This is a genomic window from Leisingera methylohalidivorans DSM 14336 (genome assembly GCF_000511355.1).
GTDB lineage: Bacteria > Pseudomonadota > Alphaproteobacteria > Rhodobacterales > Rhodobacteraceae > Leisingera > Leisingera methylohalidivorans.
Genome location: NC_023135.1, coordinates 2,532,363 through 2,643,886, shown reverse-complemented (window position 1 = coordinate 2,643,886; position 111,524 = coordinate 2,532,363). Strand labels below are relative to the sequence as shown.

106 protein-coding genes, 4 tRNA genes and 1 pseudogene (2 of these 111 cut by a window edge) are annotated in these 111,524 nt (G+C 63.3%); 64 read left to right on the top strand and 47 right to left on the bottom strand.

What is annotated here, in order from left to right; genetic code table 11:
- The 3 genes from topA to tldD form a co-directional block, all read right to left on the bottom strand.
- Positions 1-884, bottom strand: partial view of a type I DNA topoisomerase gene (gene topA / locus METH_RS13120; RefSeq protein WP_024090959.1) — the start only. 1,744 nt of this gene lie to the left of the window's left edge; the window shows 884 of its 2,628 coding nt (coding positions 1-884); it begins with the start codon at positions 882-884; the stop codon falls past the left edge of the window.
- A gap of 195 nt (positions 885-1,079) precedes the next feature.
- Positions 1,080-2,261: a DNA-processing protein DprA gene (gene dprA / locus METH_RS13115; RefSeq protein WP_024090958.1), complete on the bottom strand. Its 1,182-nt coding sequence runs from the start codon at positions 2,259-2,261 to the stop codon at positions 1,080-1,082.
- 236 nt (positions 2,262-2,497) lie between these two features.
- Entirely contained in the window at positions 2,498-3,919 is a 1,422-nt protein-coding gene (gene tldD, locus METH_RS13110; RefSeq protein ID WP_024090957.1) for a metalloprotease TldD, read from the bottom strand.
- Positions 3,920-4,115: 196 nt separating this feature from the next.
- Here tldD and coxB point away from each other — a divergent pair, with 196 nt between their 5' ends.
- The 11 genes from coxB (at position 4,116) to METH_RS13055 (ending at position 14,100) form a co-directional block, all read left to right on the top strand.
- The gene (coxB, locus tag METH_RS13105) at positions 4,116-4,961 is read left to right on the top strand and encodes a cytochrome c oxidase subunit II (RefSeq protein ID WP_024090956.1); all 846 of its coding nucleotides are present in this window, start codon (positions 4,116-4,118) and stop codon (positions 4,959-4,961) included.
- A gap of 96 nt (positions 4,962-5,057) precedes the next feature.
- On the top strand, positions 5,058-5,999 hold the full coding sequence (cyoE, locus tag METH_RS13100; RefSeq protein ID WP_024090955.1) for a heme o synthase: 942 nt from the start codon (positions 5,058-5,060) through the stop codon (positions 5,997-5,999).
- 1 nt (position 6,000) lies between these two features.
- A complete protein-coding gene (locus tag METH_RS13095) occupies positions 6,001-6,165 on the top strand; it encodes a hypothetical protein (protein ID WP_024090954.1) in 165 nt (54 codons plus the stop codon).
- Complete coding sequence (locus METH_RS13090; protein WP_024090953.1) at positions 6,165-6,752, top strand: cytochrome c oxidase assembly protein; 588 nt, start codon at positions 6,165-6,167, stop codon at positions 6,750-6,752. The genes METH_RS13095 and METH_RS13090 overlap by 1 nt, the downstream gene beginning before the upstream one ends.
- Before the next feature lie 24 nt (positions 6,753-6,776).
- Positions 6,777-7,586 carry a cytochrome c oxidase subunit 3 gene (locus METH_RS13085; RefSeq protein WP_024090952.1) on the top strand — a complete coding sequence of 270 codons (810 nt, stop codon included), beginning with the start codon at positions 6,777-6,779 and terminating at the stop codon, positions 7,584-7,586.
- Positions 7,587-7,705: 119 nt separating this feature from the next.
- Positions 7,706-8,374 carry an SURF1 family protein gene (locus METH_RS13080; RefSeq protein ID WP_024090951.1) on the top strand — a complete coding sequence of 223 codons (669 nt, stop codon included), beginning with the start codon at positions 7,706-7,708 and terminating at the stop codon, positions 8,372-8,374.
- Between the two features lie 12 nt (positions 8,375-8,386).
- Positions 8,387-9,775: a threonine synthase gene (thrC, locus tag METH_RS13075; RefSeq protein ID WP_024090950.1), complete on the top strand. Its 1,389-nt coding sequence runs from the start codon at positions 8,387-8,389 to the stop codon at positions 9,773-9,775.
- Positions 9,772-11,034, top strand: coding sequence for a M16 family metallopeptidase (locus tag METH_RS13070; protein WP_024090949.1), 1,263 nt, complete (start codon positions 9,772-9,774; stop codon positions 11,032-11,034). Before thrC ends, METH_RS13070 begins: the two co-directional genes overlap by 4 nt.
- A complete protein-coding gene (locus METH_RS13065; RefSeq protein ID WP_024090948.1) occupies positions 11,034-11,624 on the top strand; it encodes a GNAT family N-acetyltransferase in 591 nt (196 codons plus the stop codon). The genes METH_RS13070 and METH_RS13065 overlap by 1 nt, the downstream gene beginning before the upstream one ends.
- Before the next feature lie 185 nt (positions 11,625-11,809).
- Positions 11,810-12,640, top strand: a complete 831-nt coding sequence (locus METH_RS13060) for an MBL fold metallo-hydrolase (RefSeq protein WP_044008665.1) — start codon at positions 11,810-11,812, stop codon at positions 12,638-12,640.
- 41 nt (positions 12,641-12,681) lie between these two features.
- Complete coding sequence (locus tag METH_RS13055; RefSeq protein WP_024090946.1) at positions 12,682-14,100, top strand: FAD-binding oxidoreductase; 1,419 nt, start codon at positions 12,682-12,684, stop codon at positions 14,098-14,100.
- Positions 14,101-14,310: 210 nt separating this feature from the next.
- Here METH_RS13055 and METH_RS13050 read toward each other — a convergent pair whose 3' ends face one another.
- Complete coding sequence (locus tag METH_RS13050; protein ID WP_024090945.1) at positions 14,311-14,850, bottom strand: adenine phosphoribosyltransferase; 540 nt, start codon at positions 14,848-14,850, stop codon at positions 14,311-14,313.
- Between the two features lie 707 nt (positions 14,851-15,557).
- Complete coding sequence (locus tag METH_RS13045) at positions 15,558-16,421, bottom strand: S-methyl-5'-thioadenosine phosphorylase (protein ID WP_044008425.1); 864 nt, start codon at positions 16,419-16,421, stop codon at positions 15,558-15,560.
- Positions 16,422-16,835: 414 nt separating this feature from the next.
- Between METH_RS13045 and METH_RS13040 the strand changes: the two genes are divergently transcribed.
- Entirely contained in the window at positions 16,836-18,476 is a 1,641-nt protein-coding gene (locus tag METH_RS13040; protein ID WP_024090944.1) for a SulP family inorganic anion transporter, read from the top strand.
- A 107-nt stretch (positions 18,477-18,583) separates the two neighbouring features.
- Here METH_RS13040 and METH_RS13035 read toward each other — a convergent pair whose 3' ends face one another.
- Positions 18,584-19,225, bottom strand: coding sequence for a CatB-related O-acetyltransferase (locus METH_RS13035; protein WP_024090943.1), 642 nt, complete (start codon positions 19,223-19,225; stop codon positions 18,584-18,586).
- Positions 19,226-19,233: 8 nt separating this feature from the next.
- Positions 19,234-19,839, bottom strand: coding sequence for a flavin reductase family protein (locus tag METH_RS13030; protein ID WP_024090942.1), 606 nt, complete (start codon positions 19,837-19,839; stop codon positions 19,234-19,236).
- Positions 19,840-19,930: 91 nt separating this feature from the next.
- Between METH_RS13030 and METH_RS13025 the strand changes: the two genes are divergently transcribed.
- The 4 genes from METH_RS13025 (at position 19,931) to METH_RS13010 (ending at position 22,480) form a co-directional block, all read left to right on the top strand.
- Complete coding sequence (locus METH_RS13025; RefSeq protein WP_416361572.1) at positions 19,931-20,437, top strand: GNAT family N-acetyltransferase; 507 nt, start codon at positions 19,931-19,933, stop codon at positions 20,435-20,437.
- 48 nt (positions 20,438-20,485) lie between these two features.
- Positions 20,486-21,259, top strand: a complete 774-nt coding sequence (locus METH_RS13020) for an EcsC family protein (RefSeq protein WP_024090940.1) — start codon at positions 20,486-20,488, stop codon at positions 21,257-21,259.
- A gap of 67 nt (positions 21,260-21,326) precedes the next feature.
- Positions 21,327-21,824 (top strand): DUF1178 family protein, encoded by a 498-nt coding sequence (locus METH_RS13015; RefSeq protein ID WP_024090939.1) that lies wholly within the window; start codon positions 21,327-21,329, stop codon positions 21,822-21,824.
- Positions 21,825-21,838: 14 nt separating this feature from the next.
- Positions 21,839-22,480 (top strand): SDR family oxidoreductase, encoded by a 642-nt coding sequence (locus tag METH_RS13010; RefSeq protein ID WP_024090938.1) that lies wholly within the window; start codon positions 21,839-21,841, stop codon positions 22,478-22,480.
- Positions 22,481-22,751: 271 nt separating this feature from the next.
- Here METH_RS13010 and METH_RS13005 read toward each other — a convergent pair whose 3' ends face one another.
- The gene (locus tag METH_RS13005; RefSeq protein ID WP_024090937.1) at positions 22,752-24,524 is read right to left on the bottom strand and encodes a trypsin-like peptidase domain-containing protein; all 1,773 of its coding nucleotides are present in this window, start codon (positions 24,522-24,524) and stop codon (positions 22,752-22,754) included.
- 248 nt (positions 24,525-24,772) lie between these two features.
- Here METH_RS13005 and METH_RS13000 point away from each other — a divergent pair, with 248 nt between their 5' ends.
- From METH_RS13000 to glmM, 8 genes are all read left to right on the top strand, one after another.
- Positions 24,773-25,714 (top strand): glycine--tRNA ligase subunit alpha, encoded by a 942-nt coding sequence (locus METH_RS13000; RefSeq protein ID WP_024090936.1) that lies wholly within the window; start codon positions 24,773-24,775, stop codon positions 25,712-25,714.
- 16 nt (positions 25,715-25,730) lie between these two features.
- Positions 25,731-26,285 carry a DUF6446 family protein gene (locus tag METH_RS12995; RefSeq protein WP_024090935.1) on the top strand — a complete coding sequence of 185 codons (555 nt, stop codon included), beginning with the start codon at positions 25,731-25,733 and terminating at the stop codon, positions 26,283-26,285.
- Positions 26,286-26,358: 73 nt separating this feature from the next.
- Complete coding sequence (gene glyS, locus METH_RS12990) at positions 26,359-28,602, top strand: glycine--tRNA ligase subunit beta (RefSeq protein ID WP_024090934.1); 2,244 nt, start codon at positions 26,359-26,361, stop codon at positions 28,600-28,602.
- A gap of 178 nt (positions 28,603-28,780) precedes the next feature.
- A complete protein-coding gene (locus tag METH_RS12985; protein WP_024090933.1) occupies positions 28,781-31,357 on the top strand; it encodes a putative PEP-binding protein in 2,577 nt (858 codons plus the stop codon).
- Positions 31,358-31,528: 171 nt separating this feature from the next.
- Positions 31,529-32,182 carry a cell wall hydrolase gene (locus METH_RS12980; protein WP_024090932.1) on the top strand — a complete coding sequence of 218 codons (654 nt, stop codon included), beginning with the start codon at positions 31,529-31,531 and terminating at the stop codon, positions 32,180-32,182.
- A 130-nt stretch (positions 32,183-32,312) separates the two neighbouring features.
- Complete coding sequence (locus tag METH_RS12975; protein ID WP_024090931.1) at positions 32,313-33,233, top strand: dihydroneopterin aldolase; 921 nt, start codon at positions 32,313-32,315, stop codon at positions 33,231-33,233.
- The gene (folP, locus tag METH_RS12970; protein ID WP_024090930.1) at positions 33,230-34,225 is read left to right on the top strand and encodes a dihydropteroate synthase; all 996 of its coding nucleotides are present in this window, start codon (positions 33,230-33,232) and stop codon (positions 34,223-34,225) included. Before METH_RS12975 ends, folP begins: the two co-directional genes overlap by 4 nt.
- A 22-nt stretch (positions 34,226-34,247) precedes the next feature.
- Positions 34,248-35,594, top strand: a complete 1,347-nt coding sequence (gene glmM, locus METH_RS12965) for a phosphoglucosamine mutase (RefSeq protein WP_024090929.1) — start codon at positions 34,248-34,250, stop codon at positions 35,592-35,594.
- A 15-nt stretch (positions 35,595-35,609) separates the two neighbouring features.
- Here glmM and METH_RS12960 read toward each other — a convergent pair whose 3' ends face one another.
- The 3 genes from METH_RS12960 to ilvC all read right to left on the bottom strand — a co-directional run bounded on the left by METH_RS12960 (position 35,610) and on the right by ilvC (position 38,631).
- Complete coding sequence (locus METH_RS12960) at positions 35,610-36,515, bottom strand: DMT family transporter (RefSeq protein ID WP_024090928.1); 906 nt, start codon at positions 36,513-36,515, stop codon at positions 35,610-35,612.
- Between the two features lie 92 nt (positions 36,516-36,607).
- The gene (locus METH_RS12955; protein ID WP_024090927.1) at positions 36,608-37,516 is read right to left on the bottom strand and encodes a DMT family transporter; all 909 of its coding nucleotides are present in this window, start codon (positions 37,514-37,516) and stop codon (positions 36,608-36,610) included.
- 92 nt (positions 37,517-37,608) lie between these two features.
- Positions 37,609-38,631, bottom strand: coding sequence for a ketol-acid reductoisomerase (ilvC, locus tag METH_RS12950; protein ID WP_024090926.1), 1,023 nt, complete (start codon positions 38,629-38,631; stop codon positions 37,609-37,611).
- A 132-nt stretch (positions 38,632-38,763) separates the two neighbouring features.
- Between ilvC and METH_RS12945 the strand changes: the two genes are divergently transcribed.
- The 4 genes from METH_RS12945 to METH_RS12930 all read left to right on the top strand — a co-directional run bounded on the left by METH_RS12945 (position 38,764) and on the right by METH_RS12930 (position 41,807).
- Positions 38,764-39,219 carry an Lrp/AsnC family transcriptional regulator gene (locus METH_RS12945; RefSeq protein ID WP_024090925.1) on the top strand — a complete coding sequence of 152 codons (456 nt, stop codon included), beginning with the start codon at positions 38,764-38,766 and terminating at the stop codon, positions 39,217-39,219.
- Positions 39,216-39,716 carry an Lrp/AsnC family transcriptional regulator gene (locus METH_RS12940; protein ID WP_024090924.1) on the top strand — a complete coding sequence of 167 codons (501 nt, stop codon included), beginning with the start codon at positions 39,216-39,218 and terminating at the stop codon, positions 39,714-39,716. The genes METH_RS12945 and METH_RS12940 overlap by 4 nt, the downstream gene beginning before the upstream one ends.
- Complete coding sequence (locus METH_RS12935; protein ID WP_156927487.1) at positions 39,713-40,465, top strand: hypothetical protein; 753 nt, start codon at positions 39,713-39,715, stop codon at positions 40,463-40,465. Before METH_RS12940 ends, METH_RS12935 begins: the two co-directional genes overlap by 4 nt.
- 217 nt (positions 40,466-40,682) lie before the next feature.
- Complete coding sequence (locus tag METH_RS12930; protein WP_024090922.1) at positions 40,683-41,807, top strand: aminotransferase class V-fold PLP-dependent enzyme; 1,125 nt, start codon at positions 40,683-40,685, stop codon at positions 41,805-41,807.
- Here METH_RS12930 and METH_RS12925 read toward each other — a convergent pair.
- From METH_RS12925 to METH_RS12910, 4 genes are all read right to left on the bottom strand, one after another.
- Positions 41,804-42,508: a M50 family metallopeptidase gene (locus METH_RS12925; RefSeq protein ID WP_044008424.1), complete on the bottom strand. Its 705-nt coding sequence runs from the start codon at positions 42,506-42,508 to the stop codon at positions 41,804-41,806. The two genes, METH_RS12930 and METH_RS12925, sit on opposite strands and share 4 nt — an antisense overlap.
- 1 nt (position 42,509) lies before the next feature.
- Entirely contained in the window at positions 42,510-43,706 is a 1,197-nt protein-coding gene (locus METH_RS12920; protein ID WP_024090920.1) for a UbiH/UbiF family hydroxylase, read from the bottom strand.
- Between the two features lie 78 nt (positions 43,707-43,784).
- Positions 43,785-44,033, bottom strand: coding sequence for a hypothetical protein (locus METH_RS12915; protein WP_024090919.1), 249 nt, complete (start codon positions 44,031-44,033; stop codon positions 43,785-43,787).
- 163 nt (positions 44,034-44,196) lie between these two features.
- Positions 44,197-44,841, bottom strand: a complete 645-nt coding sequence (locus METH_RS12910) for a pyrimidine 5'-nucleotidase (protein WP_024090918.1) — start codon at positions 44,839-44,841, stop codon at positions 44,197-44,199.
- 142 nt (positions 44,842-44,983) lie between these two features.
- Between METH_RS12910 and METH_RS12905 the strand changes: the two genes are divergently transcribed.
- Positions 44,984-45,628, top strand: a complete 645-nt coding sequence (locus METH_RS12905) for a GntR family transcriptional regulator (protein WP_024090917.1) — start codon at positions 44,984-44,986, stop codon at positions 45,626-45,628.
- Here the strand turns inward: METH_RS12905 and METH_RS12900 are convergent.
- Together METH_RS12900 and carA are read right to left on the bottom strand one after the other, a co-directional pair.
- Entirely contained in the window at positions 45,600-47,429 is a 1,830-nt protein-coding gene (locus METH_RS12900; protein ID WP_342667046.1) for a glycosyltransferase, read from the bottom strand. The genes METH_RS12905 and METH_RS12900 overlap by 29 nt on opposite strands.
- 205 nt (positions 47,430-47,634) lie before the next feature.
- Positions 47,635-48,795: a glutamine-hydrolyzing carbamoyl-phosphate synthase small subunit gene (carA, locus tag METH_RS12895; RefSeq protein ID WP_024090915.1), complete on the bottom strand. Its 1,161-nt coding sequence runs from the start codon at positions 48,793-48,795 to the stop codon at positions 47,635-47,637.
- A gap of 181 nt (positions 48,796-48,976) precedes the next feature.
- Between carA and METH_RS12890 the strand changes: the two genes are divergently transcribed.
- Positions 48,977-49,450, top strand: coding sequence for a GatB/YqeY domain-containing protein (locus tag METH_RS12890; RefSeq protein ID WP_024090914.1), 474 nt, complete (start codon positions 48,977-48,979; stop codon positions 49,448-49,450).
- 108 nt (positions 49,451-49,558) lie between these two features.
- Here METH_RS12890 and METH_RS12885 read toward each other — a convergent pair whose 3' ends face one another.
- Together METH_RS12885 and METH_RS12880 are read right to left on the bottom strand one after the other, a co-directional pair.
- Positions 49,559-50,041 carry a DUF2244 domain-containing protein gene (locus tag METH_RS12885; protein ID WP_024090913.1) on the bottom strand — a complete coding sequence of 161 codons (483 nt, stop codon included), beginning with the start codon at positions 50,039-50,041 and terminating at the stop codon, positions 49,559-49,561.
- 154 nt (positions 50,042-50,195) lie between these two features.
- Positions 50,196-51,869 carry a cytochrome c oxidase subunit I gene (locus METH_RS12880; RefSeq protein ID WP_024090912.1) on the bottom strand — a complete coding sequence of 558 codons (1,674 nt, stop codon included), beginning with the start codon at positions 51,867-51,869 and terminating at the stop codon, positions 50,196-50,198.
- Positions 51,870-52,105: 236 nt separating this feature from the next.
- On the opposite strand from METH_RS12880, the gene METH_RS12875 reads away from it, so the two are divergent.
- Together METH_RS12875 and METH_RS12870 are read left to right on the top strand one after the other, a co-directional pair.
- A complete protein-coding gene (locus METH_RS12875; protein WP_024090911.1) occupies positions 52,106-52,531 on the top strand; it encodes an HIT family protein in 426 nt (141 codons plus the stop codon).
- A gap of 904 nt (positions 52,532-53,435) precedes the next feature.
- Complete coding sequence (locus METH_RS12870; protein ID WP_245602886.1) at positions 53,436-54,581, top strand: alpha/beta hydrolase; 1,146 nt, start codon at positions 53,436-53,438, stop codon at positions 54,579-54,581.
- Here the strand turns inward: METH_RS12870 and lipB are convergent.
- Positions 54,578-55,228 (bottom strand): lipoyl(octanoyl) transferase LipB, encoded by a 651-nt coding sequence (gene lipB, locus METH_RS12865; RefSeq protein WP_024090909.1) that lies wholly within the window; start codon positions 55,226-55,228, stop codon positions 54,578-54,580. The two genes, METH_RS12870 and lipB, sit on opposite strands and share 4 nt — an antisense overlap.
- A gap of 127 nt (positions 55,229-55,355) precedes the next feature.
- Between lipB and METH_RS12860 the strand changes: the two genes are divergently transcribed.
- From METH_RS12860 to METH_RS12830, 7 genes are all read left to right on the top strand, one after another.
- The gene (locus METH_RS12860) at positions 55,356-56,960 is read left to right on the top strand and encodes a peptidoglycan-binding domain-containing protein (RefSeq protein ID WP_024090908.1); all 1,605 of its coding nucleotides are present in this window, start codon (positions 55,356-55,358) and stop codon (positions 56,958-56,960) included.
- Between the two features lie 207 nt (positions 56,961-57,167).
- Positions 57,168-58,772, top strand: a complete 1,605-nt coding sequence (locus METH_RS12855; protein ID WP_024090907.1) for a caspase family protein — start codon at positions 57,168-57,170, stop codon at positions 58,770-58,772.
- A 171-nt stretch (positions 58,773-58,943) separates the two neighbouring features.
- Positions 58,944-59,030 (top strand) — tRNA-Leu (locus tag METH_RS12850).
- Between the two features lie 210 nt (positions 59,031-59,240).
- Positions 59,241-61,517 carry a glycosyltransferase family 2 protein gene (locus METH_RS12845; protein WP_044008421.1) on the top strand — a complete coding sequence of 759 codons (2,277 nt, stop codon included), beginning with the start codon at positions 59,241-59,243 and terminating at the stop codon, positions 61,515-61,517.
- 110 nt (positions 61,518-61,627) lie between these two features.
- On the top strand, positions 61,628-63,196 hold the full coding sequence (locus METH_RS12840; protein ID WP_024090905.1) for a class I SAM-dependent methyltransferase: 1,569 nt from the start codon (positions 61,628-61,630) through the stop codon (positions 63,194-63,196).
- A 140-nt stretch (positions 63,197-63,336) separates the two neighbouring features.
- The gene (locus METH_RS12835; protein ID WP_024090904.1) at positions 63,337-64,710 is read left to right on the top strand and encodes a hypothetical protein; all 1,374 of its coding nucleotides are present in this window, start codon (positions 63,337-63,339) and stop codon (positions 64,708-64,710) included.
- A gap of 72 nt (positions 64,711-64,782) precedes the next feature.
- Positions 64,783-65,685 carry a hypothetical protein gene (locus METH_RS12830; RefSeq protein WP_024090903.1) on the top strand — a complete coding sequence of 301 codons (903 nt, stop codon included), beginning with the start codon at positions 64,783-64,785 and terminating at the stop codon, positions 65,683-65,685.
- Here the strand turns inward: METH_RS12830 and METH_RS12825 are convergent.
- From METH_RS12825 to METH_RS12800, 6 genes are all read right to left on the bottom strand, one after another.
- Entirely contained in the window at positions 65,669-66,607 is a 939-nt protein-coding gene (locus tag METH_RS12825) for a hypothetical protein (protein ID WP_024090902.1), read from the bottom strand. The two genes, METH_RS12830 and METH_RS12825, sit on opposite strands and share 17 nt — an antisense overlap.
- Positions 66,608-66,611: 4 nt before the next feature.
- The gene (locus tag METH_RS12820; protein WP_024090901.1) at positions 66,612-67,922 is read right to left on the bottom strand and encodes a TRAP transporter large permease; all 1,311 of its coding nucleotides are present in this window, start codon (positions 67,920-67,922) and stop codon (positions 66,612-66,614) included.
- A gap of 5 nt (positions 67,923-67,927) precedes the next feature.
- Positions 67,928-68,461: a TRAP transporter small permease gene (locus METH_RS12815; RefSeq protein ID WP_024090900.1), complete on the bottom strand. Its 534-nt coding sequence runs from the start codon at positions 68,459-68,461 to the stop codon at positions 67,928-67,930.
- 74 nt (positions 68,462-68,535) lie between these two features.
- Positions 68,536-69,510, bottom strand: coding sequence for a TRAP transporter substrate-binding protein (locus METH_RS12810; protein WP_024090899.1), 975 nt, complete (start codon positions 69,508-69,510; stop codon positions 68,536-68,538).
- 49 nt (positions 69,511-69,559) lie between these two features.
- The gene (locus METH_RS12805; RefSeq protein ID WP_024090898.1) at positions 69,560-70,813 is read right to left on the bottom strand and encodes an NAD(P)/FAD-dependent oxidoreductase; all 1,254 of its coding nucleotides are present in this window, start codon (positions 70,811-70,813) and stop codon (positions 69,560-69,562) included.
- On the bottom strand, positions 70,810-71,937 hold the full coding sequence (locus tag METH_RS12800; protein ID WP_245602885.1) for an enolase C-terminal domain-like protein: 1,128 nt from the start codon (positions 71,935-71,937) through the stop codon (positions 70,810-70,812). Before METH_RS12800 ends, METH_RS12805 begins: the two co-directional genes overlap by 4 nt.
- 100 nt (positions 71,938-72,037) lie before the next feature.
- Here METH_RS12800 and METH_RS12795 point away from each other — a divergent pair, with 100 nt between their 5' ends.
- The 3 genes from METH_RS12795 (at position 72,038) to METH_RS12785 (ending at position 74,631) form a co-directional block, all read left to right on the top strand.
- Entirely contained in the window at positions 72,038-72,952 is a 915-nt protein-coding gene (locus METH_RS12795) for a LysR family transcriptional regulator (RefSeq protein WP_024090896.1), read from the top strand.
- A gap of 239 nt (positions 72,953-73,191) precedes the next feature.
- A complete protein-coding gene (locus METH_RS12790; RefSeq protein WP_024090895.1) occupies positions 73,192-73,884 on the top strand; it encodes a GntR family transcriptional regulator in 693 nt (230 codons plus the stop codon).
- Positions 73,885-73,896: 12 nt separating this feature from the next.
- Positions 73,897-74,631, top strand: a complete 735-nt coding sequence (locus tag METH_RS12785) for an aspartate/glutamate racemase family protein (protein ID WP_024090894.1) — start codon at positions 73,897-73,899, stop codon at positions 74,629-74,631.
- A gap of 129 nt (positions 74,632-74,760) precedes the next feature.
- On the opposite strand, the gene METH_RS12780 is transcribed toward METH_RS12785, so the two are convergent.
- The 7 genes from METH_RS12780 to METH_RS12750 all read right to left on the bottom strand — a co-directional run bounded on the left by METH_RS12780 (position 74,761) and on the right by METH_RS12750 (position 81,381).
- Complete coding sequence (locus METH_RS12780; RefSeq protein ID WP_024090893.1) at positions 74,761-75,693, bottom strand: AEC family transporter; 933 nt, start codon at positions 75,691-75,693, stop codon at positions 74,761-74,763.
- Positions 75,694-75,846: 153 nt separating this feature from the next.
- The gene (locus METH_RS12775; protein ID WP_024090891.1) at positions 75,847-76,644 is read right to left on the bottom strand and encodes an MBL fold metallo-hydrolase; all 798 of its coding nucleotides are present in this window, start codon (positions 76,642-76,644) and stop codon (positions 75,847-75,849) included.
- Positions 76,644-77,453, bottom strand: coding sequence for a TatD family hydrolase (locus tag METH_RS12770; RefSeq protein ID WP_024090890.1), 810 nt, complete (start codon positions 77,451-77,453; stop codon positions 76,644-76,646). Before METH_RS12770 ends, METH_RS12775 begins: the two co-directional genes overlap by 1 nt.
- 41 nt (positions 77,454-77,494) lie before the next feature.
- Positions 77,495-78,613 carry a DNA polymerase III subunit delta' gene (locus METH_RS12765; RefSeq protein ID WP_024090889.1) on the bottom strand — a complete coding sequence of 373 codons (1,119 nt, stop codon included), beginning with the start codon at positions 78,611-78,613 and terminating at the stop codon, positions 77,495-77,497.
- Positions 78,610-79,257 (bottom strand): dTMP kinase, encoded by a 648-nt coding sequence (gene tmk, locus METH_RS12760; protein ID WP_024090888.1) that lies wholly within the window; start codon positions 79,255-79,257, stop codon positions 78,610-78,612. Before tmk ends, METH_RS12765 begins: the two co-directional genes overlap by 4 nt.
- Complete coding sequence (locus METH_RS12755; RefSeq protein WP_052348770.1) at positions 79,254-80,399, bottom strand: D-alanyl-D-alanine carboxypeptidase family protein; 1,146 nt, start codon at positions 80,397-80,399, stop codon at positions 79,254-79,256. Before METH_RS12755 ends, tmk begins: the two co-directional genes overlap by 4 nt.
- A 52-nt stretch (positions 80,400-80,451) precedes the next feature.
- Positions 80,452-81,381, bottom strand: coding sequence for an SPOR domain-containing protein (locus METH_RS12750; RefSeq protein WP_024090886.1), 930 nt, complete (start codon positions 81,379-81,381; stop codon positions 80,452-80,454).
- A 241-nt stretch (positions 81,382-81,622) separates the two neighbouring features.
- Here METH_RS12750 and METH_RS12745 point away from each other — a divergent pair.
- Together METH_RS12745 and METH_RS12740 are read left to right on the top strand one after the other, a co-directional pair.
- Positions 81,623-81,712, top strand: a tRNA-Ser gene (locus tag METH_RS12745).
- 64 nt (positions 81,713-81,776) lie between these two features.
- Positions 81,777-82,142, top strand: a pseudogene (locus METH_RS12740) (transposase); the annotation flags it as partial.
- Between the two features lie 104 nt (positions 82,143-82,246).
- Here the strand turns inward: METH_RS12740 and METH_RS12735 are convergent.
- A complete protein-coding gene (locus METH_RS12735; RefSeq protein WP_024090884.1) occupies positions 82,247-83,230 on the bottom strand; it encodes a GlxA family transcriptional regulator in 984 nt (327 codons plus the stop codon).
- A gap of 133 nt (positions 83,231-83,363) precedes the next feature.
- On the opposite strand from METH_RS12735, the gene bcoG reads away from it, so the two are divergent.
- From bcoG to METH_RS12720, 3 genes are all read left to right on the top strand, one after another.
- Positions 83,364-84,281 (top strand): 3-dehydrocarnitine:acetyl-CoA trimethylamine transferase BcoG, encoded by a 918-nt coding sequence (gene bcoG / locus METH_RS12730; protein WP_024090883.1) that lies wholly within the window; start codon positions 83,364-83,366, stop codon positions 84,279-84,281.
- A 173-nt stretch (positions 84,282-84,454) separates the two neighbouring features.
- On the top strand, positions 84,455-85,927 hold the full coding sequence (locus tag METH_RS12725) for a carnitine 3-dehydrogenase (RefSeq protein ID WP_024090882.1): 1,473 nt from the start codon (positions 84,455-84,457) through the stop codon (positions 85,925-85,927).
- Entirely contained in the window at positions 85,924-86,682 is a 759-nt protein-coding gene (locus METH_RS12720; RefSeq protein ID WP_024090881.1) for an SDR family oxidoreductase, read from the top strand. The genes METH_RS12725 and METH_RS12720 overlap by 4 nt, the downstream gene beginning before the upstream one ends.
- Positions 86,683-86,763: 81 nt before the next feature.
- Here the strand turns inward: METH_RS12720 and METH_RS12715 are convergent, their stop codons facing one another.
- A complete protein-coding gene (locus METH_RS12715; protein ID WP_024090880.1) occupies positions 86,764-87,627 on the bottom strand; it encodes a helix-turn-helix domain-containing protein in 864 nt (287 codons plus the stop codon).
- A gap of 114 nt (positions 87,628-87,741) precedes the next feature.
- Between METH_RS12715 and METH_RS12710 the strand changes: the two genes are divergently transcribed.
- The 3 genes from METH_RS12710 to METH_RS12700 are packed head-to-tail and all read left to right on the top strand — an operon-like array spanning position 87,742 to position 89,776.
- Complete coding sequence (locus METH_RS12710) at positions 87,742-87,948, top strand: DUF2061 domain-containing protein (RefSeq protein WP_024090879.1); 207 nt, start codon at positions 87,742-87,744, stop codon at positions 87,946-87,948.
- Positions 87,941-88,855, top strand: coding sequence for a fatty acid desaturase (locus tag METH_RS12705; RefSeq protein ID WP_024090878.1), 915 nt, complete (start codon positions 87,941-87,943; stop codon positions 88,853-88,855). The genes METH_RS12710 and METH_RS12705 overlap by 8 nt, the downstream gene beginning before the upstream one ends.
- Positions 88,856-88,873: 18 nt before the next feature.
- Positions 88,874-89,776, top strand: a complete 903-nt coding sequence (locus tag METH_RS12700; protein ID WP_024090877.1) for an EamA family transporter — start codon at positions 88,874-88,876, stop codon at positions 89,774-89,776.
- 93 nt (positions 89,777-89,869) lie between these two features.
- On the opposite strand, the gene METH_RS12695 is transcribed toward METH_RS12700, so the two are convergent.
- Both METH_RS12695 and METH_RS12690 read right to left on the bottom strand, forming a co-directional pair.
- On the bottom strand, positions 89,870-90,601 hold the full coding sequence (locus tag METH_RS12695) for an NUDIX hydrolase (RefSeq protein ID WP_024090876.1): 732 nt from the start codon (positions 90,599-90,601) through the stop codon (positions 89,870-89,872).
- A 4-nt stretch (positions 90,602-90,605) separates the two neighbouring features.
- Entirely contained in the window at positions 90,606-91,028 is a 423-nt protein-coding gene (locus tag METH_RS12690; RefSeq protein WP_024090875.1) for a DUF983 domain-containing protein, read from the bottom strand.
- 200 nt (positions 91,029-91,228) lie between these two features.
- On the opposite strand from METH_RS12690, the gene METH_RS12685 reads away from it, so the two are divergent.
- The 4 genes from METH_RS12685 to METH_RS12670 all read left to right on the top strand — a co-directional run bounded on the left by METH_RS12685 (position 91,229) and on the right by METH_RS12670 (position 93,224).
- Positions 91,229-91,711 (top strand): EF-hand domain-containing protein, encoded by a 483-nt coding sequence (locus tag METH_RS12685; RefSeq protein ID WP_024090874.1) that lies wholly within the window; start codon positions 91,229-91,231, stop codon positions 91,709-91,711.
- A gap of 67 nt (positions 91,712-91,778) precedes the next feature.
- Entirely contained in the window at positions 91,779-92,360 is a 582-nt protein-coding gene (locus METH_RS12680) for an RNA polymerase sigma factor (RefSeq protein WP_024090873.1), read from the top strand.
- Positions 92,353-92,727 carry a hypothetical protein gene (locus tag METH_RS12675; protein WP_024090872.1) on the top strand — a complete coding sequence of 125 codons (375 nt, stop codon included), beginning with the start codon at positions 92,353-92,355 and terminating at the stop codon, positions 92,725-92,727. The genes METH_RS12680 and METH_RS12675 overlap by 8 nt, the downstream gene beginning before the upstream one ends.
- Positions 92,724-93,224: a periplasmic heavy metal sensor gene (locus METH_RS12670; RefSeq protein WP_044008420.1), complete on the top strand. Its 501-nt coding sequence runs from the start codon at positions 92,724-92,726 to the stop codon at positions 93,222-93,224. The genes METH_RS12675 and METH_RS12670 overlap by 4 nt, the downstream gene beginning before the upstream one ends.
- Before the next feature lie 218 nt (positions 93,225-93,442).
- Here METH_RS12670 and METH_RS12665 read toward each other — a convergent pair whose 3' ends face one another.
- Entirely contained in the window at positions 93,443-94,837 is a 1,395-nt protein-coding gene (locus METH_RS12665; RefSeq protein ID WP_024090870.1) for a diguanylate cyclase domain-containing protein, read from the bottom strand.
- A 115-nt stretch (positions 94,838-94,952) separates the two neighbouring features.
- Here METH_RS12665 and METH_RS12660 point away from each other — a divergent pair, with 115 nt between their 5' ends.
- The 5 genes from METH_RS12660 to METH_RS12640 all read left to right on the top strand — a co-directional run bounded on the left by METH_RS12660 (position 94,953) and on the right by METH_RS12640 (position 99,846).
- Positions 94,953-95,237: a DUF3572 domain-containing protein gene (locus METH_RS12660; RefSeq protein ID WP_024090869.1), complete on the top strand. Its 285-nt coding sequence runs from the start codon at positions 94,953-94,955 to the stop codon at positions 95,235-95,237.
- Positions 95,238-95,294: 57 nt separating this feature from the next.
- The gene (locus tag METH_RS12655; protein ID WP_024090868.1) at positions 95,295-95,984 is read left to right on the top strand and encodes an HAD family hydrolase; all 690 of its coding nucleotides are present in this window, start codon (positions 95,295-95,297) and stop codon (positions 95,982-95,984) included.
- Positions 95,985-96,223: 239 nt separating this feature from the next.
- Positions 96,224-97,783, top strand: a complete 1,560-nt coding sequence (locus tag METH_RS12650) for a trimethylamine methyltransferase family protein (RefSeq protein WP_024090867.1) — start codon at positions 96,224-96,226, stop codon at positions 97,781-97,783.
- A 429-nt stretch (positions 97,784-98,212) separates the two neighbouring features.
- Positions 98,213-98,800: a heme NO-binding domain-containing protein gene (locus tag METH_RS12645; RefSeq protein WP_024090866.1), complete on the top strand. Its 588-nt coding sequence runs from the start codon at positions 98,213-98,215 to the stop codon at positions 98,798-98,800.
- Positions 98,797-99,846, top strand: a complete 1,050-nt coding sequence (locus METH_RS12640; protein WP_024090865.1) for a GGDEF domain-containing protein — start codon at positions 98,797-98,799, stop codon at positions 99,844-99,846. The genes METH_RS12645 and METH_RS12640 overlap by 4 nt, the downstream gene beginning before the upstream one ends.
- A 449-nt stretch (positions 99,847-100,295) precedes the next feature.
- On the opposite strand, the gene METH_RS12635 is transcribed toward METH_RS12640, so the two are convergent.
- From METH_RS12635 to METH_RS12610, 6 genes are all read right to left on the bottom strand, one after another.
- Positions 100,296-100,370: transfer RNA gene (locus METH_RS12635), tRNA-Glu, on the bottom strand.
- Positions 100,371-100,541: 171 nt separating this feature from the next.
- A tRNA-Glu gene (locus tag METH_RS12630) sits at positions 100,542-100,616 on the bottom strand.
- Positions 100,617-100,720: 104 nt separating this feature from the next.
- On the bottom strand, positions 100,721-102,460 hold the full coding sequence (gene recJ, locus METH_RS12625) for a single-stranded-DNA-specific exonuclease RecJ (protein ID WP_024090864.1): 1,740 nt from the start codon (positions 102,458-102,460) through the stop codon (positions 100,721-100,723).
- Positions 102,461-102,568: 108 nt separating this feature from the next.
- On the bottom strand, positions 102,569-103,555 hold the full coding sequence (gene glpX, locus METH_RS12620) for a class II fructose-bisphosphatase (protein WP_024090863.1): 987 nt from the start codon (positions 103,553-103,555) through the stop codon (positions 102,569-102,571).
- Positions 103,556-103,711: 156 nt separating this feature from the next.
- Positions 103,712-104,998: a homoserine dehydrogenase gene (locus METH_RS12615; RefSeq protein ID WP_024090862.1), complete on the bottom strand. Its 1,287-nt coding sequence runs from the start codon at positions 104,996-104,998 to the stop codon at positions 103,712-103,714.
- Between the two features lie 115 nt (positions 104,999-105,113).
- Complete coding sequence (locus METH_RS12610) at positions 105,114-105,368, bottom strand: hypothetical protein (protein ID WP_044008419.1); 255 nt, start codon at positions 105,366-105,368, stop codon at positions 105,114-105,116.
- 178 nt (positions 105,369-105,546) lie between these two features.
- Between METH_RS12610 and METH_RS12605 the strand changes: the two genes are divergently transcribed.
- Positions 105,547-106,134, top strand: coding sequence for a TetR/AcrR family transcriptional regulator (locus METH_RS12605; RefSeq protein WP_024090860.1), 588 nt, complete (start codon positions 105,547-105,549; stop codon positions 106,132-106,134).
- A 97-nt stretch (positions 106,135-106,231) separates the two neighbouring features.
- Positions 106,232-106,360 carry a hypothetical protein gene (locus METH_RS25165; protein WP_024090859.1) on the top strand — a complete coding sequence of 43 codons (129 nt, stop codon included), beginning with the start codon at positions 106,232-106,234 and terminating at the stop codon, positions 106,358-106,360.
- Between the two features lie 263 nt (positions 106,361-106,623).
- Here the strand turns inward: METH_RS25165 and METH_RS12600 are convergent, their stop codons facing one another.
- Complete coding sequence (locus METH_RS12600; RefSeq protein ID WP_024090858.1) at positions 106,624-106,926, bottom strand: antibiotic biosynthesis monooxygenase family protein; 303 nt, start codon at positions 106,924-106,926, stop codon at positions 106,624-106,626.
- Positions 106,927-106,998: 72 nt separating this feature from the next.
- Positions 106,999-107,910 carry a pirin family protein gene (locus tag METH_RS12595; RefSeq protein WP_024090857.1) on the bottom strand — a complete coding sequence of 304 codons (912 nt, stop codon included), beginning with the start codon at positions 107,908-107,910 and terminating at the stop codon, positions 106,999-107,001.
- A 214-nt stretch (positions 107,911-108,124) separates the two neighbouring features.
- Between METH_RS12595 and METH_RS12590 the strand changes: the two genes are divergently transcribed.
- Both METH_RS12590 and METH_RS23950 read left to right on the top strand, forming a co-directional pair.
- Positions 108,125-109,321 (top strand): adenylate/guanylate cyclase domain-containing protein, encoded by a 1,197-nt coding sequence (locus METH_RS12590; protein WP_044008418.1) that lies wholly within the window; start codon positions 108,125-108,127, stop codon positions 109,319-109,321.
- Between the two features lie 71 nt (positions 109,322-109,392).
- Positions 109,393-109,746, top strand: a complete 354-nt coding sequence (locus tag METH_RS23950) for a hypothetical protein (protein WP_156927485.1) — start codon at positions 109,393-109,395, stop codon at positions 109,744-109,746.
- Here METH_RS23950 and METH_RS12585 read toward each other — a convergent pair.
- A complete protein-coding gene (locus tag METH_RS12585) occupies positions 109,662-110,537 on the bottom strand; it encodes a LysR family transcriptional regulator (protein WP_024090855.1) in 876 nt (291 codons plus the stop codon). The genes METH_RS23950 and METH_RS12585 overlap by 85 nt on opposite strands.
- Positions 110,538-110,659: 122 nt before the next feature.
- On the opposite strand from METH_RS12585, the gene METH_RS12580 reads away from it, so the two are divergent.
- Positions 110,660-111,524 carry the 5' portion of an NAD(P)-dependent oxidoreductase gene (locus METH_RS12580; RefSeq protein WP_024090854.1) on the top strand. 92 nt of this gene lie beyond the right edge of the window, so 865 of the gene's 957 nt are visible here — the first part of the coding sequence; the start codon lies at positions 110,660-110,662; its stop codon lies beyond the right edge, outside the window.

Below are 111,524 nucleotides of genomic sequence, written 5' to 3'. Positions count from 1 at the left end.
GTGATGTGGCCGGCTTCATACAGGCGTTGGGCGGCGTTCATGGTCTGGCGCGCGCCCATGCCGAATTTGCGGCTGGCCTCCTGTTGCAGGGTAGAGGTCATGAACGGGGCAGAAGGGTTGCGGGAGGCAGGCTTGGCCTCGACCGACAGCACCGACAGCTGGCGCGATGCCACGGCCTGAACCGCCAGTTCCGCGGCGGTGGAGTTTTTCAGGCTGTATTTGTCCAGCTTGTCGCCGCCCAGCACCGTCAGGCGCGCCTCGAACTCCTGGCCGCGCGGGGTCGCCATCTGTGCCCGCACCGACCAGTATTCCTGCGCGTTGAACGCCTCGATTTCCATCTCGCGCTCGACGATCAGGCGCAGGCAGACGGATTGCACCCGGCCTGCGGAACGCGCGCCCGGCAGCTTGCGCCACAGAACCGGCGACAGGTTGAACCCCACCAGATAGTCCAGCGCGCGGCGGGCGAGATAGGCCTCGACCAGCGGCATGTCGACTTCGCGGGGGTTCTGCATCGCCTCGGTCACCGCTTCCTTGGTGATCGCGTTGAAGGTCACCCGGCTGACCGCGGTGTCCTTCTTGATCGAGCGCCGCTTGGTCAGCGCCTCCTGCAGATGCCAGCTGATCGCCTCGCCCTCGCGGTCGGGGTCGGTGGCGAGAATCAGCGCATTGTCCTCTTTCAGCGCGTCGGCAATCGCCTTGACGTGCTTGCGGGAATCATTGCCGACCTCCCAGGTCATGCCGAAATCGGCTTCGGTATCGACCGAGCCATCCTTGGCCGGCAGGTCGCGCACATGCCCGTAAGACGCCAGAACCGTATAGTTGGAGCCAAGATATTTGTTGATTGTCTTTGCTTTGGCCGGGGATTCGACAACGACTACTGGCATAAATTCTGTACCCTCTTCGGACCGCTTCTGCGGGTTCTATGGCGGGGCAGGATGTGGGGCGCAAGGGGAGATTGTCAATCCAGGCGCAATGAACGCGGCAGGAAACCGGCCGTTTCGGGTGGTATTCCGGTGGTTCACGGCAGCCTGAACCCGCGATCCGGGGAGGACGGCAGGGGCAAGGCGGGACGTGCTGGGTCAGTCTTCATTTTCAGGAAAGGCCTTGGACAGCAGCCCGCCCGGCTGGCGCCGGATCGCGCCTTCAAGCTCCAGATCCGTCAGCGCCGGGGCCAGCTGCTGCGGCGGCAGGGAGAGGTCGCGCAGCAGGTCGGTTTCGGAGGTCGGGGAGGGGCCGAGCCTGCCGAGGATCTGCTGATGCAGGGCATTGGTCTGCGCCCGGCTGCGCCGATCGGGCGGCTGCGGCGGCAGGCCGGCCAAGGCCGGCTGCGGGCTGCCGGCTGCCGGCGTCTTTTCCTGTGGCGGGTCATGCGGCGGCAGCGCCTCCAGCACGTCAGCGGCATTGCGGACCAGCAGGGCGCCGTCGCGGATCAGCCTGTTGCAGCCGGAACTGCGCGCATCAAAGGGATGACCGGGCACCGCCAGTACCTCGCGCCCGTAATCCAGCGCGTCCCGGGCGGTGATCAGGCTGCCGGATTTCGCGGCCGCCTCCACCACCACGACGGCGCGGGACATACCGGCAATGATCCGGTTGCGTTTTGGGAAGTCGCGGGCCTGCGGTGTCTTGCCCATAGGCTGCTCTGACAGGCGCAGCCCGGTTTCGATAATGTCTTCGGCAAGCCGGGTGTTGTCTGCCGGGTAGATCACATCGGCGCCGCCTGCCAGAATAGCAATTGTTCCCGTTTGCAGCGATGACTGATGTGCAGCGCTGTCGATGCCGCGGGCCATGCCGGACACAACGGTATAGCCGGCCTCGCCCAGGTTTTGCGCCAGCGATCTGGCCATGCGCAGCCCCAGCGAAGACGCGTTGCGTGCGCCGACCATGGAAATCATCGGGCGCTGCAACGCCGCAAGGTCGCCAATGGCCCACAGCAGCGGCGGCGCATCTTTCAGGCTGCGGAGAAGTTCAGGGTATTCCGGGTCGTAAAAGCACAAAAGCCGCGCTTTGGCGGCTCTTGCGGTCCTAATTTCAGCGTCTACCGCCTTGGCGGGGCATGTTTCATACCCTTTGATACCTGCGGAACGTGCCACTTCGGGCAACGCATCCAGCGCGTTCTGCGCTGAACCATATTCGGCGAGCAGCCGGTGAAAGGTCACCGGGCCGACCCGCTTAGAGCGCAAAAGGCGAAGCCAGGAAAACCGGGTATCTTCCGTGGTGGGTGGGAGTGGGGGGTGAGTGGAAGAATGTGCTTCTTCGGTCATCCGCAGCTCCGCCTGTTTGCAGGACCAGAATTAACCTTAAGGGGGTTAACAGGTGGTGAACGTCAGAACGTTTTTGGCCAATTTCGCGAAAATTTTCCCGAGACGCCGGGGCAATTGGATAATGGGGATTCATCCAGGGAGCTGGTGGTTGTCCAGACTAAAAACCGGCCCTGAAGTCCTGGCTTCCGGGCCGGTTTTCATTTGTAAAACAGCGTTTTACAGAGAGTTGCGTTACCTCAGGCTGCCGAACCGCCCACCGTCAGGCCACCCATCAGAACCGAGGGCTGGCCGACGCCGACCGGTACCCATTGGCCTGCCTTGCCGCAATTGCCCATGCCCGGGTCAAGCGCCATGTCATTGCCAAGCCCGCGAATCTGCTGCAGCGCGGTAGCGCCGTCGCCGATCAGCGTGGCCCCTTTGACCGGCGCGCCGACCTTGCCGTCCTTCACCCTGTAGGCCTCGGTGCAGGAGAACACGAATTTGCCATTGGTGATGTCCACCTGGCCGCCGCCAAACCCCACTGCCCAGATGCCGTCCTTGATACCTGACACCAGTTCGCCGGGGTCGGCGTCGCCGCCCAGCATATAGGTGTTGGTCATCCGCGGCATCGGCGCATGGGCATAGCTTTGGCGCCGCCCGTTGCCGGTGGGCGCCACTCCCATCAGCCGTGCGTTCTGCCGGTCCTGCATGAAGCCGACCAGCACGCCATTCTCGATCAGCGTGGTTTTCTGGCTGGGCGTGCCTTCGTCATCCACGGTGATAGAGCCTCGCCGGTCGGGGATGGTGCCATCATCCAGCACGGTGACGCCCTTGGCGGCGATCTGCTGCCCCATCAGACCCGCAAAGGCGGAAGACCCCTTGCGGTTGAAGTCTCCCTCCAGCCCGTGGCCGATTGCCTCGTGCAGCAGAATACCGGGCCATCCGGGGCCAAGCACGACATCCATTTCGCCCGCCGGGGCAGGGACCGCATCCAGGTTGACGAGGGCAATCCGCAGCGCCTCTTGCACCTGTGCCTGCCAGTTCTTGGGGTCGACCAGCCCGTCAAGCCCCAGCCGCCCGCCGCCGCCTGCCGAGCCGCTTTCGCGGCGGCCGTCCTTTTCGACGATCACCGACACGTTGAAACGTGCCATCGGGCGGATGTCGCGCACCCGCGCTCCGTCTGCGCGAAGGATCTCCACTTCTTGCAGCGAGGCGGCCAAAGACGCGGAAACCTGCACCACGCGCTGATCCAGATCGCGCGCATAGGCGTCAACCTCGCGCAGCGTCTCCACCTTCACCGGAAACGGCATGGCGCTGATCGGATCGGCATCGGTGTAGAGTTTGGCGTTGGTCGCCTGGGGGGCATCCGAATAGGTGCCGCCGCCGCTTCCCACCGCCAGCTTGGCGGTCTCTGCCGCCCGCTTCAGCGACCCGATGGAGACATCGGTGGAATGCGCATACCCTGCCACATCCCCGTTCACCGCCCGCAGGCCAAAGCCTTCGGAGGCATCATAGCTGGCGCTGCGCAGCCGCCCGTCATCAAAGGACAGCGCTTCGGACTTTCGGCGTTCTGCAAAAATCTCCCCGTCCTCCGCACCATTCAGCGCGTCGCGCAGGCAGGCGAGGGCCTCATCCTCGGGGAGCGCGGTTTCAAACGGGCGAAAGGCGGGGGTTTCCATAGCACGGTCCTCGGATTTTTTTGATCTAAATCAAGAAAGCGACGGTTTGACGCTTGCCTGCCTCTTTATCTGTACGCCTGAATATGATTTTAAGCGGCGTCAAAGACAACGGGGCAGGTGCGTTTTGTGGGAATCAATGATTCCCCCGCATTCGTGCTGCCGCAGGAACAATGCGATCAAACGATCAGGACAGAACATGAAAAACGCTTTGATGCTTTCGGGCCTTTTCGCCGGCCTTTCAAGCCTTCCAGCAATGGCGCAAGAAGGTCTGAAAACCATTGGCAAGCCGGTTAACGGCGGCCTGAACTTCCAGCCGGCGGCGACCTCGCTGGCGGATGGCCTGCAGAAACTGGATTACATGATCCTGGTGATCATCACCGTGATCTGTGTTTTTGTTGCTGGTCTGATGGTCTACGCCATTGTCCGCTTCAACAAGCGGGCCAATCCGACACCGGCCAAGTTCACCCACCACACCCCGGTTGAGATCGCCTGGACCATTGTCCCGATCCTGGTTCTGGTATTCATCGGTTCCTTCTCGCTGCCGCAGCTGTTTGCCCAGCAGGAAATCCCCAAGGCCGACCTCACCATCAAGGTGACCGGTTACCAGTGGTACTGGGGCTATGAATACACCGACCACGAATTCGGTTTCGAGAGCTTCCTGCTGCCCAAGGACCAGCTGGCTGCAAACGGTTATGCCGAAGACGAATGGCTGCTGGCCACCGATACTGCCGTTGTGGTGCCCTCGGGCAAGACCGTTGTGATGCAGGTGACGGCGGCTGATGTGATCCACTCTTGGACCATTCCGGCCTTCGGCGTGAAACAGGACGCGGTTCCCGGCCGTCTGGCAGAGCTGTGGTTCAACGTTGAGGAAGGCAAAGAGGGCGTCTACTTCGGCCAGTGCTCCGAGCTGTGCGGCAAGGATCACGCCTATATGCCGATCACTGTCAAGGTTGTGACCCAGGCTGAATACGACGCCTGGCTGGAAGGCGCCAAGGAAGAATATGCGGGCCTCCCGCAGGCCTACCAGGTCGCCTCCAACTGAGAACTGGCCATACGGAGCTTGAGGGGGTTTCGTATGGTATAGTCAAAAGATCAGGGTGCGCAGCGTTGCGCACCTGCTGCCGCCAAAGGACTGAAGATGAGCGACGCAAGCATCAACGCAAGCCGGGCATATGAGGACGAGGCCAGTTTTGGCGATTATTTCGCCCTGCTGAAGCCCCGTGTCATGTCGCTGGTGGTGTTCACGGCTCTGGTCGGGCTGCTGGCGGCCCCGGTTGGTGTGCACCCTGTCATCGGCTTCTGTGCCATCCTGTTTATCGCCATCGGCGGCGGTGCGTCCGGGGCGCTCAACATGTGGTGGGACGCTGACATCGACAAGGTGATGAAGCGCACCAAGGGCCGCCCGATCCCCGCTGGCAAGGTCGAGCCGGGCGAGGCACTGGCATTGGGACTGGCGCTGTCGGGCCTGTCGGTGATCATGCTGGCGCTGGCCGCCAACGTCTTTGCCGGGGCGTTCCTAGCCTTCACCATATTCTTTTATGTGGTGGTCTACACCATGTGGCTGAAGCGGGCGACGCCGCAGAATATCGTGATCGGCGGTGCAGCGGGGGCCTTCCCGCCGGTGATCGGATGGATTGCCGCCACCGGCACCATGTCGGTGGAACCCTGGCTGATGTTCCTGCTCACCTTCATGTGGACCCCGCCGCATTTCTGGGCACTGGCGCTGTTTATGCGGTCGGACTATGACGATGCCGGCGTGCCGATGCTGACCGTGACTCACGGCCGCCGCGCCACCCGTGTCCATATTCTGGTTTACACTGTCCTGCTGGCGCTTCTGGCCATTGGCACTGCCTTCTCCGGCATCGGCGGCCCGTTTTATCTGGCAGCAGCGCTGGTAATGAACGCGCTGTTCCTGCACGGCGCCTGGAAAATCACCCGCCGCAATGAAGACGACTCGGAAGGCGACAACTTCAAGGTGGAGCGCAGCTTCTTCAAACTGTCGCTGCTTTATCTGTTCCTGCATTTCGGTGCGATCCTGGCTGAAGCATTGCTGAAGCCCTACGGCCTGGGAGGCTGGTAAGATGGCTCTGCGCAAGGAACACGAGCTGCACAAGCGGCGCTCCGGCCTGAACAAGGGCGTGGGAATCCTTCTCGCTGCATTTGTGGTGCTGGTCATGGCGCTGACCATGGTCAAGGTAACCTCGGCCACTTTTAAATTCCCGGACGCCCAGGGAGAGCAGAACTGATGGCGTTGCAGGGACCGCAGAAAACCGTTGTCCAGCTGGTGGGCGTGGTTGTCCTGATGGGCGGCCTGTCCTGGGCGTCGGTGCCGTTTTACGACTGGTTCTGCCGGGTGACCGGCTTTGGCGGTGTCACACAAGTGGCCAATGCCGGCTCTGACACCATTCTGGACCAGACCATCACCGTCCGTTTCGATGGCTCCAAACAGCGCGGCATGCCGTGGGAATTCAAACCGTCGCAGCGCGAGATGGAAATCAAGCTGGGCGAAACCGGACTGGCCTTCTATGAGGCCTACAATCCGACCGACCGCCCCGTTGCCGGTCAGGCGTCCTACAACGTGACGCCCTATCAGGCCGGGTACTTCTTTGAGAAAATCGACTGTTTCTGCTTTACCGAGCAGGTGCTTCAGCCGGGGGAGCGGGTGCAGATGCCCGTGACCTTCTACGTCGACCCGGAAATCATCGACGACCGGGACGCAAAATACGTGCATACGATCACGCTTTCGTACACGTTTCATGAAATCGATCTGCCCGAGGGTTACGCAGCCCTCGACACCGGGGATAACACCGGGGCAGGCGCAACCACGAACTAGGCCGCTTTGGTGAGGGACACTTGAATGGCGCACGCTAAAAATCACGATTATCATATTCTGCCGCCGTCGATCTGGCCGCTGGCTTCTGCTTTGGGCACTTTCGTCATGCTGGTTGGCGCGGTCTTCTGGATGAAGGGCGTCACTGCCTGGGCGTTCTGGATCGGCCTGGTGGCCGTTCTCTACTCCGCCTTTGCTTGGTGGTCCGAAGTTGTCGCCGAAAGCAAGGTCGGCGATCACACCACTGTTGTGCGCATCGGTCTGCGCTACGGCTTCATCCTGTTTGTGATGTCCGAGGTGATGTTCTTCTTCGCCTGGTTCTGGTCGTTCTTCAAACACGCCATCTACCCGATGGAGACCTATTTCGGCACTGAATACGTGGCGCCGGATATCCTGCCGGTCGACCCGTTCCACCTGCCGCTGATCAACACTCTGATCCTGCTGCTGTCGGGCTGTGCGGTGACCTGGGCGCACCACGCGCTGGTCCACAACAACGACCGCAAGGCGCTGATCCAGGGCCTGTCCATCGGCATCCTCTTCGGCATCGCCTTCACCTTCCTGCAGGGCTACGAATACGTCCACCTGCTGCACGAAGGATGGCAGTTCGGCGGCGATGAGTTCTACTCCAACTTCTTCATGGCAACCGGTTTCCACGGTTTCCACGTAGTGATCGGCACCATCTTCCTGACGGTCTGCCTGATCCGGGCGATGAAGGGCGACTTCACACCAGAACAGCACGTCGGCTTCGAGGCTGCGGCCTGGTACTGGCACTTCGTGGACGTCGTTTGGCTGTTCCTGTTTGTCGCCGTCTACATCTGGGGCACTTCCGGCCTGTAACGGGCGGTTTGTAATGGTTACATGTTTGCGGTTCCAAAAACCGCAGACAGACCTTAATGAGCAAGGCGCGCGGAGCAGCAAGCTCTGCGCGCCTTTACTGTTGAAGCGGAGCGGCCCGGATGCGGCATGTCGGTTTTTTGGTGGTGGTCAGCGGGCTGGGCATCGCGATCCTGCTGGGCCTTGGAACCTGGCAGCTGCAGCGGTTGACGTGGAAAGAACAGGTCATCGAAGACATTCTTTCCCGTTTGGCCGGGTTGCCTGAGCCCCTGCCTGAGGCCCCCAACGCGGCAGAGCATAAATACCAAGCCGTGGATCTGTTCGGGGCCGTATCCGGCCCGGAACTGCACGTACTGGTCAGCTCCAAGGAAACCGGCGCTGGCTTCCGGGTCATTCAGGCCCTGACGGAAGAAAAGACAGGCCGCCGTATTCTGCTGGAACGCGGTTTCGTGACCGAGACCGAGAAGGACGTGCGGCGCAGCACCGGTCCGGTCCATGTCGCCGGAAACCTGCACTGGCCGGTTGAGCGCGACAGTTTCACTCCGCAGAATGATCCGGCCGAAAATTTCTGGTACGCACGCGATGTGGCCGAGATGGCCGCCGTTTTGGAGACAGAGCCGGTCCTGGTGATTTCCCGCGAGCCTGTCGGGAAAAATGTCCAGCCGATGGGGATCAGCACCGCCGCCATCCCCAACAACCACTTGCAATATGCGATCACCTGGTTTTCGCTGGCCTTCATCTGGGCTGCGATGACTGTCTATTTCCTGCGGCGCGACCGCGCCAATTCCTAGAGAGCCAAGGCGATGAAATATATCTCGACCCGGGGCCAAGCGCCCGAGCTGACCTTTGAAGACGCGATGCTGACCGGGCTTGCCCGTGACGGCGGTCTTTATGTGCCAGCCGAAATTCCGCAGATGTCCCAGGGTGACATCGCCGCACTGGCCGGTCTCTCCTATGAGGAAACTGCCTTTCGCGTGATGCGCCCCTTCCTTGGTGATTGCTTCACTGACGAAGAATTCCGCGGTATCATCGCCCGCGCCTATCAGGGCTTCGGCCATGCGGCCCGCGCACCGCTGAAACAGCTGGCGCCCAATCATTTCCTGCTGGAGCTGTTCCACGGCCCGACGCTGGCGTTTAAGGACTTCGCTATGCAGCTGATCGGCCAGCTGTTCCAGACCGCACTTGAGCGCCGCGGCGACCGGGTGACCATTGCAGGCGCCACCTCCGGCGATACCGGTTCGGCGGCAATGGAAGCTTTCCGCGGCCTCAGCAATGTGGATGTGTTCATTCTCTACCCGCATGGCCGTGTCTCCGAGGTGCAGCGCCGCCAGATGACCACGCCGCAGGACGCCAACGTGCACGCGCTGGCCGTCGATGGCGATTTCGATGACTGCCAGGCCCGCGTGAAGGACATGTTCAACGACTTCGATTTCCGCGATGGCGTGAAGCTGGCGGGCGTGAATTCGATCAACATCGCCCGGGTGCTGGCGCAGGTGGTCTACTATTTCTCTGCCGCCGTTTCGCTGGGCGCGCCGGGCCGCAAGGTGAGTTTCACCGTCCCCACTGGCAACTTCGGCGACATCTTCGCAGGCTTCATCGCCAAGCAGATGGGCCTGCCCATCGACCAGCTGGTGGTCGCCACCAACCAGAACGACATCCTGCACCGCTGCCTGTCGGGGCAGGGGTATTACAAGGGCGACACCGCGCCCTCGATCAGCCCGTCGATGGACATTCAGGTATCCTCGAATTTTGAGCGCGCGCTGTTCTACGCTTACGGCCAGGACAGCGGCGCCGTGGCCCAGCTGATGGATGAGCTTAAGACCGGCGGCTTTGACGTCTCCCAAGGCGCGATGCAGGCGCTGAGCGAGACCTACGTCTCGGGCCGCACTTCCGAAGAAGAAACGCTGGCGACCATCAAATCCGAACTGGCCGCCTCGGGTGAGCTGCTGTGCCCGCACGGCGCCGTGGCTGTGAAGGTTGCCAATGAGCACCGCACAGCAGAGGTGCCGATGATCACACTGGCCACCGCGCATCCGGCAAAATTCCCGGCGGCGGTTGAAGATGCAAGCGGCATCCATCCGCCTCTTCCCCCGCGCATGGACGATCTGTATGACAGGCCGGAACGGGTAACGCGGATCGCCAATGATCTCGCCGCCCTCGAGGATCACATCAGAAAGAACATCGCGAATTGACAGTTCAGCAGCACACACTCGCCAATGGGTTCCGCATCGTCTCCGAGGATATGCCGGGGCTGGAATCCGCGGCGGTCGGGATCTGGGTCAACGCCGGCGGCCGCCACGAGCGGTTGGAGCAGAACGGTATTGCCCATTTCCTGGAGCACATGGCCTTCAAGGGCACGAAGATCCGCACGGCCCTGCAAATTGCCGAAGAGATCGAGGATGTCGGCGGCTATATCAACGCCTACACCTCGCGGGAGGTGACGGCGTACTACGCCCGTGTGCTGAAGAACGACGTGCCGCTGGCGGTGGATGTGATCGGGGACATCCTGCTGAACCCGGTGTTCGATCAGCGCGAGATCGAGGTCGAACGCGGGGTGATCCTGCAGGAAATCGGCCAATCGCTGGATACGCCGGATGACGTAATCTTTGACTGGCTTCAGGAAGAAAGCTACCGCGGCCAGCCCTTGGGCCGGACTATCCTTGGCCCGGCAGAGCGCGTCAGCAGCTTCAGCCGAGAAGACCTGCAAGGTTTCGTGGCGGAACATTACGGCCCTGGCCAGATGATTCTGGCTGCGGCCGGGGGTGTCGATCACGATGTCCTGGTGAAGCTCGCCGAGCAGATGTTTGGCCATATGGCACCAAAGCCCGAGTTCAACGCCGAAGGCGCGCGGTTCACCGGCGGCGAGGCGCGGCAGGTCAAAGACCTGGAACAGGCGCATTTTGCGCTGGCGTTCGAAGGCCCCAGCTATCGAGACCAGTCCATGTACACCTCGCAGATCTATGCCAGTGCGCTTGGCGGCGGCATGTCATCTCGGCTGTTCCAGGAGGTGCGCGAGAAACGCGGTCTGTGCTACTCGATCTTTGCGCAGGCCGGGTCTTATGCCGATACCGGCGCGCTGACGGTTTACGCCGGCACCTCCGGCGAGCAGCTGGAAGAGCTGGCGGGCATCACCATCGACGAGATGAAACGCGCCGCGGACGACATGACTGAGGCCGAAGTGGAGCGCGCCCGCGCCCAGATGAAAGCCGGGATGCTGATGGGGCTGGAAAGCCCGTCGAACCGGGCTGAACGTCTGGCCCGCCTGGTGCAGATCTGGGGCAAGGTGCCGTCGCTGGAACACACGGTTGAACGGATCGAAGCCGTGACCACCGGCGACGTGCGCGGCATGGCTGAGGAAATGGCGGTTTCCGCCCCGGCGGCTCTTGCGCTCTATGGCCCGGTGGCCGACGCCCCGGCGCTGGAAAGGCTGCAGGAGAGGCGCGCCGCCTGATGCTGCTGAACCGCCGCAAGGTCCGCATTGAAACCGAGCGCCTGACCCTCAGGCCGCCGGTGCATGCGGATTTTCACGGCTGGGCAGCTTTGCGATTGCAGAGCCAGCCGTATCTGACGCCTTGGGAACCCAGCTGGGCGGCGGACCACCTCAGCCGCAAAAGCTTTACCAACAGGATCTATTGGGCCCGCCGGTCAGTGGCCGGGGAGACGGCTTTGCCGCTGTTCCTGATCCGGCGGGCCGACAATATGCTGGTGGGCGCGATCACGCTGGACAACATCCGCCGCGGCCCGGCGCAGGCGGGAACACTGGGGTACTGGACCGGCTTGCCCTTTGCCCGCCACGGCTACATGCGCGAAGCGATCGGCGCGGTGGTGCATCACGCCTTCAGCAAGCTGGATCTCAGCCGGATCGAGGCCGCCTGCCTGCCGGAAAACCAGGCATCCCGCGGGCTGCTGGAGAAATCCGGCTTTAAATACGAGGGCGTTGCCCAGTCCTATTTGCAGATCAACGGCCGCTGGCGGACCCATGTGCTGTATGCTTCGCTGCGGCACGACCGGCGCGGCAAGACACTGACCGGACAGGCCTGATCACAGCCACGCGGGCTCCCCGGGAATAGCTGCCGGTCGCTGGTGGGCAGTAAATGCACCGCTGTCGTGAAGCCCGGCCCGGTTGCAAGACAGAAATTTCAATTCTGCCGCTGCATTGGGCGCTATGTGTGCAAATGATTCTCTTCGGGGCTGACGAACCGCAGCAGCGCCCTATAACCACTCCTATGCGCGTTTTGCCCGCCCTTGCTTGCGCCTTGGTGCTTTCCGGAGCTGCCGCCGCTCAAGTTCAGGAGCGGCGTGCAAGCCACTGCATCGCACTGGCCCAGGACACGCCCGGCCTCGAGTACCTGCACAAAGCCGATTGGCAGGACCCGGTTGCGCAGGATAGCGTGCAGATCCGCTATATCGCGCATGCCTCCTTCCTGCTGCGCACCGAAGGCGGGTTGAATGTGGTCACCGATTTTACCGGCTTCACCGGCGCCGCGCCGCTGATCCCGGATGTGGTCACCATGAACCACGCGCATGAAACCCACTGGACCGCGCACCCCGATCCAGCCATTCCCCATGTGCTGCGGGGCTGGGGGCCGCGCGGGAGCGGGGCAGAACACCACCTGGATCTTGGCGAAATGCTGATCCGCAATGTATCAACCGACATCCGCAACATGTTCGGAGGCGTGGTGGCGCAAGGCAACTCGATCTTTGTTTTCGAAGCGGCCGGCCTTTGCATCGGCCATTTGGGCCATCTCCACCACGTGCCGACGCCGGAACAGTTCGCGGCGCTGGGGCGGCTTGATGTTGTGATGGCCGCTGTGGATGGCGGCATAACCCTGCCGCTGGACCAGATGCTGGAAGTTCTGGGGCGGCTGCGTTCCTCAGTCATTATCCCGATGCATTGGTTCAGCGGCGCGTCATTGCAGCAGTTCCTGGCCCGGACCGGCCCAGAGTTTGATGTGGTGAATGAAGGCAACAATACGCTGACGGTGTCGCTGCGCAGCCTGCCCAGCCGCCCGACGATCCATGTGCTGCAGCCGAAGTACCTGCTGCAAGAAGAGTGACCTGCCTTGCCAGCCAGAGCGGCTTCCGGCATGGATGAGACATGAGCTTGAACCCCGCTGATACTGCCTTTGCCACCCGTCTTTCGAACCAGTTGCCCGAAGGCGTGCTGCGGCCGCCAGAGCCGCGGTATCTGGAGGAACCGCGCGGCCGCTACCGGGGACAGGCAGGGGTTCTGGCCTTGCCGCAGACAGTGGAGCATGTCTCGGTCCTGATCCGCGAGGCCAATGCTGCCCGGGTGCCGGTTGTGCCCTATGGCGGCGGCACCGGCCTGGTCGGCGGCCAGGTAATGCCGGACGGTCCGGCGCCGCTGGTGCTGTCTCTGGAGCGGATGACGGCAATCCGCTCGGTCTTCCCGCAGGAAAATGTCCTGATTGCCGAAGCAGGTGCGATTCTGGCGGATATCCAGACAGCCGCGCAGGGGGCAGGGCGGCTGTTTCCCTTGTCCCTGGCGGCAGAAGGGTCGGCCCGGATCGGCGGCAACCTTTCGACCAATGCGGGCGGCGTCAACGTGCTGCGCTACGGCAATGCGCGCGACCTCTGCCTGGGGCTGGAAGCGGTGCTGCCCACGGGCGAAATCTGGCAAGGGCTGTCCCGTTTGCGTAAAGACAACACCGGTTATGACCTGAAGAATCTGCTGATCGGGGCCGAGGGCACGCTGGGGGTGATCACTGCCGCCGCGCTGAAGCTGTCACCGATACCAGTCAGCCAAGGAACAGCGTTTTTCACGGTAAAGGACCCCGCCGCTGCCATTGCGCTGCTGGCGCTGGCCCGTGACCACGCAGGCGAAGCGGTCAGTGCTTTCGAGCTGATCCACCGGCAGGGGCTGGACTTCCTGTCGGACTGCTTGCCGCAGATCCGCCAGCCTTTTGCCGAAGCGCCGGAATGGAGCGTGCTGATCGAGCTGGGCCTGCCGCGCGGGCTTGACCCGGAAGAGACACTGGCAGAGCTGTTCGAAGCCGCAGCGGCAGCAGGGCTGGCAGGCGATGGCGTGATTGCCCAATCCGGCTCTCAGCGGCAGGCCCTGTGGGCGGTGCGGGAAAACATCCCCGCGGCCAACAAGGCAATCGGATCCGTTTCCAGCCACGACATCTCTGTGCCGGTCTCGGATATTCCTGCCTTCATCGAACGGGGCAGCGAGGTTGTTGCAGGCCTGGGCGACTTCCGCATTAACTGCTTCGGCCACCTGGGAGATGGGAACTTGCATTACAATGTGTTCCCGTCAAAGGGCCACATGCGGGAAGAGTACAATCACCTGCGCGGTGCCGTGAAGGAAGCCGTGCATGATCTGGTTCACGCCTTTGGCGGCTCTTTCAGCGCGGAGCATGGTGTAGGGCGGATGAAGACCGGCGACCTGGAGCGTTACGGCGATCCAGTCAGGCTGGCAGCGATGCGGGCGATCAAACTGGCACTGGACCCCAATGGCATCATGAACCCGGGGGCGGTGCTGAAGACGGGCTGATCAATCTGAAAAAAAAGGGGGCTCCCGCACCCGCGGCTGCCCGGTTGCGCCGGACCGCCTGGCGGCTTTGGGCGCGGCGCCGCGCATCCACGCGGCGTGCCCTTTCAGGCCCGTTAGGGCCGGAAAGGGCTATGCCCAACGGGAAGAGCCATTCGAAAGACTGGCGTTTGACCGGCGGGAGACCCGGCCCGGACACTGTCTGACCAGTGCTCAGAGGCCGTCGAACTCGCACAGCACATGCACATCCATGCCCATGCTTTCCAGCAGTTTCCGGCCGCCCAGTTCCGGCAGATCAACGATAAAGGAGCAGGACACGATCTCGCCGCCCAGCCGCTCGATCAGCTTGATGCCCGCACCCGCTGTGCCGCCGGTGGCCAAGAGGTCATCCACCACCAGGATCTTCTCGCCCGGATTGATTGCATCGTCATGGATTTCGACAATCGCTTCGCCGTATTCCAGCTTGTACTCTTGGCTGATGGTGGTGCCGGGCAGCTTGCCTTTCTTGCGGATCGGCACAAAACCGACGCTCAGCTGGTGCGCAATCGCGCCGCCCAGGATAAAGCCGCGCGCTTCAAGTCCCACGACCTTGTCGATCTGCTCACCGGCATAGGGGTGCAGCATCTGGTCGATCGCCATGCGGAAGCCGCGCGGATCGGCAAACAATGTGGTTACATCGCGGAACATGATCCCTTCGTGCGGGAAGTCGACGATGGTGCGGATGTAATCCTTTACGGCGGGCTTATTGGGCATCGGATTGGCTCCCCTTGGCGCAACTGAGACAGCAGCCCGGCTGCGCCGCCGGGCCACCGGCGGTTTGGCGGATGCAGCGCTGTCATGCAAGGGGGAACCGTGAGCCTGCGGTTCAGGGATGCCGCCGAATGCCAGTCGGGGCTGGGTTGGAAAAGGGGCGGCGGCGCGGCGTGAAGACAGCAGGAGAAGCAGGGGCCCCATCGCACCAGTGCCTCCGGGGTCCGCGTTCTGCTCAAGTATTCCAGACCCGGACCAGCACCGTCGACTGGGCGCAGAAACCAAGGCTGTAGCCGGCGATATGAGAGGTGCTGAGCGAACCGTCCATCTGGCCCAATGTTTCCAGCGTGCCCAACCCGGCAGGATATGGGCAGCATTAAGGCTCAGCGCCTGCAGCCCAGGCGCCGTTGGCCATTCCCCAAGATCCGCCATGTCCAGCGCCGCCGCCAGGCCTCCCAGAGCGCCGGTGAAAAGCGATACGGCGCCTGTGCCCGGGGTCGCCTGTGCTGCAATGCAGACGCCGGCCGGCATTATGCTGCACAAGGTGAGAAAGCGGGCGGTGTTCAATCCGGGAAGACCCAAGAAAGGGTTCTGATGTCAGCAAACTGCAAGACACGGCGTTGTGTGCGATAGAGGCATTCGCGGCAGAAAAGAAAAGGGGCGGCCCTGCTGAGACCACCCCGGAAAGTCAAGACTGTTGCAAGCCTGGATCAGCCCAGAACCCGGCCTGCCACCGCATCCAACTTGGCCAGAAGAGCCGGGTCGCGTTTCTCGGCTGCGGTCATAATGGCGTACTCCAGCGCCGTGTCGCAGCCATGCGGGCAACCGGCGCGCTCCTGGCCCAGCAAAGCGGGCAGGCGGCGGACCAGCTCGCGGGCATTGGCGGAGTTGCCCTGCAGGGTGGCAATGATATCAGTGATTTCGACCGCTCCGTGCTCCGGGTGCCAGCTGTCGTAATCGGTGACCATGGCAATGGAGGCGTAACACAGCTCGGCCTCGCGGGCGAGCTTGGCTTCGGGCATGTTTGTCATGCCAATGACGTCGCAGCCCCACTGCTCGCGGTACAGTTTGCTTTCCGCTATGGACGAAAACTGCGGCCCCTCCATGCACAAATAGGTGCCGCCGCGGTGGATGTTGATACCAGCATCCTTGCCCGCCTCTTCCGCCGCGTTCGAGAGCCGTTCGCAGGTCGGATGCGCGACACTCACATGGGCGACGCAGCCGGTGCCGAAGAAGCTTTTCTCGCGCGCAAACGTCCGGTCTATGAATTGGTCCACTACAACAAAATCACCCGGCGCCATTTCCTCGCGGAACGATCCGCAGGCAGAGACCGAGAATACATCTGTGACGCCGAGCCGTTTCAGCGCGTCGATATTGGCGCGGTAGGGAACCTCGGTCGGGGAATGCACATGGCCGCGGCCGTGGCGGGGCAGGAAGGCCATCTTCACGCCGCCCAAAGTGCCGGTCAGGATCTGATCCGAGGGAGCGCCCCAAGGCGTGTCGACCGAGACCCACCCGGCGCCTTCCAGCCCGTCGATGTCATAAATGCCCGAGCCGCCGATCACGGCGATCATGGTCTCACGGGGTTCTGGTGCGGTCACGTGCTGCCCTCCTGATGCTGCTGGTTGGGATATGCGCAAGCGGCGCCGGATTTGGCAAGCCCAAGGTGTTCCTCAGGGGCAGGCATGCCTGCACCGCCTGCTTGGTCCCCCGTATACCGCCCCCCGTTCGGCGGTGTGCTGGGCACGGCAGTGCACTCCGGCGGAAATATGCGGGGGAAGATGGCGGGGCGGGCACGATTCGCGCAGGAAGCGGACGCCGGCGTTTCGTACGTGAGGCGGTGCCGTCCGTTTCGGTGAATGCGCTGTACAACATGCAGCCGCGCACGGCGAGGGCGGTGGGCAGGCCGACCGAACCCTTGCCCCATTGGCGTATTTCCGCTAGGGGCGGGCAGCGAATACCCTTCCTCCCGAGCACAGGTACCTGAGATGAGACGCGCAGCCATGGCTTTGCTGGCCAAGCAGATTTCCCCGCCCAACCTCTCGATCATGCAGGACGAGGGCTTTACCGTGGCCCGCGTGCGCACCGAATTGTTGTCCGGCCTCACGGTGGCTCTGGCGCTTGTGCCCGAGGCTGTGGCCTTTGCCTTTGTCGCCGGGGTACATCCTCTGGTCGGACTTTATGCGGCCTTTATGGTGGGTTTGATCACCGCGGTGTTCGGCGGTCGGCCGGGAATGATCTCGGGCGCGACCGGGGCATTGGCGGTGGTGATGGTGGCGCTGGTTGCCGATCACGGGGTCGAGTACCTGTTTGCCACCGTGGTCTTGATGGGAATCCTGCAGATTATCGCGGGGGTGATGCATTGGGGCAAATTCATCCGCCTGGTGCCGCATCCGGTGATGCTGGGGTTTGTGAACGGTCTGGCGATCGTGATCTTCCTTGCGCAGCTGACTCAGTTTAAGGACCCTGATAATACCGAGGCCTGGTTGGCGAATTCGCAGCTGGTGATGATGCTGGGGCTGGTGGGGCTGACCATGCTGATCATCTGGGGCGTGCCCAAGGTCACCTCGATCATCCCCGCACCGTTGGCCGGGATCGGCATTGTGGCGGGCCTGGTGATTGCCGTTGGGATTGATGTGCCGACTGTCGGCGACATGGCCTCGATCAAGGGGGGCTTTCCGTCGTTCCACAACCCGTTCGGCACCGGAGAGGGGCTTTTTGGCACCGCCTTGGCGCCGTTCACGCTGGAAACGCTGTGGATTATCCTGCCTTATGCGGTGATCCTGGCAGCGATCGGCCTGATCGAGAGCCTGCTGACCCTGAACCTGGTGGGCGAGATCACCGGCAAGCGCGGCGGTGCCTCGCAGGAATGCATTGCGCAGGGCGCCTCCAATGTGGTGACCGGTTTCTTTGGCGGCATGGGCGGCTGTGCAATGATCGGCCAGTCGATGATCAACGTGAAATCCGGCGGCCGGACCCGGATTGCTGGGATTGCAGCGGCGCTGTTCCTGCTGGCCTTCATCGTCGTGGCCTCGCCGCTGATCGAGCAGATCCCGCTGGCGGCGCTGGTGGGCGTGATGTTCATGGTGGTGATCGGCACCTTTGCCTGGAACAGCTTCAAGGTGATGACCAAAGTGCCGCTGATGGACGCCTTTGTCATCGTTCTGGTGACCGTGGTGACAGTGATGACCGACCTTGCAATTGCGGTGGTTGTGGGCGTGATCGTCTCGGCGCTGGCGTATGCCTGGAACAACGCGCGCCGTATCCACGCCTATACCCGCGAGTCTGAGACTGACAAAGGCGCCAAGGTTTATGAGATCGAAGGCCCGCTGTTTTTTGGCTCCACCGACGGATTCATCGAGCTGTTCGATGTGACCGGCGATCCGGATCATGTGATTGTGGACTTTGCCCGCAGCCGGGTGGTGGACCAGTCGGCGCTGCAGGCAGTGGAGACGATTGCCGGCAAATACGAGGCCGAGGGCAAGACACTGGTGCTGCGCCACCTGAGCCGCGATTGCCATCAGCTGCTGACCAAAGCGGGCCACTTGATGGTCGATAGCGATGACGACCCGGAGTATGAGGTGGCGGCGGATTACTCGGTCAAGACCGGGATTTTAGGCGGTCACTGACATTAAGCGGATTGTACAAGAAACCCGCAGTTCCAGCGAACTGCGGGTTTCTTTTGTTTTGGAGCGGGCTTCTGGCTCACCAGACCGGCAGATGCTTGGGGTGGGGTTCAGTCGGGGGCGAGGGTTTCCAGCATTTCAACGTCGCCGGACAGCAGCGCAGGTTCGGCGCGGGTGATCAGCTCGGGCGGCCAGTCCCACCATTTCAGGCTGAGGAGCCGGGCAATCTGCGGCTTGGAGAAGCGATAGCTGTGCACTGTGCTGGGATTACCTGTGACGATGGCATAGGGCGGGACAGAGCCGCGCACCACGGCACCGGCGCCGATGATGGTGCCGTCGCCAATGCGGGCGCCAGGCAGGATCATCGCGCCGTAGCCGATCCAGACGTCATTGCCGATCACGGTGTCGCGGGTGTCGGGCTGGTAGCTTGCCATCTGCGCCGGGTCAAAAACCGGGAACGGGTAGCAGCTGAGGCCTTCTTGCGCGTGATTGGCTGAAGCGGTGATGAAGCGCACCCCATGGGCGATTTGGCAGAAGCGGCCGATCACCAGCCGTTCGCGTGCGCCGGGGAACAGATAAGGGGCAAGATGCTGTGCCCAGTTTTCCGGCGGGTCGAAATCGGAGGCATAGCTGAAATCGCCAGTCTGGATGTTCGGGTGATCCAGCACCTGGCTCAGCATCACGGTGCCAGCATGCGGCGTGCCATCCGGCAGGATGATCGGGTGGCGTCTGCCAGGGTCGGGTAACGGCATTGCGGGCCTCAATCGTCGGGGCGGGTGAGCGGGAACAGGTCGCGCACCACAGAATAGTCGCGGTACCCGAGGCGGGCCAGCGGCTGAAAGGTGGTGACATCAAACGTTCCGTCCTTCAAGTACTCGTCGCGCAGGTGAACGCCGGTCACCTCGCCGAACACCACCTTGTTGGCCTCGCCCGGCAGGGTCACGATTTGGGTGAGCCGGCATTCCAGCGCCGCCGGCGCTTCGGCGACGCGGGCGCAGGCGATGGTTTTGCACTCCAGCGCGGTCAGGCCTGCGTGGGCGAACTCGTCCTCGTCCTTGGGCAGCGCGCCGGAGCTGGCGTTCATTGCATCCCGCAGCGCATAGGAGACTACGTTGACGCAAAAGACGCCGGTGGCCTCGATATTGGCGACACTGTCCTTGGTGCCCGGCTGGTCGGGCTTGGCGCTGGTGGAGGCAAACATCACCTGCGGCGGCGTATAGGCGACCGCGTTGAAGAAGGAGTAGGGCGCCAGATTGTTCACCCCGTCGCCCGAGCGCGAGGAGATCCAGCCGATGGGACGCGGTGTGACAATGGCGTTGAATGGGTTGTGGGGCAGGCCGTGGCCGTCCTCGGGTCGGTAGAACATTCTTGCTTCCTGCTTTGGATTATTCAGCGGCTTAGGTGTTTGCCCAAGGCTTACGCGCGTGTTAGGCCGATTGCCAGCCTGCAGGGGAAGAATGCGGAGACAGGGCAGCGTGATCGAATTAATGGCAGAACAGCCGGACGACCGGTGGGAGGTTGAGGCGCTGTACGACCTGTGCTTTGCACCGGGCCGCGAGGCTCTGTCGTCCTACCGGCTGCGCGACGGGGTGCCGCCGGTTGCGGGGCTCAGCCAGGTGGCGCGCGACAGTGACGGCATTCTGGCTGCGGCGATCCGGTTCTGGCCGGTTCTGGCCGGCACAGCGCCCGCGCTGCTGCTGGGACCGGTTGCGGTGCACCCGACACGGCAGGGCGAGGGGCTGGGCGGGTCTTTGATTCGCGACAGCGTTGCCAAGGCAGAGGAAACCGGCTGGGCACGGGTGATGCTGGTGGGCGATGCGCCCTACTACCGGCGCTTTGGCTTCACGAAACTGACCGGGGTTGAAATGCCGCCGCCGACCAACCCGGACCGGGTGCTGGGTCTGGCGCTGCAGGACGCGGCCTGGGACGGCGTTCACGGGCAGGTGCGCCGCTGGAAGGGTTGAATTCCCGCCATTGGCTGCCGATCTTTAAGACGGGCAGAGGAGTCGCGTGTGGCGGACGTTCTATCGGCATCGCGGGAATTTACCCCGCAGGATCTTGAGGCTGAACTGGAGGCGCTGGCACAGCGCCACCGGGCCGCGGGCGGTTTTGGCGTCGGCCTTCTGAACCGGCTGGGCGGCAGCGGCGAAAGCCTGCTGGAACGGTTGCCGGACCCGGTGCGGGCCGGGCTGACAGGCGCGGCGGAAACCGCCCTCAAGGTTGCCATGAAGGGGGCCAGCCAGTCACGCCGCCTGGTGGCGGATCAGAAACCGGGCGTCGACCGGGCGGTGAGCGCTGCCATGGGCGCTGCGGGCGGCGCGGCGGGCCTGCCGGGCGCACTGGTGGAGCTGCCTGCCACCACGGCGTTTCTGCTCCGGACCATTCAGGGCGTTGCAGCGGCGGAAGGCTTCGACCCGGAGGCTGAAAGCGTGGCTTTTGACTGTATCCAGGTGTTTGCGGCGGCTGGGCCTCTGGCCGGGGATGACGGCGCGGATCTGGGCTTTGTCTCGGTGCGGCTGGGGCTGCCGGGAGGCTTGCACAAGCTGATAGCTCAGGTGGCGCCCAAGCTGGGCGCAGTGCTGGGGCAAAAGCTGGCGGCCCAGGCGGTGCCGATCGCCGGAGCCGTGGCAGGGGCGGCGGTGAATTATGTCTTTGCCGGTTATTACCGCGAAATGGCGCATGTGCATTTCGGCCTCAGGCGATTGGCGGTAGAGGCCGATGTGCCGCAGGAGGAGTTGGCGTCAAAGCTGCGGCAGCGGCTGCAAACTCCGGGCGCGGCGCGGTAGGAACAGACACCTCTTGCACTTGCCGTAGAGGGAGATTTAATCATCCCTTCCTGCTAAGAGGGAAAGCATGATTCAATACAGCCTCAAATGCACTGAAGGCCACAGTTTCGACAGCTGGTTCCAGTCGGCGGCGGCTTTTGACAAGCTGGCGGCAGCCGGCCTGGTGTCCTGTGCTGTCTGCGGCAGCGCGCAAGTGGAAAAAGCCATCATGGCGCCGCGGGTCCGGACAGGCCGCAAAGCGGTGTCTGCCGTGGGTGAACCGGAACCGCGGGCCGCGCCGCCTGCGGCCCCCGAAGCTGCGCCGGCGCCGTCTGCAGGACCCGGCGTGCTGAGCCGCCCCACGGGGAAAGTCGAACAAGCGATTGCCGATCTGCGCAAGAAGGTTGAGGAAAACTCCGATTACGTAGGCGGCAGCTTTGTTAAGGAGGCCCGGGCAATGCATCTGGGCGAGGCGCCGGAGCGGGCGATCCATGGCGAGGCAAAACTGGAAGATGCGCGGGAACTGATCGAGGAGGGCGTGCCGGTTTTGCCACTGCCGTTCCGTCCCGGGCGCAAATCAAATTGAAGGGCAGAGCAAAGATGCATGCAGTTGTAACAGGAACCAGCCGCGGCATTGGCAAGGAGCTGGTGAAACGGCTGCAGGAGGCGGGCTACGAGGTGACCGGCACCTCGCGCGACCATTCCTCCGGAGTGAAACTGGATGTCTCCGATCCCGGCCAGCAGGCGCGTTTTGCCGCGCAGATCAAGAACCGGCCGGTGGACCTTCTGGTCTGCAATGCGGGGGTCTATATCGACAAGGCGATGGGGATGGAGGACTACTCGGCCGAGGTCTGGGCCAAGACCCTGGCCGCCAATGTGACCGGTGTGTTTCTGACGGTGCAGGCGATGCTGCCGAATCTGCGGCTGGCACAAGAGCCGAAGATCGCCATTCTGTCCTCGCAAATGGCCAGCCAGGCGCGGGCGCCCGGAGGCAGCTATGCCTATCGCGCCTCCAAGGCGGCGGCGTTGAATATCGGACGGAATCTGGCGGCGGATCTGCAGCCGGAGGGGATTTCTGTAGGCATTTATCACCCCGGCTGGGTGCGCACCGATATGGGCGGTTATGAAGGCGATATCACGGTGGAGGAGTCGGTCGCCGGGCTGATCAATGAATTCGCAGTGCTGAACCTGGATACCACCGGCTGTTTCCACACCTGGGATGGCCGCATTCATCCCTATTGAACCGGCTGAGGCAAAGCAGGCAGAGGCTCCCGCGCCTGCAGGTGCCTGGCTGCGCCAGCCCCCTTGGCGGATTTGGGCCGGGTGCCGTGCACCGGCGCGGTGCCATGCCCAACGGGCATAGGGCCTGCCAAGGCCCGCAGCCGGGCGGGAGATTTTACCTGTTTGCAAGCTGCGTGCCGTTGAAGACATGATGCGCATGAAAAAGCCGGCGCAGAACCCGCGCCGGCTTTTGTCTTTCTGATCAGGCCTGCCACCAGTGGCGGCCGGCTTGTCACTCCCAGCAGCTGACCAGCACGGTCATGCCGGAAGCCAGCCGGGTCAACGCTGCATTGGGCAGGCTGCCTGCCGATGCGCTCTGGGCTGCGGGGCTCAGGCCAGCGGTGTTCAGCGCGCCGCGGATGGCTTCGGCATTCACCGCAAATCTAACGTCCTCGGGCAGCTGCTTGCCTTCGATTTGGCGCGGCAGCAGCATCCCAAGAACAGCGCCGGTGCTGTCCAGGACCGGGCCGCCGGCGTCACCGGGCTGTGCGGTCAGTTCCAGCCGGGCGACGCCGGTGTTGCCATCCAGGCTTTTGACGTCTGCGACTTTGCCCCAGGTGAGGCTCGGTGCGCCCAGCACGCCCTCATAGGAGAAGCCGGACACGGCAACCTCGGACTGCAACCGCGGCGAGGTGGCGCTGAGTTCGGCAACTGCGGCTGGCGCCAGCGCTTCGGCGGGGCGCAGGATGGCGATGCCGTCTGCAATGTTGTTGGCCGCCACTTCAGCCTGATACCCATGATCCAGGGTGATCCGGGTACAGCCCGCTACCACATCCGAGGTGGTCAGCACGCTGCCGTCGCTATCGACAAAGAAGCCGGAGCGCGACAGTTTCGGCTTGCGGATCTCAAGGCCGGAAACCAGGTCGATGTTTTGCACCGTATCGCCGCCCGCGGCCGGGTCCAGCACCCCGTCGAGACGGGTGAAGCTTGCTTGCATGGCCGCCAGAACGCGGGTGCGGCGGTCCTCATCGCCGGCCGGCCAGATCAGAGTGAAGCCTTTCACTTCGCCGTTTTTCAGGCTGGCCTGAGTGAAGGAGACGATATTGCTGTTTCGGCCTTCGATAGTGAAGCTGTCCTTGCCGCGCTGGCGCGGGCCCTCCAGAGGCACGATCTCAAGCGTCTGAAGGATGTCATAGAGGCCGAAAAGGGTGCGTTTATCGCCGGGCTGGCTGATCAGCAGAACCTCTGCCCCCAGATCGCCCTTGGCAGCGTAATGGGCAAAGGGCGATTCATAGCGGTCGAACGCGACTTCACCCGCCGGAATCTGCAGGGCGATACCGGCCTTGGCGTCTTCCACACGGGCCATGCCGACCGAGATCAGCGGGGCGTTGTACTCATCCATCAAGACCTGACGCTGGCCGGTGGTCAGCACGCCGGTCGGCTCAAAGCCGCGGGCGGATTGCCAGTCGCTCATCGACCTGCGGGTGCCGCGGCCAAAGGCGCCGTCGATGCCCGAGTTGTAGAAGCCTGCGGCCTTCAGCGCGACCTGCAGCTGCATCCTCTGCTCACGCGACAGAGCGCGTTCGCTGCGTCGCGCCTCGGCCGGGGTCTCATCCGGCAGGTTGGACTGCAGGGCTGCCTGCTGCTGCGGCGCCGGGTCTTCTGCTGCAGGGGCTGCCGGTGCAGGGGCGGGTGCCGGCTGCGCCGGAGCCGTTGCATCAGCGGTCAACGGATAGAACTGGTTGCCCAGGTTGCGGCGGAAAGCGATGAAGCTGTCGCGGGGGATCTGCCCCTCGGCGCGGTAGACTTGGAGAACCCGTTCGGCATCGTCGCGGGCGTAGGGGCCCAGAACCACCCCGTACCAGCCGCCGCCAAGCGCATAGCCCGACACATCGGGCAGGCGCGCGGCAAAGGTGCGGGCCTCGGTTTCGGCCTCGCGCAGGGACGGGCGGGCGGCGATCTGGACCCACACCGCATCGCGGCTGCTTTGCGCTGAAACAGGCGCGGTGAACGCAATGGCCAGCGCAATCAGCGGCAGCGCCAGAGCGGCAAACAGTTTTTTCATTGTCAGGGCCTCGTATCCCGGAAGAACTCTTATTCTTTGCCGCGGAGGTTAAGCATTTTGGCGCGGCAAAGGGAACTCCTCATCGCAGGGGGAATTCCCGCCCCGTTGCCGCATTCCCGCACATTTGTTGCCGATGCGCGGTCTGGTTCAGGCCGGAGGGCGCAGTGTTAGCACCCGCAGGGCGTTGACCCTGCCCATAGGCTTGCATAGGAAGATCCCCGCAATTGCTGCCCCAAAAGGGATAAGAGATGACCCAGACCAACGGCGCGCCGCGCTCCTTCCAAGAGATAATCCTGAGGCTTCAGAATTACTGGGCCGCCAAAGGCTGTGCCGTCATGCAGCCCTATGACATGGAAGTCGGCGCCGGGACATTCCACCCAGCGACCACTCTGCGTTCACTGGGCTCCAAGTCCTGGGCCGCCGCTTATGTGCAGCCCTCGCGGCGCCCGACCGACGGGCGCTATGGCGAGAACCCGAACCGCTTGCAGCACTATTACCAGTATCAGGTGCTGATCAAACCCTCGCCGCCGAACCTGCAGGATCTGTATCTGGGCTCGCTGGAGGCAATTGGCGTCGATATGGCAATGCATGACATCCGCTTTGTCGAGGATGACTGGGAGTCGCCGACGCTGGGCGCCTGGGGTCTGGGATGGGAAGTCTGGTGCGACGGTATGGAAGTCAGCCAGTTCACCTATTTCCAGCAGGTCGGCGGCCATGACTGCCACCCGGTCTCGGGCGAGCTGACCTATGGTCTGGAGCGCTTGGCGATGTATGTGCTGGGTGTCGACCACGTGATGGACATGCCCTACAACGATCCGGATGCACTGATCCCGCTGTCCTACGGCGATGTGTTCAAGCAGACCGAAGAAGAATACGCCCGCTGGAACTTCGACGTGGCCAACACCGAGGTTCTTCTGCGCCATTTCGAGGAGGCCGAGGCCGAATGCGCCGCCATCCTGGCGCAGGAGCACATGGATCCCAAGACCGGAAAGCGCATTATCATGGCGCACCCGGCCTATGACCAGTGCATCAAGGCTTCGCATATCTTCAACCTGCTGGATGCCCGCGGGGTGATCTCGGTCACCGAGCGGCAGGCTTATATCGGCCGGGTCCGCGCTCTGGCCAAGCAATGCGCCGATGCATTCGTGCTGACCGGCGCCGGCGGCCATACCGCCGGAAGTGCGGCCTGAGCAGAGTAGGCGCGTTATGGGAAAGTTTCTTGCTTTGATCCTGATCCTGTCGGCGCTCGCCGCCGGCGGAGCGATGTACTACCTGCAGGTCTACGGCTTTTACGAAGACGTGCAGCTTCAGCCGGGCCGCGACGTTGCCCTGGTGCCGCTGGGCGGCGGCGAGGCACAGCCTATTGCCTATTCGGAGTTTGAGGCGATAGACGCCGGCAGTTCGCCGATCCGCTACCGCGCGTGTTTCACCACCATGGTGACGCCGGACGAGCTGGCGCAGGTTTTCACCCTGTCCGACAAGTTGGAGCCGCGCAACGCGCCCGGCTGGTTTGATTGCTTTGATGCAGCAGCTATCGGCGCCAGACTGGCGGATGGTTCGGCCAAAGCCTTCCTGTCGGTCAAGAACATCTCCTATGGCGTCGACCGCATTGTCGCCGTCACCGATGAGGGCCGCGGCTATATCTGGCATGAGCTGAATGACTGCGGCCAGAAAGCCTATGACGGCACTGTGGTGGGCGAGGAATGCCCGCCCCGTCCCGAGGCAGGCCAGGCACCCGAAACCGGGCAGGCGGAAGAATGACTTTCTCCGCTGCACCGGCCTTTTCCCGAATTTCTGCTGCGCCCGCCCGCGCGGCCACCCGTGAGGACATCTGATGCCCGATCTGCTGATTGAACTCTTTTCCGAGGAAATCCCGGCCCGCATGCAGACGCGCGCCGCCGAGGACCTGAAGAAACGCGTGACCGACGGACTGGTCGAGGCGGGTCTCACCTATGCCGGTGCTGCGGCGCTGTCGACGCCGCGGCGTCTGACCCTGGCTGTCGATGGTCTGCTGGCCGAAAGCCCCACTATCCGCGAAGAGCGCAAGGGCCCCAAGGTCGGCGCGCCGGACAAGGCGATCGAAGGCTTCCTGCGCGGTGCGGGCCTGACCCGGGATCAGCTGGAGGAGCGCGAAACCCCCAAGGGCGCGGTCTATTTCGCCCTGATCGAAAAACCGGGCCGCCCGGCGGCGGAGATTATCGCCGAGGTTCTGGAAGCCACTATCCGCAATTTCCCCTGGCCAAAATCCATGCGCTGGGGCGCGGGTTCTTTGCGCTGGGTGCGTCCCTTGCATTCGATCCTGTGTATCCTGTCGGACGAGGCGGGCGCCACCGTGGTGGATCTGGACATCGATGGGATCAAGGCGGGCAACACCACCCGCGGCCACCGTTTCATGGCGCCGGCTGAGATCTCCGTCACCAGCTTTGACGACTATGCCGCCAAGCTGAAGCGCGCCCATGTGGTGCTGGACGGCCGCGAGCGCGCCGAGGCGATCTGGCAGGAGGCCACCAATCAGGCCTTTGCCTCGGGCCTCGACGTGGTTGAGGACAGGGGCCTTCTGGCGGAGGTCGCCGGTCTGGTCGAATGGCCGGTGGTGCTGATGGGCGCCATCGACGAAGAGTTCCTGGAGCTGCCGCCGGAGGTGTTGCAGACCTCCATGAAGGAGCACCAGAAGTTCTTCTCGGTGAAGAACCCCAAGACCGGCCGGATCGAGAAGTTCATCACCGTCGCTAACCGCGAGACGGCGGACAATGGCGCCACCATCCTGGCGGGCAATCAAAAGGTCCTGTCGGCGCGTTTGGCCGATGCCAAGTTCTTCTGGGAGAACGACCTGCGCACCGCCAAGTCCGAAGCAGGCATGAGCGCCTGGGTGGAGAACCTCGGCAACGTGACCTTCCACAACAAGCTGGGCACCCAGGCGGCGCGGATCGGCCGCATCGCCGCGCTGGCCCGCGAGATCGCGCCGGTGGTGCGCGCAGACGCCGATCTGGCGGAGCAGGCGGCACGGGTGGCCAAGGCTGATTTGTCGTCTGAGATGGTCTATGAGTTCCCGGAACTGCAGGGCCTGATGGGCCGCTATTACGCCGAGGCCGCGGGCCTGCCGCAAGAGGTGGCCAACGCCTGCGAAGCGCATTATTCGCCGCTTGGACCGGGTGACGATGTGCCTTCGGAGCCGGTTTCGGTTGCCGTGGCGCTGGCCGACAAACTGGACACGCTGACCGGCTTCTGGGCGATCGACGAAAAGCCCACCGGGTCGAAAGACCCCTTTGCCCTGCGCCGTGCCGCGCTGGGGGTAATCCGGCTGGTGCTTGAGAATGATCTGAGACTGGACCTGCTTTCCTTGCTGGAATGGCGGATGAACCACCTGATGGATTTGTCCAAGGTCTTCAGCAACCCCGGCGCAGAGGAAACACTCAAGAAACTGCAGGAAATTCAAGCCTCGACGCCGTGGAATGATGAGCACCTGAAGCGTCTTAAGCAGAGGGTTGAACAGGAAATTGGACCGGCACCAGAGCAAAGTTCTGAGTACATGAAGGTGTTCATGGAAAAGGCACATGACCTCCTCTCCTTCTTCCATGACCGCCTCAAGGTTTTCCTGCGCGATCAGGGCATCCGCCATGACGTGATCGACGCCTGTATAGCGATGGAGGGCAACGACGACCTGACGCTGCTGGTGAAACGCGCCCGCGCGCTGGAAGACTTCATGAAGACTGAAGACGGCACCAACCTGCTGCAGGGCTTCAAACGCGCCAACAACATCCTCAGTCAGGCAGAGGAAAAGGACGGCGTCGAGTACTCCTATGGCGGCGACCGCAAGTTTGCCGAGGACGCTACTGAGACCGCGTTGTTCGACGCGCTGGAAGCAGGCGGGGCGGCGATCTCCCCGGCCATCGAGGCCGAGGATTTCGCGGCAGCCATGCGCGGCATGGCCGCCCTGCGCGCACCCATTGATGCCTTCTTTGAAGCGGTGCAGGTCAATGCCGAAAGCGAAGTGATCCGTCGCAACCGCCTGAACCTTCTCAGCCAGATCCGTCAGGTCTGCGGTCAGGTTGCGGACCTCACCAAGGTCGAAGGCTAAGCGGCACACCTGCTGCTACTTTCTGCTTGAAGATACTCCCCGCCGGGGCACCGGCCTTTCCGCAAGGGAAGGCCGGTTTTCTTTTGCAGAACCGCCCTCAGTTGCCGGCGGGCTGTGACAAGACCCTTGCGCCATCGCGTCTTCCCCTTATGGTGACTTTTAAAGGAGACGTGCTGCAGTGCAGAAAGATTTCGAACAGATCCCGCCGGCCTCGCTGATCACTCCGAATGCGCCGATTGCAACCGCCACCCATGGCGGGCGCGCGAAATGCCTGCAGCGGCTGGAGCGGCTGGACCTGCCGGTGCCGCGCACGGTGGCGCTGTCTTTCGATGCGGTGCATTCGATTGCCGAGGGGCAGATGCCCGATCTGACTGCGGTGCTTGCAGAATTCGACCCCGAGTCGCTGCTTTGCGTGCGCCCGTCTTCCGAGGATCCGGATTGGGGCGGTCCGGGCGCGATCCTGAATATCGGCATGAACGATGCGCGCTATGTCGACCTCTGCGACAGCCTGGGACGCGACGCGGCGGCAGCGTTGTACCTGCGCTTTGTGCAATCTTATGCGGTGCATGTGGCACGGCTGGACCCCGACGTGTTTGACGATGTCGAGGACGGCGGCCCTGATGCGCTGAGCGAAATCCTGCACGCCTATGAGGCCGAAACCGACGAACCCTTCCCGCAGGACCCGGGCGAGCAGCTGGCGGCTGTCCTGCGCTCGATGGCGCGGGCGTGGGAGGGCACCTCGGCGCGGCTGTTGCGTCAGGCCAAGGGCGCACCTGCTGATGCCGGTCTGGGGCTGGTGGTGCAGGAAATGATCCCCGGCGTCGGCCAGGGCGAATGCGGCTCAGGCGTGCTGCAACTGGTGAATTCGACCACCGGCAGCCCGCAGCTGACCGGCCGCTATCTGAGCCAGAGCCAGGGGCGCGATGCGCTGGGGGCGGGGGCCAAAGCGCTGTATCTGGCCAGGGATACGCGCGGGCTGTCGCTGGAGGAGCTGGCGCCGGAGGCCTTTGCGGACCTGCAATCCCATGCCGCGCTGATGCGTGAAAAGCTGCGTGAGGAAATGCAGCTGGAATTCGTGATTGAGAACGGCCGCGTGCATATCCTCGACGGGGTGCGGGTGGGGCGTTCGGCACAGGCTGCGGTGCGGATCGCTGTGGCGCTGGCCGAAGACGGGATCATTCCTCAGGAAGAGGCGCTGATGCGGGTGGATGCGCATATCCTGAATGAGATGCTGCACCGCCAGGTGGCGCCGGATGCGAAGCGGGATGTCATTGGCCGCGGCATTGCCGCCAGCCCGGGGGCGGCGACCGGCAAACTGGTCTTTACCGCGGCCGGGGCGCAGGCCAGCGCGTCGCGCGGAGAGCCGTGTATTCTGGTGCGCCGGGAGACCTCTCCCGAAGACGTGCGCGGGATGCATGCCGCTGCCGGGGTACTGACCGAGAAGGGCGGCATGACCAGCCACGCTGCGGTGATCGGCCGCGGGCTGGGGCTGCCGTGCATTGTCGGGGCTTCGAACATGAAGTTCCACAGCAAGCGCAAGATGCTGGAGGCCGCGGATGGCCGGGTATTCCGGGCAGGTGACATCATCACCATCGACGGCAGCAGCGGCCAGGTGCTGGCAGGGCAGCCGGCGATGCTGGAGGCGGCCCAGGACGGGGCGTTGCAAACGTTGCTGGCCTGGGCGGACGATGCCCGCGACATTGGCATCCGGGCCAATGCAGACACGCCGGAAGATGCTGAAACAGCACGGAAATTCAATGCGCAGGGGATTGGTCTCTGCCGCACGGAGCATATGTTCTTTGAACCCGGCCGCCTGACGGTGATGCGGGAGATGATCTTTGCCGAAACACCGTCGGGCCGCGAAGCGGTACTGGAGCGGCTGTTGCCGATGCAGCGCGACGACTTCCGCGAGTTGTTCCGGATCATGGAGGGAATGCCGGTCTGCATCCGCCTGTTCGACCCGCCGTTGCATGAATTCCTGCCTGCCACCAGGACCGGTCAGCGCGAACTGTCCGAAGCACTGGGCATCCCTGTCAGCGATGTCACCCGCCGGGTCGAGGAAATGGGCGAATACAACCCAATGCTGGGCCTGCGCGGCGTGCGGCTGGGTGTTACCGTGCCGGAAATCTATGACATGCAGGCGCGGGCGATTTTTGAGGCAACACTTGAAGCCTCGAAATGGGGCGAGCCTGTGGTGCCTGAGATCATGATCCCGCTGGTTTCGGCCAAGCGCGAGGTTGAACTGGTCAAGGCCCGCATTGATGCGGTGGCTGCGGCAGTCAAGGCGGAGCGCGGCGAGGATTTCACCTACCGTCTGGGCGTCATGGTGGAAACACCGCGCGCGGCGCTCAGGGCGGGCGAGATTTCGCCGCACACCGCGTTCCTCAGCTTTGGGACCAATGACCTTACTCAGATGACCTATGGGCTGTCGCGCGACGATGCGGGGCGGTTCATGTCGGATTATGTGAACCAGGGCGTCTTTCCCGAGGATCCGTTCCATGTGCTGGACACCGACGGGGTGGGGGAGCTGTTGAAACTGGGTGTGCAGCGCGGCCGGGCGGAGAACGGGGAGATCACTCTGTCGATCTGCGGCGAGCACGGCGGCAACCCCGAATCGATTGCCTTTTGCCGTGATGTGGGCTTTGACTATGTCTCCTGTTCCCCGTTCCGGGTGCCAGTTGCGCGTTTAGCCGCAGCCCAGCTTGCAATTTCCGGGAAGACCGGGCAGACGGCGCCAACATACACAAAATATTAAGTAAACTTGGGCCATCCAGCAGCCGCCGATGTAAAACCGGCGGAGTGAGTGTGTTCCCCATGAGTGCGGTTGCTGCCCGAACGCTGGACGTTTCGGGTCTTTTCCCTTAAGGGATGCGACCGCATGTGCTGGGGGAACCGGGCACAAGCTGCTAGGACGGGGGAACCCTGAATGAAATTGTTGACTATGATTGCCGTGATGGCTGCCACCATCGCGATTGGTAAGAGTGTTGCCGCTGAAACCGGTCTGGGTACGCTGATCGAGCGTGAACAGGCCAGTCTGAGCGCGGTGCCTGTGCGGAAGTTCAACGGATTTTTCGGAATCCGCAACAATCCGTTCAAGACACGCAAGGCGCGGCCGCAGGTTGAATACAGCAAGGCCTGGCTGGACGCCCAGCCAAAAGCTGGCGGCGGTGAGCAATTCGCCTGTCTCGCCGAAGCGCTGTATTTCGAGGCCCGCGGCGAAACCGTCAAAGGACAGTTCGCAGTTGCCGAAGTGATCCTGAACCGGGTCAAGAGCGCGCAATTCCCGAATTCGCTTTGCGGTGTGATCAAGCAGGGAACCGGGCGCAAGTACCAGTGCCAGTTCACCTACACCTGTGATGGCCATAAGGAAGTGATCAACGAGAAGAAGGCGTATCAGCGGGTGGCCAAGGTGGCGCGCGCAGCGCTGGACGGGCTGAAGTCAGAGCTGACCGGCGGTGCGACCTACTATCATACCACAGCGGTCCGGCCGCGCTGGAGCCGCACCTTTACAAACACCGCGCGCATCGGTGTGCATCTGTTCTACCGGGACGAACGTTACCGGACGGCGCTGAGCAACTGACCGCCTGAAGGCGGCACGCCAGTGCCGCTTTCGGCCACTGGCGTGGCGTTTGCGGGACTGTTATGAAGCCCTTGAAATACTATTGTTGTGTCCCATCACTTGACACAGCCAGCCAAAGGCCCGTTCTCCCATGCCCTCTGAAATCCGCCTTGCCTTTGCGCACCCGTCTGAGCGTTCCGTGGCCACTGCTGCGCCCGGGCCACTGGACCGCATTTCCTTGCGGGACCATATTGTCGAGGTGGAGATTGGTGCTTTTCAAGCGGAGCGCGGCACCACTCAGCGGATCTGCTTCAATGTGGTGGTGGAAATCTCGCCGTTGCCGAAGGATCTGGATGACGATGTCGACCGGATCCTGTCTTATGACAAGGTATCGGAGGCCATCGCGCATGAGCTTGCGGCCGAGCGGCTGAATCTGCTGGAAACCCTGGCCGAACGCGTGGCTGAGCGGATCCTGCTGGAGCATCAGGCCGTGCGCGCCTTTGTGCGGATCGAGAAGCTGGACCGGGGCCCTGGCGCGCTGGGCGTCGAGGTGGTGCGTTCCAAGGATCAGATTACCCATCCGGTGGATGAGGAAGAGCGCCCGCATCCGCGGCTGATGTATTTGTCCAACGATGCCATCGACAGCGGCAACCTGACCGCTTGGATCGACCAGATGGAATGCCGCCAGCGGCCTTTGATCCTGTGTGTCGGGACACACCTGCTGGAAGTTCCCACCACAGGCCACAAGTGGACCCAGCGCCGGATCGATCTGCTTGCAATCGAACAGAATGCCTGGCGCCTGGCGGCCAAGGATGACCGCTGTGTGGTGGTCTCGACCCGGACTGAGCTGGACTGGGCGATGAAGAACCGCCAGATCTGCGTCTGGGCCCCTTCCAAGATCGTTCTGGACGCGGTGGACGGGCCCTCGGCGCCGCCGTCGAACTCGGTTGCTTTGGCGGCCTGGTTCGCAGCGACCTTTGCGGCGGGTGAAATGATTGTGCTTGGCGGGGATTTGCCTGATAATCCTGGCGTCCCTTTGCGGGCCGTCAGCGTGGAGCAAATACAACTGTGACATATTACCGGCCATTGGTTCAGCACGGCGAGGCGCGCCCCGAAGGTGCGGTTCCGCTGGCAGGCAGCGCGTTGTGGTTCACCGAGGTTGAAATCCTGAACCGTGAGGGGCCGCCGCGTGTTGCTCCGGTTGGGTTTGTGCCTGAGGCAGAACGCCGGCGCCTGAGCGCGCGGCGGCCCTCTATTGCGGGGCTGGACATGACACAGCCGCAGATCATGGGCATCCTCAATGTGACGCCGGACAGTTTTTCGGACGGCGGTCGGCATTCCGGTATCGAAACCGGCAAAGCGGCGGCCCTGCAGATGGTGGCTGATGGTGCCACGATCATCGACGTGGGGGGCGAATCCACTCGCCCGGGTGCCGAAGAGGTGTCCGAGACCGAAGAGATAGAGCGCACAGCGCCAGTGATCGCCGCAATCCGCGCAGCCAGCCCGGTGCCGGTCTCCATCGATACCCGCAAGGCCACCGTGGGCATGGAAGCGCTGGAGGCGGGGGCCAACCTGCTGAACGACGTCTCGGGGTTCACCTTCGATCCGGCGCTGGCGCCGTTGGCGGCCCAGGCTAGCGTGCCGGTTTGCATCATGCATGCGCAGGGGGATCCTGCTACCATGCAGGACCAGCCGACTTACGCCAATGTTCTGCTCGACGTCTATGACTTCCTTGAACAGCAGATCGACCGGCTGGAAGCGACCGGGGTGATCCGCGAGCAGATCGTGATCGACCCGGGCATCGGCTTTGGCAAGTCGCAGGCTCATAATCTGACTCTGCTGCGCAATCTCAGCCTGTTCCACGGGCTCGGCTGCCCTATCTTGCTGGGCGCGTCCCGCAAGGGTTTCATCGGCAAAATAGGCAAGGAGCCGCGCGCTGATGCCCGCGCACCGGGCTCGATTGCCGTAGGGCTTGCGGCCTTGGGGCAAGGCGTGCAATTCCTGCGGGTGCATGACGTTGCTGAGACGGTTCAGGCGCTGCGACTTTGGCAGGCCGTCCGCTGAGGCTTTTGGCAGGAAAAGCATAATGCGTAAACTTTTTGGCACTGATGGCGTGCGCGGCACGGCCAATTCCCATCCGATGACCGCCGAGATGGCGCTGCGCATCGGCGCCGCTGTCGGACGGTATTTCCGGCGTGACGGGTCAGGCGTGCACCGGGTGGTGATCGGCAAGGATACCCGGCTGTCCGGCTACATGTTTGAAAACGCTTTGACGGCGGGGCTGACCTCGACCGGCATGAATGTGCTGCTGCTGGGACCGGTGCCGACGCCCGCGGTGGGGCTTATGACCCGCTCGATGCGGGCCGACCTCGGGGTGATGATTTCGGCCAGCCACAACCCCTCCGAGGACAATGGCATCAAGTTCTTCGGCCCCGACGGGTTCAAACTGTCGGACAGTGCCGAGATGGAGATCGAAGGCCTCATTGATGCCGGCGTCGAACCCGCGCAGGCTGCCAATATCGGCCGCGCCAAGCGGATCGACGATGCCCGGTTCCGTTACGGCGAACGGGTCAAAAGCTCGCTGCCGCGCAATCTTGGCTTTAACGGGCTGAAAGTGGTGATTGACTGCGCCAATGGTGCGGCTCACCGGGCGGCGCCTGAGGTTTTGTGGGAACTGGGCGCCGAGGTGATCCCGGTGGGGGTATCTCCGGATGGTTTGAACATTAACCTCGGCTGCGGTTCAACTCAGCCGCAAACCGCGGCAGAAGCGGTCGTCGCGCATGGTGCCCATGCCGGCATTTGCCTGGATGGCGATGCCGACCGGGTGATTGTGATCGACGAAACCGGCACAGTGGCCGATGGCGACCAGCTGATGGCGCTGCTGGCCAGCCGCTGGGCGGAGCAGGGCCAGCTGGCCGGCGGCGCGTTGGTGGCGACGGTGATGTCGAACCTCGGGCTGGAGCGGCACCTGGCAAGCAAGGGGCTGGGTCTGGAGCGCACGGCCGTTGGCGACCGTTATGTGGTGGAGCGGATGCGCGAGGGCGGCTTCAACCTGGGTGGCGAGCAGTCGGGCCATATCGTGATGAGCGATTACGCCACCACCGGCGACGGGCTGATGGCGGGGCTGCATTTCCTGGCCGAGCTGGTGCAGACCGGTAAGAAAGCGTCTGAGCTGGCGCATCAGTTCCAGACCGTGCCGCAGCGGCTGCGCAATGTGCGCTTTCAGACTGGCCAGGCGCCGTTGGAAGATGCGCAGGTGCAGGAGGCGATTGCGGCTGCGGAGAAGATGCTGAACGGTCAGGGGCGCCTGCTGATCCGCAAGTCAGGAACCGAACCGCTGGTGCGGGTGATGGCGGAGTGCGAGGACGCTGAGCTGATGGCACTGGCGGTCGACAGCGTGGTGGCTGCGGTCGACGCCGCGGTTGCGGAGTAACCGGGCGGGGGACGCTCAGCCCCCTTTGCCGAACAGGCGGCTTAGCTTGCCGAACTGGCTGAGGCCAAGCCCGCCCAGGATCAGCGCCAATGCCAGCAGCATCGAGGGCGGCAGCTCCTCGTCCAGAAACACCGCTCCCAGCACCACGGCCCAGACTGGCAACTGATAGTTGGTTAGCGTCATGAAGGTCGGCCCCGCCTCGCGCACCACGATCACGCGCAGCAGATTGGCCGCGGCGGTGGGGATCAGGCCGAGGATGGCGGCAATCAGCAGGGTCCGGGTGTCAGGCATCACCGGGGCACCTTCGGTGAGCCAGGCCGCCGGGAAGATGATGAAGCATCCGATCACCAGCAGGATGGCCGCCAGCCCCAGCGGATCAACCGGCGGCAGTCGCCGGGTCAGGATTGAGCTGACAGAATAGCAAGCTGCGGCTGACAGACAGGCAGCCCGGCCATAGGTCTCCAGCTCCGCACCGCTGCTTTCAAACGCCTTGCCGCCGATCAGCAGCGCTACCCCGGCAAATCCGATGGCAAAACCGATGAGGCGGCGCAGAGTCATTTGCTCGCCGGGAACAAAGAAATGCGCCAGCGGCAGCACCATCAGCGGGATCGATGCCATGCTGACACCGGTAAATCCCGAGGACACATGCTGCTGCCCCCAGGAGATGAGCATGAAGGGCAGGGCGGTGCTGAGAATACCGACGATCACCAGAGGTACCCAGCTGGCCTCGCCCCTGAACAGCTTGAACCCGCGCCAGCCCCAGACCGCGCACAAGAGCAGCGCTGCAAATCCGATCCGCCCCGCTGCGAGCCAGAACGGGGTGGTCCCCTCCAGCGCCAGCTTGATCAGCAGAAAGGTCGCGCCCCAGACCAGACCCAAGGCGGCAATCATCAGCCAGTAGCGCGGTGCGATGCCGGGCATGGGTCTCTCCTGCGGTTCACAGCGCGACAAGACCCCTCCGGGTGGACAGGGTCAATGGCAATTGCTTTGTTATCGATCTAAGCGATTTGAACTTAGACCGCGCGCGGGCGCCGGCTGCGGCTGAGCAGCAGCCCGCCCAGGATCAGCGCCAGCGCTGCAAACAGCTGCGGCGGCAGGGTCTCGCCCAGCAGTGCGGCCCCGAAGATCACCGACCAGACCGGCACTTGGTAATTCACGGTCGACAGGAACGCCGGACCGGCGCTGCGGGCAACCTGGACCAGCAGCACCTGGGCCAGCGCGGTGGGCAGCAGGCCTAGGTAGATCACTGCACCCAGCGGCAGTGCGGCAGGCAGGTCCGGCACACCTTCGGCCCAGAGCGCTGCCGGGATCATCAAGGCGGCACCGCACAGGAGGGCGGCGGCCGAGAGTGACAGCATGTTCACCTGCGGGCAGAGCCGGGTGATAATCGAGCCGATGGCATAACACAGCGAGGCGCCCAGACAGGCCAAGCGGGCGAGAGATTCATAATCGGTGCCGGCGGAGCGGAAGGCATCAAGGCCGATCAGTACCACGACACCGGCAAAGCCGATCAGGAAACTGATGGTGCGGCGCAGGGTCATGTGCTCGCCCGGCACCAGCAGATGCGCCAGCGGCAGCACAAACAGCGGCACAACGGCCATGCAGACCCCGGCAAAGCCGCTGGCCACATAGGTCTGCCCCCAGCTGAGCAAGGTGAATGGCAGAGCGTTAGTGAAAAACCCCATGCCAAGCGCGCAAGCCCAGATGATCCGCCCTTCGCGGCTGCGGGGGGAGGGCAATCCGATCCCCATGGCAGAAATCACTGACAGCAGGCAAAGCGCGCCAATTGAAATCCGCAGTGCGGCGATGGTCATTGGCGGAAAGCCTCTGAGGGCCAGCGACACCGCCATGAAGGAGGCGCCCCAGATCACTCCGAGGAACAGAAGTTTGGTCCAATTGGCGGCGCCGGGGGAGTCTGGCATGGCAACGTCTCAACGCGTATTGAATGAAAAAGGGCGCCCCGATGTGGAGCGCCCTGCAGAGGAATTAGGCTGCGGAAATGTCCGCGGGCGCCTTAGTTCTTCTCTTTGTCGACCATCTTGCCGGCCGAAATCCAAGGCATCATGCCGCGCAGCTTGGCGCCGGTTGCCTCGATCGCGTGCTCGTCGTTGGCACGGCGGGACGCTTTGATGGTCGGCTGGCCAACCGCGTTTTCCAGCATGAAGTCGCGGACGAATTTGCCCTGCTGAATGTCGTTCAGCACTTCTTTCATGCGGGCTTTGGTTTCGTCGTACTTCAGGATCCGCGGGCCGGTGACATACTGGCCGTACTCGGCAGTGTTGGAGATCGAGTAGTCCATGTTGGCGATGCCGCCTTCATAGATCAGGTCAACGATCAGCTTCACTTCGTGCAGGCATTCGAAATAGGCCATTTCCGGCGCGTAACCGGCTTCGACCAGGGTCTCAAAGCCGCAGCGGATCAGCTCAACCAGGCCGCCGCACAAAACTGCCTGCTCGCCGAACAGATCGGTTTCGCATTCTTCGCGGAAGTTGGTCTCAATGATGCCGGAGCGGCCGCCGCCGATGGCGGAGCAGTAGGACAGACCGGTTTCCAGCGCTTTGCCGGTGGCGTCGTTGTGAACCGCAACCAGGCAGGGCACGCCGCCGCCTTTGGTGTATTCGCCGCGCACGGTGTGACCCGGGCCCTTGGGCGCCATCATGATGACGTCGACGCCTTCCTTCGGCTCGATCAGGCCGAAGTGGACATTCAGGCCGTGGGCGAATGCAATCGCTGCGCCCGGACGGATGTTGTCGTGGACGTATTTCTTGTAGGTTTCGGCCTGCAGCTCGTCGGGCATGGTGAACATGATCACGTCACACCAGGCAGCGGCTTCGGCGATGCCCATGACCTTCAGGCCTTCGCCTTCAGCTTTCTTGGCCGAGGGGGAGCCTTCGCGCAGGGCGACGACAAGGTTTTTGGCGCCGGAGTCGCGCAGGTTCAGCGCGTGGGCGTGGCCCTGGGAGCCATAGCCCAGGATGGCCACTTTCTTGTCCTTGATCAGGTTCACATCGCAATCGCGGTCGTAATAAACGCGCATGATCCACGTCCTTTCCATTGGTGTTTGAGGGCATCATAGGGAAGTGAGCGGGGAAGGCGATTGCCGTTCCGCATGAATAAGTCAGATTATTTGCAGTATTTATTCGTCTATTTCCATGATAGTGAAAAATTCATGCTTGATGATCTAGACCGGCGCATTCTCCGCCATCTGCAAAGCGAGCCGGGGCAACCGATTCCGGATTTGGCTGAACGGCTGGGTATGACTGCCTCGCGCCTGTCGCGGCGGCTGGAGAAGTTGCGCGAGGGGGGCGTGATCCTGGGCCAGCGGGCGATAATCGACTGGCGCGCGCTGGGATATGAGGTGGAAGTCTCGCTGCGGGTGACGCTGGACAAGACCAACCCGCGTGCCTTTGACGAATTCATCGGCGCTGCGCGCAAGATCCCGGAGGTACTGGAAATCCAGACTTTTCTCGGCCAGGTCGACGTGCGGCTTTCTGTGATCGCACGCGATATGCCGCATTATCAGCAGATCTACCGCGCCGCCATTCTGAACCTGCCGCATATCAACGATATCGAGGCGCTGATGCATGTGGCGCGGATCAAGTCGGACGAGGTGCTGCCGGTATGAGCACGCTGGATGATTTGGACTTTGCCATCCTGCGGGCGCTGTCGGAGGATGCGACCCTGTCAGCGGGGGCGCTGGGGCGGCAGCTGGGCCTCAGCCAGCCCGCCACCTGGCGGCGGATCAAGCGGCTGCAGGAGGCAGGCATCATTGCCGGACGCAAGCTGGAGCTGGACAAGGAAAAGCTGGGGTTTGGCGTCACTGTCTTTCTGGGGGTGAAGCTGGCCACCAAGGGCCGGGTCAGTTTGGAGGACTTCGAACGCGCGGTCTCTGCCATCCCTGAAGTGCAGACGGTGGAGCATGTGCTGGGCATGTACGACTACCGCCTGCGGGTGACGGCGCGCGATATCTCAGATTTTGAGCGCGTGCTGCGGCGCCGGGTGATGACCCTGCCGGGGGTGGGGAATGTCGAGGCCAATGTGCTGCTGAGCGAAGAGCGGCGTCCGGGGCCATTGGGGGGAGAATTTCTAGAAATCGAGCAAAAAATTGGAGTGCAGAATTGAACCGCAAGCAAGCGAAACCGCTGAAAGGCAAGCTACCGCCTGATCATGAGTTTGCAGAAGTGATTTCGGAAGCCTATCGGGTCTTTGCATGTGAAAAGCCCTCTGAACCCGGTGTCTGTGATTGCTGCATGGATCGAAGAATACGGGAGCAATTCTTTGAATCTGAAATCGCAGAGATGTTTCTCCATTACTTGCAGGATTGGTACTTTGGGGCCATCGGAGTTGAGTTTAATCAGCACACATGGCGTTACCTGCTGCCTCGTATTCTGGAAGTGCTGGCGTCAGGGGAGACGCTGGCGGGTGTTGGCATTGAAGTAAGCCTGAACCGGTTCCCCACCGGTGTGGAGGAAAACTGGCTGGAGAAAGAGTGGTCAGTTCTGGACCGGTTTCAGCGCATGTATTTGCGGTGGGCAGCGCTGAGTGGGGAAGACGATTTCGACAATGTGCTCTGCACGTTCGGCATTGCAGGCTGGCCTCTTGCCAGTTTGTTCGACCAAGTCCTGAAACTGCCTCCTCAGGTTTTAGCAGAGCGGTTCTGGAATGATTGGTGCCAGTTTCCGACCCCAGGTGTCTGGGTGAGCAGTTTTTGGGAGCATAGTCAGGAACAGGACGTTTATGCGTTTTACCGGTCCTCTGTTCTCTACCGAATGATGGCGGATCTGGCCTTTAAGGATCAGACGCCGCCTGAACTTGCAGAAAGGGCACTGGCTGTTGCAGCGGTAATCGAAGGGGAAGAAAGCTGGACCTGACGCTCCGACCCCGGCTCTTGAGCCGACGTTTGTTGCCGATCCGAAACCCGCTTGGCGCAAATCCGGGTGTTTTCTGTCGTGACTGGGCTGTCTTTTCCTTTCCGTTCCGTCAGTATCCCCCTTCGGAGAACGGCGGCGGTGCTGTATGCCATTGTAGGCTTTGCCAAAGCCTGCGGCACCGGCTAGCCGTTTGATGAGGAAATTCAGGGAGGCCCAAATGGCACTGCTCGATACCGTGGACCCGCAGGGTCTGGATGAATTCTCGGTGGTTTTCACCGACCGTTCGCTCAACCATATGTCCAAGACCTTCCAAGGCGTGATGCTGGACATCAATGCGATGCTGAAAGAGGTCTATAACGCCGAAGCCGTGGCGCTGGTGCCGGGCGGTGGAACCTTCGCGATGGAGGCGGTGGCACGGCAGTTCGCCCGCGGCGCAAATGCACTGGTGGTGCGCAATGGCTGGTTCTCCTACCGCTGGAGCCAGATATTTGAGGCCGGCAGCTTTACCGCGTCTTCGACCGTGATGAAGGCACGCCGGACCGGTAACGAGTCAACCTCGCCGTTTGAACCTGCGCCGATTGGTGACGTGGTGGCCGCAATCAAGGAGCAGAAACCGGATATCGTCTTTGCCCCGCATGTGGAAACCGCTGCGGGCGTGATCCTGCCCGACGATTACGTGACCGCACTGGCGGCCGCTGCGCATGAAGTCGGTGCGCTGGTGGTGCTTGATTGCATCGCCTCGGGCTGTGCCTGGATCGACATGAAGGCGACCGGCGTCGATGTGCTGATCTCGGCACCGCAAAAGGGCTGGAGCGCCTCGCCCTCCGCTGGGCTGGTCATGTTCTCGGATCGGGCGCTGGCGCGTCTGGAAGAGACCGTCTCGGACAGCTTTGCCATCAATCTGAAACAGTGGCGCACTATCATGGAAGCCTATGAGGACGGCGGTCATGCGTATCATGCCACTATGCCGACCGATGCGCTGAAGGCGTTCCGCGACACCATGCTGGAAACCAAGGAATACGGGTTTGACCGCTTGCGCGATGCACAGTGGGCGCTGGGCAACGGTGTGCGGGCGATGCTGAAGGACAAGGGCATCACCTCGGTCGCTGCGGACGGCTTTGGCGCACCGGGCGTTGTGGTGAGCTATACCAGCGACCCGGATGTGCAGAACGGTAAAAAGTTTCTGGCGCTCGGCACCCAGATTGCGGCGGGCGTGCCGCTGCAGTGCGACGAGCCTGCGGATTTCCGCACCTTCCGTTTGGGCCTGTTCGGCCTTGATAAGCTATACGACGTGGACGCCACCCTCGCGCGTCTGAAGACAGTTCTGGATCAGGTGCTTTAACGAAGAAACCGGATTGGGCTGCGCAAGGGAATATTGCTTGTGCGGCCCAGCCCATGGCGCAGGGTGAACCAGATCACCCCGAGGCTGATGGCCAGCCACAAACCGCCCCAAAGCATGGTGCCGCCGCCGAATTCCTCGGCCATCATCCGCGCGTCCGAGCGCAGGTAGGGTCGCGCGATGGTATCGTCCCAAATGTCGAGCGGCGCATAGATCATGCTGCTGATGCCGATCACCCGCAGGATCATATCATTGATTTTCAGGCTCAGATATCGGGAGGCCGCCAGCATCAGTGCGCCTGTCACAAGGGTAAAGCCGAGGGCAAACAGATTCCGGACATAGAATACCGCAACTGCCAGTGTGATAGCCCCGAAAAGCGCCAGCACCTTGCGGTCCCAATCCGTGCGAAGGGCGATCACAAACAAGGCTGAGCCGATCAGCAGTGACCCGGTATAGCCTGCCGAAAGTCCCAGAAACCGGCTGCCGCCACGGGAGATCACCATGCCGCCCTCACGCGGGTCGATGGTGAGACGGAGAACATCGCCGCCAGTGAGCAGGGTCGCCGCGGCGTGGGATAGCTCGTGCAGGTAGACGGTCAGGATACGTAGGGGGAGAAGCGCCGGGGTTTGCCAGAGCGCGGCAACCGCCAAAGTCAGGCAGAGGAGCTGCCAGTGCCCTTTGAGAAAGCGTCCGGCAGCGCGCATGTTATTTTACGCCCAATCCCATTTGCATCAGCGTCTTGCGCACCGGTGCCAGTGAATAAAGCGCATTGAGGCCAAAGGCGCGCAGGTCGCGCAGCGGGCGCGGCGCCAGCATCGAAGTGCGATTGAGCAGATCGATGCCTTTGACGCGCAGCATGATCTCGCTGTGGCGTGCCTTGTGGTAGGCCGCCAGCATCTGCGCATCGCCCAGGCCTTCGGGGCGGGCGACGGCCAGTTCCAGCAGGCTGCGCAAATCGCTCAGCGACATATTCAGTCCCTGCGCGCCGATTGGCGGCACCACATGAGCGGCCTCGGCCATCAGCGCCAGCCGTTCGCCGTTGAGCCGCTCCGCCGACTGGCTGATAATCGGCCAGATAGTGCGGCGCGACGCCAGCTTCAGGTCGCCGAACAATCCGCAGCTGCGGTCAGTCATGGCCGCCTCAAAGGCGGCGGGTTCCAGATTCAGCAGCTCCTGCGCTCTGGGACCCCGTTCCATCCAGACAATCGCAGAGGACGGCTGGCCCAGATGATCGGGCAGCGGCACCAGAGTGAACGGCCCACCGGAGCGATGGATCTCGGTAGAGACATTTTCGTGCGGCACCGGGTGGGTGACTGCGAAGGCCAGCGCTTTTTGACCGTAACGGGTGGTTTTCACCGGAATGCCCGCCGCCTCGCGCATCGGCGAAGTGCGCCCGTCGCAGGCCACCACCAGTTTGGCTGTCACCAGGCTGCCGTCGCTAAGGGTGACGCGCGCCTCATCGGTACGGGTGAACAGCCCGGCGGTGCCGGTGCCGAAACGCAAATCAACATTGGACATGCCGTCCAGCCGGGCCATCATCTCGCGCCGCAAGAGCCAGTTGGGCAGGTTCCAGCCGAACGGCTGGTTGGAGATGTCGGCGGCATTGAAGTCCTTGACCACCCGCGGCTCGGGGCGGGCGCCTCCGGCATCGACAATGCGCATGATCTGCAAGGGCGCGGCGTGATCCGCCAGCCGCGCCCAGATTCCGCAACGTTCGAGCAGCGCTTGTGCCGGCTGCAGAAAGGCGGTGGTGCGCAGGTCGGAGCCTGCGGCGTCGCGGTCGGTCACCGGCGGGGCGGGATCGGCGCAGATCACGCTAAAACCGCTGGACGCAAAAGCAGCGGCCGCGGTCAGACCCGCAATGCCGCCTCCGGAAATCAGGATATCGCAGGTATCGGCCATCTCGTCAGCCCTCCGTTCTGGGCCAGAGATAGGCCTTGACGGCAGGGTAAGACAAGCCGTTGCCGGCAGAAAGGGCGCTTAGCCGCGGGTGATGGTGATCAGCAGCGTGAACACCACCGGCACCATGCAGACCGCCGGGATATAGAGGCCGGGAATGCCGAACAGCAGGATCGAACAGCCCCAAAGGCTGACAAGGGTCGCAATGGCGTAATACAGGTTCTCTTCCGGGCCATAGGCGATCTCTTTGATCATCCGTCCCAGCAGCGGCACGGAAAAAAGTATGCGTTGCATCAGGGTCAGGCGTTCGGGAAGGACATATGCGCTCATCGGGCGGGCTCCAGAAGATCGTTTCTGCGGCGCATATAGGGACGATAACCTTTAGCAAACAGGTATATTTTGCCGCAGGTGCGGAGAATTGCCAGCATGCGGTTGTGCACATTCAGCTATGCGGCGAACGGCGTCTGATCGCGCCGCGGGCAGAGGCCGGAGTTCAGGTCAGATCGGCCAAGAAACCAGCCAGATCGTCCGAATGATGGTGGATGTGCGCGGCCTCGACCGGCTCTGGCGCCACATGCACCGTGCGCATTCCCATCTGGTACGGGGCAGCGAGGTTGCGGGCGTCATCCTCGAACATTGCCGCCTGTTCCGGGTTCACGCCAGCGCGGGCAAAGACCCGGTCAAAGGCACGGCGTTCCGGCTTGGGGTGGTAATCCGCGTGTTCGACGCCATAAACGCCGTCAAACAGACCCGACAGCCCGCGGGCGGCCAGCACCCGTTCGGCATAAGGGGCCGTGCCATTGGTGAAGACAATTTTTTTGCCAGGCAGATTGTTGATGTTGGCAGCCAGCGCCGCGTCCTTTTCCAGATGCTTCATTGAAATGTCATGCACCGCCACCAGATAGGGTGCCGGATCCAGATCATGTTCGCGCATCAGTCCGGCCAGCGTGGTGCCATGTTCGCGCCAGTAATGGCTGCGCAGGTGGTCGGCCTTGGCCTTGTCCACCCCCAGGGCCTCCATCACATAGGCGGTCATTTTAACCTCGATCTGGTCAAACAGGCGGGCCGAGGGCGGATAGAGGGTGTTGTCGAGATCGAACACCCATTGGGTGACATGGGAAAAAGCGTGCTTGGGCATAAGACCGGATTAGGGGGCGAAGGCCGGCATTGCAATCAAAAGCGCATTTTGACTGCGGGTTTTCAGCGCTTTAGCGCCATCAGGGTTGATTGCTGCCCTATGCGCTGTAGAGATTGGCAAACCGGAAATGACAGGAAGACCCATGAGCCAGAGCCGCAGCAACCAGAAAGATGCCTATGCGCTGATCCTAGAGGCGATCGACGTCGGCGTTTACAAACCCGGCGACCGGCTGGTGGAAAGCGATCTGGCCGAGCGTTTTGGCGTGTCGCGCACCCCGATCCGTGAGGCGCTGCAGCGATTGGAGACGCAATCACTGCTGGAGCGTGACGGGCGGTCGCTGATTGTCGCCTCGCTGGACCACAACCAGATGGCCGAACTGTATGTGGTGCGGCGTGAGCTGGAGGGGCTGGCAGCCCAGCTTGCGGCGCGTCATGCCACCGAAGAAGAGATCAAGGTGCTGAAAGAAATGGTCGAGGCCGATAACCAGCTGGTCGGAGATCCGTCAGCGTTGTCCAAGGCCAATCGCCGGTTTCACGAACAGATCCACTTGGCGTCGCACAACCGCTATCTGGTGCAGCAGCTGGACCTGGTGCACCGGACCATGGCACTGATGGCAACGACCTCGCTGGCCGCCGAGGGCCGCAGCGAGATTGCCCAGTCCGAACACAAGGGCATCGTTGATGCTATCGGCCGCCGCGACGAGGCAGCAGCGGGCGAAGCGCTGAAGGAACATATCTCGATCGCCTTCATGACCCGGCTTAAGCAGGACGCCAGCGGGCGGGGATGAACCACCGGAGCCCTGGCAAGCGCCAGCGGCGGGGTTTGGCGCCGGGTTTGATGCCGTGCGCCGTCTTGTCCCAGAAAAAGGGGCGGACGAGCAGTTCATGCGTGGCCTTGGCGATGGCGACGGCCCCCATCGGAAAATAGAGGATCATCGCCGGTGCCCAGGCTGCCAGCCAGGGCCGGCCCATGGCAAAAGCAGCAGTGATGCTGATGATCAGCCCCAGAAGTTCAAAGAACACCAGCGACGCCGCTGCCAGGGACAGCAGCAGCGGCGAAGCCGTGCCTGCGCTCGGGTGCGGCAAGCCGAACGTGATCAGCCAGAACGACCACAACAGCGGTGCAAACAGAAACTGCCCGATAGTGCCCAGGAAAAAGGCCTGAAAGCCCAGGAAGCGTTTCCAGCCGAGATCGCCCCGCAGCCGCAGCGGCTGGCGCATATGCACCAGATAGGTCACCATGAACCCTTTCAGCCAGCGCGAGCGCTGTTTGACCCAGGGCCAGGGACGGCAGTTCGCCTCCTCGAATGTGGTGCTGGGCAGCATTCCGGTGCGGTAGCCGGCGCGGTAGAGCCTGACACCCAGATCCGCATCCTCGGTGACGTTGTGTGCATCCCAGCCGCCCAGCTCCTCCAGCACCTTGCGGCGGATGAACATCGTCGTTCCACCCAAGGGCACCACCAGGTCAAACCGGGAAATACCGTATAGAACGATGCGGAACCAGCTGGCATATTCCAGCGTGAAACAGCGGGAAATCCAATTGGTGCCGGGATTATAGTAGTCCAATATACCCTGAAAGCAGGCGGTTCTCCTATCCGCGCGGGCAAAGGCCTGCGCCACTTTGTCCAGCTGGTCCGGCTGCGGCGCGTCCTCGGCGTCCCAGACGCCGATGATGTCGCCGCGGCAGAAGTTCAGTGCATAGTTCATCGCCCGCGGCTTTGTCGTCAGCCCGCCAAAGGCCGGAACCTCGACCACCCGGATCCAAGGCGGCAGGCGGGTGCCCGAAAGGGCAGCCCGGGTAACGGTGTCATGTTCCTCCAGCACCAGGATCACATCAGTCAAAGCCCGCGGGTAGCTGAGCCTGCGGATTCGGGTAAGCAGGGCCCGGCTGATCTCGGCCTCCTGGTACAGCGGCACCAGGATTGAAATGCCGGGCCGGTTGCCCAAGCCGGTTTGACAGGGGGGGGGCTTTTGCGCCGGGGTCTGCCGGGGGGGGCGGCCCGACCAATAGGCAGAAAGCCCGCAAAGCTTCAGCATCGTGAACAGCAGAACCGACAGCAGCGCCAGCAGGCTGAGAGCAGTGAAGACCGCCGCCGGGGCGGTCCAGCCAAGATAAAACGCGGGCAGGGCACAGGCCGTCAGCAGTGCGCGGCCCTTTGCAGGCTGCAGTGTGCGGCAGCTTTGCCGCGGGACCACGCTGCAGCTGGCCTGGCGCACCAGGGCGGAGCTGAAATGCGCGGTCAGCAGAGCGGTGATCTGCGCTTCGCAGGCCAGCACCGGGGTGATGCGGTCAAAACTGTCCTGCAACTCGCCGTGCAGCGTCTCGAACCGGTCCGGGTGGGCAATGGCAACGGTAACGGTCTGACCGAATTGCATCCATGGAAGCGCAGAGTGGCGCAGCCAGAACTGAGCGGGTTTGCGGGCCAGCAGCCGGGGATTGGCGACCTGGCCGGTCAGGTCGGCGCGCTGCATCCGGAATTGCCGGGCCAGCGTGTCCTGAACCTGGTCTTCGCTGGCCAAACCCTCGGCCACCAGCACCCGCCCAAGGGCTGCTTTCTGGTGCTGGCGCAGCACCAGCGCCTTCATCATGCTGCGGCCATTCGCCGGTGGCGGCAGCTCCGGAGATCGCTCCCCGGTGGGCCGCGGCGGGCGGAACTGCCGCAGCGGCTGAGATAAAAAAACCATCGCCACCCCTTAACAAAAACGCTGAGGGTTTCAGGCTGGCGGCGGGGGTTTAAGAATTGGTAAATGCGGCGTTAACCATGCCGTCCAGCGGCATGGTTAACAGGTTTTTTTACGCAGTTTTGCGCGCGGCCATGGCTTCGGCAAAGCGTTCGAACAGGTAAAAGCTGTCCTGCGGGCCGGGGCTGGCCTCGGGGTGGTGCTGTACCGAGTAGACCGGGCGGCCGGAAATGCGGATACCGCAGTTGGAGCCGTCAAACAGCGAAACATGGGTCTCTTCAACCCCTTCCGGCAGGGTCTGCGCATCCACGGCAAAGCCATGGTTCATCGAGGTGATCTCGACCTTGCCGGTGGAATGCTCCTTGACCGGGTGGTTGGCGCCGTGGTGGCCGTGGTTCATCTTGACGGTTTTGGCACCCAGGGCCAGCGCCAGCATCTGGTGGCCGAGGCAAATGCCGAAAACCGGCAGGTCGGTTTTCAGAATGTCCTGAATCATCGGCACCGCATATTCACCGGTGGCGGCAGGGTCGCCGGGTCCGTTGGAGAGGAACACCCCGTCTGGCTTATGGGCCAGAACCTCTTCGGCGGTGGCGGTGGCGGGCAGCACCGTGACGTCGCATCCGGCCGACGCCAGGCAGCGCAGGATATTGCGCTTGGCGCCATAGTCGACGGCCACGACCTTGTGCGCAGGCACTTCCTGGCGGCCATAGCCGTCCGGCCAGGCCCAGCGCATTTCGTCCCAGCGGTAGCTTTGGGCGCAGGACACGTCTTTGGCCAGATCCATGCCTTCCAGCCCGGGCCATTCACGGGCCTTGGCAACCAGCGCCTCGACGTCGAAATTGCCGTCTGGGTCATGTGCCAGGGCCGCATGCGGTGCGCCTTGCTGGCGGATCGCGCGGGTCAGGCGGCGGGTGTCGACGCCGCCGATGGCGATGCGCCCGGTCCGGGTGAGCCAGGATTTCAGCTCTTCGGCGGCGCGCCAGTTGGAGGCCAGGGTCGGGTCCCATTTCACCACCATGCCGGCGGCAACCGGATCGCCGCTCTCGTCATCCTCGGGTGTCACGCCGGTGTTGCCGATATGCGGGAAGGTGAAGGTGACGATCTGGCCGGCATAGGACGGATCGGTCATGATCTCCTGATAGCCGGTCATTGCGGTGTTGAAGCAGAGCTCCGCCACCGTGTCGCCGGTGGCTCCGAATCCGGTGCCGTAAAAGACGGTGCCATCAGCGAGCGCCAGGCATGCGGTGGGCTTGGACGGGGCGGAAGCGGCCATTGCGCGAGTCTCCATGCGGTGAAATTCACCGGCTTGTAAGGGGAGCGCCGAAGCGGGTCAAGCCTACAGCAGCGGGCAGGCCGACGCAGGTGCCGTCCCGGCGCCAGCAGATAGTAAACTTGCACAGCAGCTGCAGAATGGATAACCATCGGTGTCCGGCAACCATGGGATGCTTATTACGATGGATACGCGCACACAGGTCAATCAGGCCTTGAAGCAAGCGATGAAAGACAAGGCGGCCGAGCGGCTGTGCACGCTGCGGCTGATCAATGCGGCGATCAAAGACCGGGAAATCGCCGCCCGCGCCGATGGCGAGGAGGGCGGCATCGACGAGGGGGAAATCCTTGCCATCCTGGGCAAGATGACCAAGCAGCGCAACGAAAGCGCCCGTGCCTATGAGGAAGGCGGGCGGCTGGACCTGGCGGAGCGGGAACTGGGCGAAATCGCCATTATCGAGGAGTTCCTGCCGCAGCAGCTGAGCGACGAGGAAGTCGGCGAGGCCATCACTGCGGCGGTGGCAGAAACCGGTGCCGAATCGATTCGCGATATGGGCAAGGTGATGGGTGCGCTGAAGGCGAAATACACCGGCCAGATGGATTTCGGCAAAGCCGGGCCTTTGGTCAAGGACCAGCTTTGCAGCAAGGGCGATTGCTGATTCTCGGCTGCCCGGGATGATATCGCTCTGGCGCGCGGTGCCTGCGGCGCGAGTATTTTTTGACAAAGAAGAACAGGGGCCTGCATCGCGGGCCTTTTTTTGTGCGTCTCAGCGGGAAAAGGCGGATTTCAGGTCGCCGTAAAGCGCGACCCGTTCCTGTTCCGACAGGAAGGCACCGATTTCCACTTCGCGGCCGCCGCCCTGCAGGGTGACATAATGCGGAACCGGGCCGTCGCGGTCGTGCATTTCGACGCGGGTCCAGTAGCGGTTGCAGTGCCAGCTTTGCCGTCTGCCATCGGGATTGATCCGCTCCAGACGGGCGTCTTCCTTGCCGATGGTCAGCACTTCCAGGATCTGATGGTCGCGGCGGCTGCGGTCCAATGCCCATTTCATTCCGAACAGGGCCAGCAGCAGGAACGGCAGCAGCCCCCACAGCAGAAAAGAGCCCAGAACCGGGATCAGCGGCACGCAGATCAGCACTGCAGTCAAGCCAAGGAAGCGCACATAGCCCTGCGCTGGCAGTGATTGATGCGGCCAGAGGTGCAGCTCGCGTTCGGTGTTCTGCTGCGGACGGGTCCAGTTGTAGGGCATGTGTTCAACGCCTGCTGAGCAATGATAGATCTTATTAGATAATGTACCGGAAAGTCCGGATTTCCACTCGGTTTTTACGGCGGCGCGCACATATGAAAAAAGGCCCCGGAGCATCTGCTCCGGGGCCTTCTTTTGACGTCAGGGTCTCAACTGCTTAGTGCGAATGCGAGCGGTCCCAGTCTTCCTGCTTGGGCAGGATTTCAAAGGTATGCTCGGGCGGCGGAGAGGGCAGGGTCCACTCCAGCGTGTCGGCATATTCGTTCCAGTAGTTGTTCTGGGTGACACGGGCGCCGCGCAGCAGCGAATAGATCACCACGCCAAAGAACAGCAGGAAGGAAGCAAAGGACAGGAACGCGCCGTAGGACGAGATCTTGTTCCAGTAGGCAAAGCCTTCCGGATAATCGATGTAACGGCGCGGCATGCCCTGGCGGCCCAGGAAGTGCTGCGGGAAGAACGTCAGGTTGGCACCGATGAAGAACATCCAGAAGTGGATCTGGGCGCCCAGCTCGTTGTACTGACGGCCGGTCATCTTGCCGAAGTAGAAGTAGACGCCCGAGAAGATTGCGAAGACAGCGCCCAGCGACATCACGTAGTGGAAGTGTGCAACCACATAGTAGGTGTCATGATAGGCACGGTCCACGGCGGCCTGCGACAGAACCACGCCGGTCACACCGCCGACGGTGAACAGGAACAGGAAGCCGAAGGCGAACATCATCGGGGCTTTGAATTCGATGGAGCCGCCCCACATAGTGGCGATCCAGGAGAACACCTTCACCCCGGTCGGAACCGCGATTACCATGGTGGCCAGCATGAAATAGGCCTGCTGGTTCAGCGACATGCCGACGGTGTACATGTGGTGCGCCCAGACGACAAAACCCAGCACACCGATCGCGATGATCGCCCAGACCATCGGCAGGTAGCCGAACACCGGCTTGCGCGCGAAGGTGGCGATCACGTGGCTGATGATGCCGAAACCCGGCAGGATCACGATGTACACTTCCGGGTGGCCGAAGAACCACAGGATGTGCTGGTACAGGATCGGGTCGCCGCCGCCGGCCGCATCAAAGAAGGTGAAGCCGAAGTTGCGGTCCATCAGCAGCATGGTGATGGCGCCTGCCAGAACCGGCAGTGACAAGAGGATCAGCCAGGAGGTGACGAAGATCGACCAGGAGAACAGCGGCACCTTGAACAGGGTCATACCCGGGGCGCGCATGTTCAGGAAGGTGGTGATCATGTTGATCGCACCCAGGATCGAAGACGCGCCCGAGACGTGCACGGCAAAGATCGCCAGGTCCATCGAGTAGCCGCCTTCGTTCACCGACAGCGGCGGGTACAGAACCCAGCCGACACCAGAACCCAGCTGGTCATTGCCGCCCGGCGAGACAACTGAAAGGACCGCCAGCGCGGTGCCTGCGACATACATCCAGAACGACAGGTTGTTCATCCGCGGGAACGCCATGTCCGGCGCGCCGATCTGCAGCGGCATGAAGTAGTTGCCGAAACCGCCGAACAGCGCCGGAATCACCACGAAGAACATCATCAGGATGCCGTGGGCAGTGATCATCACGTTCCAGAGGTGGCCGTTCGGGGTGCATTCCGCAGAGGCGTCTGCGAACATGCGCGCACCCTCCAGGCACATGTACTGAACGCCGGGGTCCATCAGCTCAAGCCGCATGTAGACGGTGAAGATGACAGAGATGAGACCTGCGAACGCCGAAACGATGAGGTAGAGAATGCCGATGTCTTTATGGTTCGTGCTCATGAACCAGCGGGTAAAAAAGCCCCGCTCGTCCTCGTGGCCGTGACCATGAATGGCTGCGTCTGCCATTATGTGCCTCCTGCTGCATAACGAAAGGCCCCCGGAGACGGACTCCGGGCGGCCTGGATTCCTTTTGTGTATTAGAATGGCGTGCCGGGGCCTTCAATGGCGGAGTTTGATCTGGATCAAGATTTATTGCCGCAGGGGTCTTGAATGCCATGCAAGGCACATCGCCCCGGGACGCTTGACCTGGCTGCAAGGTGCGCGCAAAACCGGACCGATTTCAAAATCAGGAGGCCAGACGCATGCCCGCTTATGATCCCGACAATATCTTCGCCAAGCTCTTGCGCGGCGAGATTCCATCGGCCCGTGTTTATGAAGATGACGATACCCTGGCCTTCATGGATATCATGCCGCGTGCGGACGGGCATCTTCTGGTGATCCCGAAATCCCCGTGCCGCAACCTGCTGGACGCCAGCCCCGCGCAGATGGCAGCGGTGATGCAGACGGTGCAGAAACTCTCGCATGCGGTGATCAGGGCTTTTGGCGCGGACGGGGTGACCGTGCAGCAGTTCAACGAGGCCGCGGGCGGGCAGGAAGTCTTTCACCTGCATATGCATGTGCTGCCGCGCAAGGAAGGCGACCGGCTGCGCCCGCCGGGAACGATGGGGGATCAGGCGCTGATCCAAGCGCAGGCAGAACAGATCCGCGCTGCACTCGCCGCAGGCTGAGGCCGGCCTTCCAGGCGGGGCTTTGCTGTATTGAAACTGCCGCCTGAACAAGGCCGGCGGTTTCAATGCGGATTCGTGTATTTAAAATTAATGTTGATCTTTAGTTGAATTTGATCATAGCTGGTTCGCAAATTGGTTGTGGATCGATGAGGGCGCCCGCGCCCAAGCGTATGGGAACTCAAGAATTGGGTGGTCCGGCACGGTATGCCAGCCCGGTTTAGGGCGGCATCAGCCGGTAATTTTCAGTTGACAGGCTGACTGCCTGAAGCAAGCGGGCAAACGCGCCCGCGCCTGAACGTATGCTTGCAAGGCGTGCCGCCGCATTGACGCGGAAAGCATTATTGGAGGGAGCGGCGTGACGCTCTTGTACCGTGCGCAGGCCTTGTCGCAGGACCAGGTTGTTGCTGCCATTTACGAAACGATAATCCGGCCGGAGCAGTTCGACCGGTTTTCTGCTGGTCCGCCGGCCGGGCCGGGGGGCGGGGGCGGCCTTGACCGATGGGGGGTGTTTGGGCGGCCCAGGGCCGTGCCGTCGCTCAGGGCGCATTTCTCGCGCGCAATGCTGATCCAGGAACAGCAGTGGGAGCGTGCAGGGCGGCCGGGTCCCGGTGAATGCGCAGGAGATTGCAGCCGGTTCTGGCTGCTGGCCGGCGCCGGATCCGGGGGGCGCCTGCTGAATGCGTCGCAGCCTGCCGCCTGGCAGCTTGCCAACGGCGGAGATCTTCCCGCGGCCATGGGGCTGACAGGGGGCGCTGCAGACCGGTGGCGTATTTTTCTGGATCAGGTGCGCGGGGGGGAGTTTTCCTGGCAGGAGGTTCTGCTTCTCGATACCCGCCGCCCGGGGGAGCGGTTTCTCTGCCGCCCTGTTTGGCTGGGTGGGGCAGGCAGACCTTTCGCGGCCGTTATGGCAGAACGGCTGGACTGCGAATGGAGCGAAGAGGCCGCAGGACCCGTGGCCGCGGCTTTCGGACTGCAGAGGTCCGAAATCGACCCGCTGAAGGCAGTGATGAACGGCACCGGCGGCCAGGCGGCGGCAGAGTTGGAACAGATTGCAGCCAGGGCCGGAGCGCCGGGAACGGCTGAGCTGATCCGGCTGGCCGGCTTCCTGTTCAACGAGCATATGCGGGATTTAAAAATTGCGCGGGGCGCGCTGCTGCCGCCATCGGAGGAGGTTGAGGACAAAAGCGGGCGGCGCAGCCAGTTTTTCCGGTTTGGCGCGGAAACCGGACAGCCGGTGATCTATGTGCACGGGGTGCTGGACGGGATCGCGCCGCTGCAGCGTCTGCAGCCGCAGCTCAGAACCCTGGGGTTCCGGGTCTATGCGCCGATGCGCGCGGGCTACGGCGGCTCGGTGCCGCTGCCGCGCGGGCAGGATCCGGCGGATGCCTTTGTTCAGCAGCTGGATGCGCTGATCACACGCAAAAACCTGCAACGGCCGGTATTGCTCAGCCACCGGGGCGGCGCATTGTACGGCTGCGCGGCGGCCAACCGGCTGCACAGCCGGATCGCCGGGCTGGTGGCGGTGGCCTCAAATTGTTCGATTGCCACGCCGCAGCAGTTTTCCGGGCTCAGCGGCTATGCCTGGCTGGTTGCCTTTTCCGCCGCTCGTGCCCGCTGGATGCTGCCCGGGTTGATGAAAGCCTGGTCAGGGGCCCTGCACTGGTACGGGCACAAGGCGCTGCTGAAGGTTCAGACTGCGCGCAACAGCCGTGAAAGGGCGATACTGGACCAGATGGACCTGCTGCCGCTGCTGAAGCAAAGCCAGCTGCTGTTCCGGCAGCAGGGCGGCGCCGGATTCCTGGCGGATGTGCAGATGATGCGGCAGGGGAGCCGGAAGATAGCGCTGACACGGCACACGCGGGCAGTTTTTGTGCATGGCGGCGAGGACCGCGTCGCGCCGCTGTCCGATATCCGTGATACCTTCGGCGGTCAGCAGAATGCTCAGCTTTGCGTCAGCCAGGAGGCGGGTGCGCTGCTGTTTTACACCTTTCCGGAACTGGTGCTGACGGCGCTGCAGGACTGCGCTTCGGCGGCACAAGGCAAGGCTTAGCCGTCAAACACGTGCTCAAAGCTGCGCTTCAGGGCAACGTCTACATCCGCCATGGTGACCGGCAAACCCAGATCTACCAGGCTTGTCACCCCGTATTCGGTAATGCCGCAGGGCACGATGCCGGTGAAATGCTCCAGCTCCGGCTCCACATTGATCGAGATGCCGTGGAAGCTGACCCATTTGCGCAGGCGGATGCCGATGGCGGCGATCTTGTCCTCGGCCATGCCGCCGGTTGCGGTCTGCGGCTTGTCCGGGCGTTCGACCCAGACGCCGACACGGCCGTCGCGGATATGACCCTTGATGTTGAACTCATCCAACGCGGCGATTACCCAGCTTTCCAGCTGCTGCACGAACCGGCGCACGTCGTGGCCGCGCTGGCCCACGTTCAGCATCACATAAACCACCCGCTGGCCCGGCCCGTGATAAGTATATTGGCCGCCGCGTTTGCTGTCATAGACCGGGAAACGGTCCGGGTCAGTCAGGTCTTCGCGCTTGGCCGAGGTGCCGGCGGTGTAAAGCGGCGGATGTTCGACCAGCCAGATGCATTCTGCCGCAGTGCCCTCGGCGATCGCCGCCGCGCGCGCTTCCATGAAGGCAACTGCTTGATCATATTCAACAAGGCCGTCCGATGCGATCCATTCAACCATGGCTCTTGCTGTCCTTTTCCGTCATCCCTTCGGCCCCGTCGGTAAAGTGATCGTAAAATCCTTAGGTGGCAGCCCTGACTGTGGAGTATCCTGATTCCATTGTTAGTATCCATAGGGGGCGAGTATCATGCTTTCCAAGCCGCTTAAGCCGGCATTGACCGCCGCGTTTCTGGCGACATCGGTCACCAGCCCTGCGACTGCGAGCGATTTGGGCGCCGCAATTGTCGGAGGGGTGATTGGCGGGGTTATCGTCAATGAAGTTCACAGAAATAAACAACGCCAGCGCCGTGCCACCACCTACCGCCGCGCTCCGGCAAGTTCCGCCACCCGGTCGCAGAACCGCGAAACCCAGGTGGCACTGAATTATTTCGGCTTCCACTCCGGCACGGCGGATGGGGTGCTGGGCAGGCGGTCCCGCGCCGCCATTTCCCAGTATCAGGTCCACATGGGCTATCCGGCCACGGGCTATCTGGCCCCGTATGAACGCAATTTCCTGGTCAGTTCCTACAGCCGTGCGCAAATCGGCGGCCCGCCGGTTATCAAAGCGATGCAAGGCCCCAACGGGGTGCGCGGATTGCTGCATGCCTGGCGGGATGAGGCCGCCGGCATCAGAACCGCAGGAAGCAGTTACGGCGGCTACGGCGGGTTGCCGTCCGAAGTCAGCCAGGCGGTGGATGAGATCGCCGCCAGCTCGGAACCGACCGGAGAGCAGCTGCTGCAGCGCACCGGCTTCATGCAGCTGGCGGATCTGAACGGCGATGGCCGCAACGACTATGTGCTCGATACGTCGGTCTCCGGCAGTTCCTTCTGGTGCGGCGCGTCGAATTGCTCGGTGATGGTCTTTGCCTCCACGCCGCAGGGCTATCAGCGCAATGACTTCCTGGCGCGCGGCGTGACACCCGCCAGCTTTGCCTGCCATCAGGGCACCTGCCGCATGGCGGATACGGGCGCCGATGCCCCGGTACAGGCCGCACAGCAGAACCGCAGCACGGTAGCAGCCTTTGCCGGCCGGGAAAGCGCCTCGCTGGGCGGCATCACCCTGTTTGATCAGCCGGCGCCAAGTGCCTCGCTTACCAGTTATTGCAGCAAGGTAAGCCTGCTGACCAGCTCCAACGGCGGCTTTATGACAGCAGCAAGCATGACTGATCCGGAACTGGCGCTGGGCGAGCAGTTCTGCCTCGCCCGCACCTATGCCATCAACGCGGGCGAGACCCGAGCCGGTAAGGTTCAGGGTGTTTCGCAAGCGCAGATCGACAGCCAGTGCGATGCGTTCGGCCCGGCTGTGCAGCCCTTCCTGGCCAAACTTGGAACTGCGGGTAGCGGCGAAGTGATGGGTGATGTGCAGAAGTTCGTGCTGCAGTCCGGCATGTCGCTGGAACAGCTGGCTAATACCGCCGGGATTTGTCTGTTCTCCGGTTATCGCCGTGATGACATGGACGTGGCGCTGGGTGCCGCGCTGATTCTGACCGGTGCCGGCCAGCGCCCCTATGCCGAGCTGATCGGCCACCATCTGGCGTTGGGCTTTGGCGCGCCGGTCACGGCAGAAAGGGCGCAGGACTGGTACGGCATGGCCGTGATCTCGCTGGAGGGCGGCGCGGCACCTGTCTTTGCCCCTGGACAGCCCGAGCGGGCAGAGCTGATCAAGACAGCCTCGGCCAAGCTGGCAGGCGGCCGGATCCAGCCGGTGCAGGCCTCCGGCGCTGCGGCACTGCCGTCGTTCTCCTCTGACTGATCGCTGATCTTTTCAGCTGTATACTTTAAATGGCCGGCAGAACTGCCGGTCATTTTTTGCGCTGAATTCAGGTGCGCCCGGACCCCCGCGGCTTTCTGCCTTCTGTGGCCGGGTTTTTACTCTAAATGCTGGATTTCGGCCTTTGACACCCCGCGGCTTTGAATGCAACCTGTGCAATTAAAAAGTGCATTGTCTTAGGGGGTGTTTATGCGGTTCAAGCTGCTTTCCACATTCATTATCTGTTCTGCGCTGGCTCTGACGCCGGCAGAACGTGTTTCTGCCGATGCGGGCGACTTTGCTGCCGGTGCCATCATCGGCGGCATCATCGGCGGCGCCCTGTCCAAGAACCAGCGGCGCTCGGGCAGCAAGGCGCCCCGGCGTTCGCGGCTGCCGTCCACTCAGGAAGGCCGCCAGATTCAGGAATCTCTGAACTACTTCAGCTTCCCTGCGGGCGCGGTCGACGGGCAGCTGGGCCGGAAAACGCGCGAGGCGGTTTCCGCCTATCAGGCTTACCTGGGCTATCCTGTCACAGGGCAGCTGAACGATTTCGAGAAAGACCTGCTGATCAGTTCCTTCCAGCGGGCGCAAGCCAGCGGCTATCTCGCCAGCCAGCAGGCGATGGCACATCCCGACGGGCCGCGCGGGCTGCTGAAGATTTACCTGGCCGAGCGGCTGGCGCCGCAGCCTCAGCCGCAGCAGCCCTATGGGTTGCCTCAGGCCGTCATGGCCGGGAACAGCACCGGCACCTATGGCGTGCCGCAGCAATACGGCCAGAGTGCACAGCAGCAATACGGCCAGCAGCAGATGGGGTTTGCGGCCACCACCCAGGCATACGGCATTCCGCAGCAGCCCCAGTTGCAGGGCCAGCAAGGGCAATTTGTGCCGCAATCGCAGGTGCCGGGCCAATTTGTGCCTCAAGACCAGCTGCAGCAACAGAGCCAGTTCGTGCAGCAGGGGCAGGTGATGGCGGCCGCGCAGGGACAGGCGCCGATCCAGAACAGCGCAGTTGTTCAAGGCAGCGGCACCGCGGCAACACCGGTCCTGTTGCAGCAAAATGATATCGCCGCACCGCTGATCATCCGCCGCGCATTGGTGATCGGTGTCGACGGCTACCAGAACCTCGCCGCCTTGCAAAAGGCGCGCAACGATGCCCTGGCGGTCAGCAATACGCTCGGGGCGCTCGGCTTTGAGGTGACCACGCTCTATGACGCGGGGCGCCGCGACATCAACAGCGCGGTCTCGACCTTTGCCAACCAGATCAAGCCGGGGGATGAAGTCCTGTTCTATTTCGCCGGCCACGGGGTTGAGGTCGACGGGCGCAATTATCTGCTGCCCTCCGATGTGCCGATGGTGAATTTCGGCGATGAAAGCTTCCTGACCGGGGAAAGCATTGCCGCCGACCGGGTGCTTGGAACTTTCCAGCGCAAGGGCGCGCGCTCAACCATCATGATCCTGGACGCATGCCGCAACAATCCCTTCCCCAAGGACGGCCAGCGGTCGGTTGGCGGCACCCGCGGCCTGGTGCGGATGGAGCCGCCGGAGGGCGCCTTTATCCTGTATTCCGCCGGCACAGGCCAAACTGCGCTGGACCGGCTGTCGGACAATGACGCCAATCCGAATTCGGTGTTCACCCGCGCGCTGCTGACGCGCCTGAACCAGCCGGGCATGACGCTGCACCAGCTGGCCAAGCAGGTGCGCCGGGATGTTCAGGATCTGGCAGCCACCGTGAACCACGATCAGTTCCCGGCCTATTACGACCAGATGTCGGGCGAAATGGTGCTGCGGCGCCAGTTGGCAACCCAAGGCAACTGAGGCTGCCTCGAGGGAGCCTTTCGAAGCTGGAGACTGCCGGATACCCGGCTGTTTTCCGGCGCTTAAGCGGGGTGGCCGGCGGGGGCGCACATTCTGTTCAAAAAAGATGATTTTCAGCTTCACATCGCATCCGGGCTGGTCTATACGCCTCGACACCAAGCCTAAGACAGTGCGGTCGTGGCGGAATTGGTAGACGCGCAGCGTTGAGGTCGCTGTTCCTTAACCGGAGTGGAAGTTCGAGTCTTCTCGACCGCACCAACTTTTACCTGAAAATTTGTCATGTTGCTGATGCGCCTGCGCGTCAACGGTTTACGCGCGCCGGTCTGTTGCGGGAATATCAGCTGCCCGAGCCTTTGGCCGGTGCTGGCGGCGTTTCCCGGTTCCGGCAGGTCGCCCGGCCGGCTATAACCGGCCCCGTTCCCTGTGCTTCGCATCTGGAGCCAAAACGCCATAACGTGATGCAGCAGTATGCCCAGTTCAGATCCCGGGAATTGCGACGGCAAGATCCTTGAACGCGAATTCAGTGCGTTGTCCCTGGCAGGAAATAACCTGCTGGACGCCGTGGAACTGCGTGCGCCCAGCGGGCGGATTGCCCGCCTTTTCTTTAAATCCGGAACCTCGCGGGCGGGTCTCGGAATTGCGTCCCTGGCAGAGCGGACAGTGCTGCATAATTATGGCGGCGCCCCGGTTCTGGAAGCCGAGATTGCAGGTGGCCCCGGCGCGGTTACCGTCTCCGCAGAAGGCGCGCTTTACAATGTGCCGCTTCACCCGGAGGAGACGGAGCTGTTTGCAGGGCTCAATGTGGTGGCCGCGGTCCGCAATGGCGAAACAGCCCGATCTACTGCCGAATGGCTGCAGTTCCACGTAACGCAGCATGGGCTGCAGGGGGCTGTCATCCTTGACCGGGCGCAACCGCAGGACAGCCGTCACTTTATAGGGGAGCTGCAAGCGCTTGCAGGTTCCATCACGGGGCTGAAGCAGGTCGTGGTGGTGCATTCCAAACTGCCCTTGGGCAAGGATGGCCTTCCGGAGGAGGCGCATCCTTTTAATGTGCCGGGCGCGCCGGGCAAGGACCGGATGGACATCCCGCCAGCGGATCCCTGGCAGGCGCCGCTGGGCGAATTCCTGATTTACGAAATCCTGCGCGCCCGCTTCCTTGGCCGCGCGCGGGCGGTGGCCAATATCGATCTGTTTGATCTTTTGGCGCCCGGTGATGGGCCGAATATCTTTGACCGGGCCGTCGCCGCGCCGGCGGGCATTCTGCGTCTTGGCGGGGTGCAGGCCTACCCCTGGCGGGTGCGCAAGGGGGAGCAGGCGTGTTTTGCGGATCACATCTGCACGCAGTTCGATGCCGCCGGGCTGCGGCCGCGCTGGTGCCTCGCGCCAGCCAAAGCCGGGGACAGCTGCATCTGGCGGCTTGTCCGGGTGGTCGGGGCCGAGCCCGATCCAACGGACGATCTGCGGTTCTACCGCTGCATGGCCCTGCGGCACCCCACCGACACTGTGTCCAAGATTGTGCCGAAGGCCAGCCTGGTGGAAACGCCCGAGCTGCTGTCGCTGGCGACGGGCTATTTCAACGCCAAGCCTGTGCGCATTCCCGAGGAGCGGGCCGTTAAGCGGGCCGGCGGCACTCCCAAGACCACCATTGTCACCACGATGAAAAACGAAGGGCCGTTCATTCTGGAATGGCTGGCCTATCACCGCGCAATCGGCGTGGATGATTTTCTCGTCTACACCAACGACTGCACCGATGGCACCGATACGATGCTGCAGCTGCTGCAGGATAAGGGGATCGTCCAGCACCGCGAAAACCCGTTCCGCAACACGGATCTGAAGCCGCAGCACGCGGCATTGCAAGCGGCGGAGGAGGAGCCGGTGATCCGTGAGGCGGACTGGCTGGTCTGCATGGATGTGGATGAGTTCATTAACATCAAATGCGGTGAGGGACGGTTGTCCGACCTGTTTCAGGCCGTGGGCGATGCCAACATGATCGCAATGACCTGGCGGCTGTTCGGCAACAATGATGTGCGCGAATTCACCGGCGATCTGATCACCAGGGAGTTCACCCGCTGCGCCTTTGAGGTGACCCGCAAGCCGCACCAGGCCTGGGGCTTCAAGACCCTGTTCCGCAACACCGGGATCTTCAAGAAGCTGGGCGTTCACCGGCCCAAGGGACTGAAGCCGCAGCTGTGGGAGGATATCCGCTGGGTCAACGGCTCCGGCCAGGACATGCCGCGTGAGATGTTCCGCAACGGCTGGCGCTCCTCGACGAGCACCTATGGCTATGACCTGGTGCAGCTCAACCATTACGCCGTGCGCAGCGCCGAAAGTTTTCTGGTCAAGCGCGACCGGGGCCGGGTGAACCATGTGGATCGCGATCAGGGGCTGTCCTATTGGTTCCGGATGAACAACAACGCCGAGGAAGAGCGCTCGATCCAGCGCATGATCCCGGCGCTGGAGGCAGAGATGGCCCGGCTGCTGGCAGACCCGGATATCGCTGCAGCGCATGAATACGCCAGCCGCAAACACCGCGAGAAAATAGAGGAGTTGAAGGGGCGGGACGACATGCTGGCGCTGTTCCGGGAGCTGACAGGCGAGAAACTGTGCAAACTGTCGCGCATGCATGCGCATTTCGGTGCCAATGTGTTCCTCAGCGGTCCCGGCGTGATCCCGGACAAGATCGCTGAAAACGAGCCCGGCAGCGATTTCTGGTTCACGGTGGAGCGCAGCGAAACCAACCATTGAACCCCGCGGCCCGCACATTGACAGGACTCCGGACTGCGGGTTAGAATCCGGCAATAAAAAAGGGCTGTTAAGCAGCTGCATTAATTGGTTTTTTTTGAGGGGCAATCATCATGGCACTTCCGGCCATCGCGTCACTATGGGTGGGCCCAGAACTCAGCTGGCTGGAACAGCTTTGCCTTCAGTCCTTTCTGGATCATGGCCACGAGGTGGTGCTGTTCACCTATGACGCGGTCAAGGGCGTGCCCGGCGGGGTGAAAGTGGCGGATGCCAATGAAATCCTGCCCGCTGACCGCATCATCCGCCACGCCCGCACCGGCAGCCCGGCCTATCATGCCGATGTCTTCCGCCTGCATTTGCTGCGCAAGACCAACTACATCTGGGCCGATACCGATGCCTATTGCTGCCAGCCCTGGGATATAAAGGGCAAGCATTTCCATGGCTGGATCTCCGACGACAAGCCGATGGTCAACAATGGGGTTCTGCGGCTGCCAAAGACCTCCAAGACCCTTGCGGCGATGCTGCGCTTCACCAGCGATGAATACCCCATTCCGCCCTGGTACAGCGCTGAAAAACAGGCCGAATTGCAGGCGCTTAAGGACAGCCGGCAGGGCGTTCATGTCTCGCTTCTGCCTTGGGGTGTCTGGGGGCCGGATGCGCTTACCTGGTTCCTGCAGGAAACCGGCGAGGTCAAACATTCCCGGCCCGGCCATGTGATTTACCCTGTGCCGTTCAAGCGGGCCGGGGTGGTGCTGAACCCGAACCGCGTGGACCAGGCGCGCGGTCATATCCGCAGCGATACGCTGTCGATCCACTTCTGGGGCCGCCGCTTCCGCAATATCGCGGCCAAATACGGGGGGGGGGCCGCGGAGGGCTGCTATGTCCATGACCTGCTGGTCCAGCATGGGATCGACCCGGAGAAAACCCGCCACCTGCTGCAGCCGGTCCCGGAACCGGAAGACAAACCCGTGGAGACGATCGACCCGGCGGCACTGGATTATTCCATGTTCAGCGATCAGGACGTCGCCAATATCCTGCTGCAGCGGTCAGAACTGGCAAGTTCAGGACAGACCATCAAGGACTGGATGGCGGGTGACGGGGAGTTGTTGCTGGCGGACGCCCGGTCGCAGCGGGAGCGCATCCTGCATGAATCGATCCGGATCGCGGAACGGGAATGCGCATTCTTTCTGAAGGCCACTGATCCCATTGCGCCCGAACGCGCCGCGGACATCGGCTGCGGGTATGCCTTTGCCAGCCTGCTGCTGCACCGCCGGTACGGCTGCGAAATCGTGCTGATCGATATCGAAGAAGGCAACGGCCGCCACTTCGGTTTTGAAGGCGAAGGCGCGGGTTACACCAGCCTGGAAACCGCCCGCGCGTTTCTGGAAAAGAACGGCGTGCCGGCCGGAAAGATCACCACCCTTAATCCCAAAACCGAAGACACTGCGCCGCTTGGCGCCTTCGACTTGGTGATCAGCCTGGCGTCTTGCGGGTTCCATTATCCCGTCGGTACCTATCAGGATCTGTTCAGCAACCAGATCAGCAGCGGCGGCGGTATTGTTCTGGACATTCGCAAGGGAACCGGCGGTATTGGCGCCATGAAAAGTTTCGGGACCGTCAAAGTGCTGGCCAAACACGGTAAATATTCCACGGTTCTGACCCGTGCCGGACAGGAGCCGTGATCGGTAACCGCATCCTAATTCCTGTTCGGGTAATACAGCGCAGAAGAGATCGGCGGTACTGCGGTGATCTCTGCGGGCAGATGAGTCCCAATGCGGGTTGGTCCGGTGCCGGTGTTTCCCTGAAGGGCAGTTGACGACACATGATGAGTGAAGGTTTCGATTTCAAAAGCGTGCTGCCGGCACTGGATGCCGATGACGTCCGCACGGTTGCCGATATCAACGGCCAGGCGCCGGAGCTTTGCATCCTTCTGTATCAGCGCTACGGCTGCAGCATCGATATGGTCTCCTGCGACCGCAAGGGGCAGGCCAAGCAGCCCGATACGGCGCAGCTGCAGGCCTGGCAGGCGCGGCTTGAACAGGGCGGCGTGGACCGCGACGCGATCCGGGTTGCGGAGCCTTCGCAGGACCTGGGCAGCTATGATGTGATCCTGGCGCTGAACAGCTTTGGCGCGCGCCACAAGATCCAGAATGCCAAACCGATGCTGGACCGGGCGCTGCAACCGCTCAGCCGCCTGGTGATTGAAATCCGCAAAGGCTCTGGCAGCTATCCGTTCCTCAAGGCCTATGGCAGCTGCAATACGCTGGTGCCGCCTGAGGCCGGCAGGAATGGTCTGGCGATCCTATCCGCCGAACCGCAGGAGGTGCTGCCGCCCTCGGGCGAATGGTCCAAGGTGGCCCGCCAACTGGCCGGCAGGGAAGGCTTCTTTGATGAACTGGAAGAGCATTCCTTCCTGTTCATCCCGCGCGGCGGCACACTTGTGGTGACTTTCGACAACCTCGACATTGCGATGACCAAGCGGGATGACCGGCGTCCCTGGGGCTTCAGCTTCATTGAGGCGCAGGACTGGTCGATGCTGGGGGTGATGGCCAACGGCTGGACCTGGTTCCGCCACCAGGAGGTGTCCGCCAAGTTCGAGGCGCTGCGCGACAGCGGTTTCTTTGCGCAGTTTTCCCGTGTGGTCTTTTACGGCGCGTCAATGGGGGGCTATGCGGCTGCGGCCTATGCAGCGGCGGCGCCCGGATCGACAGTGTTTGCGATCAGCCCGCAATCGACTCTCGACAAGACGCTCGTGCCTTGGGAAATGCGCTACAAGAAGGTCTGGGACAGGGATTTTTCCGGGCCCTTCGGGGATGCATCCCTGGCCAGCCAGGCGGCGGGCGACGTGCACATCATGTTCGACCCCTACGTGGCGCCCGATGCGGCCCATGCGGCCCGTTTTTCCGGGGCAAATGTCACTTTCTGGCGCTGTCCGCTGCTGGGCCATCGGCTGGGATCCTCGCTGCAGCAGATGGGCGTCCTGCAGGAGATTGCCCGCGGTGCCATTTCCGGCGAATTAACACCGCATCGGTTTCACCGCCTGCTGCGCAAACGTCACGAATTCCCGCGGTTTCAGCGGGAGCTGACCAATTTGGCTCTGGACCGGGGCCATCCGCGGCTTGCGAAACAAGCCTGCGAGTATATTTTGCGCCAGCGGGATGACCGGTTCTTCCGCAGGATGAAGGCGCGGCTATAACCTGTGAATTCCGCCAGGCCGCACGCCGGCACCTTATGCGGAGCAGGGAAAGGGCAAAGGCTTGACAGGACGATGAACCAGGCAAAGGCTGACATGCGGGACATTACCCTTGCTTTCCATATCGGGGCGCCGAATACCGACAACGGCCAGCTGACCTGGTCGCTGCGCAAGGATGCACAGCGACTGCTGGAACAGGGCGTCATGATCCGCCGTCCGGGCACCTATTTGGCGGCTGTCAATCAAATGCTGCGCAAGCAGAACCAAGACACTGTCTCTGCTGAGGAACGCGAGGCGCTGTTGGCCGGCATTGTCAAGGATCAGGACGTTTCCCGGATCATCCTGACCAATTCCGGATTTCTCGGGATGCCGGGCTGGATGCTTAGCGGCGGGCGGCTTTATCGCAATGCGGGCAGCAATACAGCGGCACTGCGGGGAGTGTTTCCGGACACCCCCTGCGAATTCTTCCTGGGTCTGCGCAACCCTGCCACGCTGATCGGCCCGGTCTACAAATCGCAATCCGGCAGAAGCTGGAAGCAGTTCACCGCAGGCACGGACTTCCTCAATCTGCGCTGGTCGGACGTGGTTGCGGATATTCAGGACAGTAACCCGGGCTGCCGCATCACTGTCTGGTGCAACGAGGAAACGCCGGTGATCTGGCCCAACATTCTGGGGCAGGTGACGGGGCTGGGTGACGGTTTCCGTTTCGCCGGCGAACTGGACATCACCCGCGGCATTATATCGGAGGCGGGATACGAGCGGCTGGAAGCCTATCTGGCAAACCGCCCCGGCCTGTCGGAAGACCAGCGTGAACGGGTACGTGCGCTGTTCCTCAGCTATTACCACTCAGAAGAGGCGATCGAAGAGGAAATCGATCTGCCGGGCTGGTCGCAAGCGCTGGTGGATGACATGAGCGAAAGCTATTTTGCTGATGCCGAGCTGATCCGGCGGATGCCTGGCGTCACGTTTCTGTCCTAAGGATGGGGCGCCCGTAAAGCGGCTTCATCAGGATTGCAGTCAGATACATCGGAATCTGGTAGCAGCCCAGGAAGATCAGCAGAGGCTCGGTGGTGGCAGCGGGCAGGGCGATCAGAAACAGGGCAAAGTTCCGGTTGCCGGCGACAACGGCACAGGGCACGGCGCCACTGCCCGCGCGGCGGCGCATCACTGCAAATGTCAGCGCCTGCAGGCCGAGGTTGGCGGCCAAGGCAAAGCCCAGCCATTGCAGCACCAGCAGCGGGTCCGTGCGCAGCGCAGGCCCCAGGGCTGCCATCAACCCGACGACGATCACCGACAGCGCAATCACTGTCAGCCCGTCAATGGCCTTGGCCTGCTCTGCGCGCAGATTTGGCAGTGTCAGGCGCCGCAGCAGAAAAGCGGCCAGGACCGTTACCCCGATGGCGCCGATCAGCCGCGCGGAGGCGTGCAACACGCCGCCAAGATCGCCAAGGCCGGGTGCCAGAAGAAACACCGGGATCACCGTCAGCGGCATCAGTGCCGTGCCGGTGATCAGCAGGCGGAAGGCAGGCTCCGGCGCGTGGCTCATCAGTGCGGTGATATTGGGGCTGCCGGTCACCGAAGGGGCGCTCAGCATCAGGATCAGCGCCACTGCGGCGGGGGTTTGCGCCACACCGAACAGCGACGCCAGGCCCAGCGCCAGCAGCGGCAGCGCCACTTGCAGAAAAGCAATGGCCTTCAGCGTGCCGATCCCGTCCGCCAGACCGCCTGCGGCCTTGCGCAAGCCGATCCGGTAGGCATTCAAAAACAATAGCCCGGCCACCATCTCCGGCAGCCAGGGCTTAAGCGCGGCGGCCAAGCCGGGCAGCGACAGCCCGGCCAGCAGCCCCAGAACCAAGGCAGCCCGCTCATGCCGGGCGGCAAAGGCGAGCGCGCGCAGCATGGGGCTAGGCAGGCCCTGGCCGCAGGTTGTTGGGCAGATAGGTCGCCAGCTCCGGGAAGGCGATCAGCACAAACACCATCAGCACCATGATCAGGAACATCGGGATCGCGGCACGGGCGATATAGCTCATCTCGTGGTGGGTCATGCCCTGCATCACAAACAGGTTGAAGCCGATCGGCGGGGTGATTTGCGCCATTTCCACCACCACCACGATGAAGATGCCGAACCAGATCAGGTCAATGCCCGCCTGGCGGATCATCGGCTCCACCACTGCCATGGTCAGCACCACCGAGGAAATGCCATCCAGGAAACAGCCCAGCACGATGTAAAAGACCAGCAGCACCATTAAAAGCTCCAGCCGCGTGAGCTCCCACCCGGCAATCAGATCCGCCAGGCCGCGCGGCAGGCCGGTAAAGCCCATCGACAGCGACAGGAAGGCCGCACCGGCCAGGATCAGCGCAATCATCGCGCTGGTTCGGGTGGCGCCCATCAGGCTGTCGGTGAAGGTTTTCCAGTTCAGAGACCCTTGCCCCAATGCCAGCAGCAGCGACCCGATGACGCCAAAGGCTGCGGCCTCGGTGGCGGTGGCAATGCCAAGGTACATGGAGCCGATCACCACTATGATCAGAGCAATCACCGGCGCCAGAAAGCGGGAGTTCTTCACCTTCTGGGCAAAACTCAGCTTGGCCTCAGGGGTCGGGTTCCAGTCCTTTCCGACCTTGGAATATACCGCCACATATCCCATGAACATCGCCGCCAGCACCAGCCCCGGCAGAATGCCGGCAAAGAACAGCTTGGTGATCGATTCATTGATGGTGACGCCATAGACAATCAGCGTCAGCGACGGCGGGATCATCAGGCCCAGCGTGGCCGCGCCGGTCAGCGTGCCGATCACCATGGTTTCGGGATAGTTGCGCTTTCGCAGTTCCGGGATCGACATCTTGCCCACGGTGGTCAGCGTCGCCGCAGAGGAGCCGGAGACCGCGGCAAACACCGTGCAGCCGACGATATTGGTATGCACCAGGCCGCCGGGCAAGGGCGCCATCCAGGGCGCCAACCCTTTGAACATGTCCTCGGACAGCCGGGTCCGGTACAGAATTTCCCCCATCCAGATGAACATCGGCAGCGCCGTCAGGGTCCAGCTGGAAGAGGCCGACCAGATCGTGGTCAGCATCACGTCGCCGACAGGGCGGGTGGTGAACAGCTCCATGCCGACCCAGGCTACGCCCATCAGCGCCAGGCCAACCCAGACGCCGGACCCTAGAAGGGTGAACAGCACGAAGAGAAACAGAATGATAACTGAGATATTTTCCAAGGGGCTTACTCCGCGTGGCTCTGGTCGTCCAGATCCCGGGTGATGCGGTGGTCACCGCGGAAGATCACATGAATCAGATGATCGGTCAGGGCGACGGCCAGAACGGCCCCGCCGAACAGCATCACGCTTTGCGGTATCCACAGGGGCGTGCGGTCCTGGCCCTGGCTGACGTCGTTGAATTTCCAGCTCCAGTAGACAAACCGGTAGGCGTAATAGGTGAAATACCACATCACCGCGGTGCCGATGCCAAAGCACCAGATCTCCAGCACCCGGCGGAAGCCTTCGGGCACGGCATTCAGCAGGATCGACACCCGGATATGGCTGCCCCGGTTCAGCGCATTGGCAAAGGCCAAAAACGACGCGGCGGCCATCGCATAGCCCGCGTAATCCGGCGCGCCGGGAAACACCTCACCGGTCCAGCGGGCAAGCATCTGAACAACGATCAGGCCCAGTATCGCAATCAGGCAAAGGGCGGCCAGCACCCCAGCGGCGAGGTAAAGAAAATCCAGTCCGGAGCGCAGCCCCCTGAGCACAGTCATATCATCCCCATCGGCTTATTTTATTATGAGATTACGGGCGGCCCATTCTGTGCCGCCCGTATCCTGCACGCTGATTATTCTGCGCGGAATGCATCGACGATGGCCTTGCCCTCGTCGCCTGCGGCTTCCAGCCATTCGTTGGTCATGGTGTCGCCGATTTCCTTCAGCTCGGCCGTCATCTGCTCCGATGCCGGGCCGACGTTCATACCGCCGTCGCGCAGTCCCTGCAGGGTGAAACCGGTGTATTCCTTGGCCCGCCAGTTGCCCGCATATTCCGCAAGCTTGGCGCAGCCCATGATCACGTTCCGGCTTGCCTCGGAGGTGCCGTTCCAGATTTCGGTGTTCACAAACACATAGTTGCGCGGCAGCCAGGCATCCACTTCATAGAAATAACCCAGGCTTTCCCAGACCTTGCGGTCATAGCCGGTGGAGCCGGAGGAAATCATGGCTTCCGCAACCCCAGTGGCAAAGGCCTGGCTGATCTCAGCGGCCTCGATGGTCACCGGCAGCATCCCCGTCAGCTCTGCCAGGCGCGAGGTGGCGTTGTTGTAGGAGCGGAACTTGATGCCCTTCATCTCGGCAACCGAGGTCACTTCGTTCTTGAAATACAACCCCTGCGGCGGCCACGGCACGGCATATAGCAGGGTCAGATTCTGCTCGGCCAGCAGCTTTTCAATCGACGGTTTGGCGGCGCGCCACAGCTTGTCGCTGTCATCGAACGAGGTCGCCAGGAACGGGATCGAGTCAAAGCCGAATAGCGCGTTTTCGTTCTGGTGTCCGGACAGCAGCCGCTCGCCGATCGGCGCCTGGCCGGTCTGCACCGCGCGTTTGATGTCGGCGCCCTTGAACAGCGATCCCGACGGGTGGGTCTTGATCTCCACCTCGCCGCCGGTGCCGGTGGTCACGCATTCAGCAAACTCCGCGCCGGTCGCCGAGTGGAAGTTGGAGGCCGAATAGGCCATTGGCATGTCCCAGGTTTCCGCCGCGGCGGGCAGGGCGGCGGCCGCAGTCAGCGCGGTGGCGGCCAGCAGTCTGGTCAATTTCTTCATGGTCTTCTCCCTGTTTCAGTTTCGGCCCCTTAAGGGGCACTGGTTGGTTTCAAATCGCATAGCGCACCGGGTCATAGGCGCTCATGTCGATGTTCGGAGTGCGGCCCGAAATCATCTGCGCCAGCAGGCGGCCTGTCTTCGGCCCGCCGGTCAGGCCGATGTGATGATGGCCAAAGCCGACAAAGGCGCCGCTGAGGTCCGGCACCCCGCCAATCACCGGGATCGAATCGGCAGGCGCCGGGCGGTGGCCCAGCCATTCCTCTTCATGCTTCCAGCTCACACCGGGCAGAATGCGCCGGGCGTTCTTGCGCAACAGCTCGAGCGGCCCCTTCGACGGCCCGGCCTCCAGCCCGCCGAATTCCACAATGCCTGCAATCCGGATCCGTCCCTGCATCGGGGTCACCACGCATTTGGCTGCTGCCACCATGACAGGCGCTTTCGGCATTGCCGAAGGTTCCCATAATTCAAGATGATAGCCGCGTTCTGCTTCCAGTGGTACGGAAATTCCCAGTTTCTCTGCCAGCGGCTTGGACCAGACGCCGGTGGCCACGACCACGGCATCGCAAGCGATCGTTTCCCCGCCTGCACGCACGCCGGTCACCCGGCCGCCTTCGCGGGCCGCGTCTTCGGCATAGGCCCGGATCAGCTGGCCGCCATTGGCGGTCACATGTGCCGCCAGATCCTTCACATACTGGCCCGGATCGGAAATGATCCCGTGATCCTTCAGCCGCGCGGCAAAGCCGAATTCCTGCGCATAGATACTGTCATAGGCCCGGAAATCCGCGCCCTCCAGCTCATCCCAGCGGAACCCGTGTTTCCTGCGCAGCCCCCAGCCGAATGCGTCCTCCCCGAAATGGGCGCGGTCGTTGTAGAGGAACAGGTAATCCGAGGGCTTTAGATGCCGCTCAGCCGCCGTGCCCGCCGCCAGGGCCCGGTGATCCGCCAGCGAATCCCCGACCACCGGCGCCAATGCTGCGGCAATCCGGGTGGTGTCCTTGGCATTGGCGTGGCTCATGTATTTCATCAGCCAGGGTGCCAGCTTGGGCAGATAGCCCCAGCGCATGAACAAGGGCTGGTTCGGGTCCAGCAGCATCTTCGGCGCCTTCTTCCACAGCCCCGGACCCGTTACCGGCACGATGGAGCAAGACGCCAGAATGCCGCCATTGCCGTGGCTGGTGCCTTCGCCCGGTCCCTTGCCGTCGATCAGGATCACCTGATGCCCGTCGCGCTGCAGCTCGATCGCTGCCGAGACGCCGACAATGCCGGCGCCGATGATGGCAACCGTTTTCTTCTCCGCCGTCATTCCGCGACCTTCTTGGACACCGCGTAACGGTCCAGCTTCCCAACATCCGGTTTAAGGCCCAAACCTGGCCCGTCCGGCACAACAACCTGGCCGTCTACAACCTGGAAAGGCGTCTCCAGAATGTCCTCCTTCAGGAAGTAGCGCGCCTGATAGAACTCGCAGCCCAGCCGGATTTCGGGTGTGGCGGCAATCATGTGGGTGCCTGCCAGATGCGCAAGGCCTGCCTCGAACATGTCGCCGCCATAGGCCGACAGCCCGTTCGCCGCAGCAATCCGGGCTACTGTTTGCGCGCTGGTCAGCCCGCCCGACTTCATGATCTTGACCGAGACGCCGTCGCAGATGCCCTCGCGCGCCGCCCGCACCATGTCTTCGGGACCGAATACGCTTTCATCCGCCAGCAGCGGCACGTCGATCATCTCCCGCAGCCTGGCCATCATGGCGAAGTGATGAAACCGCACCGGCTGCTCGATAAAATCCGGCTTGAACCCGGCCGCATCGCGCACCTGCGCAGGCGCGTCTTCGATGCTGAGGCCCTGATTATAATCGACGCGAACCCGGAACCCGGGAAAGTCCTTGGCGATCCGCTCCAGCCGCATGATGTCAAAGGCATGATCCTTGAAACCGGTCTTCAGCTTGATCAGCCCGACTTTGTCGGCGCGCAGCCGGTGCAGCAGGTCAATGTCCTTGCCAAAGTCCGGATCGGCAATCGAACAGCTGAGCGGAATGGTATCGCGGCACTTGCCGCCCAGCAGTGCCCAGACCGGGACTCCGGTGATCCGTCCGGTCAGATCCAGCAGCGCCGTTTCCAGCGCGGCCTTGGCTTCGGTGCAATGGGCGACCGCCTTGGAAGCGTCGTCCATGATCGCCGCGCGGTCCGCCACCCGGCGGCCCTCCACCAGCGGGCGGATGTAGCGGTCAAGTGCTGCCAGGCTGGCCTCCGGCGTGCCGGTGAACACCGACCAGGCCGAGGCTTCGCCGTATCCTGCGGTGCCGTTTTCACTGCGCAGGCGCACAATCACGACCTCGCAAGAGCCTTCCACCGTTCCGATCCCATGGTCGCGGCGCGACCGCACGGGCAGTGCGAGATGCCACAAATCCATCCCGGCAATCTTTTCTTCCAGCACGCGCGTTTTCCTTCCAGCTTCGAAAGGAGCCTGCCTTGACTTGCCCATCATTACCAATACAAAGAATTACCTAAAGTATCATAAAAAATGATGCCTGCCGATGTCTCTCCGCTTCCGCCAGCTGCAGGCGTTCCACGCCATTGTCGAAACCGGCACCGTCACCGGAGCGGCCGAACAGCTGGGAATTTCTCAGCCCGGCATTTCCAATCTCCTGTACCAATTGGAACGCCAGACCCGCCTCAAACTCTTTGAGCGCAGCAAGGGCCGGCTGATCCCCACGCCCGAAGCCGGGGTGCTGTTTCAGGAGGTCGACACCGTGGTGCGCGGCCTTGATCACGTGGCGCAGGCGGTCACCGATCTGCAGAACAAACAGGCGGGGCAGCTGCAGGTGGCTTCGCAGCACTCGATGTCCTTCGGCTTCATGCCCGCGCTGATCGCCCGTTTTGCCCGCACCCGTCCGGATTTGTCGATCTCCTTTCAGGCGCAGTATTCGCTGAAGATCCAGGAATGGGTGATCTCGGGGTTGTTTGAGATCGGCGTCTGCGAAATGCCGCTGATCCATGATGGGCTGGAGGCGCATCCGATCAACGTCGAAACCCGGCTGGCGATCCCCGCGGACAGCCCGCTGGCGGAACACGACGTGCTGACGCCCGAACTGCTGGAAGGCGTGCCCTTCATCGTGATGGGGCCTGAGCACATGACCCACCGCCGCACCCGCGAGGTGTTTCAGCAGGCGGGTATCCCGCTCAAGGCCCGGGTGCATTCGCATCTGTTCAAAAACCTCCTCAGTTTCGTGCAGGAGGGGATGGGGGTCTCGATCCTCGACCCCTTCGTGCTGGATTTCGAGGCTGGCGGCGGCTTTATCTCGCGCCCATTCCGGCCTCGGATCATGATGGAAATGGCGGTGATCACCTCTAAGTCCCGCCCGTTGTCGGCGGTGGGGCAGGAGTTTCTGGCGCTGCTGAAGCAGGAGTTGGCGCCGTATACGGCTGGCAGAAGTTCAGCCCGCTCTTGAAAGCTTTTTTGCCCGGCGGGACCGCCGGGCAGCGCCCGGCCCTCCCCACCGGAGGGGGCTCGTGCGCCCACCCAAGGTCAGGCGCCGCCCTCCGCATTCCCGGTGAAGCCGGATTGCAGGGCGGGACGCTGAACAGCTGCTTCCCTGCTTCTTCATTATTGTATGCAGGTCGGAATTCAATCTTGCGCGGCCACTGAAGCTCCCCTAATCTGCACCGCGGAATGACAGATGGCGGGAATATGGCCAAACGCGAAAGCAATGTGGACCGGGTCTATGAGGCGCTGCGCCGGATGGCGGCGGATTTTGCCTTCAAGCCTGATCAGCGGATCAACGAGAGTGCTTTGTCCGAGGTGCTGGGCGCCAGCCGCACGCCGCTGCGCGAGGCGCTGAACCGGCTGGTGGCCGAAGGTTTCCTCACCTTCCAGAACAACCGCGGCTTTTTCTGCCGCCCGCTGACTCCCGGCTACATCATCGACCTGTACGAGGCCCGCGTCGCGGTGGAATGCGAAGCGGTGCGGCTGGCTTGCACCCGCGCCTCGGACGAAGACATTGCGGCATTGAGTGACTACCTCAACCGGATGGAGCCGGAGTATGAAAGCGCCACCGTCCCCGGGGCGCTTTTGGCGATGGACGAAAGCTTCCACGCCCGGCTGGCACAGCTTTCCGGCAACAGCGAGCTGCAGCGCATTCTGAACAATCTGAACGGCCGGATCCGCTATATCCGGCTGATCGACCTGAAACGCATGCGCGACCGGGCAGGGGGCAAGGCGCCGGGCGATATCTCGGCCCACCGCCAGATCGTAGACGGTATCGCCGCCCGCAACGCCGAGGCGGCGACAGCGGCGATGCGCAGCCACATTGAAAAACGCCGTGAGGAGGCGACGGAAGCAGTCCGCATCGCCTTTTCCCAACTATACGTGCCGGACGAATAAGGGGACAGGCCAATGGAACGAGGCGGTAAGACAGTTTTTGGCGCCGCAGTTGGCATCCTGATGCTGGAAACCCGGTTTCCCCGCATCCATGGCGATATGGGCAACGCGATGACTTGGGATTTCCCGGTGCACTACAAGGTGGTGCGCGGCGCCAATCCTGAAAACGTGGTGCGCGGCAACCCCAAGGAACTGGTTGATCTGTTTGTGGACGCGGGCCGCGATTTGGTCGCCATGGGCGCCGACGGCATCACCACCAATTGCGGTTTTCTGGCGCTGATCCAGGACGAGGTGAAACAGGCGCTGGGGGTGCCGGTGGCGACCTCCTCGCTGATGCAGGTGCCGATGGTGCAGGCCCTGCTGCCCGCAGGCAAGCGCTGCGGCATTCTGACGATTTCCAAGGCCACGCTGACACCAGCGCATCTGCAGGCCGCAAGCGTGCCGCTGGACACACCCGTTTCCGGCACCGACGGCCTGCGCTGTTTTACCCGAGACATCCTCGGCGACGCGCCGGAAATCGATTTCGAGGCCTGCCGCCTGGACATGATCGACGCCGCCCGCGCGATGGTTGCGGACACTCCGGACCTTGGCGCCATCGTGCTGGAATGCACCAATATGGTGCCCTATGCCCGCGATGTGCGCAAAGCGACCGGCTTGCCGGTGTTTTCAATTCATTCCTTCATCAACTGGTTCCAGGCAGGCCTGCTGCCCAAAGGGTTCCCGCTTGAACTGGATGATCCGCGCTGGTGAGGCCGTGCCGGAGTGCAGTGGGGATTTCTTAATGAAATTATAATTTTAAGGTCAGCATTGCTGCCGGAATGTTTCGCGCGCGAAACATTTGGACAGAAGTTCTGACCTTTTCACGCAGCCTGGCTCAGCTCAGCTCAGCACCAGCAGCCAGAACCAGACGGTTAAGATGCTCGCCCCGGTGGCAATCAGCACCGAGGACGCCGCCACCCGTTTTGCCCGGCCGTACATATTGGCAAAGATATAGCCGTTGAACCCGGTCGCCATCGCAGCGTTCAAAACTCCCGAGCGGAACAGATCCTGCGGCAATGCCAGGGCTGAGCCCAGCACCCAGACAATCGCCGGATGGATCATCAGCGAGGTGAAGCAGACAAACAGGATCGCCCGCAGATCGCCCTCGGGGCGGTATTTCACCAGCACCCCGCCCAGTGCAAACAGCGCGCAGGGCAGGGCCGCGCGAATAATCAGCGACAGGGCTTCACTCACAACCATCGGAATGGTGAGCCCTGAAAGGTTCACCGCAAACCCCAGCGCGATACCCAGAATCAGCACATTGCGGAACATCGCATTCAGCACAGCCGAGACGGTCTTAATCCCGCCTGCGCCGCGATTGCGCACGATCTCCATCACGGTGATGCCGACGCCATAGCAGAACGGCGAATGGAAGGCGATGATGGCATAGTTTCCGGTCAGGTTCTCAGGTCCAAAGGCGCGCTCGGTGATTGGCAGGCCCAACAGAACCGAGTTGGAAAACAGGCAGCAGAAACCGATGGCAATGCAGTCTTCCCACTCCCGTTTGAACAGGATCCGGGCGCCGAACACGCCAATCAGAAAGCAGGTGAAGGCGCCGGTATAAAAACTTGCCAGCAGCCGCGGGTCAAAGCTGGATGACAGATCCAGCTCCGCCATTGCCTTGAACAGCAGGCAGGGGATGGCAAAGCCTTGCGCGAATTTCATCACGCCTTCGATATGTGTCTGGGTCAGTACACCCCGCGCGGTGGCGGCGTAACCTGCGCCGACAACCAGAAACACCGGCAGGATGACGTCGATCAGGCTCTGAAACATCAGCCTGTCCCTGGCAGCCAGGGCTTGCTGCCGGCCGGCCGGCAGTGTCCGGCCGCAGGCCGCGGATGGCTCCGGCGGGAGTATTTCAGCAAAGGAGAAGCCTGCGGTCTGCTCAATGCGACCGGCTGCGCTGCGGCAGAACTGCGCATTCCGCTATAGTTCCACCCGGATCACCATACCGTCATAGGCGGGGGTGATATGGTCCGGGGTCTCGGCCTCGATCGTGGCGTAATCCATGTCGATATGCATGTTGGTGATAATGCCGCGCTTGGGCGCCATCTTCTCGAACCATTCCAGTGCCTCGGAGTAGCTGAAATGGGTCGGGTGCGGGGTGCGGCGCAGCCCGTCCAGGATCCAGATGTCGAGGTTTTCCAGCTCCGGCAGCGCGGCATCGGGGATTTGGGCCACATCCGGAAGATAGGCCAGCCCGCCGATACGGAACCCCAGCGCGTCGATGGAGCCGTGGTTCACTTCAAACGGGCGGAAACCGATGCCGCCGCCGGGGCCGTCGATGGTGAAAGGCCCGCTGATGGTTCTCAGGTCGAGGATCGGCGGATAGGGGGAGCCGTCCGGCTGCGCAAAGGCATAACCGAAGCGGTTCAACAGGTCGTTCTGGGTTGGACCGTCTGCATAAACCGGAATGCGTTCGCGCATGTTAAAATAGACCATGCGCAGATCGTCGATGCCATGCAGGTGGTCTGCGTGCGAATGGGTATAGACCACCGCGTCCAGGCGGCTTACGTCTGCATCCAGCAGCTGGCTGCGCATGTCGGGCGTGGTGTCGATCAGCACCGATGTGGTGCCCTCAGGCCCGTCACGCTCCACCAGCATCGAGCATCGCTGGCGCCGGTTTCTGGGGTTCTTCGGGTCGCAATCGCCCCAATGGCCGCCGATCCGCGGCACCCCGCCGGAAGAACCCGAGCCGAGGATGGTAAAGCGCATCTCAGCCATCAGGCGGCGGCCTCATATGCGGCGGCTTTCCAGAACAGCCGGTCGAAATTCGCCTGTGTCTGTGCGGCGAAATCGGCGTAGTCGATGCCGAAAACGTCCGCACCGACCTTGGCGGTGAAGGCAGTATAGGCCGGTTCATTGCGTTTGCCGCGATAGGGCGGCGGCGCCAGGTAGGGAGCGTCGGTCTCGACCAGAATGCGCTCCACCGGGGCGGCGGCAAAGATATCGCGCAGCTCCTGGCTTTTGGGAAAAGCGGCAATGCCGGACATCGACAGGTAAAACCCCAGGTCCAGCGCGGCCCTTGCCAGCTCGGCCGAGGAGGAGAAGCAATGCATCACGCAAGTATAAGCGCCGTTCTTCATCTCCTCGCCCAGGATGCGCGCCATATCGTCATCAGCGGCACGGGCATGGATGATCAGCGGCAGGCCGGTATCGCGGGCGGCAGCGATATGGGTGCGCAGGGACTGCTGCTGCACCTCGGCGCTGTCGGCTGTATAATGATAATCCAGACCGGTCTCGCCGATGCCGACAAACTTCGGGTGTTTTGCCAGCGCCACCAGTTCGTCAACTGATACCAGCGGCTCGTCCGCGGCGCTCATCGGGTGGGTGCCCGCGGCATAGAACACCGGAGCATGCGCCTCGGCAATCGCGCGGACGGACGGCTCGTTCTTCATCTTGGTGCAGATGGTCACCATCCGGGTGACGCCGGCCTCTGCTGCGCTGGCAATCACCTCATCCAGCCGCCCTTCGAAATCGGGGAAGTCCAGGTGGCAATGGCTGTCCGTAATCTGGGGGGTCGTCTCGGTCATGAATCCTCTGGCGCCACAAGTGCCGCGGGGCCTCAAAAGCCTCAGCGCGACGCGGTTTCCTGCATCTTGAAAACCGTATCTAGGACAAGTGCTGCGGGGTCAAGGTTCACCGCCTGGCCATGGCGGGCACGGGCGGTCACTTCTGCTGCCAGGTCCGCCCAGGCGCGGGCTTTGCGCGAATCCGGCGACAGCCGCAATAGCATCGCTGCCTCCTGCGGAGCCGCTTCCGGCGCTGGCGGGGTGCCGGTAGCCCCGGTGCGCGCGAGCCGGGCCAGCGCCATCTCGGTCAGCGACAGCAGCAGTTCAAATCGCGCGGAGGCACCACGCTGGGCGGCCGCTTCGGCCAGCGCCATGGCACGCTGGCGGTCCAGCCGCGGCATCGTTGCGAGGATCTGCACCAGCTCGGCATAGATCTTCAGCCCGCCCAGATTGATCAGCCGCAGCGCCGCCCCGACCGAGCCACCCGCCAAGGCCGCAAGGTTCTCCATATTGCCAGGCAGCTCCACGCCGGATTGCGCCAATGCGGCCTCCATGTCCGATGCGGACAGCGGCCCCAGCCGCAAGGTTCGGCAGCGCGAACGGATGGTCGGAAGCAGCCGCGAGGGCTGGTGCGAGATCAGCAAGAGGGTGGTGCGCGCGGGCGGTTCTTCGAGCATTTTCAAGAGCGCATTTGCGGCGCTGATATTCATGTCGTCGGCGGCGTCCACAATCACCACCCGGCGCCCGCCATCGGTGGCCGAAAGGCCAAAGAACCGGTTCAGCTTGCGGATATCATCCACCACAATCTGGCTGCGCAGCTTGCCTTTATCGTCGTAAGAGCGGCTGATCGGCGCCAGGCCGGGTTCCGCCAGTGCCTGAATGCGGTGCGAGACCGGGTGCTCCGGGCTGATCTCCAATGTGTCCGGCGGCGGCGGCGCGCCGAAAAGCCCCTCTTCCGCCAGGGGGGTGGCCAGCAGAAAGCGGGCAATCCGCCAGGCCAGTGTTGCCTTGCCCACGCCCTGCGGGCCGGTCAGGAGCCAGCCGTGGTGCAGGCGATCGGAGTTGTAAGAGGTCAGGAAATCCTGTTCCGCGGCTTGCTGGCCGATCAGCCGCTGGGTTTCGCGCGGATGCGGAGCGCCTTCGGCCTGGTCTGCGCGCGGCAGGTCGTCATCAGGACTCATGCCCGGGATCCTTCCAGGGCTTCATCCGCCAGCCGCCGCACATCCGCAGCGACGTCATCCAGCGGGCGGGCGCCATCGACCACGCGGAAGCGGTCCGCAAACTCCTGCGCCAGCGCCAGGAAGCCTGCGCGCATCTTTTCCTGCAGGCCGATGCCAAAATCCTCAAACCGTTCTTCCTTGCCCTGCCGCCCCTTGGCGCGGGCAAGGCCCTCAGCGGGATCCATGTCGATCAGCAGGGTCAGATCCGGCTCGCGCCCGATCATCAGGGCGTGCATCTGGTCTACAGCGGCGCGCAGGTCGCCGCGAGACAGCCCCTGATACATCCGCGTACTGTCGGCAAAACGGTCGCAAATCACCACCTTGCCGGCGGCCAGCGCCGGCTCAATGGTGCGCTCCAAATGATCGCGCCGCGCCGCCATGAACAACAGCAGCTCGGTCTCGGCCGACCAGCGGTCGGGATCGCCCTCCAGCACCAGCCGGCGGATTTCCTCGGCACCGGGGGAGCCGCCGGGCTCCCGCGTCAGCACCACATTACGGCCAGCCTTCTGCAGGGCTTCCGCCAGCAGGCGGCATTGCGTTGATTTTCCGGACCCGTCGATGCCTTCGAAGGTGATGAACAGGCCGCGTGCTCCGCCCGCCGTCACAATGCCCCCTCGGGGCCGGTCAGGAACCGCTTGATCAGCACTTCCGCCGCGGTTTTTACACGCACCGCAAAGCCGCCCGCGGGCACATCGCTTTCCGCCACCAGCGGCAGCCGCACCTCCGGCAGATCATCGGGCTGCAGCACCAGCTCCGCCAGCCGCTGGCCTTTACTGACCGGGGCCTCGATGGGGCCTGCATAGACAACTTCCCCCTCGATGGTGCCGCCTGCCAGCGACGGCAGCAGGATTTCCAGATCCTTTGCGGGCACCAGCCCTACCGATTGCTCGGCCCCCCGCCAAATTTCGGCTTCGGCGATGGGAACGCCTTCCTGGGCGACGGTCTTTTTGGCAAATTGGCGAAACGACCAGTTAACCAGGGCTTCCGCCTCCTCGGCGCGGCCGGATTCTGTATCAAAGCCGGACACCACGAAAATCACCCGCCGGTCGCCCTGCTGGGCCGAGCCGACCAGGCCATAGCCCGCTTCTTCGGTGTGGCCGGTCTTCAGCCCGTCCGCGCCGATTCCCAGCTTCAGCAGCGGGTTGCGGTTGCGGACGTTCGAGGGCGCACGGCCATCGAATTCGAACTTGGTTTCGGCAAACAGAGGATAGTATTCCGGGAAGTCCTCGATCAGCCGCTCGGCGAGCACCGCCAGATCATGCACCGACATCCGGTGCCCGGCAGCAGGCCAGCCGTTGGAATTGGCAAAGGTCGAGGCGGTCATGCCCAGATCCTGGCCGCGTTTGGTCATGTAGCGGGCAAATCCGGCCTCGGTTCCGTCCGGACTCAGCGCTTCGGCAATCACCACGCAGGCGTCATTGCCGGACAATACGATGATGCCGCGCAGCAGGTCCTCGACCCGCACCCGGTCCAGCGTGTCCAGGAACATGGTGGAGCCCTTGTAGCTCATCGCGTGCTCGCTGACAGGCAGCCGCTCGTCCAGGGTCAGGCGGCCGTCGCGCAAAGCCTCAAAAGCCACATAGAGCGTCATCAGCTTGGACATCGAGGCCGGCGGCAGCGGCACGTCGGCGTTCTTGGACAGCAGCACCGTGTCGGTGCCTGCGTCCAGCACATAGGCGGCGCGGGCCTTGGTATCAAAAGCGGCGGCAGACAGCGCCGACAGGCTGACCGCCAGGCCCGCAGCCATGGCCAGCCGCAGCGAAGAGATCAGAGTGCGCCCCAGGCGCGCGGCGCCGGGATCAATTGGTGACAGCATAGGCATCCGCAAATCCGGTTTCCTTTACGCTTTTTAACAGCTGGCTGCGTTCAGTCTTGTTCTGCGCCGGGCCAACCAGCACCCGCCAGAACGCCTTGCCGCTCGAGGCTTGCTCGCGCACCACCGGCACCATGCCGGCGCTGCGCATCATATTGGCAGTCCGCTTGGCATTGGCTTCAACGCTGAATATTCCGATCTGGATGTAAGGTTTGTCCAGCGCGGATTTCTGCGCTTTGGCTGCCGGGGCAGCTGCGGGCTCAGCCTGCGCAGGCGCTGACTGCGCCGAAACGGCCGGTGCGGCCGGGGCCGGCGCATCAATTGCGGCAGCAGCACCGGCAATCGGATCCAGCGGCGTTGCTGAGATTTCCTGCCCGGCCGCCGACGCCAGAACTTGGGCAGCCTCGGTCTCTGCCGCAGGCAGCTCAGCTGTCTGATCCTCAGCCGGAATTTCGTTGCTGACCTCTTCACGCCGCAGGGCGGTGACGTTCAGCTCGGCCGGCGCACCTGCCAGCATTCCCAGCGCCGCCGCGGCGTCAGAGGACACCTGCAGCCGCGGGCCCGGAATTTCCCGTTCACGCCGGAACAGGGCGCCGATCACAAACTGGCCGTTCGCGTTGTTGCGGATGATCACCCGCTCCGGGTCCTTGGTGTCGGGATGCGCCACCCAGACCCCGCCGATCGACGGACGCCCGTCCCAAAGCCCCGCTTCGGTCACTTGGAACACCTCGGGGGCCTCCACGTCGCGCTCGACCAGCTTGGTGCTGCTGGAGGCCTGAATCTCGCCGCCGGCCTTGGCTTTGGGCTGCAAAAAGGCCAGCTTCGGCCCGCCTTCGCAGCCTGCCATCAACAGCAGGCCCAAGGCCGCCGCGGCAACCCGCGGGGCTGTCTTTGCTGTCGACACGGTGTCTTTCATGCTCTCATCCTTGCCTGTGCCCGCGGCGCTTCTGCGCCCCCGCCGGAATGCCCGGTCTTCTTGATTTGGCGGCATGATAGCCTGCGCATCCGGCCATGAAAACCCTGACGGGCCGCGGCGCAAGGGAAACCCGCAAAGGTGGCATGATTCCGCGCGGCTGGCGCAGGGCCGGGGTTTTCTCTTGCACGGCCGATTTCCCCTTGCCTCACCCGGTTTTGCGTCCTAAACCGCTGCACGGACCGGGGAGGTGGCAGAGTGGTCGAATGCGGCGGTCTTGAAAACCGTTGAACGTGAGAGCGTTCCCAGGGTTCGAATCCCTGTCTCCCCGCCAACTTGCCTCAGCGAAAGCGTTCTCCCGGCAGCATGCTGCGCATGCGCCTGCCGGGCAATGGATGGCCGCGCTGGACATGCCGCACCGCCACTCCCCTGGATCGACCCGGCAGCTGACCTTGGGGGCCGGCAAGGGATATGATGCCGCCGGATTTACCGCGGATCTCCGCCAGGCCTGCGTCACTCCGCACGCCGCCAGGAAGGCGCGGCATTCGGCAATCGGCGGGCGCACAATCCGGCACAAAGGCTATGCCCTGTCCCAGAAGCCTCGCAAGCGGATCGAAGAAGCCTTCGGCCGGGCCAAGACCGTCGGCGGCCTGTCCCAGACCGTCTATCGCGGCCTCAAGCGGGTGCGGTCCCGCTGCATCCTGACGCTCGCCGCTGGAAATCCCGCCCGGCTGCCCCGGTTTCTGGCGGGTGAGGCTGGATGAAGCGGCCATAGGCCGACTTCCAGCCATCCGATCCGGAAGATCGATGAGGGATCATCCCACCGGGGAGAACAGCGTCCCGCTGGCCTGACGAATTCAGCGGCCAGTTAATGCGCGGTGGGCCGCGCCTGTTCCTGGCGCAGGTCGCGGGCAGAGGTGCCGTGCGCGGTGCGGAAGGCGCGGGCGAAGCTGGATTGCGAGGTGAAGCCGGTGGCAATCGCAACCTCCATCAGCGGCAGGTCGGTGTCGGTCACCAGACGGCGGGCTTCGGCCAGACGCAGCTGCAGGTAGTGGTCCTGCGGCGTGGTGTTGAGCCGCAGGCGGAACTGCTGCTGCAGGCTGCGCGGGCTGGTGCCGAGGGTCTCGGCGATGGCGCTGAGCGGCAACGGCTCGTCCAGCGCGGCCTCCATCAGGGCGTTGGCCTTGGCCGTGAGCGCATTGTGCTTGTGCCCGCCCAGGCGGCTTTGCGGGCGCGGTTCGGCGGCGGGGCCGTCATAAAGGAACAGCCCGGCGACGCGGGCGGCAAAGCCGGCGCCGTGGCGGGCGCTGATGATGTGCAGCATCATTTCAATCGCCGGGGTGGCGCCGCCGGAGGTCAGGCGGCCGTCGGACACGGTGAAACGGTCATTGCGCACGTCAACTTCGGGGAAGCGGCTGGCGAAGTTTTCCAGATCCTCCCAGTGGTTGGTTGCCGGATGGCCGTCCAGCAGCCCGGCTTCGGCCATCAGCCAGGGGCCGCCGTCGATGCCTGCAATGGTGGCGCCGGTGGCGGCGATGCGGCGCAGGCCTGCCAGCAGGCTTGGGGTGGCGTGGCGTGCCAGCTGGAAGCCGGCCGCGACGATCAGCAGCTCGCAGCCCTGCAGCCGGGCCAGCGGAACGCTGGGCACGGTGAGGCCGCTGGTCAGCATCGGCGGCTCCTGCGTGGCGCTGACGTAATCCCAGTCGAAGGCCGCCCGCCCGGCCAGCCGGTTGGCGGCGCGCATCGGATCCACCGCAGCCGCAAAGGACAGGGTGTTGCATTCATCCAGCACCAGCACCGCGGTTTTCAGCGGCTGGTGCTCGGGCTGCAGGATGTTTTTTGCGGATTTCATCAACTTCGATTCGCCTGGTGTAAACTGTGTTGCAAAAGGCTGCGGCAGAGTCGCTGTCAGAGCAAATCAGAATCTGGGGAAGAGCCTGGGGATAACCCGAGGCAAAACCCTGTACATTGTAGGGAAAATAAAAATGCCTCTGGAAATGAACCGGGACGTCTTCATCACCTGTGCCGTGACCGGCTCCGGGGGCACCCAGGACCGCAGCCCGCATGTGCCGCGTTCGCCCAAGGAAATCGCCGATAGCGCCATTGCCGCGGCCAAGGCCGGCGCCGCGGTAGTGCATTGCCATGTGCGCGATCCGGATACCGGCGTGCCGAGCCGCGATCTGGCGCTGTACCGTGAAGTCACCGACCGGATTCGCGACGCCGAGGTCGATGTGGTGCTGAACCTGACCGCCGGTATGGGCGGCGACATGGTGTTCGGCGATACCGAAAACCCGCTGCCGGTGAACCCGGCGGGCACCGATATGGTCGGTGCGACCGAGCGGATGGCGCATGTGGCGGAATGCCTGCCGGAAATCTGCACTCTGGACTGCGGCACCATGAACTTTGCCGAGGCCGATTACGTGATGACCAACACGCCGGGGATGCTGCGGGCGATGGGGCAGATGATGACCGATCTGGGCGTGAAACCCGAGATCGAGGCCTTTGACACGGGCCACCTGTGGTTTGCCAAGGAACTGGTGAAGGAAGGGGTGCTGGACAGCCCCGCCCTGGTGCAGCTGTGCATGGGGGTGCCGTGGGGGGCGCCGAACGATCTGAATACCTTCATGGCGATGGTCAACAATGTGCCCTCAGACTGGAACTGGTCGGCGTTCTCGCTGGGCCGGGATCAGATGGCCTATGTGGCGGCGTCTGTTCTGGCGGGCGGCAATGTGCGGGTCGGGCTGGAAGACAACCTGTGGCTGGGCAAGGGCCAGCTGGCTGAAAACTGGCAGCTGGTGGAGCGTGCCGGCGCTATCATCGAGAACATGGGCGGCAAGCTGATCGGACCGGCAGAAGTGCGCGAGAAGCTGGGTCTGACAAAGCGCGCGCCAGCGGCGAAGTAAGCAGGGGCAAGGGGCATGTGCGCACCGTCTGTACACCCCCTGCGCACCGGCAAGAACAACAGAGGGCCGCGACCGGCCCTCGGGGCGGGGGCGAAAGCGCCCTCCCCGTGGGGGAGGGTCGGGCGCGGCCCGTGCTAGAGCACGGGCCAGGAGATTTCCCGAGAGGTAAAACCATGAAAACAGCAGCAATCATCGGCGGCGGGGTTATTGGCGGCGGCTGGGCCGCGCGGTTCCTGCTTAATGGCTGGAACGTGCGGGTGTTCGACCCGGACCCGGAAGCCGAACGCAAGATCAGCGAAGTGCTGTATAATGCGCGGCGCTCGCTGCCCGGTCTGGGCAATGTGGCGCTGCCCGCAGAGGGGCAGTTGTCGTACCATGACACCATTGCCGGGGCCGTGAAGGATGCCGAATGGATTCAGGAGAGCGTGCCGGAGCGGCTGGACCTGAAGCAGAAGGTTTACGGCGAGCTGCAGGCCCATTGCGCGCCCGATGCGGTGATCGGTTCGTCCACCAGCGGCTTCAAGCCGTCGCAGCTGCAGGAGGGGCGCGAGGCGCCGGGGCAGATCGTGGTGACGCATCCGTTCAACCCGGTCTATCTGCTGCCGCTGGTGGAACTGGTCACGACGGCGGCCAACCCGGCCGGCGTGATTGAGCGGGCCAGGGAGATCATCTCGGGCCTGGGCATGTATCCGCTGCATCTGAAGAAAGAGATCGACGCGCATGTGGCGGACCGTTTCCTGGAAGCGGTCTGGCGCGAGGCGCTGTGGCTGGTCAGGGACGGCATCGCCACCACCGAGGAGATCGACAACGCCATCCGCTACGGCTTTGGCATCCGCTGGGCGCAGATGGGGCTGTTCGACACCTACCGGGTGGCGGGCGGCGAAGCGGGCATGAAGCATTTCATGGCGCAGTTCGGGCCTTGTCTGTCTTGGCCTTGGACCAAGCTGATGGATGTGCCGGAGTTCAATGATGAGCTGGTCGACCTGATCGCAGGCCAGTCGGATGCCCAGTCCGGCCATTTGCCGATCCGCAAAATGGAGCAGATCCGGGATGACAACCTGGTCGGCATGATGCGGGCGCTGGGCAACAATGACTGGGGCGCGGGTGCGCTGCAGAATGCTCATGATAAGGGCCGCGAGGGCGAGGCCGGGCTGGTGCGCTCGGTCGCGGATCTGGCGGACCTGAGCCAGCCGGTGCTGACCCAATGCCGCACCGTGCCGCTGGACTGGACCGACTACAACGGCCACATGACCGAGAGCCGGTATCTGGATGCCTTTGCCCAGTCCACAGACCGGTTGATGATGATCATCGGCTGCGATGCGGAGTATATCGCAAACGGCGGCAGCTACTTCACCGCCGAAACCCATATCCGCCATATTGACGAGGTGCATGCGGGCGACCCGATCCAGGTGCGGACGCGGGTGATCATGGGTGCGGGCAAGAAGATGCATCTGTGGCACGAGATGTATTCCGGTGAACGGCTGCTGGCGACAGGGGAGCATATGCTGCTGCATGTGGATCTTGCGACCCGCCGCTCGGCGCCGCCTGCGCCGCATATCGAGGCCAATCTTCTGAAGCTGGCCGAGGCGCATTCCGCGCTGCCGGCGCCTGAGGGACTGGGACGTGCGATCGGGGCTCCGCGATGAGCCGGGTTCTGATCACTGCCGGCGGGTCCGGCATCGGCCGGGCGATGGCCGAGGGCTTTGCCGCTGCCGGGCATCAGGTCTGGGTCACGGATGTGAGCGCGGTGGCGCTGGCGGATGTGCCGGCTGGCTGGCGGACAACGGCGGTGGATGCCACCGACGAGGCCGGGGTCAAGGCGCTGTTTGCCGAGATCGCCGGGGACTGGGGCGGGCTGGATGTGCTTTGCGCCAATGCGGGCGTCGCCGGGCCGACCGCGCTGATCGAAGACATCGCGCTGGAGGACTGGCGCAAATGCGTCAGCGTCAACCTGGAGGGCTGCTTTCTGGCGGCGAAACATGCCGCGCCGATGATGAAGGCCGCCAAGGCCGGGTCGATTGTCGTGACGTCTTCGACCGCGGGGCAGTACGGCTATCCGAACCGGGCGCCCTATTGTTCGGCGAAATGGGCTGTCATCGGGCTGATGAAGACGCTGGCGATGGAGCTTGGCCCCTTTGGCATCCGCGCCAATGCGATCTGCCCCGGCGCGGTGGAGGGGCCGCGGATGGAGGGCGTGCTGGCGCGCGAGGCGGCGGCCAAGGGGATGACCCGGGACGAGGTTTACGCGGGCTATGCCGCGGGCACCTCGATGGGCAGCTTTGTCGAGGCCCGTGACATTGCCAATATGGCGGTGTTCCTCGGCTCGGATGCGGCACGGCTGGTGTCGGGTCAGGTGATCGCGGTGGACGGGCACACGGTGAACCCGGATCCGAAAGTGTGACGCCGGGGGCGGTGGGCGGAAGCGCCCGCTCTGCATGACAATGCGTTGAGGGCGGAACCTGTCTGGCCGGGCGAAACAGCCCTAACTGCTGATCGCTGCCCTCAGCGCCCTGAGCCGCCCTGGCAGCTGCCGCGCGGTGAGATCCGCCTCGCGCACCAGATTGTCGAAATGGCTGGTGAAGGTCGCGATCCGCTCCTTGTCGCGGAAGGCCAGATAATGCGTGCCGGCGTAGAACACGCAGAGAAGCGGGCCGAAAAGAGTGAGCGGTGCGGAGTAGAGCCGTTTGGCATCAAACAGATAGATCCGCAGCCGGGGGTAAAGCTGCTCGCAAAGGCGTTCGAACTGGGTGAGCTGTTCCAGCCTGACCTCCAGCGGCAGGCCTTCGTAATATCCCACACCATGCGCGAAGCTGTCGAGCTCATACAGCGGCATGGCGATTTCATAGTCCGAGGGCGACTGGCGCATCCAGGTGAGCCGGTCCTCGGACGCGCCGATGGCCTGGCCGGCGGTGCGGCCCAGGTGGGGGGAGTATTCCCATTCCAGCAGGGCGCGGGTTTTCAGCATGTCGGGCAGGGCGGCAGGCACGTGGCGGATCTTGTAGCCAAGCGCCTCCTGATGCCATTCGAAAATCCGCTCATCCACCAGCGCCCGCGGTGCCTCGGTCAGCGACAGGCTGGAGGCCAGCAGCTCCGCCGCGCTTTCGGGCCGGTCGGAGAGGCTGAGGAGCCAGTCGGCGGAAACCCCCAGGGCACCGGCGCAGGCGCCGACCACATGGGCGTTCGGCAATCGCGCACCCTCATCCGTCAAGAGCTGAGAGATGGTGGAACGGTCGACGCCGACGGCGCGGGCCAGGGCGCTTTGGCTGAGGCCGCTGTCGCGCAGCGCCCGGTTCAGCCTTTGCCGGAACTGTGCGGCTCGCACCCGTTTGTCGATATTTTCTATCATATGTTTGAAAATATCACATCCGCTGAATTTTGTTAACTGCATTCGGAATTCTGCACAGGTGCAGAACGGGATAGTTTGGAAGCAAGCGCTTATCAAGAAATAGCAGGAGGCAGAATGGAAACGCACAGGCGTTCAATCGTGAAGGCGGTGATTTGGAACATTCTTGGGCTGGCGACGATGACGCTGGTGGGGCTGATCGCCACCGGGTCTGCCAAGACCGGCGGGATGATGGCACTGGTCAATACGGGCATTGGTTTCACCGTCTACCTGATCTACGAACGCGTCTGGTCGAAAGTCCAGTGGGGGCGATTCCATGTCTGAAGGACGCAACGACTACATGCCGCGCGGTGTTGAGTGGAGCACGCTGGCGCTGATTCTGGCCTGCCACGGCGGCTGGCTGGCAGCACTGTGGCTGCTGCCATCGGTCAGTCTGGCCTTGACCGTGCCGGCACTGGGCCTGATGGCGGCGCTGCATTCCTCGCTGACCCATGAGGCACTGCACGGCCACCCGTTCCGCAGCCGCTGGCAGAACGAGGCACTGCTGTTCTTTCCCTTGAGTATGGCGATCCCCTATGGCCGGTTCCGCGACACCCATCTGGCGCATCATGAGGATGAGCTGCTGACAGATCCATATGACGATCCGGAGAGCAATTTTCAGGATCCGGCGGTCTGGGCCAAGCTGCCGGGCTGGCGCAAGGGCCTGCTGCGGGTGAACAATACATTGCTGGGCCGGGTGGTGCTGGGGCCGCTGATGGGGCAGGTCTGCTTCATGGCGGGCGACTGGCGGCTGGCGCGCAGGGGCGAACCGGGGATTGCCCGCGACTGGATCCTGCATGTTCTGGGCCTGGTGCCGGTGATCTGGGTGGTGCTGCAGTCGCCGGCGCCGCTGTGGGCGGCGGTGCTGGGCGCCTATTCGGGGCTTGGGCTCTTGAAGATCCGCACCTTTCTGGAGCATCGGGCGCATGAAACCGCCCAGGGCCGCTCGGTGGTGATCGAGGACAGAGGGCTGCTGGCTTTTCTATTCCTGAACAACAACCTTCATGCGGTGCATCACAGGCATCCGGGCGTTCCCTGGCATGCGCTGCCGCGGCTGTATCAGACGCGCCGGGCGGAGTTCCTGCAGGCCAACGGCGGCTATGTCTACCGCAACTACCTGCAGATTCTCCGCAACTATCTGCTGCGCGCCAAGGACCCGGTCCCGCATCCGCTCTGGCAGCAGGAGAAATAAGCGCGCATAAGCGGCAGCATGTTCGCCTGGATCCCCGTATCAATTGCCGCTGCCTCCTTTCAGACTGTGCGGTTCATGCTGCAGAAGACGCTGAGCAACGTGACGCTGTCGCCGGGCGGGGCCACCTTCGCCCGGTTTTTCTATTCCGCGCCGTTTATCCTGGCGGGGCTGGCGGCCTATCTGGCGGTCTCCGGCCGGCCGCTGCCAGCGCTGGGGCCGGCGTTCTGGATGTTCGCCGCCATTGGCGGCACCGCGCAGATCCTGGCCACCGTCTGCGTGGTGGCCCTGTTCAAGCAGCGCAATTTTGCGGTTGGCATCACCTTCAAGAAAACCGAAGTCATTCAGACTGCCATCGTCGGCCTGGCAGTTCTGGGCGACCCGGTCAGCCTTGGCGGCTGGGTGGCGATCCTGATCGGGCTGACGGCGGTGCTGGTGCTGTCCAAGACACCGGACGCGCAGGGGGGCTGGTGGCGGCATCTGACCAACCGGGCGTCGCAGCTGGGACTGGGGTCGGGGGTTCTGTTTGCCTTTTCCGCCGTCAGCTACCGCGGGGCCGCCTTGCAGCTGGGTGATTTGGAGGCGGCCTTTCGCGCCGGGGTGACGCTGGCGGCGGTGGTCTGCTTGCAGACGCTGTTCATGCTTGTCTGGCTGGGACTGCGGGACAGGGGCGAAATCGCCCGGGTCTGGGCCGCGCGCCGGGTCGCGGTCTGGGTGGGGCTGACCAGCATGGGCGGCTCGTTCTGCTGGTTCTGGGCCTTCACGCTGCAGAATGCCGCCTATGTCAAGGCTGTGGGGCAGGTGGAGCTGCTGTTGTCGCTGCTGGCCTCGGTGCTGTTCTTTAAGGAAAAGGTAACGGCCCGCGAACTGACGGGCATGGGGCTGCTGGTTCTGTCAATCCTGGCGCTGGTGCTGGCGCTGTAAGCGGGTCCGCCTGCGGCAAGGGCACCGGCCTTATGCGATAATCCCGTCCCGGAAATCAGGTGCTTTCCGGGACGTCTTGCGCGCAGGGTAACGTTACCCGTTCGCGGGCATCGGATAACCCTTCAGGCGCAGGAACAGGCTGGCCTCGTCATTGTTATGGAAATAGGGCACGCTTTGCGGCGGCTCGGCGTCCCGGACGCGGGCGGTGACTTCGGCCAGCACCACCTCGGTAATGAACGGCAGATCAAAGCTGCGCACCTGGCTGAGCGGGATCCATTGCAGATGCGACAACTCATCCGCGGCGCGGGAGAAGTCATCCAGGTCGCCGGTGATCTGGTCGGCGTCGATCAGGAAAAAGCGCGCATCAAACCGGCGCGGGCGGCCCGGCGGGGTCAGGGCGCGGAACACGAACTGCATGCCGCGGGCAGAGGGGACGTGGCCGGTGGCGGCAAATCCCTGCCAGTCTTCCGGGACCTCTCCGTGCCAGGCGCCGGGTTCCCCCAGGATCAGGCCGGTTTCCTCCCACAGCTCGCGCACCGCGGCGACGCTGAGGGCGTGATGCACCCCTGCGGGCGCCTTGTCGTGCAGACGCTCCTGGCAGAGAGGGGAAAGCGGCGCGGCAAGCGGGATTTCTGCGTCCGCCAGATCGACGGCACCGCCGGGAAACACAAATTTGTTCGGCATGAAAGCGGCCTTGGCGCCGCGCTGGCCCATCAGAACCTGCGGGTCCTCCGCCATCCGGCCGCGCATGGCGATAACGGTCGCCGCATTGCGGATTGCGGTTTTGTCGATGGTGGTTTCACCGCTGAGATATGTGTCGCTCATGCCTTTACTGCCCTTTTACCGCTGGGGTTTCCTTGTCGAACCCGTGCATCCGCCGCGCCCATTGATAGGCAATGACAATCCCCTTCATCCGCGGCAGCAGATACAAGGAAGAGGCGATGCAGCCAATCGTGAAAAACGAGAACATCACCAGCGGTTCAGGCCGCCAGGAGAAATAGACCACATGCATCAAGGGCGCCATGATGTGGCCGACGATCAGGATCGTGAGGTATGCGGGTCCGTCGTCGGCGCGCGCATGTGTCAGGTTCAGGCCGCAGTAGCTGCAGCTGGTGTTCACCTTGAGATAGGAATGCAGCAGTTTGCCCTGGCCGCACTCGGGGCATTTGCAGCGCCAGCCCTTGGCCAGGGCCGGCATTGTGGGGCGGTCAGTGTCTGCGTCGGGCGCCATCGCAGCTGAAGACTCGGTCATGAAACTATCCTGTGTGCTGGGTATATCTTTGCGCGCTTCGCGGTTGCGGCGAAAGGGGAAAGGCCCGGTATTGCGCCGGTTTGCCGCAACGTGCGGGGTAGAGAATTAATTTGAGAATTTCGCGACGGATCTGCCGGGCGGCTGCGTTTTTCCTATGCATCGGGCAGCAAGAGGCTGCCGCAGGACAAAGGAAAGACGATATGAAACACGTCACGTTTATCGCCGCGATTGTTGCCGCTGCAGGATTGGCCGCAGGTGGCGCGGCCCTGGCGAAGGGCGATGGTCACCATGGGCCGAAGATGTCCTTTGAAGAAATCGACGCCGACGGCAATGGCGAGGTCACCAAGGCGGAAATCCAGGCCTTGAAGGAAGCCCGCTTTGGCAAGGCGGACACCGACGGTAACGGCGTGCTGACGCTGGAGGAAATGCAGGCGCATGCGCAGGCGCAGGCAAATAAGCGGGCCGCCCGGATGCTGGAACGCTTTGACAAGGACGGCGATGGCGCGTTGAGTAAGGATGAGCTGCCAGAGCCGCGCCGGGCGGGCAGGATGTTTGACCGGATGGATGCCGATGGCAGCGGCGGGATCTCGAAGCAGGAATTTGACGAAGCCCGGATGCGCCACGGCGGCAAGCACCGTCCCGGCCACGGAGACAGCAATGGGAACAACACGGAGCAGAACTGATCGCTGAGACGTGCTGCACAAGGCGGAAATATCCCGGCGCCGGGCCCCTGATGCGGGTCCGGCAGCCATGAGTGCCACGGCGGAGGAGGTCTCCGACGATGCGCTTCTGGTGCTTTATGCCAATGGCGACGGGCGCGCGGCGGCGCAGCTGACCGCGCGGCTGAGCCCGCGGGTCTTCAGGGTTGCGATACGGGTGATGGGGATCCGGGCCGAGGCCGAGGATGTGACCCAGGAGGCGATGCTGCGGCTGTGGAAGATGGCGCCGGAATGGCGGCCGGGAGAGGCGCAGGTCTCCACTTGGCTGTACCGGGTGGCGATGAATCTGTGCATCGACCGCAAGCGGCGCGCCCGCGGCGGGCATGTGGATCTGGATTCGGTGCCGGAACCACCGGATCCGGCCCGCTCGGCGGCCGAGGCGCTGCAGGAGGGGGCGCGGCAGGATGCGCTGCAGGCGGCTCTGATGCAATTGCCGGAACGCCAGCGGCAGGCGGTGGTGCTGCGGCATCTGGAGGAACTGTCCAACCCGGAGATCGCCGGGATCATGGACATCAGCGTCGAGGCGGTGGAAAGTCTGACCGCCCGGGGCAAACGGGCGCTGGCCGCGGCTTTGGCCGGGCGGCGCGAAGAGTTGGGATATAGTGATGGCTGACACGGATAAAGCATTGCAAGAGCTGGACGATCTGTTCGCCGCGGCGCGTCGCGAACCGCCTGCGGTGCCGGATCATCTGAATGCGGCCATCCTGGCGGATGCTGCGCGGACGCAGGCCGGCTTTCCGGCGGCGGCGCCGGCGCGGGCGGCCCGGCAGCCGTTGTGGCGGCAGCTGGTCGAGGCGATCGGCGGCTGGCCGGCCATCGGCGGGCTTGCGGCAGCCAGCGCAGCAGGATTGTGGATCGGGATGGCGCCGCCGTCCTTTGTGCCGGATCCGGTGGCGCTGGCCGGTTATGAGGACAGCAGCACAGCGCTGCCCGATGACACCTATGACATGGCGATGATGCTAAGCGGGGACCTGCAATGAGCGCTGCATTGAACACCGGGGGCAAACCCGGAATGAAGCTGTGGCTGAAACTGCTGCTGGCGGCGTCGCTGGCGCTGAACCTGGCGGTGATCGGTATTGCGGCAGGGGCAGCCTGGCGGTTCAGCGGCAAGGACAGGCACTGGCAGCGGCCGCCGACGGTCGGGGCGATGATCTTCCGCGAGCTGGACCGTGACACCCGACAGGCCCTGCGGCTGGAGGCGGGCGGCGATTATGGCAGCTTTTTCAAGCGCCGCCATGCCGAGGACGCGGCAGTGATCGCGGCCCTGCGCAGCGGCGCATTCGATGCAGACGCCCTGCAGGCAATGCTGCGCGGCCAGGCCGAGGCGCGCCATGCTTTCCACACCAAGGTGCAGGAAGCCTGGGTGCGCAAGGTCGCGGCGATGACAGCGGAAGAGCGCGCCTCTTTCGCGGACCGGATGGAACAGCGAATGGAGCGGCGGGATGAGAGTTGGCACCGGCGGCGCAATTCGGAGTAGCGGGCGCTGAGCAAGGCTGGCAGTTCGGGACTATCCGGCACCCTTGCTATGCCATGTTCCGGCTGGAGACATGCATTGGGGCCCCTCTCTTGCTGGAGACAGCACTAGGGGGGAGTAACTTTCACTGCTATCGATCCCCGTGTGCCCTGCGGGCTGCAGGAACTTGGCGTGATGCAGGCGATCAGCTCAGCAGTTGGCAGAGAGCTGAGCGCCGCCGGTCACGCGGCCTGAGTGCATTCTCGCGGCAGGATCACCTGGTTGCGGCCCGCGTCCTTGGCACTGTAAAGCGCCTGGTCCGCTTTTTCGACCAGGCTCGCGGTGTTGTCGGCATTGCCGCCGCCGCCCATGACCGCGCCGATGCTGATGGTGATCTTGACCGGTTCGGCGGCGCCGGGCACTTCGAACGGGGCGCTGTTGATCGCGTTGCACAGGGCGATGGCGGCCAGGCCTGCCTCGGCCTCGGTGGCGCCGGGCAGAACCGCCATGAATTCCTCGCCGCCGACGCGGGCCAGAAGGTCTGCCGGGCGGAGCACTGCTTGCATCCGGCGCGCGGCCTCGATCAGCACGGCGTCGCCTGCCGGGTGGCCGTAGAGGTCGTTGATCCGCTTGAAGTGGTCGAGGTCGGCCAGCATGACGGCGAATTTCTCGCCGTTGGCGGCGGCAGAATGAGCGGCCCGGTCCAGAAAGGGTTTGGCATAGCGGCGGTTATAGAGCCCGGTCATCGGGTCCAGAACGGCGGCGCGCAACCCGTTGCGGACGCTGTCGCGCAACCGGACCTTGCGGATTTTCTGCTGCAGCTGGGCGGCCAGGCGCAGCTCCAGCTCCTCGACATCGAAACCGGACTGCAAGACGTCATGGGCGCCGCGGTCCAGCGCTTCGGCGGCGATATGGGGATCTGCGGGGTTGGGCACCGCGATCACGACCGATTGGCGGGTGGCGGCGCGGGCGCGCAGATCGGCGAGCAGCCGCAGGCCGGGGCCGGCCGAAGCCTCGGTCAGCTCGATGATGATGGCATCGGCCACCGGAGCCTGCATCAGCCCCTGGATATCGCTGATGGAATGGGTGCGCAGCGCATAGGGCAGGCGGCCGGCAAGACGGTCGCGCCAGGCCATAGCGGTGCGGGGGTCCTGCGCCACCACGGCGACGGAGGCATCGCGCAGATCCTCGGCGCAGGCGCGGTCGCTGAGCGGTAGGATGAAGCCGTGCGAGGCATCGCGCTGCAGGTTGAGCTCCTCGGTGCTGCTGCGGGCGCGCAGCAGGCTGCGGATGCGGGCCTGCAGGATCACGTCATCCACCGGCTGCTGCAGCACGTCGTCGATGCCTGCGGCCAGCGCGGCCAGCCGGGCTTTGGAGCCCTCCCAGTCGGAGACGGCGATAACCGGCAGATCGCCCAGGGCCTCATCCCCGGCCAATTCGCGTTTCACATCCGCGGCGGAGCCATCGGGCAGCGACATCGCGCAAAGCACCAGGTCGGGGCGGTGCCGGCGGGCGGCCTGCAGCACTTCAGCGACGCTGCCGGCCTGGACCACATCATAATAGGCTGCCGCCAGCTGCACCTTCAGCATGATGCGGTTGGTGGAGACGCCGTCGATGACCAGGATAGTGCCTTGCACGCGGTATCCTTTCGCCCCTTGCAAATCCTATGCCTTGGAGTTTTGCTGAGACTGGTTAAGAAACCCTTTCGGATTTTTACTAAATTGGCCGCAATGCGGCAGGAGTGTGGAGAACATGCGGATTTCCGCTGATAAAGCAGAGACCCTGGCGCTGAAGGCTTTGGCCTGGCTGGCTGGAAATGATGAGTTGCTGCCGGTGTTTCTGGGGGCAACCGGGGCCAGCGAGGCGGATCTGCGGGCGCGGGCGTCCGAGCCGGAGTTTCTCGGCTCGGTGCTCGATTTCTTAACGATGGACGATAATTGGGTGATGCAGTTCTGCGATGGCGAGGGGCTGGCCTACGAGGCGCCGCTGCAGGCGCGGATGTCGCTTCCGGGCGGTGCGCAGGTGAACTGGACTTGAGATCGGCGGGCCCTGTGCCTAGGGTCCAGCCCGACTCCAGCGGAAAAAGGACCCGCCATGCCTGTTGATGCATTTCTGTTCGACAAAGACGGAACCTTGTTCGACTTTGCCGCCACCTGGAACGGCTGGGCGGCGCGGGTGCTTGAAACGCTTGCTAAGGGCGACCGGGCGGTGCTGGAGGCAATGGCTGAGGTGATCAGCTATGATCTGGAGCGGCAGGCGTTCAACCCCGACAGTCTGGTGATTGCCGGCTCCAACGATGAGGTGGCGGAGGTGCTGGCGCCATTTGTGGCGGATATGGGCGTCGAAGAACTGCTGGTGTTCCTGGCGCTGAGCGCGGCGGAGGCGGAGCTGGCGCCGGCGGTGCCGCTGGCGGCGTTTCTCGACAGCCTGCTGGCGCGCGGCAAGGTGCTGGGGGTGATGACCAATGACGCGGAAAACTCTGCCAGGAGCCAGCTGGAGCGGGCGGGGGTGCTGGACCGCTTTGCCTTTGTCGCGGGATGCGACAGCGGCCATGGGGCCAAACCGGCGCCGGATCCGCTGCTGGCCTTTTGCAAGGCTGCGGGCGTCGCTCCCGGCCGGACGGCAATGGTGGGCGACAGCCGCCATGATCTGGAAGCGGGTGCAGCTGCGGGAATGCTGCGGATCGGCGTGCTGACCGGCCTGGCCCTGCGCGATGAGCTGACGCCGCATGCGGATATTGTGCTGCCCGATATCGGCCATATCCCGGCCTGGATGGACCGCTGAGCTGACCGCCTGCTGATTCCCGCGTCTTGAAACGGGGCACCCGTTTCGGCCGGCGTGCAGTCTTGTGCGCCGGTTTTTTCCGCGGCATACTGGGCACAAGTGTACAGAAATATCCTGAACCGCCGGAACGCACTGCAAAAACGACAGCGATGGTCGGGTTTGGACAGTTTCAGGCGGCCTGGATTGGCACAGTGGGTGGCTATCGGCAATTTGGAAACTCGGATCTAGGGGAGACCGGCATGGCAGACACAGGCGCGCGCAGGCGGCGGGGCGGAGGCAGGGCAGGCGCGGCGGCCCGGCGCGGCAGTGCCGCGCTGGAGCAGATGCCCTGGCAGATCCCGGTCAACATCGACCGGCCGACCGAGCCGTTGAGCGAGGAAGGAATACAGGCGATCCACGAGGGCGCCATGCGCATCCTGGAAGAGATCGGCGTGGTGTTCCTGAACCCGGAAGCGCTGGAGATCTTCAAACAGGCCGGCGTCAAGGTCGAGGGCGAGCTGGTCAGGATGGACCGGGATTTTGTGATGGAGATGGTGGGCAAAGCCCCGCGCGAGTTCTCGATCACGCCCCGGAACCCGGACCGGGCAATCCCGCTGGGCGGCAACCATATCCTGTTCGGCAACGTGTCTTCGCCGCCGAATTACTGGGACATGGAGCTGAATAAGAAAGTGGCCGGCAACCGCGAGCAGTGCCGCAACCTGCTGAAACTGACCCAGTATTTCAACTGCATCCACTTTGCCGGCGGTTACCCGGTAGAGCCGGTGGACATCCATGCCTCGATCCGGCATCTGGATGTGCTTTACGACAAGCTGACCCTGACCGACAAGGCGATGCATGCCTACTCCCTGGGCAAGGAGCGGGTCGAAGATGTGATGGAGATGGTGCGGATCGCCGGCGGGCTCAGCCATGAGGAGTTTGACGCCAAGCCGCATATGTACACCAACATCAACTCCACCTCGCCGCTGAAGCACGATTTCCCGATGATCGACGGCTGCCTGCGGCTGGCGCGGCGCGGCCAGGCCATCGTGGTGTCGCCCTTCACCCTGGCCGGGGCGATGGCGCCGGTGACCATGGCAGGCGCGGTGGCCCAGTCGATTGCCGAGAGCCTGTGTGCGATTGCACTGTTCCAATATGTGCGCCCGGGAACGCCCTGCGTGATCGGCACTTTCACCTCGAACGTGGACATGAAATCGGGTGCACCTGCATTTGGCACGCCGGAATACATGCGCTCGACCCAGATGACCGGTCAGATGGCGCGGTTCTACGGTTTGCCGATGCGCTCCTCGGGCGTCTGTGCCGCCAACGTGCCGGACGGGCAGGCGGTCTGGGAAACCTCGAATTCACTCTGGGCGGCAGTGCAGTCGGGCACCAATATGGTCTATCACGCGGCCGGCTGGCTGGAGGGCGGACTGATCGCCAGCCCCGAGAAGTTCATCATGGATTGCGAGATCCTGCAGCAGATCGAGCGCTACATGCAGCCGCAGATCACGGCCACCGGACCCGAGGAGATTGCGCTGGATGCGATCAGGGAAGTTGGCAATGACGGCCATTTCTTCGGCATTCAGCACACCCAGGACCGCTATTCCGAGGCCTTTTATCAGCCGTTCCTGAGTGACTGGCGCAACTACGAGGCCTGGGAGGCGGCAGGTGCGACCTGGACAGCCGAGCGCGCCCACAAACTGTTCAAGGAGATTATTGCCGATTTCGAGGAGCCGCCGATGGATGCGGCGGTTCGCGACGAACTGGCGGAATTCGTTGCCCGCCGCAAGACCGAGGGCGGGGCGCCGACGGACTTCTGAGCCGCCGGACCCTTCACCAGCAGGAAAAGCGGAGGCAGCCCCTCCGCTTTTTTTGCGCGGGCTGCAGGGGGCAAACACAGCGTGCGGGCGGCAGGTCGGAAACTGCCGGTATGGCGCGGATGCAGAGCCTCAGGCTTGCCTCTTGGCGCCAGCCGGTCCAGTAGGGAGCGGTGCTGAACGGATCAGCGCCGTAGTGCAGGTGCGTGCAATTATGTACTAGGCATCAGATGCGGTCCGCCGCAGGGCTGGTGACCAGACAATGGCCGCGCTGCGCATATGGCCGGTTATTGCTGTTGAGGGTGCAGGGTTCGTGCAAGGGTTGAAAGTTACAGAAGAAACGCGCGCGTGCCATCGCGCAAATTCGCTTTGTTGGTCCTTTCTTAACCTGCAGGCGTCAAAACTGTGCCAAAGGCAAAGAGGGGCCATTGTATGCACGGTCTGATCAATAGGGCGATTCAGGCTTTTGTGACCAGTACCTACGGAGCGGACCGCTGGGAAGAGGTTATGGAAGAGGCAGGGCTCGGATTTACCGAGTTTGAGGCGATGCTGTTCTATTCTGAAGAGCAATCGAGCCAGATGCTGACGGCGATGGAAAAAGTTCTGGCACGCCCGCTGCCGGAAATGCTGGAAGATATGGGCACATTTCTGGTGTCCAATCCGCAAGTGGAGGCGCTGCGGCGGCTTTTGCGTTTTGGCGGGGTGAATTATGTTGAGTTTTTGCATTCGCTGGATGATTTGCCGGACCGGGCCCGGCTGGCGGTGTCGGATTTGCACCTGCCGGGGCTGGAGCTTCTGGAACAGGCGCCGGAACAGTTCGAGCTGGTTTGCCAGCCTGGATTGCCCGGCTATGCCTATGTTCTGATAGGGGTTCTGCGGGCGATGGCGGATGATTACGGTGATCTTGTGTTCCTGGACCACAGCGGCACACAGGACGGGGCAGAGGTGATTTCGATCACGCTTGTCGAAACCAAGTTCGCCGCCGGGCGTGAATTTGATCTGGGGGCGCATTCCTTATGATGACTCTCGAGCAGCTGAAAAATATGGCAGGCGTGATTTGTCCGATGTACGTGGTTGCCGATCCTGCAGGGCGGATCATTTCTGCCGGGCCGACGCTGAAAAAGCTGCGGCCGCAGCTGAACTGGGAGGGGCGGCGGTTCTTCCGGGTGTTCGACCTGTCGCGGCCGCGTTCGGTGCGGTCAATGGAGGATCTGGTGAAGACTTCCGGAAGCAAGCTGCATCTGCAGTTCCGGGACGGGCCGCAAACCGGCCTGAAAGGCGTATGCACACCGCTGCCTGATGGCCAGGGCGTCTTCGTCAACCTGTCTTTCGGAATCTCCGTGCTGGAGGCGGTTCGCGATTACGATCTGACCAGCGCCGATTTTTCGCCAACCGATCTGACCATCGAAATGCTCTATCTGGTGGAGGCAAAATCGGCCGCGATGGAAGCGTCGCGCCAATTGAACACGCGGTTGCAGGGAGCCAAGATCGCGGCCGAGGAACAGGCTTTTACCGACACGCTGACCGGGTTGAAGAACCGCCGGGCGATGGATCATGTGCTGGGCCGGCTGATCAACAGCGGCCGTGAGTTTGCGCTGATGCATTTGGACCTGGACTTTTTCAAGCAGGTCAATGACACGATGGGCCACGCGGCCGGCGATGCGGTGCTGCAGCAGGCGGCCCGGATCATGGTGGATTGCACCCGCCAGTCCGATACCGTGGCCCGTGTCGGCGGTGATGAATTTGTTTTGATCCTCGAGGGTGTTCTGGACACCGCCAGGCTGGCCGCCATTGCCAAACGGCTGATCCAGCGGTTGGAGGAGCCGGTTCCGTTTGGCGCCCTGACCTGCCGGATTTCCGCCAGTGCCGGCACAACGCTGTCCACTTGGCAGAAAGTTCCGGATGCTCAGCAATTGCTGAACCAGGCGGATTTGGCGCTGTATGCGGCCAAACGCGCCGGACGGGCGCAGCACTTCTTCTACCGCGCCGGCATGGAGAAAGAAGACCTGAACAGCAGCGGCGAGGCTGCATTGCGCCAAGCGGCGGCACCGGATCCGGCCGCCTGAGGAATTCCGGTTTGTAGATTGGCTGCGGCCGGTGCCGCGGCTGTTCGTACCTGCCGTTGGCCCCCGGGACAGCGCAACGCATGTTTTCCTGGATTTCAGCCGCGCGACCGCGCCATCTGCAACATCGGCGCGCGCGATGGCTGGTGTTGCGCTGAGAACTGCGATGCCACTGCCCCTGGGCAAAGCATTGGGCCGCGCTGGTGTCCGGCACTGCGAAACACCAGCGCAGGATCGGAAGATGACGCCGAAAATACGCCAGCCGAAGATACGCTTATGGCGCAAGGCGGCGAGAGCGCATGAAATGGTCAGCCGGAGGGCGGTGCCACCGTGTTCTGCGGGGCTCTCCGGGCCCAAGGGCGGCTGTTTGAACCGTAAAACAGCCAAGCATTCCCGCAGCGAGCGGCTGGATGCCACGGCTATTTTTTATTGAATTCAAAGGTCAGGGAAAGTGGCAGCCCGTAGGGGAATCGAACCCCTCTTTCCAGGTTGAAAACCTGGCGTCCTAACCGATAGACGAACGGGCCACTCTGTCTGTGAGGCGGTGTTTACTGATTGCCATTGCCGGGCGCAAGAGGTTTCTTTGCGCAGGCGGCAAGTTTTTCCCGGCCAGGTATTTGGGTGCTAAGGCAATGAAAAGGCGTGAAGAAACCATGCGGCGTTGGGGCGGCCGCAAACATTATTCTTATGGGGGAAAGTGGCAGCCCGTAGGGGAATCGAACCCCTCTTTCCAGGTTGAAAACCTGGCGTCCTAACCGATAGACGAACGGGCCACTCTGTGTGTGAGCGGGTGTTTAGTTGCAACAGCCAGATCCCGCAAGAGAAAAAACGGGCAATAGCGAAAAATCTTATCCACAGCCTTTAAGTCTTTGAAAAATCAGGCTTCGGCCGCGTCTTCCAGGCGCAGCTGCGGGTTTTGGCGGCCGCCCCAGCTGTTCACTTCCAACCGCCCGGCGAAATGGAAGCGGGCGCCGCCGTGTTCCAGCAGGCGGGGGCCAAGCGCCGTGTCAAAGGCGCCAAAGCAGATCCCGTCCACGCCGCCGCCCATGCCGTCACTGAGCGAAAGTTTCAGATGGCTCTCGCCCACTTTCTTGGCAAACCGCACCTGAAGATCCGGCAGCGCATAGCGCGGGGCAGGGGCGCCAGCGCCAAATGGGCCGGCGTGCTCGATCTGTTCGATCAGGTCAACCGTCACGGCACCGGGCATCAAGGCGCCGTCCAGCTTGATGTCTGCCGGCCCGCCCTGACCTGCGCCTTGTTTTTCGAGGAGTTCCGACAGCCGCGCCATCGCCGGCTCCAGCTTGTCCCGCATCACGGTAAGGCCGGCCGCCATCTTGTGGCCGCCGCCTTTGACCAGCAGCCCTTCTGCCGCCAGCCGCTGGATCGACGCGCCCAGGTCGACGCCGGACACGGACCGGCCGGACCCCTTGCCCTCATCCCCGTCAAAACCGATCACAACGGCGGGGCGGTTGGCGGCTTCTTTCAGCCGGGAGGCGACGATGCCGACCACGCCAGGATGCCAGCCCTCGCCGGCGGCCCAGACCAGCGGCGCATCCAATCCGCGCTCTTCGGCCTGCTCCAGCGCAGCGGCGCGCACGGCGTTCTCGATGTCGCGGCGTTCGGTGTTCAGCTCATCCAGCCGCTCGGCCAGGGCGGCGGCTTCATGCGGATTGTCGGTGGCCAGCAGCCGCGCGCCCAGGTCTGCCTTGCCGATCCGCCCGCCGGCGTTGACCCGCGGCCCCAAGAGGAACCCCAGATGATAGGTCGAGGGCGCCGAATCCATGCGGCTGACATCCGACAGCGCCACCAGGCCGGGACGGCGGCGTGCGCCCATCACCTTCAGCCCCTGGCGCACCAATGCGCGGTTGGCGCCGATCAGCGGCGCCACGTCCGCCACCGTGGCCAGCGCCACCAGATCCAGCAGCGCCATCAGGTCCGGCCCCTTGGCGCCGGCCTCGCGCAGTTGGCGGCCTGCTTCTACCAGCATCAGGAACACCACCCCCGCCGCGCAGAAATAGCCCAGATCGCCGCTCTCGTCCTGTCGGTTGGGATTCACCACCGCAACGCAGTCGGGCAAGGTCTCGCCGCCCAGGTGGTGGTCCAGCACGATCACGTCGGCGCCTTCGGCGGCGGCAATCGGCTCATGGCTGAGGGTGCCGCAGTCCACACAGATGATCAGATCATGGGCGGCGGCCAGCTGCTGCATGGCAGGCACGTTCGGGCCATAGCCCTCGTCGATGCGGTCGGGGATGTACAGTGTTGCTTCCAGCTCCATCTGCCGCAGCCAGACCAGCAGCAGCGCGGCAGAGCTACCGCCGTCGACGTCATAATCGGCAAAGACCGCAATCCGCTGGCGGCCGCGCACAGCCGCCAGAAACCTTGTGGCGGCCGTTTCCATGTCTTTCATCTCGCGCGGGTCGGGCAGCAGCTCTTTCAGCCTTGGTTCCAGAAACCCCTTAGCTTCCATCGCCGGCACGCCGCGCCGGGCCAGAACCTGGCAGACGGAGCGGGGCAGGCCGGTCTGCTGCGCCATCATCTCGGACGCGCGGTCCACCTCAACGCCGGGCCCAACCCAGCGGCGGCCGGTCAAGGACTGCTCAACACCCAAAAAGCTCATTATCTGCCCCTATATGCAAAGGCCGGACCCAATCGGATCCGGCCCTTTCATCTTTCTCCAAATACTCCCGCCGGAGGCCGCGGCGCAAGCCGCTTCCCGGCGAAACCTTCAAGCCTGGTGCGGCGCCAGCGGGGTGCGGTAAGACATGCGGCGCACCGAACCGGTCTTGGAGCGCATAAGCAGGGTGGTGGTCTCGACCCATCCCGGGGTGCGCTTGATGCTGGGCAGCAGCGAGCCGCCGGTGACACCGGTGGCGGCAAAGATCACGTCCTGGGTGACCATCTCGTCGCGGGTATAGATGCGGTCCAGGTCAGTGATGCCGGCCTTGGCTGCACGGCCTTTTTCATCGTCATTGCGGAACAAGAGGCGGCCGAAGATCTGGCCGCCCATGCACTTCAATGCAGCGGCTGCCAGGACACCTTCAGGTGCGCCGCCCTGGCCCATATACATGTCGATGCCAGTGATCTCGCTCTCGGCGCAGTGCATGACACCGGCGACGTCGCCATCGGTGATCAGCCGGATCGCAGCGCCGGTTTCGCGCACCTCGGCGATCATCGCCTCGTGGCGGGGGCGTTCCAGGATGCAGACGGTGATGTCGGCGGGATCACAGCCTTTGGCCTTGGCCAGCGCTTCGACGCGTTCGCGCGGCGACATTTCCAACGAGACCACGCCCTCGGCGAAACCCGGGCCGATTGCCAGCTTGTCCATATAGGTATCCGGCGCGTGCAGCATGGAGCCGCGCGGGCCCATGGCGATCACTGTCAACGCATTCGGCATGTCCTTGGCGGTCAGCGTGGTGCCTTCCAGCGGGTCCAGGGCGATGTCGACGCCGGGGCCGTTGCCGGAGCCGACTTCTTCGCCGATGTACAGCATCGGCGCCTCGTCGCGCTCGCCTTCGCCGATCACCACCACGCCGGCGATGTCCAGCAGGTTCAGTTGCTCGCGCATGGCATTCACGGCGGCCTGGTCGGCGGCTTTCTCGTCGCCTCGGCCGATCAGCGAGGCAGAGGCCAGCGCGGCCTGTTCGGCAACGCGGGCCAGGCCCAGCGACAGCATACGGTCATGAAAAGGCGTGTCAGAGGTGTTCGATGTCATACCGGAAATCCTGTCTCAACGGGTCAGATGTGAATTGGGCGTTTAAAGCCGAATAGCGCGGGGCAGGGCAGGCTCGCAAGAGGCGATAGCGTTCACCGCGGCAGGAAATTCCGGCCGCAGTGATCAAAACCGCCGTTTCCCGGCGTATCAGGCAGTTCAGACCTCTTCAATGCGCAGCGCAACCGGCGTGCCGTCGACCACATCGGTGGCAGCGAGGCCGTCCAGTGCCGCATCCAGCGCAGCGCGGGTGCATTTATGGGTGACGATCAGCACCGGGGCCGTTGGTTCGGAATGGCCGTACTGCCGCATCCGGTCGATGGAAACGCCGGCATCGCCCAGCACTGTGGCAACTTTGGCCAGCGCGCCGGGTTTGTCCAGCAGCCCCATCCGCAGATAGAACGGCGCGGGCAGGCCGGTCTGGGCTGCCGGTACTTCCTGCAGCGTTGCGGCAGGCTGGCCGAAGGTGGCTATCCGCAGGCCGCGGGCCAGGTCCAGGACATCGCCCATCACCGCGCTGGCAGTCGGGCCTTCGCCGGCGCCGGGGCCGCGCAGCACAACCTGTTCGATGGAATCGCCTTCGATCACCACCATGTTGGTGCCGCCTTCCAGCTGGCCCAAAGGAGAATTGGCGGGCACCAGGCAAGGCGACATGCGCTGTTCGAGCCCGCGGGCGGTGCGTTGCGCCACCCCCAGCAGCTTGATGCGGTAGCCCATATCGGCGGCAGCATTGATGTCTGCCAGCTGGATCCGCTGGATGCCTTCCAGCTGCACGTCCTCAAACGCCGGCCTGGTGCCAAAGGCGATGGAGGCCAGCAGCGCCAGCTTGTGGCCGGCGTCAATGCCGCCCACGTCCAGGTTCGGGTCGGCTTCCAGATAGCCCAGGCGGCCGCATTCCTCGAACAGGGCGTTATAGCCCTGGCCGGTGGCCTGCATCTGAGTGAGGATAAAGTTGCAGGTGCCGTTCATCACGCCCATGACGCGGGTAATCTCATTACCGGCCAGGCCTTCGGTCAGCGATTTGATCACCGGGATGCCGCCGGCCACAGCAGCCTCGAACCGGATCACCCGGCCTGCGCGCTCAGCCTGTTCGGCCAGTGGCTGGCCGTGGATGGCCAGCAGCGCCTTGTTGGCGGTGACCACATCCTTGCCAGCAGAGAGCGCCGCTTCGGTTGCGGCTTTGGCAGCGCCTTCATGGCCGCCCATCAGTTCGACAAACACATCCACGTCGTCGCGCACGGCCAGCGCCACCGGGTCGGTTTCCCAAGCGTAGTCTGTCAGCGAGACACCACGGTCCTTGCCGGCATCGCGTGCGGAGACCGCCGAGATCATAACCGGCCGTCCGGTCCGTGCCTCCAGAAGCGCAGCGTGGCGGCGGATGATCTTTACCACGCCGATGCCAACCGTGCCCAAACCTGCAATCCCAAGACGAAGCGGTTCTGTCATAGCTGGAGGTCCTTTGTTCCGAAATGCTCAGCCCCGCCTTAGCCGGTTCGGCGCGGGCGTGCAACGCCGCTCCTGCCTGCGTGCGGCACATGCAGATGGGAAAGCCGGGAACAGCCTAGAATTCGGCGTTTTTCACCGCCTCGGCGCGGCGTTTCAGCCGGGCACTGCGGGCGTTGAGTTCATCTTGCAGGTCTGCGCTGGCCTGCTGCGGCGGGTCGAGCGGTTCCAGCGCGTCATCCAGCGGCAGCAGGTCGGGATAGCCCGCGCCGCGCAAGTCCGGGGTCAACCGGTCCTCCAGCTCGGGCACGCGAGTGCAGGCGGCGGCCGCCGCCAATGCCAGAAGAATTGCGATCCGTGCCAAAACCTGCATCGAGGAAGCCCTTGTTTAATACCCCGCCGGTTTTAGGAGGTCCGGCGCTGCGGCACAATTGATTTCCCGCAGGCCGGGGCAGCGGGTTGGCATGGCGCGGCCATGCGGGTAAAGGGCTGGCTGGCCTTCGGTCATTCTCACTCTTTTATCTGAACGTGTGTTCAGTTACGGTCGGCGCATGGCACGTACGCAAGGTTCCCATTCCGGTATTACCGGCCCCAAGATCCGCGAGGCCGCTTTGCGGCTGTTTGCGCAGCAAGGCTATGCTGCGGTTTCCATGCGCCAGATCGCCAAGGAGGTGGGGGTTCAGGCGGGGGCTCTGTATAACTACACGCCGGACAAGCAAAGCCTGCTGTTCAGCCTGATGAAAGGCCATATGGCGGAGTTGCTGGCCGCCTGGGATGCGGTGCCGCCGGCTGCAGGCGCGATGGAACGGCTGCGGGCCTTCACCGGCTTTCACATCCGTTTTCACCAAGAGCGCCCGGATGCGGTGTTCATCGCCTATATGGAGCTGCGCAACCTGACCGCGGAGAATTTCGCTGTTATTGAAACTTTGCGCCGGGACTATGAGAACGGCGTGGAAGGGATCCTCAAGGAGGGGGGGGAGCAGGGCGTGTTCCGCATCTCCGATACCAAGATCGCGACGCTGGCGGTGATTGCCATGCTGAACGGGGTCAACACCTGGTACCGCTCCGAGGGGCGGTTGTCGCTGGATGAGGTGGAGCGGGTCTATTGGGGCATGGTGCAGAAGGCGGTCAGCGCATAAGCCTGCTGGATCTGCAGGCCAGCGGTCTGCAGGCGGCGCCGTGGCGGAACCTGACAGAAGCCGAATTGGCTGATCTCTTTGTGCCGAATTCCGTGCGATGGTTGCCCGCGGGTTTCAGACCCCGGCAGACGGCGGCGCCCGCCGGGCACTTCTGGAGGCAGTCTCGCAGCAAGCCGAAGTGATTGCCCTGCGCGAAACTGCGGGGCAGGGCGTCAAGTTGATTTGACTTTCCTTTCCTGCCGGTGGCGCAACCCTCCGAAACCTGGACTATCTCTTTGCCTAAGCTGCCTGGGGCCCTGGGCTCGCCAGCGAACCGCCAGAGGGCTTGCAAGCTCATTTCCGCGGCAGCGGCGTAACGCTCAGCGGCGGGGTCATGCAGGAGAATGGGGCCTCATCAAGGGTGCTGGAAATAGCCGGTTTCACACCGGAGCCTTCGGATGCAGACATAGGCTGCAGCTGGCGTGCGGACGGCTGACGCCGGCAGGTCTGTCAGCTCAGCAGCCCGATCATGTCATAATGGTCGATCTGGCGGCTTAGCACCATCGGGTCTTCCTCAGGCAGCACATGCGCCTGCTCCCAGTCCTCGCCTGCAAAGGCCTGCAGCGCCTCGATGCTCTCCCAGACCATGACGACGCAGAAGGTGGACGGCGAATCCGGCCGCGGCAGCCCGGCCGTGACCGAGACCAGTCCCGGCTGGCGGCGCACATGCGGCACGGCTGTGTTGGTCAGGAAGTCCTTGAACTCCTTGATCTTGTCATCGCGGACAGTGGCACGGAACACCCGGATAATCATCTCTCCCCCCATCTGATCACTGGACGGGGGGAGTATAACACATCACGGGCCCGATTGGCGGGCCGCGGCTGGTCAGTGCGCGGGTTTGATAAACGTGCCGTTACGCAGGTCGCGGAAGGCCTGGTGCAATTCAGCCTGCGTGTTCATCACAATCGGCCCGTGCCAGGCCACCGGCTCATGGATCGGCGCGCCGGAGATCAGCAGGAACCGCACCCCCTCTTCCCCCGCCTGCACGGTGATTTCATCGCCGGTGCCAAAGCGGATCAGGGTGCGGTCGCCGGACAGGTCGCGGATGTTGACCTCTTCGCCTGCGACCTCCTTCTCCAGCAGCACCCCTTGCGGGGCAGAGGCATCGGCAAAAGCCGCCTGGCCTTCGAACACATAGGCAAAGGCGCGGCGGTAGGTATCGACCGGCAGGGTTTTCTTCACACCCGCAGGGATAAACACATCCAGATACTGCGGATCAGCGGCTATCCCGTCCACCGGGCCGCTTTTGCCCCAGAAATCTCCGACAATCACTTTCACCCTCGTGCCGTCATCGTCGATGATTTCGGGGATTTCCGTGCCTTTCACATCCTGATAGCGCGGCGCGGTCATCTTCTCGCTGGCAGGCAGGTTGCCCCAGAGCTGGAAACCATGCATCTGGCCTTGCGCATTTCCCGACGGCATCTCCTGATGCAGGATGCCGGAGCCGGCGGTCATCCATTGCACATCGCCTGCGCCCAGGGTGCCCGCATTGCCCAGCGAGTCGCCATGTTCGACAGCGCCGGACAGCACATACGTTATGGTCTCGATGCCCCGGTGCGGGTGCCACGGGAAGCCGCGCAGGTAGTCTTCGGGGTTGTCGTTTCGGAAATCGTCGAACAGCAGGAACGGGTCCAGCTCTGACGGGTCCTGAAAGCCGAAGGCGCGGTGCAGTTTCACTCCGGCGCCCTCAGTATGGGGCTGCGCCGGACGGGTTTCGAGTATCGGTCTGAGGGACATCTGCCTGTCTCCTTGTTTTCCTTGACTGAGTGCAAGGTAAGTTGTGCGATACGATCGGAAAACGGGTTCTGAAACACGGCGTCTGTGCGTTGGCGAACGGATCGCCCCCAGCCCGCAGGGCTGCCCGGCCCAACGGGACGCGGCGCCGCAGGCGCCAAGGACGGGCGGGAGACCCCCATTGCCGGGGGCAAGCCGGACAGGTTAGCCTGAACATATGATGCAATCCCGTGATCCACTTCAGCAATTGCCGCCGGACCGGCTGCCGGGTGCGTTGCGCCTGATCTCCTACATGCTGGGGGAGGCCCGGGGCGCCGCTGAAGCGGATGAGGTGCTGACGCATATGGCAGGGCTGATCCGGGCAGGCGGCGTGCCATTGGACCGGGCCACCTCCATCGTGCCGCTGCTGCACGCCGAGGCGGTGGCCAGCGCCCGCTTCTGGGAGCGCAGCCAGGGCACCCGCAGCTATCTGTTTCCGTTCAACGAGGAAAGCGGCCAGGGCTATGCCCATTCACCGGCCGCCGAAGTGCACCGGACCGGCGAATGGGTGATCCTCTGGCTGCCCGGCACGCCCGGAGACCGCTACGGCATCGTGCCGGAGCTGAAGGCGGGGGGCTACACCCATTACATCATGGCGCCGGTTTTCATGCGCAGCGGCATGGCGGGCACCTTCAGCTTTGCCACCCAGGCAGCCGAAGGGTTTTCGCAGGATGACATCGCTTTTCTGCGCGCGGTCTTCCCGGCGCTGTCGGCCTGTCAGGAAATCCTTGCCACCGCCCGCGCCATGCAGGAAGTGCTGCGGATCTACGTGGGCGAAGAGCCGCAGCAGCGGATCATTTCGGGCGATGTGCACCGGGGCGAGGTGATGCGTATCCGGTCTGCCATCCTGTTTGCCGATATGCGCCGGTTCACCGAATTGACGGCGGGCATGAGTGCGGAACAGGCCACTAGCCTTTTGAACGCTTATTACGACTGCATCGTGCCGCCGATCGAGGGCGCGGGCGGCGAAGTGCTGAAATTCATCGGCGATGGCGTCCTGGCGGTTTTCCGGGCCGGGGAAGACGGCGCAGAGGCTTGTTCCCGGGCGCTCAAGGCGTCGCGTGACGGGCTGACTCGGGTTGCAGCCCGCATGGAGCAGCCGCAGTTCGATGTCGGCATCGCGCTTCACTTTGGCGAGGTGGCGTTTGGCAATGTTGGCTCGGGAATGCGGCTTGACTACACGGTGATCGGGCGCGACGTGAATTTGGCGGCGCGGGTGGCGGGGTTGTGCGGTGCAAGGAATGAGCCGCTGCTGGTGTCTTCGGAGTTCCGGCAAAAGGCAGGACTGGAAGGCAGACCCTTGGGAGAGCAGGTCCTGAAGGGTCTGCAATCGCGGGTAGAAGTCTTTGCGGTGCCCTTGGCGGAGGATCCTTGAGGCGTGACCGGGGCGCGGACGGGTTCGGTTTAAACCTTTCGGCACCACTTCGGCGGTTTTCGCCGCCAGCCATGTTTCATCGCCAGCTGCGGCGCGAGATTGCGCATCGGCCCAAGCGCCAGGGTGAGCCGCAACCGGTTGCGCCGCTTGGACGTTCCACGGTTGAACAGGCGACCCGTATGCAGGTGGCGCAGTCCGAGACCATCCTGGCCTGGAAGGAGCAGCGCCGCTCCGCAACAGGCATCCATCTCTATCCGCCTTTGAAGGCTGAAACACTGGCGGTCCCGATGCCGGGCAGCCAGCAGGGTGAAGCCTGGACCGGACTGGGAGCCGCCGCTGTTCAGGCGAACAGCGATACAATCCAATCGCGGACCATGGAAACTTCGGCGCTGTTCGGAGCCTCTCCGGCGGCGGGCATCAGGTAGTGGCCCTGACCCATGGGAATTTCAGCACCCGGCACCGGAGCCAGCCGGCCCTGCGACAGCGGCAGTTCTGCATAGCGGCGCATCAGCATGGCCACGCCGGCGCCAGAGGCCGCTATCTCGATCGCCGCCAGCGAGGTGTCCACATAGAGCGGCGCGGTGCGGTCCTTCAGCGGTACGCCTTCTTGTTCGGAAAGCCGCAGCCAGTGATCCTGGTAGCCGTGGATGTGGATCAGTGTCTGGCCGAACAGCTGGTCCACCGTGCGCAGCCGCCCGGCCAGGTGCGGCTGCGCCACGGGGATCACGGTCTCCGCCGAGAGCAGATGCGCGCGGCTGCCGAACCAGCCGGAGGGCCCGAGCCGCAAGTCGATATCCACATCCTCGTCCTGGGTGCTGTCGGCCCAGACGGCAGAGATCAGCCGGATGCGGATGTGCGGATTGGCTGCATGAAATGCCCCCAGCCGCGGTGCAACCCATAAAACCGCGGTTGAAACCGGCGCCCGCAGGATCACGGTCCGGGTCTGCGCATGCCCCAAAAGCCCGCGGGTCGAATAAGCGATGTCAGTGAGCGCCTGCGCGACCGAGGGGTAATAGGCGTGGCCCAGCTCCGTCAGCTCCAGATGGCGCGACCGGCGGATAAACAAGGTGATGCCAAAGCTTTTCTCCAGACTGCGCACCTGATGGCTGACGGCGGCCTGGGTCAGCCCCAGCTCTTCCGCGGCGGCGGTGAAGCTTTGCAGGCGGGCGGCGGCTTCAAAGGCGCGCAGCCAGACGAGGTTGGGCAGGTCGGACATATCCGTTGCAAAAAATCCTGAGGTCAGATGGCGTTATTATTCGTTTTAGTTTTGGCTGTGGTCAAGCTAGCCATATCGCAGAAGATTTGACCCGGGAGGAGAAACTGGAAATGGCGACCACTTTGAAAGTCGGCTTTATCGGCCTTGGCAATGTTGGCGGCAAACTGTCCGGCAGCCTGTTGCGCAACGGCGTGGACCTGACCGTGCACGATCTGAACCCGGAACTGGTGCAGAGCTTTGTGGAGAAAGGCGCCAAACAGGCACAAAGTCCGGCCCAGATGATGCGCGATTGCGATGCGGTGATAACCTGCCTGCCGTCGCCGGCGGCGTCGGATGCGGTGATGATGCAGATGCTGCCGGAGGTCACTGAAGGCAAGATTTGGATGGAAATGTCCACCACCGACGAGGCCGAGGCCAAGCGTCTGGGCGCGATGGTGATCGAACAGGGCGGCCGTGCGGTGGACTGCCCGGTTTCCGGCGGCTGCCACCGGGCGGGCACCGGCAATATCTCGATCTTTGCGGGTTGCGACCGCGGCACCTTTGACAGCATCCTGCCGCTGCTCACCACCATGGGCCGCCGCATCCTGCACACCGGCGATCTGGGGTCTGCCTCGGTATTGAAAGTGGTGACCAATTATCTCGCCACCGTGCATCTGGTGGCCAACGCCGAGGCGCTGGTTACGGCCAAGGCGGCGGGCATGGATCTGAATATTGCCTATGAGGCGATCAGGATCAGCTCCGGTAATTCGTTTTCGCATGTCACCGAAAGCCAGGTGATCCTGAACGGCAGCCGGGATATTTCCTTCACTATGGATCTGGTGAAGAAGGACGTTGGCTTGTTCCAGGACGTTGCAGAGCGGGCAAATGTTCCGCTGGAGGTCAGCCCGCTGATCGTCAAGATATTTGACGACGGCATCAGCCGTTATGGCGACCGCGAGCTGTCGCCCAACATCATCCGCCGCCTGGAGGACGCCACCGGTCTGGATA

What these genes read in the sequence shown, in the direction of transcription:
- METH_RS12735 (WP_024090884.1), bottom strand. Translation starts at nt 83,230, where the DNA reads ATGAAATCCGCAAAAAACATCCTGCAGCCCGAGCACCAGCCGCTGAAA.
- carA (WP_024090915.1), bottom strand. Translation starts at nt 48,795, where the DNA reads ATGGCCGCTTCCGCCCCGTCCAAGCCCACCGCATGCCTGGCGCTCGCT.
- METH_RS23950 (WP_156927485.1), top strand. Translation starts at nt 109,393, where the DNA reads ATGTTTCATCGCCAGCTGCGGCGCGAGATTGCGCATCGGCCCAAGCGC.
- dprA (WP_024090958.1), bottom strand. Translation starts at nt 2,261, where the DNA reads ATGACCGAAGAAGCACATTCTTCCACTCACCCCCCACTCCCACCCACC.
- METH_RS12945 (WP_024090925.1), top strand. Translation starts at nt 38,764, where the DNA reads ATGCTTGATGATCTAGACCGGCGCATTCTCCGCCATCTGCAAAGCGAG.
- METH_RS12585 (WP_024090855.1), bottom strand. Translation starts at nt 110,537, where the DNA reads ATGTCCGACCTGCCCAACCTCGTCTGGCTGCGCGCCTTTGAAGCCGCC.
- METH_RS12750 (WP_024090886.1), bottom strand. Translation starts at nt 81,381, where the DNA reads ATGAAAGACACCGTGTCGACAGCAAAGACAGCCCCGCGGGTTGCCGCG.
- METH_RS12885 (WP_024090913.1), bottom strand. Translation starts at nt 50,041, where the DNA reads ATGCCCTACAACTGGACCCGTCCGCAGCAGAACACCGAACGCGAGCTG.
- METH_RS12710 (WP_024090879.1), top strand. Translation starts at nt 87,742, where the DNA reads ATGGAAACGCACAGGCGTTCAATCGTGAAGGCGGTGATTTGGAACATT.
- METH_RS12680 (WP_024090873.1), top strand. Translation starts at nt 91,779, where the DNA reads ATGAGTGCCACGGCGGAGGAGGTCTCCGACGATGCGCTTCTGGTGCTT.
- METH_RS13085 (WP_024090952.1), top strand. Translation starts at nt 6,777, where the DNA reads ATGGCGCACGCTAAAAATCACGATTATCATATTCTGCCGCCGTCGATC.
- METH_RS12700 (WP_024090877.1), top strand. Translation starts at nt 88,874, where the DNA reads ATGTTCGCCTGGATCCCCGTATCAATTGCCGCTGCCTCCTTTCAGACT.
- METH_RS12875 (WP_024090911.1), top strand. Translation starts at nt 52,106, where the DNA reads ATGCCCGCTTATGATCCCGACAATATCTTCGCCAAGCTCTTGCGCGGC.
- glyS (WP_024090934.1), top strand. Translation starts at nt 26,359, where the DNA reads ATGCCCGATCTGCTGATTGAACTCTTTTCCGAGGAAATCCCGGCCCGC.
- METH_RS12845 (WP_044008421.1), top strand. Translation starts at nt 59,241, where the DNA reads ATGCCCAGTTCAGATCCCGGGAATTGCGACGGCAAGATCCTTGAACGC.
- METH_RS12610 (WP_044008419.1), bottom strand. Translation starts at nt 105,368, where the DNA reads ATGCAGGTTTTGGCACGGATCGCAATTCTTCTGGCATTGGCGGCGGCC.
- METH_RS12640 (WP_024090865.1), top strand. Translation starts at nt 98,797, where the DNA reads ATGATGACTCTCGAGCAGCTGAAAAATATGGCAGGCGTGATTTGTCCG.
- METH_RS13040 (WP_024090944.1), top strand. Translation starts at nt 16,836, where the DNA reads ATGAGACGCGCAGCCATGGCTTTGCTGGCCAAGCAGATTTCCCCGCCC.
- bcoG (WP_024090883.1), top strand. Translation starts at nt 83,364, where the DNA reads ATGCCTCTGGAAATGAACCGGGACGTCTTCATCACCTGTGCCGTGACC.
- METH_RS12825 (WP_024090902.1), bottom strand. Translation starts at nt 66,607, where the DNA reads ATGCTGCGCGCGCTCGCCTTTGCCGCCCGGCATGAGCGGGCTGCCTTG.
- METH_RS13025 (WP_416361572.1), top strand. Translation starts at nt 19,931, where the DNA reads ATGCGGAGACAGGGCAGCGTGATCGAATTAATGGCAGAACAGCCGGAC.
- METH_RS12775 (WP_024090891.1), bottom strand. Translation starts at nt 76,644, where the DNA reads ATGGCTGAGATGCGCTTTACCATCCTCGGCTCGGGTTCTTCCGGCGGG.
- METH_RS12725 (WP_024090882.1), top strand. Translation starts at nt 84,455, where the DNA reads ATGAAAACAGCAGCAATCATCGGCGGCGGGGTTATTGGCGGCGGCTGG.
- METH_RS12925 (WP_044008424.1), bottom strand. Translation starts at nt 42,508, where the DNA reads ATGCGCGCTGCCGGACGCTTTCTCAAAGGGCACTGGCAGCTCCTCTGC.
- METH_RS13055 (WP_024090946.1), top strand. Translation starts at nt 12,682, where the DNA reads ATGAGCTTGAACCCCGCTGATACTGCCTTTGCCACCCGTCTTTCGAAC.
- METH_RS12670 (WP_044008420.1), top strand. Translation starts at nt 92,724, where the DNA reads ATGAGCGCTGCATTGAACACCGGGGGCAAACCCGGAATGAAGCTGTGG.
- METH_RS12705 (WP_024090878.1), top strand. Translation starts at nt 87,941, where the DNA reads ATGTCTGAAGGACGCAACGACTACATGCCGCGCGGTGTTGAGTGGAGC.
- METH_RS12785 (WP_024090894.1), top strand. Translation starts at nt 73,897, where the DNA reads ATGGAACGAGGCGGTAAGACAGTTTTTGGCGCCGCAGTTGGCATCCTG.
- METH_RS12960 (WP_024090928.1), bottom strand. Translation starts at nt 36,515, where the DNA reads ATGCCCGGCATCGCACCGCGCTACTGGCTGATGATTGCCGCCTTGGGT.
- METH_RS12980 (WP_024090932.1), top strand. Translation starts at nt 31,529, where the DNA reads ATGAAATTGTTGACTATGATTGCCGTGATGGCTGCCACCATCGCGATT.
- glpX (WP_024090863.1), bottom strand. Translation starts at nt 103,555, where the DNA reads ATGACATCGAACACCTCTGACACGCCTTTTCATGACCGTATGCTGTCG.
- METH_RS12920 (WP_024090920.1), bottom strand. Translation starts at nt 43,706, where the DNA reads ATGGCCGATACCTGCGATATCCTGATTTCCGGAGGCGGCATTGCGGGT.
- METH_RS12880 (WP_024090912.1), bottom strand. Translation starts at nt 51,869, where the DNA reads ATGGCAGACGCAGCCATTCATGGTCACGGCCACGAGGACGAGCGGGGC.
- METH_RS12835 (WP_024090904.1), top strand. Translation starts at nt 63,337, where the DNA reads ATGATGAGTGAAGGTTTCGATTTCAAAAGCGTGCTGCCGGCACTGGAT.
- METH_RS12830 (WP_024090903.1), top strand. Translation starts at nt 64,783, where the DNA reads ATGAACCAGGCAAAGGCTGACATGCGGGACATTACCCTTGCTTTCCAT.
- METH_RS12590 (WP_044008418.1), top strand. Translation starts at nt 108,125, where the DNA reads ATGATGCAATCCCGTGATCCACTTCAGCAATTGCCGCCGGACCGGCTG.
- METH_RS12685 (WP_024090874.1), top strand. Translation starts at nt 91,229, where the DNA reads ATGAAACACGTCACGTTTATCGCCGCGATTGTTGCCGCTGCAGGATTG.
- METH_RS12600 (WP_024090858.1), bottom strand. Translation starts at nt 106,926, where the DNA reads ATGATTATCCGGGTGTTCCGTGCCACTGTCCGCGATGACAAGATCAAG.
- METH_RS12720 (WP_024090881.1), top strand. Translation starts at nt 85,924, where the DNA reads ATGAGCCGGGTTCTGATCACTGCCGGCGGGTCCGGCATCGGCCGGGCG.
- METH_RS12675 (WP_024090872.1), top strand. Translation starts at nt 92,353, where the DNA reads ATGGCTGACACGGATAAAGCATTGCAAGAGCTGGACGATCTGTTCGCC.
- METH_RS12755 (WP_052348770.1), bottom strand. Translation starts at nt 80,399, where the DNA reads ATGGCTGCGGGCCTGGCGGTCAGCCTGTCGGCGCTGTCTGCCGCCGCT.
- METH_RS12905 (WP_024090917.1), top strand. Translation starts at nt 44,984, where the DNA reads ATGAGCCAGAGCCGCAGCAACCAGAAAGATGCCTATGCGCTGATCCTA.
- METH_RS12975 (WP_024090931.1), top strand. Translation starts at nt 32,313, where the DNA reads ATGCCCTCTGAAATCCGCCTTGCCTTTGCGCACCCGTCTGAGCGTTCC.
- tldD (WP_024090957.1), bottom strand. Translation starts at nt 3,919, where the DNA reads ATGGAAACCCCCGCCTTTCGCCCGTTTGAAACCGCGCTCCCCGAGGAT.
- METH_RS13060 (WP_044008665.1), top strand. Translation starts at nt 11,810, where the DNA reads ATGCGCGTTTTGCCCGCCCTTGCTTGCGCCTTGGTGCTTTCCGGAGCT.
- lipB (WP_024090909.1), bottom strand. Translation starts at nt 55,228, where the DNA reads ATGGTTGAATGGATCGCATCGGACGGCCTTGTTGAATATGATCAAGCA.
- METH_RS12940 (WP_024090924.1), top strand. Translation starts at nt 39,216, where the DNA reads ATGAGCACGCTGGATGATTTGGACTTTGCCATCCTGCGGGCGCTGTCG.
- METH_RS12655 (WP_024090868.1), top strand. Translation starts at nt 95,295, where the DNA reads ATGCCTGTTGATGCATTTCTGTTCGACAAAGACGGAACCTTGTTCGAC.
- METH_RS12645 (WP_024090866.1), top strand. Translation starts at nt 98,213, where the DNA reads ATGCACGGTCTGATCAATAGGGCGATTCAGGCTTTTGTGACCAGTACC.
- METH_RS12930 (WP_024090922.1), top strand. Translation starts at nt 40,683, where the DNA reads ATGGCACTGCTCGATACCGTGGACCCGCAGGGTCTGGATGAATTCTCG.
- METH_RS13065 (WP_024090948.1), top strand. Translation starts at nt 11,034, where the DNA reads ATGCTGCTGAACCGCCGCAAGGTCCGCATTGAAACCGAGCGCCTGACC.
- thrC (WP_024090950.1), top strand. Translation starts at nt 8,387, where the DNA reads ATGAAATATATCTCGACCCGGGGCCAAGCGCCCGAGCTGACCTTTGAA.
- METH_RS13005 (WP_024090937.1), bottom strand. Translation starts at nt 24,524, where the DNA reads ATGAAAAAACTGTTTGCCGCTCTGGCGCTGCCGCTGATTGCGCTGGCC.
- recJ (WP_024090864.1), bottom strand. Translation starts at nt 102,460, where the DNA reads ATGAGCTTTTTGGGTGTTGAGCAGTCCTTGACCGGCCGCCGCTGGGTT.
- METH_RS12660 (WP_024090869.1), top strand. Translation starts at nt 94,953, where the DNA reads ATGCGGATTTCCGCTGATAAAGCAGAGACCCTGGCGCTGAAGGCTTTG.
- METH_RS13030 (WP_024090942.1), bottom strand. Translation starts at nt 19,839, where the DNA reads ATGTTCTACCGACCCGAGGACGGCCACGGCCTGCCCCACAACCCATTC.
- METH_RS13000 (WP_024090936.1), top strand. Translation starts at nt 24,773, where the DNA reads ATGACCCAGACCAACGGCGCGCCGCGCTCCTTCCAAGAGATAATCCTG.
- METH_RS12795 (WP_024090896.1), top strand. Translation starts at nt 72,038, where the DNA reads ATGTCTCTCCGCTTCCGCCAGCTGCAGGCGTTCCACGCCATTGTCGAA.
- METH_RS12815 (WP_024090900.1), bottom strand. Translation starts at nt 68,461, where the DNA reads ATGACTGTGCTCAGGGGGCTGCGCTCCGGACTGGATTTTCTTTACCTC.
- cyoE (WP_024090955.1), top strand. Translation starts at nt 5,058, where the DNA reads ATGAGCGACGCAAGCATCAACGCAAGCCGGGCATATGAGGACGAGGCC.
- METH_RS12810 (WP_024090899.1), bottom strand. Translation starts at nt 69,510, where the DNA reads ATGAAGAAATTGACCAGACTGCTGGCCGCCACCGCGCTGACTGCGGCC.
- METH_RS12910 (WP_024090918.1), bottom strand. Translation starts at nt 44,841, where the DNA reads ATGCCCAAGCACGCTTTTTCCCATGTCACCCAATGGGTGTTCGATCTC.
- METH_RS12780 (WP_024090893.1), bottom strand. Translation starts at nt 75,693, where the DNA reads ATGTTTCAGAGCCTGATCGACGTCATCCTGCCGGTGTTTCTGGTTGTC.
- ilvC (WP_024090926.1), bottom strand. Translation starts at nt 38,631, where the DNA reads ATGCGCGTTTATTACGACCGCGATTGCGATGTGAACCTGATCAAGGAC.
- METH_RS13035 (WP_024090943.1), bottom strand. Translation starts at nt 19,225, where the DNA reads ATGCCGTTACCCGACCCTGGCAGACGCCACCCGATCATCCTGCCGGAT.
- METH_RS12840 (WP_024090905.1), top strand. Translation starts at nt 61,628, where the DNA reads ATGGCACTTCCGGCCATCGCGTCACTATGGGTGGGCCCAGAACTCAGC.
- METH_RS25165 (WP_024090859.1), top strand. Translation starts at nt 106,232, where the DNA reads ATGGTTGCCCGCGGGTTTCAGACCCCGGCAGACGGCGGCGCCCGCCGG.
- METH_RS12870 (WP_245602886.1), top strand. Translation starts at nt 53,436, where the DNA reads ATGGCAGAACGGCTGGACTGCGAATGGAGCGAAGAGGCCGCAGGACCC.
- METH_RS13045 (WP_044008425.1), bottom strand. Translation starts at nt 16,421, where the DNA reads ATGATCGCCGTGATCGGCGGCTCGGGCATTTATGACATCGACGGGCTG.
- METH_RS12615 (WP_024090862.1), bottom strand. Translation starts at nt 104,998, where the DNA reads ATGACAGAACCGCTTCGTCTTGGGATTGCAGGTTTGGGCACGGTTGGC.
- METH_RS12860 (WP_024090908.1), top strand. Translation starts at nt 55,356, where the DNA reads ATGCTTTCCAAGCCGCTTAAGCCGGCATTGACCGCCGCGTTTCTGGCG.
- coxB (WP_024090956.1), top strand. Translation starts at nt 4,116, where the DNA reads ATGAAAAACGCTTTGATGCTTTCGGGCCTTTTCGCCGGCCTTTCAAGC.
- METH_RS12770 (WP_024090890.1), bottom strand. Translation starts at nt 77,453, where the DNA reads ATGACCGAGACGACCCCCCAGATTACGGACAGCCATTGCCACCTGGAC.
- METH_RS12650 (WP_024090867.1), top strand. Translation starts at nt 96,224, where the DNA reads ATGGCAGACACAGGCGCGCGCAGGCGGCGGGGCGGAGGCAGGGCAGGC.
- METH_RS12690 (WP_024090875.1), bottom strand. Translation starts at nt 91,028, where the DNA reads ATGACCGAGTCTTCAGCTGCGATGGCGCCCGACGCAGACACTGACCGC.
- METH_RS12765 (WP_024090889.1), bottom strand. Translation starts at nt 78,613, where the DNA reads ATGAGTCCTGATGACGACCTGCCGCGCGCAGACCAGGCCGAAGGCGCT.
- METH_RS12715 (WP_024090880.1), bottom strand. Translation starts at nt 87,627, where the DNA reads ATGATAGAAAATATCGACAAACGGGTGCGAGCCGCACAGTTCCGGCAA.
- METH_RS12790 (WP_024090895.1), top strand. Translation starts at nt 73,192, where the DNA reads ATGGCCAAACGCGAAAGCAATGTGGACCGGGTCTATGAGGCGCTGCGC.
- METH_RS12995 (WP_024090935.1), top strand. Translation starts at nt 25,731, where the DNA reads ATGGGAAAGTTTCTTGCTTTGATCCTGATCCTGTCGGCGCTCGCCGCC.
- METH_RS13015 (WP_024090939.1), top strand. Translation starts at nt 21,327, where the DNA reads ATGATTCAATACAGCCTCAAATGCACTGAAGGCCACAGTTTCGACAGC.
- METH_RS12855 (WP_024090907.1), top strand. Translation starts at nt 57,168, where the DNA reads ATGCGGTTCAAGCTGCTTTCCACATTCATTATCTGTTCTGCGCTGGCT.
- METH_RS12595 (WP_024090857.1), bottom strand. Translation starts at nt 107,910, where the DNA reads ATGTCCCTCAGACCGATACTCGAAACCCGTCCGGCGCAGCCCCATACT.
- METH_RS12605 (WP_024090860.1), top strand. Translation starts at nt 105,547, where the DNA reads ATGGCACGTACGCAAGGTTCCCATTCCGGTATTACCGGCCCCAAGATC.
- METH_RS12695 (WP_024090876.1), bottom strand. Translation starts at nt 90,601, where the DNA reads ATGAGCGACACATATCTCAGCGGTGAAACCACCATCGACAAAACCGCA.
- METH_RS13050 (WP_024090945.1), bottom strand. Translation starts at nt 14,850, where the DNA reads ATGCCCAATAAGCCCGCCGTAAAGGATTACATCCGCACCATCGTCGAC.
- METH_RS12805 (WP_024090898.1), bottom strand. Translation starts at nt 70,813, where the DNA reads ATGACGGCGGAGAAGAAAACGGTTGCCATCATCGGCGCCGGCATTGTC.
- METH_RS13010 (WP_024090938.1), top strand. Translation starts at nt 21,839, where the DNA reads ATGCATGCAGTTGTAACAGGAACCAGCCGCGGCATTGGCAAGGAGCTG.
- glmM (WP_024090929.1), top strand. Translation starts at nt 34,248, where the DNA reads ATGCGTAAACTTTTTGGCACTGATGGCGTGCGCGGCACGGCCAATTCC.
- METH_RS13080 (WP_024090951.1), top strand. Translation starts at nt 7,706, where the DNA reads ATGCGGCATGTCGGTTTTTTGGTGGTGGTCAGCGGGCTGGGCATCGCG.
- METH_RS12890 (WP_024090914.1), top strand. Translation starts at nt 48,977, where the DNA reads ATGGATACGCGCACACAGGTCAATCAGGCCTTGAAGCAAGCGATGAAA.
- METH_RS13090 (WP_024090953.1), top strand. Translation starts at nt 6,165, where the DNA reads ATGGCGTTGCAGGGACCGCAGAAAACCGTTGTCCAGCTGGTGGGCGTG.
- METH_RS13095 (WP_024090954.1), top strand. Translation starts at nt 6,001, where the DNA reads ATGGCTCTGCGCAAGGAACACGAGCTGCACAAGCGGCGCTCCGGCCTG.
- METH_RS12915 (WP_024090919.1), bottom strand. Translation starts at nt 44,033, where the DNA reads ATGAGCGCATATGTCCTTCCCGAACGCCTGACCCTGATGCAACGCATA.
- METH_RS12900 (WP_342667046.1), bottom strand. Translation starts at nt 47,429, where the DNA reads ATGATGAAGGCGCTGGTGCTGCGCCAGCACCAGAAAGCAGCCCTTGGG.
- METH_RS12955 (WP_024090927.1), bottom strand. Translation starts at nt 37,516, where the DNA reads ATGCCAGACTCCCCCGGCGCCGCCAATTGGACCAAACTTCTGTTCCTC.